Annotated in this window: 98 protein-coding genes and 1 pseudogene (1 of these 99 running past the window's edge); 53 read left to right on the top strand and 46 right to left on the bottom strand. The window is 70.3% G+C overall.

Annotated elements, in window-relative coordinates; translation table 11 throughout:
- The 6 genes from infB to FHP06_RS03480 form a co-directional block, all read left to right on the top strand.
- On the top strand, positions 1 to 2,002 hold a 2,002-nt coding region (gene infB, locus FHP06_RS03505), incomplete at its 5' end, for a translation initiation factor IF-2 (protein WP_147683790.1).
- Positions 2,003 to 2,437 carry a 30S ribosome-binding factor RbfA gene (gene rbfA, locus FHP06_RS03500; RefSeq protein ID WP_147683788.1) on the top strand — a complete coding sequence of 145 codons (435 nt, stop codon included), beginning with the start codon at positions 2,003 to 2,005 and terminating at the stop codon, positions 2,435 to 2,437.
- Positions 2,434 to 3,312, top strand: a complete 879-nt coding sequence (gene truB, locus FHP06_RS03495) for a tRNA pseudouridine(55) synthase TruB (RefSeq protein WP_147683786.1) — start codon at positions 2,434 to 2,436, stop codon at positions 3,310 to 3,312. Before rbfA ends, truB begins: the two co-directional genes overlap by 4 nt.
- Before the next feature lie 49 nt (positions 3,313 to 3,361).
- Positions 3,362 to 4,606 carry a phospholipase D-like domain-containing protein gene (locus tag FHP06_RS03490; protein WP_222706331.1) on the top strand — a complete coding sequence of 415 codons (1,245 nt, stop codon included), beginning with the start codon at positions 3,362 to 3,364 and terminating at the stop codon, positions 4,604 to 4,606.
- 99 nt (positions 4,607 to 4,705) lie between these two features.
- A complete protein-coding gene (locus FHP06_RS15855; RefSeq protein ID WP_187271755.1) occupies positions 4,706 to 5,152 on the top strand; it encodes a hypothetical protein in 447 nt (148 codons plus the stop codon).
- Positions 5,149 to 5,994 carry a serine/threonine-protein kinase gene (locus FHP06_RS03480; RefSeq protein WP_147683784.1) on the top strand — a complete coding sequence of 282 codons (846 nt, stop codon included), beginning with the start codon at positions 5,149 to 5,151 and terminating at the stop codon, positions 5,992 to 5,994. The genes FHP06_RS15855 and FHP06_RS03480 overlap by 4 nt, the downstream gene beginning before the upstream one ends.
- Positions 5,995 to 6,000: 6 nt before the next feature.
- On the opposite strand, the gene FHP06_RS03475 is transcribed toward FHP06_RS03480, so the two are convergent.
- The 3 genes from FHP06_RS03475 to FHP06_RS03465 are packed head-to-tail and all read right to left on the bottom strand — an operon-like array spanning position 6,001 to position 8,344.
- Positions 6,001 to 6,660 (bottom strand): response regulator transcription factor, encoded by a 660-nt coding sequence (locus FHP06_RS03475; protein WP_147683782.1) that lies wholly within the window; start codon positions 6,658 to 6,660, stop codon positions 6,001 to 6,003.
- Positions 6,657 to 8,054: a sensor histidine kinase gene (locus FHP06_RS03470; RefSeq protein ID WP_147683780.1), complete on the bottom strand. Its 1,398-nt coding sequence runs from the start codon at positions 8,052 to 8,054 to the stop codon at positions 6,657 to 6,659. The genes FHP06_RS03475 and FHP06_RS03470 overlap by 4 nt, the downstream gene beginning before the upstream one ends.
- Positions 8,054 to 8,344: a hypothetical protein gene (locus FHP06_RS03465; RefSeq protein WP_147683778.1), complete on the bottom strand. Its 291-nt coding sequence runs from the start codon at positions 8,342 to 8,344 to the stop codon at positions 8,054 to 8,056. The genes FHP06_RS03470 and FHP06_RS03465 overlap by 1 nt, the downstream gene beginning before the upstream one ends.
- 93 nt (positions 8,345 to 8,437) lie before the next feature.
- Between FHP06_RS03465 and FHP06_RS03460 the strand changes: the two genes are divergently transcribed.
- From FHP06_RS03460 to FHP06_RS03450, 3 genes are all read left to right on the top strand, one after another.
- Positions 8,438 to 9,376 (top strand): bifunctional riboflavin kinase/FAD synthetase, encoded by a 939-nt coding sequence (locus FHP06_RS03460; protein ID WP_230973388.1) that lies wholly within the window; start codon positions 8,438 to 8,440, stop codon positions 9,374 to 9,376.
- Positions 9,377 to 9,853: 477 nt separating this feature from the next.
- A complete protein-coding gene (rpsO, locus tag FHP06_RS03455) occupies positions 9,854 to 10,093 on the top strand; it encodes a 30S ribosomal protein S15 (RefSeq protein WP_407921272.1) in 240 nt (79 codons plus the stop codon).
- 218 nt (positions 10,094 to 10,311) lie between these two features.
- The gene (locus FHP06_RS03450) at positions 10,312 to 12,555 is read left to right on the top strand and encodes a polyribonucleotide nucleotidyltransferase (RefSeq protein ID WP_147683772.1); all 2,244 of its coding nucleotides are present in this window, start codon (positions 10,312 to 10,314) and stop codon (positions 12,553 to 12,555) included.
- A gap of 62 nt (positions 12,556 to 12,617) precedes the next feature.
- Here the strand turns inward: FHP06_RS03450 and FHP06_RS03445 are convergent, their stop codons facing one another.
- The gene (locus FHP06_RS03445; RefSeq protein ID WP_147683770.1) at positions 12,618 to 14,438 is read right to left on the bottom strand and encodes a neutral/alkaline non-lysosomal ceramidase N-terminal domain-containing protein; all 1,821 of its coding nucleotides are present in this window, start codon (positions 14,436 to 14,438) and stop codon (positions 12,618 to 12,620) included.
- Between the two features lie 55 nt (positions 14,439 to 14,493).
- Between FHP06_RS03445 and kynU the strand changes: the two genes are divergently transcribed.
- Both kynU and dapB read left to right on the top strand, forming a co-directional pair.
- The gene (kynU, locus tag FHP06_RS03440; RefSeq protein WP_147683768.1) at positions 14,494 to 15,702 is read left to right on the top strand and encodes a kynureninase; all 1,209 of its coding nucleotides are present in this window, start codon (positions 14,494 to 14,496) and stop codon (positions 15,700 to 15,702) included.
- A complete protein-coding gene (gene dapB, locus FHP06_RS03435) occupies positions 15,699 to 16,445 on the top strand; it encodes a 4-hydroxy-tetrahydrodipicolinate reductase (RefSeq protein ID WP_147683766.1) in 747 nt (248 codons plus the stop codon). The genes kynU and dapB overlap by 4 nt, the downstream gene beginning before the upstream one ends.
- A gap of 95 nt (positions 16,446 to 16,540) precedes the next feature.
- On the opposite strand, the gene FHP06_RS03430 is transcribed toward dapB, so the two are convergent.
- From FHP06_RS03430 to FHP06_RS03415, 4 genes are read right to left on the bottom strand one after another with little or no spacing between them, the layout of a single operon-like run.
- Entirely contained in the window at positions 16,541 to 16,846 is a 306-nt protein-coding gene (locus tag FHP06_RS03430) for an AzlD domain-containing protein (protein WP_230973387.1), read from the bottom strand.
- Positions 16,843 to 17,514, bottom strand: coding sequence for an AzlC family ABC transporter permease (locus FHP06_RS03425; RefSeq protein ID WP_147683764.1), 672 nt, complete (start codon positions 17,512 to 17,514; stop codon positions 16,843 to 16,845). The genes FHP06_RS03430 and FHP06_RS03425 overlap by 4 nt, the downstream gene beginning before the upstream one ends.
- Positions 17,511 to 18,050, bottom strand: coding sequence for a GNAT family N-acetyltransferase (locus FHP06_RS03420; RefSeq protein ID WP_147683762.1), 540 nt, complete (start codon positions 18,048 to 18,050; stop codon positions 17,511 to 17,513). Before FHP06_RS03420 ends, FHP06_RS03425 begins: the two co-directional genes overlap by 4 nt.
- Complete coding sequence (locus FHP06_RS03415; RefSeq protein ID WP_147683760.1) at positions 18,044 to 18,544, bottom strand: hypothetical protein; 501 nt, start codon at positions 18,542 to 18,544, stop codon at positions 18,044 to 18,046. Before FHP06_RS03415 ends, FHP06_RS03420 begins: the two co-directional genes overlap by 7 nt.
- Positions 18,545 to 18,595: 51 nt before the next feature.
- Between FHP06_RS03415 and FHP06_RS03410 the strand changes: the two genes are divergently transcribed.
- Both FHP06_RS03410 and FHP06_RS03405 read left to right on the top strand, forming a co-directional pair.
- Positions 18,596 to 19,405, top strand: coding sequence for a thymidylate synthase (locus FHP06_RS03410; protein WP_147683758.1), 810 nt, complete (start codon positions 18,596 to 18,598; stop codon positions 19,403 to 19,405).
- Positions 19,402 to 19,875: a dihydrofolate reductase gene (locus FHP06_RS03405; protein WP_147683756.1), complete on the top strand. Its 474-nt coding sequence runs from the start codon at positions 19,402 to 19,404 to the stop codon at positions 19,873 to 19,875. Before FHP06_RS03410 ends, FHP06_RS03405 begins: the two co-directional genes overlap by 4 nt.
- Here FHP06_RS03405 and FHP06_RS03400 read toward each other — a convergent pair whose 3' ends face one another.
- Positions 19,876 to 20,667 carry a thioesterase family protein gene (locus tag FHP06_RS03400; RefSeq protein WP_147683754.1) on the bottom strand — a complete coding sequence of 264 codons (792 nt, stop codon included), beginning with the start codon at positions 20,665 to 20,667 and terminating at the stop codon, positions 19,876 to 19,878.
- Positions 20,668 to 20,712: 45 nt separating this feature from the next.
- The gene (locus FHP06_RS03395) at positions 20,713 to 20,985 is read right to left on the bottom strand and encodes a hypothetical protein (RefSeq protein WP_147683753.1); all 273 of its coding nucleotides are present in this window, start codon (positions 20,983 to 20,985) and stop codon (positions 20,713 to 20,715) included.
- 131 nt (positions 20,986 to 21,116) lie between these two features.
- Between FHP06_RS03395 and dapA the strand changes: the two genes are divergently transcribed.
- The 12 genes and pseudogenes from dapA to FHP06_RS03335 all read left to right on the top strand — a co-directional run bounded on the left by dapA (position 21,117) and on the right by FHP06_RS03335 (position 31,660).
- A complete protein-coding gene (gene dapA, locus FHP06_RS03390) occupies positions 21,117 to 22,031 on the top strand; it encodes a 4-hydroxy-tetrahydrodipicolinate synthase (RefSeq protein WP_147683751.1) in 915 nt (304 codons plus the stop codon).
- Between the two features lie 7 nt (positions 22,032 to 22,038).
- Positions 22,039 to 23,718, top strand: a complete 1,680-nt coding sequence (locus FHP06_RS03385; RefSeq protein WP_147683749.1) for a ribonuclease J — start codon at positions 22,039 to 22,041, stop codon at positions 23,716 to 23,718.
- A gap of 179 nt (positions 23,719 to 23,897) precedes the next feature.
- Positions 23,898 to 24,593 carry a sirohydrochlorin chelatase gene (locus FHP06_RS03380; protein WP_147683747.1) on the top strand — a complete coding sequence of 232 codons (696 nt, stop codon included), beginning with the start codon at positions 23,898 to 23,900 and terminating at the stop codon, positions 24,591 to 24,593.
- A 142-nt stretch (positions 24,594 to 24,735) separates the two neighbouring features.
- On the top strand, positions 24,736 to 27,189 hold the full coding sequence (locus FHP06_RS03375) for an FtsK/SpoIIIE family DNA translocase (protein ID WP_147683746.1): 2,454 nt from the start codon (positions 24,736 to 24,738) through the stop codon (positions 27,187 to 27,189).
- Entirely contained in the window at positions 27,186 to 27,671 is a 486-nt protein-coding gene (locus tag FHP06_RS03370) for a hypothetical protein (RefSeq protein ID WP_147683744.1), read from the top strand. The genes FHP06_RS03375 and FHP06_RS03370 overlap by 4 nt, the downstream gene beginning before the upstream one ends.
- A 41-nt stretch (positions 27,672 to 27,712) precedes the next feature.
- Positions 27,713 to 28,312: a CDP-alcohol phosphatidyltransferase family protein gene (locus tag FHP06_RS03365; RefSeq protein WP_147683742.1), complete on the top strand. Its 600-nt coding sequence runs from the start codon at positions 27,713 to 27,715 to the stop codon at positions 28,310 to 28,312.
- Entirely contained in the window at positions 28,309 to 28,803 is a 495-nt protein-coding gene (locus FHP06_RS03360; protein ID WP_222706330.1) for a CinA family protein, read from the top strand. Before FHP06_RS03365 ends, FHP06_RS03360 begins: the two co-directional genes overlap by 4 nt.
- A gap of 24 nt (positions 28,804 to 28,827) precedes the next feature.
- Positions 28,828 to 29,121, top strand: a complete 294-nt coding sequence (locus FHP06_RS03355) for a helix-turn-helix domain-containing protein (protein WP_147683740.1) — start codon at positions 28,828 to 28,830, stop codon at positions 29,119 to 29,121.
- Complete coding sequence (locus FHP06_RS03350; RefSeq protein ID WP_147683738.1) at positions 29,121 to 29,315, top strand: DUF3046 domain-containing protein; 195 nt, start codon at positions 29,121 to 29,123, stop codon at positions 29,313 to 29,315. Before FHP06_RS03355 ends, FHP06_RS03350 begins: the two co-directional genes overlap by 1 nt.
- A gap of 85 nt (positions 29,316 to 29,400) precedes the next feature.
- A pseudogene (locus tag FHP06_RS03345) lies at positions 29,401 to 29,832 on the top strand (GNAT family N-acetyltransferase); the annotation flags it as partial.
- A gap of 266 nt (positions 29,833 to 30,098) precedes the next feature.
- Positions 30,099 to 31,154 (top strand): recombinase RecA, encoded by a 1,056-nt coding sequence (gene recA, locus FHP06_RS03340; RefSeq protein WP_456236634.1) that lies wholly within the window; start codon positions 30,099 to 30,101, stop codon positions 31,152 to 31,154.
- 2 nt (positions 31,155 to 31,156) lie between these two features.
- A complete protein-coding gene (locus tag FHP06_RS03335) occupies positions 31,157 to 31,660 on the top strand; it encodes a regulatory protein RecX (protein WP_147683733.1) in 504 nt (167 codons plus the stop codon).
- A gap of 20 nt (positions 31,661 to 31,680) precedes the next feature.
- On the opposite strand, the gene FHP06_RS03330 is transcribed toward FHP06_RS03335, so the two are convergent.
- Positions 31,681 to 32,511 (bottom strand): class I SAM-dependent methyltransferase, encoded by an 831-nt coding sequence (locus FHP06_RS03330; RefSeq protein WP_147683731.1) that lies wholly within the window; start codon positions 32,509 to 32,511, stop codon positions 31,681 to 31,683.
- Between the two features lie 93 nt (positions 32,512 to 32,604).
- Here FHP06_RS03330 and FHP06_RS03325 point away from each other — a divergent pair, with 93 nt between their 5' ends.
- A complete protein-coding gene (locus FHP06_RS03325; RefSeq protein WP_147683729.1) occupies positions 32,605 to 33,288 on the top strand; it encodes a winged helix-turn-helix transcriptional regulator in 684 nt (227 codons plus the stop codon).
- Here the strand turns inward: FHP06_RS03325 and FHP06_RS03320 are convergent.
- Positions 33,242 to 33,832 carry a PadR family transcriptional regulator gene (locus FHP06_RS03320; RefSeq protein ID WP_147683727.1) on the bottom strand — a complete coding sequence of 197 codons (591 nt, stop codon included), beginning with the start codon at positions 33,830 to 33,832 and terminating at the stop codon, positions 33,242 to 33,244. The two genes, FHP06_RS03325 and FHP06_RS03320, sit on opposite strands and share 47 nt — an antisense overlap.
- Before the next feature lie 45 nt (positions 33,833 to 33,877).
- Between FHP06_RS03320 and FHP06_RS03315 the strand changes: the two genes are divergently transcribed.
- On the top strand, positions 33,878 to 34,963 hold the full coding sequence (locus tag FHP06_RS03315; protein ID WP_147683725.1) for a WD40/YVTN/BNR-like repeat-containing protein: 1,086 nt from the start codon (positions 33,878 to 33,880) through the stop codon (positions 34,961 to 34,963).
- 45 nt (positions 34,964 to 35,008) lie between these two features.
- Positions 35,009 to 35,467, top strand: coding sequence for a hotdog fold domain-containing protein (locus FHP06_RS03310; protein ID WP_147683723.1), 459 nt, complete (start codon positions 35,009 to 35,011; stop codon positions 35,465 to 35,467).
- A gap of 3 nt (positions 35,468 to 35,470) precedes the next feature.
- Here the strand turns inward: FHP06_RS03310 and FHP06_RS03305 are convergent, their stop codons facing one another.
- The 4 genes from FHP06_RS03305 to FHP06_RS03290 all read right to left on the bottom strand — a co-directional run bounded on the left by FHP06_RS03305 (position 35,471) and on the right by FHP06_RS03290 (position 38,683).
- Positions 35,471 to 36,340 (bottom strand): amino acid ABC transporter permease, encoded by an 870-nt coding sequence (locus FHP06_RS03305; protein WP_147683721.1) that lies wholly within the window; start codon positions 36,338 to 36,340, stop codon positions 35,471 to 35,473.
- On the bottom strand, positions 36,340 to 36,984 hold the full coding sequence (locus FHP06_RS03300) for an amino acid ABC transporter permease (protein ID WP_147683719.1): 645 nt from the start codon (positions 36,982 to 36,984) through the stop codon (positions 36,340 to 36,342). Before FHP06_RS03300 ends, FHP06_RS03305 begins: the two co-directional genes overlap by 1 nt.
- Positions 36,985 to 37,053: 69 nt before the next feature.
- The gene (locus tag FHP06_RS03295; RefSeq protein ID WP_147683717.1) at positions 37,054 to 37,932 is read right to left on the bottom strand and encodes a glutamate ABC transporter substrate-binding protein; all 879 of its coding nucleotides are present in this window, start codon (positions 37,930 to 37,932) and stop codon (positions 37,054 to 37,056) included.
- A gap of 22 nt (positions 37,933 to 37,954) precedes the next feature.
- Entirely contained in the window at positions 37,955 to 38,683 is a 729-nt protein-coding gene (locus tag FHP06_RS03290; RefSeq protein ID WP_147683888.1) for an amino acid ABC transporter ATP-binding protein, read from the bottom strand.
- A gap of 118 nt (positions 38,684 to 38,801) precedes the next feature.
- Here FHP06_RS03290 and miaB point away from each other — a divergent pair, with 118 nt between their 5' ends.
- The 4 genes from miaB (at position 38,802) to FHP06_RS03270 (ending at position 43,104) form a co-directional block, all read left to right on the top strand.
- On the top strand, positions 38,802 to 40,271 hold the full coding sequence (miaB, locus tag FHP06_RS03285) for a tRNA (N6-isopentenyl adenosine(37)-C2)-methylthiotransferase MiaB (RefSeq protein WP_147683715.1): 1,470 nt from the start codon (positions 38,802 to 38,804) through the stop codon (positions 40,269 to 40,271).
- Entirely contained in the window at positions 40,265 to 40,741 is a 477-nt protein-coding gene (locus FHP06_RS03280; RefSeq protein WP_147683713.1) for a GNAT family N-acetyltransferase, read from the top strand. Before miaB ends, FHP06_RS03280 begins: the two co-directional genes overlap by 7 nt.
- Positions 40,742 to 40,827: 86 nt before the next feature.
- Entirely contained in the window at positions 40,828 to 42,435 is a 1,608-nt protein-coding gene (locus FHP06_RS03275) for an alpha/beta fold hydrolase (RefSeq protein WP_147683711.1), read from the top strand.
- A 102-nt stretch (positions 42,436 to 42,537) separates the two neighbouring features.
- Positions 42,538 to 43,104, top strand: coding sequence for an HhH-GPD-type base excision DNA repair protein (locus tag FHP06_RS03270; protein ID WP_147683709.1), 567 nt, complete (start codon positions 42,538 to 42,540; stop codon positions 43,102 to 43,104).
- Here FHP06_RS03270 and FHP06_RS03265 read toward each other — a convergent pair.
- Positions 43,101 to 43,673 (bottom strand): hypothetical protein, encoded by a 573-nt coding sequence (locus FHP06_RS03265; RefSeq protein ID WP_147683707.1) that lies wholly within the window; start codon positions 43,671 to 43,673, stop codon positions 43,101 to 43,103. The genes FHP06_RS03270 and FHP06_RS03265 overlap by 4 nt on opposite strands.
- Before the next feature lie 32 nt (positions 43,674 to 43,705).
- On the opposite strand from FHP06_RS03265, the gene FHP06_RS03260 reads away from it, so the two are divergent.
- A complete protein-coding gene (locus tag FHP06_RS03260; protein WP_147683705.1) occupies positions 43,706 to 44,347 on the top strand; it encodes a class III extradiol ring-cleavage dioxygenase family protein in 642 nt (213 codons plus the stop codon).
- 6 nt (positions 44,348 to 44,353) lie between these two features.
- Here the strand turns inward: FHP06_RS03260 and FHP06_RS03255 are convergent, their stop codons facing one another.
- A complete protein-coding gene (locus FHP06_RS03255; protein ID WP_147683703.1) occupies positions 44,354 to 44,548 on the bottom strand; it encodes an antitoxin in 195 nt (64 codons plus the stop codon).
- Positions 44,549 to 44,617: 69 nt separating this feature from the next.
- Here FHP06_RS03255 and miaA point away from each other — a divergent pair, with 69 nt between their 5' ends.
- The 5 genes from miaA (at position 44,618) to FHP06_RS03230 (ending at position 51,815) form a co-directional block, all read left to right on the top strand.
- Positions 44,618 to 45,535: a tRNA (adenosine(37)-N6)-dimethylallyltransferase MiaA gene (gene miaA, locus FHP06_RS03250; RefSeq protein WP_147683701.1), complete on the top strand. Its 918-nt coding sequence runs from the start codon at positions 44,618 to 44,620 to the stop codon at positions 45,533 to 45,535.
- A 9-nt stretch (positions 45,536 to 45,544) separates the two neighbouring features.
- Complete coding sequence (dapF, locus tag FHP06_RS03245; RefSeq protein ID WP_147683700.1) at positions 45,545 to 46,363, top strand: diaminopimelate epimerase; 819 nt, start codon at positions 45,545 to 45,547, stop codon at positions 46,361 to 46,363.
- Complete coding sequence (gene hflX / locus FHP06_RS03240) at positions 46,360 to 47,727, top strand: GTPase HflX (RefSeq protein WP_230973386.1); 1,368 nt, start codon at positions 46,360 to 46,362, stop codon at positions 47,725 to 47,727. Before dapF ends, hflX begins: the two co-directional genes overlap by 4 nt.
- Positions 47,728 to 47,839: 112 nt before the next feature.
- Entirely contained in the window at positions 47,840 to 49,789 is a 1,950-nt protein-coding gene (locus tag FHP06_RS03235) for an ATP-dependent DNA helicase (RefSeq protein ID WP_147683696.1), read from the top strand.
- Positions 49,790 to 49,841: 52 nt separating this feature from the next.
- Positions 49,842 to 51,815 (top strand): carboxypeptidase-like regulatory domain-containing protein, encoded by a 1,974-nt coding sequence (locus FHP06_RS03230; protein WP_147683694.1) that lies wholly within the window; start codon positions 49,842 to 49,844, stop codon positions 51,813 to 51,815.
- Between the two features lie 9 nt (positions 51,816 to 51,824).
- Here FHP06_RS03230 and lexA read toward each other — a convergent pair whose 3' ends face one another.
- Positions 51,825 to 52,580 (bottom strand): transcriptional repressor LexA, encoded by a 756-nt coding sequence (lexA, locus tag FHP06_RS03225; RefSeq protein ID WP_222706329.1) that lies wholly within the window; start codon positions 52,578 to 52,580, stop codon positions 51,825 to 51,827.
- A gap of 83 nt (positions 52,581 to 52,663) precedes the next feature.
- Here lexA and FHP06_RS03220 point away from each other — a divergent pair, with 83 nt between their 5' ends.
- Positions 52,664 to 53,494 (top strand): SDR family oxidoreductase, encoded by an 831-nt coding sequence (locus FHP06_RS03220; RefSeq protein ID WP_147683690.1) that lies wholly within the window; start codon positions 52,664 to 52,666, stop codon positions 53,492 to 53,494.
- On the opposite strand, the gene FHP06_RS03215 is transcribed toward FHP06_RS03220, so the two are convergent.
- Entirely contained in the window at positions 53,491 to 54,351 is an 861-nt protein-coding gene (locus tag FHP06_RS03215) for a YihY/virulence factor BrkB family protein (RefSeq protein ID WP_147683688.1), read from the bottom strand. The two genes, FHP06_RS03220 and FHP06_RS03215, sit on opposite strands and share 4 nt — an antisense overlap.
- A 307-nt stretch (positions 54,352 to 54,658) precedes the next feature.
- Here FHP06_RS03215 and FHP06_RS03210 point away from each other — a divergent pair, with 307 nt between their 5' ends.
- Both FHP06_RS03210 and FHP06_RS03205 read left to right on the top strand, forming a co-directional pair.
- Complete coding sequence (locus FHP06_RS03210) at positions 54,659 to 55,045, top strand: LysM peptidoglycan-binding domain-containing protein (protein WP_147683686.1); 387 nt, start codon at positions 54,659 to 54,661, stop codon at positions 55,043 to 55,045.
- A 24-nt stretch (positions 55,046 to 55,069) separates the two neighbouring features.
- Positions 55,070 to 55,765: a type 1 glutamine amidotransferase gene (locus tag FHP06_RS03205; protein WP_147683684.1), complete on the top strand. Its 696-nt coding sequence runs from the start codon at positions 55,070 to 55,072 to the stop codon at positions 55,763 to 55,765.
- 63 nt (positions 55,766 to 55,828) lie between these two features.
- On the opposite strand, the gene FHP06_RS03200 is transcribed toward FHP06_RS03205, so the two are convergent.
- Positions 55,829 to 57,085 (bottom strand): choice-of-anchor P family protein, encoded by a 1,257-nt coding sequence (locus FHP06_RS03200; RefSeq protein ID WP_147683682.1) that lies wholly within the window; start codon positions 57,083 to 57,085, stop codon positions 55,829 to 55,831.
- Between the two features lie 409 nt (positions 57,086 to 57,494).
- Here FHP06_RS03200 and nrdR point away from each other — a divergent pair, with 409 nt between their 5' ends.
- Positions 57,495 to 57,983, top strand: coding sequence for a transcriptional regulator NrdR (gene nrdR, locus FHP06_RS03195; protein WP_147683680.1), 489 nt, complete (start codon positions 57,495 to 57,497; stop codon positions 57,981 to 57,983).
- Positions 57,984 to 58,018: 35 nt separating this feature from the next.
- Entirely contained in the window at positions 58,019 to 60,925 is a 2,907-nt protein-coding gene (locus tag FHP06_RS03190) for a vitamin B12-dependent ribonucleotide reductase (protein ID WP_147683678.1), read from the top strand.
- Between the two features lie 70 nt (positions 60,926 to 60,995).
- On the opposite strand, the gene FHP06_RS03185 is transcribed toward FHP06_RS03190, so the two are convergent.
- Positions 60,996 to 61,895, bottom strand: coding sequence for an HNH endonuclease (locus FHP06_RS03185; RefSeq protein ID WP_187271754.1), 900 nt, complete (start codon positions 61,893 to 61,895; stop codon positions 60,996 to 60,998).
- Positions 61,896 to 62,135: 240 nt separating this feature from the next.
- Here FHP06_RS03185 and FHP06_RS03180 point away from each other — a divergent pair, with 240 nt between their 5' ends.
- Entirely contained in the window at positions 62,136 to 63,587 is a 1,452-nt protein-coding gene (locus FHP06_RS03180; RefSeq protein ID WP_147683674.1) for an MDR family MFS transporter, read from the top strand.
- Positions 63,588 to 63,591: 4 nt separating this feature from the next.
- Here FHP06_RS03180 and FHP06_RS03175 read toward each other — a convergent pair whose 3' ends face one another.
- Complete coding sequence (locus tag FHP06_RS03175; RefSeq protein ID WP_147683672.1) at positions 63,592 to 64,323, bottom strand: esterase/lipase family protein; 732 nt, start codon at positions 64,321 to 64,323, stop codon at positions 63,592 to 63,594.
- A complete protein-coding gene (locus FHP06_RS03170) occupies positions 64,320 to 64,910 on the bottom strand; it encodes a hypothetical protein (RefSeq protein ID WP_147683670.1) in 591 nt (196 codons plus the stop codon). The genes FHP06_RS03175 and FHP06_RS03170 overlap by 4 nt, the downstream gene beginning before the upstream one ends.
- Positions 64,911 to 65,119: 209 nt before the next feature.
- Between FHP06_RS03170 and FHP06_RS03165 the strand changes: the two genes are divergently transcribed.
- Entirely contained in the window at positions 65,120 to 66,253 is a 1,134-nt protein-coding gene (locus tag FHP06_RS03165) for a serine hydrolase domain-containing protein (protein WP_147683668.1), read from the top strand.
- Between the two features lie 3 nt (positions 66,254 to 66,256).
- On the opposite strand, the gene FHP06_RS03160 is transcribed toward FHP06_RS03165, so the two are convergent.
- Positions 66,257 to 68,854: a DEAD/DEAH box helicase gene (locus FHP06_RS03160; RefSeq protein WP_147683666.1), complete on the bottom strand. Its 2,598-nt coding sequence runs from the start codon at positions 68,852 to 68,854 to the stop codon at positions 66,257 to 66,259.
- Positions 68,855 to 69,012: 158 nt separating this feature from the next.
- On the opposite strand from FHP06_RS03160, the gene FHP06_RS03155 reads away from it, so the two are divergent.
- Both FHP06_RS03155 and FHP06_RS03150 read left to right on the top strand, forming a co-directional pair.
- Positions 69,013 to 69,489, top strand: a complete 477-nt coding sequence (locus FHP06_RS03155) for a hypothetical protein (protein ID WP_147683664.1) — start codon at positions 69,013 to 69,015, stop codon at positions 69,487 to 69,489.
- 8 nt (positions 69,490 to 69,497) lie between these two features.
- Complete coding sequence (locus tag FHP06_RS03150) at positions 69,498 to 69,854, top strand: A1S_2505 family phage non-structural protein (protein WP_147683662.1); 357 nt, start codon at positions 69,498 to 69,500, stop codon at positions 69,852 to 69,854.
- Positions 69,855 to 69,857: 3 nt separating this feature from the next.
- Here FHP06_RS03150 and FHP06_RS03145 read toward each other — a convergent pair whose 3' ends face one another.
- A complete protein-coding gene (locus tag FHP06_RS03145) occupies positions 69,858 to 70,241 on the bottom strand; it encodes a thioredoxin family protein (protein WP_147683660.1) in 384 nt (127 codons plus the stop codon).
- A 255-nt stretch (positions 70,242 to 70,496) separates the two neighbouring features.
- On the opposite strand from FHP06_RS03145, the gene FHP06_RS03140 reads away from it, so the two are divergent.
- The gene (locus FHP06_RS03140) at positions 70,497 to 71,594 is read left to right on the top strand and encodes a PQQ-dependent sugar dehydrogenase (protein WP_147683658.1); all 1,098 of its coding nucleotides are present in this window, start codon (positions 70,497 to 70,499) and stop codon (positions 71,592 to 71,594) included.
- 1 nt (position 71,595) lies between these two features.
- Here the strand turns inward: FHP06_RS03140 and FHP06_RS03135 are convergent, their stop codons facing one another.
- Positions 71,596 to 73,155 carry a protein kinase domain-containing protein gene (locus tag FHP06_RS03135; RefSeq protein WP_147683656.1) on the bottom strand — a complete coding sequence of 520 codons (1,560 nt, stop codon included), beginning with the start codon at positions 73,153 to 73,155 and terminating at the stop codon, positions 71,596 to 71,598.
- A gap of 99 nt (positions 73,156 to 73,254) precedes the next feature.
- Between FHP06_RS03135 and FHP06_RS15850 the strand changes: the two genes are divergently transcribed.
- On the top strand, positions 73,255 to 73,431 hold the full coding sequence (locus tag FHP06_RS15850; RefSeq protein ID WP_187271753.1) for a hypothetical protein: 177 nt from the start codon (positions 73,255 to 73,257) through the stop codon (positions 73,429 to 73,431).
- Between the two features lie 64 nt (positions 73,432 to 73,495).
- Here FHP06_RS15850 and FHP06_RS03130 read toward each other — a convergent pair whose 3' ends face one another.
- The 3 genes from FHP06_RS03130 to FHP06_RS03120 all read right to left on the bottom strand — a co-directional run bounded on the left by FHP06_RS03130 (position 73,496) and on the right by FHP06_RS03120 (position 74,639).
- A complete protein-coding gene (locus FHP06_RS03130) occupies positions 73,496 to 73,669 on the bottom strand; it encodes a CsbD family protein (protein WP_147683654.1) in 174 nt (57 codons plus the stop codon).
- 137 nt (positions 73,670 to 73,806) lie between these two features.
- Positions 73,807 to 74,010 carry a transcription antiterminator/RNA stability regulator CspE gene (gene cspE / locus FHP06_RS03125; protein ID WP_147683652.1) on the bottom strand — a complete coding sequence of 68 codons (204 nt, stop codon included), beginning with the start codon at positions 74,008 to 74,010 and terminating at the stop codon, positions 73,807 to 73,809.
- Between the two features lie 179 nt (positions 74,011 to 74,189).
- Positions 74,190 to 74,639, bottom strand: coding sequence for a CAP domain-containing protein (locus FHP06_RS03120; protein ID WP_147683650.1), 450 nt, complete (start codon positions 74,637 to 74,639; stop codon positions 74,190 to 74,192).
- Between the two features lie 232 nt (positions 74,640 to 74,871).
- On the opposite strand from FHP06_RS03120, the gene FHP06_RS03115 reads away from it, so the two are divergent.
- Positions 74,872 to 77,271 (top strand): immune inhibitor A domain-containing protein, encoded by a 2,400-nt coding sequence (locus FHP06_RS03115; protein ID WP_147683648.1) that lies wholly within the window; start codon positions 74,872 to 74,874, stop codon positions 77,269 to 77,271.
- 222 nt (positions 77,272 to 77,493) lie between these two features.
- Here FHP06_RS03115 and FHP06_RS03110 read toward each other — a convergent pair whose 3' ends face one another.
- The 5 genes from FHP06_RS03110 to FHP06_RS03090 all read right to left on the bottom strand — a co-directional run bounded on the left by FHP06_RS03110 (position 77,494) and on the right by FHP06_RS03090 (position 81,352).
- Complete coding sequence (locus FHP06_RS03110) at positions 77,494 to 78,783, bottom strand: MFS transporter (protein ID WP_147683646.1); 1,290 nt, start codon at positions 78,781 to 78,783, stop codon at positions 77,494 to 77,496.
- Entirely contained in the window at positions 78,767 to 79,207 is a 441-nt protein-coding gene (locus FHP06_RS03105; RefSeq protein ID WP_147683644.1) for a MarR family winged helix-turn-helix transcriptional regulator, read from the bottom strand. The genes FHP06_RS03110 and FHP06_RS03105 overlap by 17 nt, the downstream gene beginning before the upstream one ends.
- A 68-nt stretch (positions 79,208 to 79,275) precedes the next feature.
- Complete coding sequence (locus FHP06_RS03100; protein ID WP_147683642.1) at positions 79,276 to 80,073, bottom strand: exodeoxyribonuclease III; 798 nt, start codon at positions 80,071 to 80,073, stop codon at positions 79,276 to 79,278.
- 32 nt (positions 80,074 to 80,105) lie between these two features.
- Positions 80,106 to 80,936: an aldo/keto reductase gene (locus FHP06_RS03095; RefSeq protein ID WP_147683641.1), complete on the bottom strand. Its 831-nt coding sequence runs from the start codon at positions 80,934 to 80,936 to the stop codon at positions 80,106 to 80,108.
- Positions 80,937 to 80,965: 29 nt separating this feature from the next.
- On the bottom strand, positions 80,966 to 81,352 hold the full coding sequence (locus tag FHP06_RS03090; RefSeq protein WP_147683639.1) for a DUF1304 domain-containing protein: 387 nt from the start codon (positions 81,350 to 81,352) through the stop codon (positions 80,966 to 80,968).
- Between the two features lie 98 nt (positions 81,353 to 81,450).
- Between FHP06_RS03090 and FHP06_RS03085 the strand changes: the two genes are divergently transcribed.
- Positions 81,451 to 81,939, top strand: a complete 489-nt coding sequence (locus tag FHP06_RS03085) for a hypothetical protein (protein ID WP_147683637.1) — start codon at positions 81,451 to 81,453, stop codon at positions 81,937 to 81,939.
- 18 nt (positions 81,940 to 81,957) lie between these two features.
- Here the strand turns inward: FHP06_RS03085 and FHP06_RS03080 are convergent, their stop codons facing one another.
- A complete protein-coding gene (locus tag FHP06_RS03080) occupies positions 81,958 to 83,208 on the bottom strand; it encodes a geranylgeranyl reductase family protein (protein WP_147683636.1) in 1,251 nt (416 codons plus the stop codon).
- Positions 83,209 to 83,258: 50 nt separating this feature from the next.
- Between FHP06_RS03080 and FHP06_RS03075 the strand changes: the two genes are divergently transcribed.
- On the top strand, positions 83,259 to 84,008 hold the full coding sequence (locus tag FHP06_RS03075) for a queuosine precursor transporter (protein WP_147683634.1): 750 nt from the start codon (positions 83,259 to 83,261) through the stop codon (positions 84,006 to 84,008).
- Here FHP06_RS03075 and tgt read toward each other — a convergent pair.
- Genes tgt through FHP06_RS03055 form a run of 4 tightly spaced genes read right to left on the bottom strand, consistent with a single transcriptional unit; the run spans position 83,947 to position 86,939 of the window.
- Positions 83,947 to 85,155: a tRNA guanosine(34) transglycosylase Tgt gene (gene tgt, locus FHP06_RS03070; protein ID WP_147683632.1), complete on the bottom strand. Its 1,209-nt coding sequence runs from the start codon at positions 85,153 to 85,155 to the stop codon at positions 83,947 to 83,949. The genes FHP06_RS03075 and tgt overlap by 62 nt on opposite strands.
- 16 nt (positions 85,156 to 85,171) lie before the next feature.
- A complete protein-coding gene (locus FHP06_RS03065; protein ID WP_147683630.1) occupies positions 85,172 to 85,816 on the bottom strand; it encodes a M50 family metallopeptidase in 645 nt (214 codons plus the stop codon).
- A gap of 9 nt (positions 85,817 to 85,825) precedes the next feature.
- Positions 85,826 to 86,233 carry a tetratricopeptide repeat protein gene (locus FHP06_RS03060; protein WP_222706328.1) on the bottom strand — a complete coding sequence of 136 codons (408 nt, stop codon included), beginning with the start codon at positions 86,231 to 86,233 and terminating at the stop codon, positions 85,826 to 85,828.
- A 49-nt stretch (positions 86,234 to 86,282) separates the two neighbouring features.
- A complete protein-coding gene (locus tag FHP06_RS03055) occupies positions 86,283 to 86,939 on the bottom strand; it encodes a hypothetical protein (protein ID WP_147683628.1) in 657 nt (218 codons plus the stop codon).
- Between the two features lie 75 nt (positions 86,940 to 87,014).
- Here FHP06_RS03055 and rmuC point away from each other — a divergent pair, with 75 nt between their 5' ends.
- A complete protein-coding gene (rmuC, locus tag FHP06_RS03050; protein WP_147683626.1) occupies positions 87,015 to 88,316 on the top strand; it encodes a DNA recombination protein RmuC in 1,302 nt (433 codons plus the stop codon).
- Here rmuC and FHP06_RS03045 read toward each other — a convergent pair.
- From FHP06_RS03045 to FHP06_RS03020, 6 genes are all read right to left on the bottom strand, one after another.
- Positions 88,313 to 89,461 carry a cystathionine gamma-synthase gene (locus FHP06_RS03045; RefSeq protein ID WP_147683624.1) on the bottom strand — a complete coding sequence of 383 codons (1,149 nt, stop codon included), beginning with the start codon at positions 89,459 to 89,461 and terminating at the stop codon, positions 88,313 to 88,315. The two genes, rmuC and FHP06_RS03045, sit on opposite strands and share 4 nt — an antisense overlap.
- Positions 89,458 to 90,834: a cystathionine beta-synthase gene (locus FHP06_RS03040; protein ID WP_147683622.1), complete on the bottom strand. Its 1,377-nt coding sequence runs from the start codon at positions 90,832 to 90,834 to the stop codon at positions 89,458 to 89,460. Before FHP06_RS03040 ends, FHP06_RS03045 begins: the two co-directional genes overlap by 4 nt.
- Before the next feature lie 31 nt (positions 90,835 to 90,865).
- Positions 90,866 to 91,258: a hypothetical protein gene (locus FHP06_RS03035; protein ID WP_147683620.1), complete on the bottom strand. Its 393-nt coding sequence runs from the start codon at positions 91,256 to 91,258 to the stop codon at positions 90,866 to 90,868.
- A 299-nt stretch (positions 91,259 to 91,557) separates the two neighbouring features.
- Positions 91,558 to 92,031, bottom strand: a complete 474-nt coding sequence (locus FHP06_RS03030) for a DUF6318 family protein (protein WP_147683618.1) — start codon at positions 92,029 to 92,031, stop codon at positions 91,558 to 91,560.
- Between the two features lie 146 nt (positions 92,032 to 92,177).
- Positions 92,178 to 93,140, bottom strand: a complete 963-nt coding sequence (sepH, locus tag FHP06_RS03025; RefSeq protein ID WP_187271751.1) for a septation protein SepH — start codon at positions 93,138 to 93,140, stop codon at positions 92,178 to 92,180.
- 83 nt (positions 93,141 to 93,223) lie between these two features.
- A protein-coding gene (locus tag FHP06_RS03020; protein ID WP_147683614.1) for a proline dehydrogenase family protein crosses the window boundary here: on the bottom strand, positions 93,224 to 93,874 show its 3' portion. The gene runs 2,742 nt beyond the window's last position; only the last 651 of its 3,393 coding nucleotides appear in the window; its start codon lies off the right edge, out of view; its stop codon occupies positions 93,224 to 93,226.

Genomic DNA, 93,874 nt, shown 5'->3' with positions numbered 1-93,874 from the left:
CGGCGGCGGACGTCCCGGCGGTGGCGGCGGCTTCGGCGGTCGCCCCGGCGGACCCGGTCGCGGTGGCCGTGGCGGCACGCAGGGCGCGTTCGGTCGCGCCGGCGGCCCCGTGCGCCGTGGACGCAAGAGCAAGCGCGCGAAGCGCCAGGAGTTCGACCAGATGCAGGCGCCCGCCATCGGCGGCGTCCGCGTCCGCAAGGGCGACGGCGAGACGGTGCGTCTCACCCGTGGCTCGTCGCTGAGCGACTTCGCCGAGAAGATCGGCGTCGACGCGGCGTCCCTGGTCGAGGTGCTGTTCCACCTCGGCGAGGTCGTCACCGCGACGCAGTCGGCCAACGACGAGACGCTGCAGCTGCTCGGCGAGGAGCTCAACTACAACGTCGAGGTCATCTCGCCCGAGGACGAGGACCGCGAGCTGCTGGAGTCGTTCGACCTGGAGTTCGGTGAGAACGAGGGCGACGACGAGGACCTCGAGGCCCGTCCGCCGGTCGTCACCGTCATGGGTCACGTCGACCACGGCAAGACCAAGCTCCTCGACGCGCTTCGTCAGTCCAACGTGGTCGACAAGGAGGCCGGTGGCATCACGCAGACCATCGGCGCCTACCAGGTCGCCACGGAGGTCGACGGCAACGAGCGTCGCATCACCCTGATCGACACCCCCGGTCACGAGGCCTTCACGGCCATGCGTGCCCGTGGTGCCCAGGCCACCGACATCGCGATCCTCGTGGTCGCGGCCGACGACGGCGTGATGCCGCAGACGATCGAGGCACTGAACCACGCCAAGGCGGCCGACGTGCCGATCGTGGTGGCGGTGAACAAGGTCGACAAGCCTGACGCCGACCCGGCGAAGGCCCGCGGTCAGCTCACCGAGTACGGCCTGGTGCCCGAGGAGTACGGCGGCGACACGATGTTCGTCGACGTCTCCGCCAAGGCGGGCACCGGTCTGGACGAGCTGCTCGAGGCCGTCGTGCTCACCGCCGACGCCGCACTCGACCTGCGCGCCAACCCCGACCAGAACGCCGAGGGCCTCGTCATCGAGGCGCACCTCGACCGTGGTCGCGGCCCGGTGGCCACGGTGCTGGTGCACCGCGGCACGCTGCGGGTCGGCGACTCGCTGGTCGCGGGACCGGCGTTCGGACGCGTCCGCGCCCTGCTCGACGAGCACGGCGAGAACATCGACGAGGCCACGCCGTCGCGCCCCGCGCTGGTGCTCGGCCTCACCGCGGTGCCCGGCGCCGGCGACAACTTCATGGTCGTCGCCGACGACCGCCTGGCTCGCCAGGTGGCCGAGAAGCGCGAGGCGCGCGAGCGCAACGCCCTCCTGGCCAAGCGCAGCGGTCGCCGCACGCTCGAGGACTTCATGTCCTCGATGGAGAAGGGCGAGACGAACGAGCTGCTGCTCATCCTGAAGGGTGACGGCTCCGGCTCGGTCGAGGCGCTCGAGGACGCGCTGGCGAACATCGAGGTCAGCGACGAGGTGTCGCTGCGCGTGATCGATCGCGGTGTCGGTGCCATCACCGAGACCAACGTCGACCTCGCCGCCGCGTCGAACGCCGTCATCATCGGCTTCAACGTCCGGCCGCAGGGCAAGGCCACCGAGCTCGCCGACCGCGAGGGCGTCGAGATCAAGTACTACTCGGTGATCTACCAGGCGATCGACGAGATCGAGGCCGCGCTGAAGGGCATGCTCAAGCCCATCTACGAGGAGCAGCAGCTCGGCACCGCCGAGATCCGCGAGATCTTCCGCTCCAGCAAGATCGGCAACATCGCCGGCTGCATGGTCACCAGCGGCACGATCAAGCGGAACGCCAAGGCGCGGCTGCTGCGCGACGGCTCGGTCGTCGCCGACAACCTCGACCTGGCCAGCCTGCGTCGCGAGAAGGACGACGCGTCGGAGGTCCGCGAAGGCTTCGAGTGCGGCATCGTGCTCAAGGGCTTCAACGACATCAAGATCGACGACGTCATCGAGACGTTCGAGCTGGTCGAGAAGGCCCGGGACTGAGTGGCCGGACAGCGCACGCAGCAGCTCGCTGACCGGATCAAGGTGATCGTGGCGCAGCTCCTGGAGCGACGGGTCAAGGACCCGCGCCTGGGGTTCGTCACGATCACCGACGTCCGGCTGACCGGCGACAACCAGAATGCCTCGGTGTTCTACACGGTCATGGGCGACCAGGACGCGATCGACGGCACGGCCGCCGCCCTGCGCAGCGCCACGGGCATGATCCGCTCCGAGGTCGGCAAGCAGCTCGGTCTCCGGCACACGCCGTCCGTGGAGTTCTTCCTCGACGGTGTGCCGGAGTCGGCGCGTCAGATCGAGGACCTGCTCGCCGCGGCCCGGGAGTCCGACGAGCGCGTCGCCGCGCAGGCGGCCGGCGCCCAGTACGCCGGCGACCCCGACCCGTACAAGCACGCTGACGACGACACCGAGGACGAGTGAGCGAGCCGGTTCCCGGCATCGTCGTCGTCGACAAGCCGGCCGGCTGGACGTCCCACGACGTCGTCGGGCGACTGCGCCGCCTCGCCGGCACCCGCAAGGTCGGCCACGCCGGCACGCTCGACCCGATGGCCACCGGCGTGCTGCTGGCCGGCGTCGGCCGCGCCACGAGGCTGCTCGGGCACCTGCAGCTGACCGACAAGGAGTACCTGGCCACCGTCCGGCTGGGGGAGTCCACGGTCACCGACGACGCCGAGGGCGAGGTGGTGGCGTCCACGTCGGCCACTCATCTCGACGAGGCGACCGTGCGCGCGGCCATGGCGCCGCTGACCGGCGACATCGAGCAGGTCCCGTCGGCGGTCTCGGCCGTCAAGGTGGACGGGAAGCGCTCCTACGCCCGCGTGCGCGCGGGGGAGGACGTCGACCTGCCGGCCCGGCCGGTCAAGGTCAGCACCTTCGAGGCCACGGCGTTCCGGCCGGGGGGTGAGCTCCTGGACGTCGACGTCCGCGTCGTCTGCTCCAGCGGCACCTACGTCCGCGCGCTCGCCCGCGACCTCGGAGCGGCGCTCGGCGTCGGCGGGCACCTGACGATGCTGCGCCGCACCCGCGTCGGCGGGTTCGACCTGTCCGTCGCCCACACGCTCGAGGAGCTGGAGACGGCGTTCGCCGTGGTGCCGCTCGACGACGTCGCCCGCCGTACGTTCCCGGTGCTCGAGCTCGACGCCGACCAGGCCACCGACGTCCGATACGGCCGGGCGCTTCCCGGCGTCTCGCTCGGTGCCGACGGACCGGTCGCCCTGCTCGACCCGGACGGACACTTCCTGGCGCTCTACGAGCAGCGTGGCAGCGACGCCAAGCCCATCGCCGTCTTCGTCTGAACCGTCTGCCGCCCACGGCCCGGCACCCCCGCCGTAGGCTGGCGTCACCATGAGGAGACTGCGCCCACCGTCGCCCCAGCGCTTGGCGTGGCGCATCGTCCGCATGTGGCTCGCCGCGGTGGTCGCGATCGTCGCGTCGCTCATGGTGACCACCAAGATCCGCACCCTGTTCCGTGGGCGACGCGGCGGCCGGCTCACGACCACGCCACCCGCCGCAGTGACGGTCGGCGGCGACTCCACCATCACCACGTACACGTCGGGGCGCGACCTCTTCGCCGACATGCTGGCCGCGATCGACGGCGCCCAGGAGCGGGTGCTGTTCGAGTCGTTCATCGTCAAGGGCGACGAGGTCGGGCAGAAGTTCAAGGCGGCGCTCATCGCGGCCGCGGACCGCGGCGTCGACGTCCGCGTCGTCTACGACGGGTTCGCGAACCTCGTCGTCCGACCGAGCTTCTTCCGCTTCCCGCCGCGGGTGCGGGTGCTGCGGTTCCCGGTGCTCGCCGGCCGCTGGCAGATCTTCAACCCGCGTCGCTACGGCCGCGACCACCGCAAGATCCTGGTGGTCGACGACACCGCGGCCTTCGTCGGCGGCTACAACATCGGCTCGGAGTACGAGACCCAGTGGCGCGACACCCACCTCAAGATCGAGGGCTCCGCCGTCTGGGACCTTGACAACGCGTTCGTCGACTTCTGGAACCTCAACGAGGCGCGTCCGCGGCTGGCCGACCACGGATCACCCAGCTGGGACCCGCACGTCCGAGCCCATCGCAACGTCCCGCGGCAGCTCGTCTTCCCGGTCCGCGGCATGTACCTGGAGGCCATCGACCGGGCCACCGACCACATCTACCTCACCGCCGCGTACTTCATCCCCGACCACGACATCCTCCGGGCGCTGCTCGACGCTCGGCGTCGCGGCGTCGAGATCCGGATCCTCATGCCCGAGGTCTCCAACCACGTCGTCGCGGACTGGCTGTCGCGCGGCTTCTACGGCCGAATGCTCGACGCCGGCGTGCGTATCTTCCTGTACCAGGACGCGATGGTGCACGCGAAGACCGCCACGATCGACGGCCGCTGGTGCACCGTCGGCACCGCCAACATCGACCGGCTCAGCCTCACCGGCAACTACGAGATCAACATGGAGATCCACGACGCCGACCTCGCCGCCCACCTCGAGCGCGTCTTCGAGCACGACCTCACCCAGGCGCGCGAGCTGACCCGCGAGGAGTGGTCGAGCCGCTGGGTCGTCGTGAAGATCTGCGAGGCGCTGCTCCGTCCCCTCCGCCCGCTGCTCTGAGCCCTGGAGGTCGATGAGAGGTCTCTCATCGCCGGCTCACGGAGGCCTCACCTCGGACGACGAGGGTCGTGATCACAACGATCACGAAGGAGACGAGCCATGAACCGCTCACTGCGAACCGGCATCACCGCCCTCGCCGGCGCCGTGGCGCTCGGCACGGCCGGTGTGGCCATCGCCGGCGCCGCCGGAGCCGACGACCATCCCCAGCAGGCCCTGAAGCGCGAGGACACCAGCACGGCGCTGGTGACCCCGGCCCTGGACGACGATCCCGACGACGGGAACGACGACGCCCTGCAGCGCGCCGACCGGCCGACGCACCACACCACGCTGACGTCGCCGACGCGGCAGACCCGCGCCACGACGCTGACGAAGAACACGTCGCCGACGAAGAACACGTCGCCGACGAAGAATACGGGTCCGACCAAGAACACGTCGCCCACCAAGAACACGGGGCCGACGAACAACACGGGTCCGACCAAGAACACCGGGCCGACCCACGACACCGGCCCGACGCATGACTCGGACCACAGCGGCCCGGGCCGATGAGGTCCACCGACGCGGCCGGGGGCGAGCTGATCGCCCCCGGCCTGGTGCCGATCACGTCGCTCGGCGGCGGCGAGCTGTTCGAGGTGTGGTCGGCCTTCGACGAGCGCCTGTACGCGCCGGTGGTCGTCAAGGTGCTGCGTCCCGAGCGGGACGACGCCGCCGGTCGTGCGGCCGTGGAGCACGAGGCCGACCTGCTGAGCCGCCTGCACCATCCCGGTCTGGTGCGCCTGTTCTCCGCCGATGTCGACGCCCATCGACCCCACCTCGTCCTGGAGAACATCGACGGGCCGACGCTGTCGTCGCTGGTGTCCCGGTTCGGCCCGCTCGAGCCGCACCAGCTCCTGCCCCTGGGCCTCGAGCTCGCCTCGGCCCTGCACTACCTGCACGGCGAGGGGGTCGTGCACCTCGACGTCAAGGCGAGCAACGTCGTGATGGGGGCACCGGCCCGCCTGATCGACCTGTCCATCGCGATGGACGTGAAGCGCGCCGCCGAGCTCGACCACGCGATCGGCAGCGACGAGTACATGGCACCGGAGCAGTGCGAACCGGGCGCGCGCGGCAGCGTCGGACCCGCCAGCGACGTCTGGGCGCTCGGCGTGACCCTGTTCCGCGCCGCCGCCGGCTTCCGGCCGTTCGACCGCGAGCCCCTCTGGGCTCAGCTCCACGACGAGCCGCACCCGCTGCCGGAGCGCGTGCCCGCACCGATGGCCGAGATCATCGGCGACTGCCTGGCCGTGGACCCGGAACGCCGACCCCTGCCGGTCGAGGTGGCCGAACGCCTCGAGCCGATGCTCGGCGCCCTGCCGGCCGCGCGGCTCGCCGGGTTCTCGTTGCGTCGCTGACGCGACTCAGTCCGCGCGGTAACCGATGCCGCGGACCGTGGTCACGAGGTCCTGGCCGAGCTTCTTGCGCAGGTACCCGACGTACACGTCCACCACGTTGGAGCCGGGGTCGAAGTCGTATCCCCAGACCAGCGACAGGAGCTGCTCGCGCGACAGCACCTGCCCGCGGTGCCGCAGGAACACCTCGGCGAGGGTGAGCTCCCGCGCCGAGAGCTCGACCTCGCGGTCCCCGACGTAGGCGCGTCGGCGGCGCAGGTCGAGCCGCACGTCCCCGGAGACGAGCTCGTCGCCCGTGGCCGCCTCGGCCGGCGCACGGAGTCGCAGCCGGATGCGAGCCACCAGCTCACCGAACTTGAACGGCTTGCTCATGTAGTCGGCCGCGCCGCCCTCGAGAGCGGCGACCGTGTCGTCGACGGAGTCGCGCGCCGTCAGCACGATGACCGGCAGCTCGGGCCGGTCCCGGCTGACTCGCTCGAGGATCGTGAACCCGTCCATGCCGGGCAGGCCGAGGTCGAGCACCATCAGGTCGAACTCGCCGGTGAGGGCGTAGTCGAGTCCCGTGACGCCGTCGGCGACGACTGTGGGGGTGAACCCGTCGGCGCGCAGGCCCTTGGCGACGAAGGACGAGATCCGGTCCTCGTCCTCGACGATGAGGATGCGGCTCACGAGGCTCCTCCCGGGAGGACGATGCGGAACGACGCACCGGTGGTGGTGTCGTCGAGCACGACCCTGCCACCGTGCGCCTCGGCGATGGCGGTCACGATCGACAGGCCGAGCCCGAAGCCCTCGCCGGCGTCGGAGCCCTGGGCGAACCGGTCGAAGATCGTCGGCCGGAGCTCGACCGGGACGCCGGGACCGCTGTCGCGCACCCACAGCTCGAGTGCGCCGTCGTGCCACCGCGAGCCGACGGCGATCTCGTCACCAGCCACGGTGTGGTGCACGGCGTTCTCGGCGAGCTGGAGCAGCGCCTGGGTGAGGCGCTGGGCGTCCAGCTCGGCGGTGCCCTCGGCGGTCTCGTCGAGGCTCCAGTGCCGGTCGGCCAGGCCACGAGCCCGCTCCAGGGCACCCGTCGTCAGCGCCGGGAGGTCGGTGGGCTCGGTCCGCACGAAGTCCGGCCGCCGCGCCTTCGCGAGCAGCAGCAGGTCGGTCACCAGGCGGGCCATGCGGTCGATCTCGTCGAGCAGCAGCGCCCGGGTGTCGGCGACGTCTTGCGGATCCTCGGGATCGACGACCTCGAGGTGGCCGCGCAGCACGGTGAGCGGGGTCCGCAGCTCGTGCGCCGCGTCGTCGAGCAGGCGGCGCTGGGTGGCGAACGCGTCCTCGAGGCGGTCCAGCATCGCGTTGAACGTCCGCTGGAGATCGGTGAGGTCGTCGCGCCCGGTGACCTGGAGGCGGCCGCTGAGGTCGCCCTCGGTGATGCCCTGGGCGGTCTCGCGCAGGTGCCGCAGCGGCTGGAGCAGGCGGCCGGCCAGCCACGACGCCACCGCGGCGATCAGCAGCACCGACAGCGCGGCGAGGAGGGTGTAGGTCAGCAGCAGCTCGCGCAGCGGCTCGCGGGACGCGGAGACGTCGTGGCTCACCACGAACGCGACGTTCCCCGTGCCCTGGACGACCGGCTGGACCGCGACCCGGTAGTCGTGCCCGCTGATCGTCAGGTTCCGCGTGCCGCCGTCCGCCCGCAGGTCGTCGACGAGGGTCCGGAAGGCCGGTGAGCGCTGCAGCCGGGAGTCGCTCTCACCGACGTAGGACGCCTCGCCGGTGCTCGGGAACATCCAGAGCATCTCCTCCGGGTCCGGGAGGTTGCGCGACAGGAACGAGCGGACCAGCCGCTCCGGGGTGCCGAACGGCTGCCGGGTGTCCGGGTCGACGCCGTCCGCCTGCAGCGCCCGGAGCTCGCCGACCTCCTGCGCGAGGCTGCGGTCGATCGACTCGGTGATGCGCCGGGACTCGACCACGTAGAGCATCACGCCGACCGCGACCAGCGCGGCGGTGGTGAGTGCGGCGACGGCGGCCGTCAAGCGCTGGCGGACCGAGAAGCCCGCCTGCCGAGGACCCGCCATCAGTCGTCCTCGGGGTGGTCCCGGCCGCGGTGGTCGTCGTCATCGTCGTCGATGTCCCGCGGGCGGGGGGTGATGCGGGTGTAGTCGTCGTCGTCATCGTCATCGTCGTCGTCGTGATCGGCGGACGGGCTGGGCGACGGAGACGGGGTCACGGTCGACGTCGGCACCACGATCGGCGGGTGGTCGGTGGGGGAGTCGTCGGCCTGCGCGGAGACACGACCCACCACCAGGCCGGCGAGCACGACGGTCACCAGGGCCAGCGCCAGCATCGAGGGGGCAGGACGTCTCACGTGCCAAGCCTGCCCCACCAGCCCGACCGCGTCGATGAGCCGACGATGAGAGTCCTCTCATGCAGCGCCGGCCCTGTGTGGCACAGTGCTGCCGTGACGACCTGGCGCGACCTCGACGGTGCCGCGACGGAACCCCGCCAGCAGCCGGCCGCGGTGACGATCGGCGTGTTCGACGGCGTGCATCGAGGGCACCAGGCCGTGCTCGCCGCCGCGCGGGCCGCCTCCGGGGCGCCGGTCGTGGCCGTCACGTTCGAGCCGCACCCGCTGGCCGTGCTCGCGCCGGACCGGGAACCCCCGCGCCTCACCACGATCGAGCGCCGCATCGAGCTGCTCCACGCCCACGGGGCCGACGAGGTGCGCGTCCTGGCGTTCGACCAGGAGATGGCCGCCTGGGACCCCACCGACTTCGTGACGCGCGTGCTCGTCGAGGAGCTGCGGGCCACCGACGTCGTGGTGGGGGAGAACTTCCGCTTCGGTGCCAAGGCGGCCGGCGACCTCGAGCTCCTGCGATCCGTGGGAGGCGAGTCCGGCTTCCGCACCACCGGCCTCGCGCTCGACGGACGCACGGAGCCGTACTCGTCCACGCTCGTGCGTCAGCACGTGGCCGCCGGCCGCATGGCCGAGGCCGCGGCGGTGCTCGGCCGCCCGCACGAGGTGTCCGGCGTCGTCGTCGAGGGCGACAAGCGCGGCCGCGAGCTCGGGTTCCCCACGGCGAACGTGCCGGTCGACGATACGTACGCCGTGCCGCCCGACGGGGTCTACGCCGGTCGCGTCGACATCGGCGACGAGGTGCTCCCGGCTGCCATCTCGGTCGGCTCCAACCCCACGTTCGACGGCACCGAGCGTCGCGTCGAGTCGTACGTCATCGACCAGCCGCAGCACGGGTCCCTCGACCTCTACGGACGCACGATCCGGGTCGAGCTGGTCCGGCGGCTGCGCGGCATGGAGGCCTTCGACACCGTCGACGCCCTGGTCGCCCAGATGCACGACGACGTCAACGACACCCGGGCCGTGCTCGCCGAGCTGTCGTGAGACTCACCGCGACCTGGGCTCCGGTCCTTGAGCCTGTCGAAAGGACGTGCGGGCGGGGTCGAGTGCGCCGGCGAGATGGGCGTGATCTCGATACGCCTGCTCGCAGAGCTCGCAGGCACTCGATCACCGAACGGTGAGGCTCGGTGGTCGAGTGCGCCCGCGAGCGCCAGCGAGCTGGGCGTGTATCGAGACCACGTCGGCCATGCGCGAGCATCACCTCTCACCAGGTCTCGTCACCCTGACGCCTCCGGCGTGGCGCGCTCGACCTCCTCCGGTGCCCGCTCGTAGAGCTCGCGCCACCTACGGATTCGCTCCGGGCACACCCGCGCTGATACCCTGGACGCTGCCGTGCAACGGCCACGGATCGTAGTGCCCCGGTGAACAGGCCCGGACGCGCCGTGCAACGAAACCCCTCAGAGGAGAACAGTGTCGAAGAAGACTGCTGCGCCCACGGTCGCAGACACCCCGAAGGCCGACATCATCAAGCAGTACGCCCTGTCCGACGGCGACACCGGATCCCCTGAGGTCCAGATCGCCCTCCTGACCGGTCGCATCGCTCACCTGACCGAGCACCTGAAGGAGCACCAGCACGACCACCACAGCCGCCGCGGCCTCCTGCTGCTGGTCGGCCAGCGTCGTCGCCTGCTGAACTACCTGCAGAAGAACGACATCGAGCGTTACCGCTCGCTCATCGAGCGACTCGGTCTGCGCCGCTAGACCTCGGCGAGCGGTCACCTTCGGGTGGCCGCTCGCTTCACACCCACAACTGCATATCCATCCATACGGACGAGGCACCCAGGCATGCCGCTCGGTCCTCGGTAGTGGCCCTCGGAGATTCATCTCCGCAGGCCTCGATCGAAGACCGGACTTACCCCGCCTGCCTGCGTCTCGTCCCTGGCGTCGGTCCACCGGACCGACCGAACGAAGGGACATCCATGTCGGATTCCACCTTGCACACCGCCGAGACCGTCATCGACAACGGACGCTTCGGCACCCGCACCATCCGCTTCGAGACCGGCCAGCTGGCCCGCCAGGCCGCCGGCTCCGTCGCGGCCTTCCTCGACGACGACACGATGCTGCTGTCGGCCACCACGGCCGGCAAGCACCCGAAGGAGCAGTTCGACTTCTTCCCGCTGACCGTCGACGTCGAAGAGCGCATGTACGCCGCGGGCCGCATCCCCGGCTCGTTCTTCCGTCGTGAGGGCCGCCCGAGCGAGGACGCGATCCTCACCTGCCGCCTGATCGACCGCCCGCTGCGCCCGACCTTCAAGAAGGGCCTGCGCAACGAGGTCCAGGTCGTCATCACGGTCCTGGCGCTCAACCCGGACGCCCCGTACGACGTCCTCGCGATCAACGCCGCCTCGGCGTCCACGCAGATCTCCGGTCTGCCGTTCTCCGGCCCGATCGGCGCCACCCGCGTCGCCCTCATCGAGGGCCAGTGGGTCGCCTTCCCGTCGCACAGCCAGCTCGAGAACGCCGTCTTCGACATGGTCGTCGCCGGCCGCATCGCCGGTGACGACGTCGCGATCATGATGGTCGAGGCCGAGTCCACCGAGTCCACCTGGGACCTCGTCCAGAGCGGCGTCCAGGCGCCCACGGAGGAGGTCGTCGCCGGTGGCCTCGAGGCCGCCAAGAGCGTCATCCGCCAGCTGTGCGAGGCGCAGTCCGAGCTCGCCTCGGCCGCCGCCAAGCCGGTCCAGGAGTTCCCGGTCTTCCTCGACTACGAGGACGACGTCTACGAGGCCGTCGCCGCTGCCGCGTCCGGCCCGCTCTCCGAGGCGCTGACCATCGTCAGCAAGGCCGACCGCGAGGCGCGCGAGTCCGAGATCAAGGCCGACGTGCTCGACCAGCTCGGCGCGCAGTTCGAGGGCCGCGAGAAGGAGATCGGCGCCGCGCTGCGCTCGGTCACCAAGAACCTCGTCCGCGAGCGCGTGCTCCGGGACCAGGTGCGCATCGACGGACGTGGCCTCGCCGACATCCGTGCGCTGTCCGCTGAGGTCGGCGTCATCCCGCGCGTCCACGGCTCGGCGCTGTTCCAGCGCGGCGAGACCCAGATCCTGGGTGTCACCACGCTGAACATGCTCGGCCTGGAGCAGAAGCTCGACACGCTCTCGCCCGAGACCACGCGTCGCTACATGCACAACTACAACTTCCCGCCGTTCTCCACCGGTGAGACCGGCCGCGTGGGCTCGCCCAAGCGTCGCGAGATCGGTCACGGCGCTCTCGCCGGCCGCGCGCTGCTGCCGGTGCTGCCGACGCGCGAGGAGTTCCCGTACGCGATCCGTCAGGTGTCCGAGGCCCTCGGCTCCAACGGCTCCACCTCGATGGGCTCGGTCTGCGCCTCGACGCTCGGCCTGCTCAACGCCGGTGTGCCGCTGCGCGCCCCGGTCGCCGGCATCGCGATGGGCCTCATCTCCGGCGAGGTCGACGGCAAGCAGACGTTCGTCACGCTGACCGACATCCTCGGTGCCGAGGACGCGTTCGGCGACATGGACTTCAAGGTCGCCGGCACGCGTGAGTTCGTCACGGCGCTGCAGCTCGACACCAAGCTCGACGGCATCCCCGCCGACGTGCTCGCCGGTGCGCTGACGCAGGCCCGCGAGGCTCGCTTCACGATCCTCGACGTCATGGCCGAGGCGATCAGCGAGCCTGACGAGATGAGCCCGTACGCCCCGCGGATCCTGACGATCAAGATCCCGGTCGACAAGATCGGTGAGGTCATCGGCCCGAAGGGCAAGGTCATCAACCAGATCCAGGACGACACCGGCGCCCAGATCTCACTCGAGGACGACGGCACGGTCTACGTCGGCGCCGACAACGGCGACGCCGCCGAGGCCGCGCGGGCTGCGATCAACGCGATCGCCAACCCGACGATGCCCGAGGTCGGCGAGCGCTTCCTCGGCACGGTCGTCAAGACGGTCGACTTCGGTGCGTTCGTCTCGCTGCTCCCGGGCAAGGACGGCCTGCTGCACATCAGCAAGCTGCGCGAGCTCAACGGCGGCAAGCGCGTCGAGCGGGTCGAGGACGTCGTGTCCGTCGGCCAGAAGATCCAGGTCGAGATCGCCGAGCTCGGCGACCGCGGCAAGATGTCGCTCGTCCCGGTCCTCGGTGACGACGCCGGTGAGGCGTCCGCCGACGACGCGGCCGAGGAGTCGACCGAGGTCTCGGCCGACGCCTGATCAGTAGTCGTTTCGACAGGCTCAACGACCGTTCCGGTCCTTGAGCCTGTCGAAAGGACGTTTCAGGCCACGGTGATCGGCTCCGTGGTGGCGGACTCACGGCCGACGTAGGTCACGCGGTAGGTCCCCGGCTCGCCGGCGACCCAGGTGATGGTGGCGTCCCACCGGCGGCCGCGGCGGTGCCAGCGGATCGACGTGTCGAACGAGCTGTCGTCGGCGACCGTCTCCCAGCCATCCGGAGTCTCGCGCTCGACCACCAGGTAGGTGGGCCGGATCTCGGCGTTCGGGTGGTCGGCGGCGACCTCGACGCGCACGGTCCAGCCCGTCGGCACCGCCGTGGGCGCGGAGCGGATCTCGATGCGCTGCGGTTGCTCGAGCCGCGGGGAGCCCGTCGGCGCGACCCAGCGCACGCGGTGCGACGGTGGCGGGTCGCCGGGGTCGACCGGGCGGCCGTCCCGGATCGCCTCGGCGAGGTCGCGGACGACCTCCGCGACAGCGGGCAGCTGCTGACGGCCGAAGATCGTGCTGCCGCCCTCGTAGTCCTGCTCGTCGTACTCCTCGGGCGTGGTCATGTAGTGCGCGAAGCCGTTCGCGTAGCCCTGCACGAGCACGTGGTCGAGGTCGGTGGCCAGGATCTCGGCGACGAGCCGGCGCAGTCGCAGGCCGGCGGTGACCGTCACCTCGAGCGGGAGGCAGATCAGGTAGAGGCTGCCGATGCGGACGAGCTGGACCGGGAGGACCTCCTGGCCCCAACGCAACACCCCGAGCGGGAGGAACAGGTCCTTCGGGGCGTGGGCGGCCGCCAGGGCGGGACTCCGGCCGTACAGCCACTCGCTGAGACGCTGCAGCGCCGGGTTGCGCTTCCCGCGCCGGAACATCGGCGAGCCCTCGCCGTCCGTCGTCCCGGCTGCGAACGACGCGCCCAGCACGGCCCGTCCGGTCGGACCGACCGGCGTGGTCCGGCGTCCCAGGTCGACGTAGGTCATGCGGGCCTGCAGCAGCGGGCTCAGCGCCTCGCCGGCCGCCGTCGCGAGCACCTGCGCCGACGCGAGCTGGCGCTCGGCGACGACCCGGGTGTTCTCCTGCTCTTCGTCCGTGGGGCCGTGACCGGCGCGACCGTGAAGATTGGGGGAGATGTCGCCGGCGTTGGTCTGCGCGAACCCGGCGACGAGGTCGGGCACCGACCGCTCCCAGGCCAGCGCCGCCCAGCCCTTGTTGTCCGAGCTGATCAGCGTGGTGTGGTTGGTCATCGACGTGTTGTGCACCGCGAACCAGTGGATGGAGCCGACAAGTGCCCCGTCGCGCTCAAACCGCATCAGGGTGGCAAGGGTGTCCTTGGACTCGGGGAAGAAGGCGCGGTCGGCCTCGGGGTTGCGGCTGAACGCGGGCAGGCTGCGGTTGGTGCTGGCATCGGTGAGCTGTCCGCGTGTGAGCGTCGCGGTCACAGGGGCAGCGTCGCGGTGGGCGGCCTCGATGGCGTCGACGACGCCGTCGACCAGCCGCTCGAACGTCCGCGGGTGGAAGCCGGCCGTGGTGATGTTGTAGAGCGTGTGCCGCCCGTGGCCGCCGGGTCCGCAGTGCGTGTGCGTGGCGGTGAGCACGGTGTTGCGGGCCGTGTAGAGGCCGCCGAGCCGCTGCTCGAGACGCTCGTGGATCTCCGTGACGGCTGCCTGGAAGAACATCCCGATGTCCGCGACGACGTAGGCGATCCGCTCCGAGCCGTCGTCGAGCACGAAGGCCCGCGCGTACTGGCGGGTGAGGATCCCGCGCGTCCACTGCTCCGGCATCCCGTAGCCCATCATCCCGACGCCCCACGGCTCTCCGGTGATGTCGCGCCTCGCCCGCCCGACGCGGAGCTCGGGGTCGTCGGGGGAGCGGGTCATGGGCGTCAGTATGTCGGACCCGGACGGACCGACTTCGTGAGACGATCACGCCACCATGAGCACCAGCGCCCGTAGGGTCGCGGCTGAGCTCGACGCCTCGGACCCGCTGGCGCCGTACCGTGACCGCTTCCTGCCCGCCGACGACGTCGTCGCGTACCTCGACGGCAACTCGCTCGGCCGGACGCCGCGCGCCACCGCGGAGCGACTGGCCTCGTTCGTCACCGACGAGTGGGCCAGACGGCTGATCCGCGGGTGGGACGAGGGCTGGCTCGACCTGCCCGTCGACGTCGGCGACGAGCTCGGCGCGGCCGTCCTCGGCGCGGCGGCCGGGCAGACGCTCGTGGCGGACTCCACCACGGTCAACCTGTTCAAGGTCCTGCACGCGGCCTGCGGACTGCGGCCGGGCCGCGACGAGATCGTGGCGTCGGCCGCCGACTTCCCGACCGACCGTTATGTCGTCGAGCAGGTCGCGGCGCAGCGCTCCATGACCGTGCGCTGGCTGCAGCCCGACCTCGTCGAGAACGTCACGCCCGACGTCCTGGGCGAGGTGCTGGGGGAGCGCACCGCCGTGGTCTCCCTGAGCCACGTGGACTACCGGTCGTCGGCCCTGCTCGACCTGCCGGCCCTCACCGAGCAGATCCACGACTCCGGGGCGCTCGCCGTCTGGGACCTCTGCCACTCCGCCGGCGTCGTGCCGACGAACCTGGACGAGGCCGGCGTCGACCTCGCGGTGGGCTGCACGTACAAGTTCCTCAACGCCGGTCCCGGCGCGCCGGCGTTCCTGTACGTCGCCCGCGAGCACCTGGCGACCGCGGACCAGCCGATCATGGGCTGGTTCAGCGCGGCAGACCTGTTCGAGATGGCCGACGCCTACCGGGCCGCGACGGACGTCCGTCGGATGCTGAGCGGCACGCCGAACGTGCTCGGGATCGTCGCGGTTCAGTGCGGCGTCCAGCTGGTGGCCGAGGCCGGGATCGACGCCGTCCGGGCGAAGTCCACTCGCCTGACCAGCTACCTGATCGACCTGCTCGACGAGGCCGGCGCCACGGTCCTCAGCCCGCGCGCGGCCGACCGGCGCGGCAGCCACGTCTCGATCCAGGTCCCCGACGCCGCCGAGGCCGGTCGCCGGCTCGTCGAGGCCGGCGTGATCCCGGACGTGCGGCGGCCCGACCTGCTCCGCCTCGGCCTGTCGCCGCTCTCCACGTCCTTCGCGGAGGTTCTCGACGGGTTCGACGTCCTGCGGTCAGTAGTGTTGCCGTCATGACACGCGTAGCGGTCCTGGGCGCCAAGGGACGCATGGGCTCGGCGTCCGTGCAGGCCATCGACGCCGCCGACGGCTTGGAGGTCGTGGCGCAGATCGACGTCGACGACGACCTCGCGGCGATCACGGAGGCCGGTGCCGAGGTCGCCCTCGACTTCACCCAGCCGGGTGCCGCGCTCGACAACGTCCGCTGGTGCGTCGAGCACGGGATCCACGTCGTCGTTGGCACGTCCGGCTTCGGCGAGGAGCGGATCGCCGAGGTGCGCGACCTGCTCGCCGACCACCCGGACGTCAATGTCCTCGTGGTCCCGAACTTCTCCATCGGCGCCGTGCTGATGATGCGGTTCGCGGCCACGGCCGCGCCGTTCTTCGAGTCCGTCGAGGTGGTCGAGATGCACCACCCGGACAAGGTCGACGCGCCGTCGGGCACGGCCACCCGCACCGCGGAGCTGATCGCCGCCGCCCGCACGAAGGCCGGCAGCGGCGACATCCCCGACGCCACCACCGACGACCCGGACGGAGCGCGCGGCGCGAAGGTCGCCGGCGTGCCCGTCCACGCCATCCGGTCGCGCGGCTTCGTGGCGAGCCAGGAGGTCGTCCTCGGCGGCACCGCGGAGACCCTCACCGTCCGCCACGACTCCCACGACCGGCAGTCCTTCATGCAGGGCGTCGTCGCCGCCGTCCGGGCCGTCGCCGACCGCCCCGGCCTCACCGTCGGGCTCGACCCCGTCCTCGGCCTGGACTAGCGCGGTTTACCAGGTTCAGTGGGTAAGCCGACACTCCTCACGGCAAATCTGCCGTGAGATGTGCAAGTTTGCCCACTGAACCTGGTAATCCGACATCACATCAGCCGGAGCAGCGCCGCCGTGGCGGAGGCCGCGACGACGGTCGGCAGGAACGGCACGCGCAGGCTGTACAGAAGGGCCGCGACGCCGAGGGCGGCCAGCCGGGCGTCGACGACGAGCTCGTGGTCGCCGCCGAGCACCTGCACCGCGATCAACGCGCCGAGCAGGGCGACCGGGATGAGGTCGGCGGCTCGCCGCGTCATCGGGTGCGCCAGGACCCGTTCGGGCACCGAGAGGCCGGCCAGCTTCAGCGAGAAGCACCCGACGGCCATGACGAGGATGCCGACCCAGGTGGCGTTCACTCCGTCACCTCCCGTGCCCAGCGCAGGCCGAGCAGGACGGCCACGGCTCCGCCGACCATGATCGGGACGCCCGCCGCCGTGAACGGCACCAGCCCGAGCGCCACGGCGGCGGCCAGCACGGCCACCGCCCGGGTGGCCCAGGAGTCCAGCCGCGGCCAGAGCAGTCCCAGGAACGCGGCGCCGACGGCGGCGTCGAGCCCGTAGTCGCGGGGGTCCCCGATCGCGGTGCCGGCCACGGCTCCCGCCAGCGTCGCCAGGTTCCACAGCAGGAAGATCGACACGCCGGTCCAGTAGAAGCCGAGGCGGGCCTGCCGGGTCGTCGGCCTGAGCGTGGCCATCGCCGTGGACTCGTCGATGACCAGGTGGGCCGACGCGATCCGCGCTCCCCGCCCGAGCCGGAGCAGCGGCGCCAGGCTCAGCCCGTAGAACAGGAGTCGGCTGCCCAGCAGGATCGCGGTGAACGCCCCCGTGATGGGGTTGCCCCCGGTGGCGACGACGCCGATGAACGCGAACTGGGACGCGCCGGTGAACACGGCCAGCGAGAGCGCGCACGCCTGCCAGACGTCCAGGCCGGACGTGGTGGCCAGCGCGCCGAACGAGACGCCGTAGGCGCCGGTGGCCACGCCGACCCCCAGCGAGTCGACGACGACCGATCGGTCCGTCGTCATGCGGTCAGTGCGGTGTGCAGCCGGACCTGCTTGACCACCGTGCCGGCCTCGTCCTCGACGGAGCGGTGCGCGCCGTCAGGACCCCAGCCGGCCGACGTCGCGAAGGTGCGCAGGCCGTCGTTGTCCGCCGGCATCCACCAGCGGGCCCGGGTGAAGCTGTCGGCCGCCAGCGTGTCGATCGCCGCCTGGAGCAGGCGCGACCCGTGCCCGGCGCTCCGGTGCTCGGGGTCGACGACGAGCTCGCCGATCTCGCCGTCGGCCACGGGGTCGGCGTCCGGGTCGGCGTTCGGGTGGACGACCGCGAAGCCGCGCACCGTGGCTCGCTCCAGGGCGACCAGCACGCGCATCCGGGCGTCCGGGGGAGCGGTCAGCGAGGCGGCCCACTGGGCGGCGACGGCGTCGACGTCCAGGGAGCTCACGACGTCGGCTCCGAGCACGTCGGCGTAGTCGGCGCGCCACGCGGCCACCTGGACCGTGGCGATCGCGCTCGCGTCGTCCGGCCAGGCGAGCCGGGCGCTGACGTCGGCAGTCACCACTCGCGGAAGCTCTCGACCAGTCCGGCCTCGGCACCGTCGGCGTTCAGCATCGCCTCCGCGATCGACGTGTTGCGCAGGCTCGGCCAGGTCTCGAACGCGAGGACGAGCAGCCCGGGCACGGCGCCGACGAGGATGGGCCAGCCGCCGTACGGGAAGACGAACGTGGCCAGGGCGGACAGCAGGATCGGGGCCTGGCAGTACGCCTGCTTGCGGACCACCTGCCCGGCGAAGATGCCGACCGCCTGGGCCCGCATCTCCTCGGGGTCGGTGTCCGGGGGGAACGGCGTGGCCGACATCCAGACCCGCTCGGCGAGCACGGCGCCGACGACCACGGCCACCAGCAGGGCGGCGATCAGCCACCACGGGATGACGTCCTCGCCGAGGCCGCCAATCATCGCGTAGATGAGCACGAGGAACACCGCGGTGAGCCCGAGCTGCAGCCGGGCGAAGTTCCGGACCTCCGACGGGGAGGTCTCGTACTCGGGCGGCGGCATGACCAGAGTTTCGCACAGGAGATGTCGCGCTCGATGGGTAGTGTTGGCGACATGCGGGCGTACCTGGATCTGATGCAGCGGATCCTCGACGAAGGGGTCGAGAAGGGCGATCGCACCGGCACCGGCACGCTCAGCGTCTTCGGCCACCAGATGCGGTTCGACCTCACCGAGGGCTTCCCTCTGGTCACCACCAAGAAGATCCACCTCAAGTCCGTGGTGGGCGAGCTGCTGTGGTTCGTCCGGGGCGACACCAACGTGTCGTGGCTCCAGGAGAACGGCATCTCCATCTGGGACGAGTGGGCCGACGAGCGCGGCGAGCTCGGCCCGGTCTACGGCCACCAGTGGCGGTCGTGGCCCACGCCGGACGGCAGCACCATCGACCAGCTCGCCAAGGTCGTCGAGTCGCTCCAGGCCGACCCGGACTCCCGGCGCCACATCGTGAGCGCCTGGAACGTCGCCGACCTGGACGCCATGGCCCTCGCGCCGTGCCACGCGTTCTTCCAGTTCTACGTCGCGCCCCATCCGTCTGGCACAGCCAGGCTCTCGTGCCAGCTGTACCAGCGCTCGGCTGACGTCTTCCTCGGCGTGCCGTTCAACATCGCGTCGTACGCCCTGCTCACGCACATGGTCGCGCAGGTCACCGGCCTCGGGGTGGGCGACTTCGTCCACACCCTCGGCGACGCCCACCTGTACCTCAACCACCTCGACCAGGCGCGCGAGCAGCTCACCCGCGACCCGCGGCCGCTGCCCGAGCTGTGGCTCGACCCGTCGGTCACCTCCATCGACGGGTTCACGTTCGACTCGATCAAGGTCACCGGCTACGACCCGCACCCCCTGATCAAGGCGCCCATCGCCGTATGACCGTGACCCTGGTCGTGGCCATGGGGTCCAACGGCGTCATCGGCGTGGACAACGCCCTGCCGTGGCGGCTGCCCGAGGACCTCGCGCACTTCAAGCAGCTCACGCTCGGCCACCCGATGATCATGGGCCGCACCACGTTCGAGTCGATCGGCCGGCCGCTACCCGGCCGCACGACCATCGTGCTCACGCGGGATGCGTCCTGGTCAGCCGAGGGCGTCGAGACGGCGCCGGACCTCGACGCCGCCCTCGCCCGGGCACAGGAGCTCGACGACGACGTCTTCGTCGTCGGCGGTGGCCAGGTCTACGCCGAGGCGCTGGAGCGCGACCTCGTCGACCTGCTGTGCGTCACCCGGGTCGCCCAGTCGCCGGACGGCGACACGCGCTTCCCGGCCGTCGACTGGGAGCGCTGGCGACCCGTCGGCAGCATCCAGCACGACGGCTTCGAGATCGTCACCTACGAGCGCGGCTGATCAGCTCAGGAGTGCCAGCTGACGGCTCTGCGCGATGAGGTTGCCGTCCTCGTCCCAGAGCTCGACGTCCTCCTCGTGGTAGCCGTCGATGACGTGCTGCGTGCGCACCTGGGCGAGGACCCAGCCCGTCGAAGGACGACGGCGCACGTGCACCGTGAGCTGCACGGTCGCTGAGCGGATCTGGTTGATCTCCGTGGTGACTGGTGGATAGGCGTCCACCAGCACGGCCGCGGCGAGCGCGTCGACCGGGCGGCCGTCCTTGGGCCGCACCCAGTAGGTGGCCGACATGTCGCCGCTCGGTTCTCCGACCATCCAGCCGGGAACCGTCTCGTGCCGGTAGTCGAACCGTCCGATGATCGGGGCGTCCTCGACCGGCACGATCCCCATGAGGTCGTGGCAGTCCTCCGGCGCGGCGATCGACGGCGCCGGTGGCGACGGGTTCTGGATGTCGCCGGTCGCGTCGGCGTCGTGCAGGCTTACCACGGCATGGGCGACGTCGGTGTCGCCCTGCGCGAGGACAGCCGTGAACGTCGCGACGCGACGTCCGAGCCGCAACGGCTCTACCCGCACGACTCCCTCACCTGGCGTGGGCGGGCGGAAGTAGGTGATCGAGATGCTGAGCAGGTCCGGCAGCGGCGACTCCTCGAGGACGGCGCCGAGCATCAGGGCGAGGACGTAGCCGCCGTTGGCCGTGCCGTTCGGGGTGTTCCAGTCGTCGGTGACGGTGACCGCGTGCACACCGTCGGAGACGCGCTCCGACGCGATCGCGCGGTCGAGCTCGAAGTCGGGCATGCCGCCATGGTGCCGGGTGGGGGGTCGCGGCGTGTCGGCGGTCCGTCAGTGCACGACGAGGTTGCCGCCCGTGAGCTGCTGGTTCGCCGTCATCAGTGCCTGCGGCAGCGAGCCCGGGTCACAGGTGATCGAGCCGCGCACCGGACTGGTGCCCATCGCCACGAAGTCGGCTGTGGCCGGGTAGTCGAGAGCCGTGCTCCAGGCGACGCCGCCCGTCGCCTTCGGTGCGGGGCCCGCCACGGCTGAGGTGAAAGGGAAGGCGGCGAGCCCGAGGCCGGCCGCTGCAGCGGTGATGCTGGTCGTGAGTCGTGTGTTCATGGAGATCCCTGCCGTTCCCAACCGGCCCGGGGTGAACCGGTTGCCTGAAGCATCGTTCCCTTCGATGCTGGCACTCTCGGACCGGCCTGTCCGAGAAACGCAGGACGTCCTCCGCGCGGTAACCTCGACCCATGACCTCACCCCTGGCCACCGAGGCCGCGCCGTTCGGACGGGTGCTGACCGCCATGGCCACGCCGTTCACGCCCGACGGCGAGCTCGACCTCGACGCCGCGCAGCGCGTGGCCACCTATCTGGTCGACCAGGGGAACGACGGACTGGTCGTCAGCGGCACCACGGGGGAGTCGCCCACCACCAGCATCGCCGAGGACGGCCGGCTGCTGTCGGCCGTCGTCGAGGCCGTCGGCGACCGCGCCACGGTCGTGGCCGGCGTGGGCACCAACGACACGCACCACAGCGTCGAGCTCGCCCAGCAGGCCCGCAAGGCCGGCGCGCACGGCCTGCTCGTCGTCACCCCGTACTACTCCAAGCCGCCGCAGTCGGGCATCGTCCTGCACGTCGAGGAGATCGCCCGGGCCGGCGAGGACGTCCCGATCATCCTGTACGACATCCCCGGGCGCACGGGCGTCGAGATCGCCGAGCCCACGTATACAGAGCTGACCCGCAACCCGCTGGTCGTGGCGGTCAAGGACGCCGTCGGCGACCTCGAGCGGGGCGCCTGGCTGATGCGCGAGACGGGCATCCGCTTCTACTCCGGCGACGACGCCCTCAACCTGGGCTGGCTGGCGATCGGCGCCGCCGGCATGGTCAGCGTCGTCTCGCACGCCGCGGCCGGCGACTACCGCGACATGGTGCAGGCCGTCGACGCCGGCGACCTCGCCACGGCCCGCGCCATCAACGACCGTCTGCTGCCCGCCGTGCGGGCCATGATGACCCACACCCAGGGCGCGATCACCGCGAAGGTGGCGCTGCAGCTGCTCGGCGTGCTCGAGCACCGCACCGTCCGCGCCCCCCTGCCCGAAGCCACCGAGGAGGAGGTCGCCATCGTGCGCGACGGCCTGGTGGCGTCGGGTCTTCTCGAGAGCTGAGGTCCCCTTGAGCCACATGCACCTGGAGCTGCCGCCGCCCCCTGCGCTCGCGCCGGGGGCGCTGCGCGTCATCCCGCTCGGCGGCCTGGGCGAGATCGGCCGCAACATGACGGTCTTCGAGTTCGGCGGCAAGCTGCTCGTCGTCGACTGCGGGGTCCTGTTCCCGGAGGAGCACCACCCCGGCGTCGACCTGATCCTCCCGGACTTCGGACCCATCCGGCACCGGCTCGAGGACGTCGTCGGCATCGTGCTCACGCACGGCCACGAGGACCACATCGGCGGTGTGCCGTACCTGCTGCGCGAGCGTGCCGACATCCCGGTCGTCGGCTCCAAGCTGACGCTCGCCCTGGTCGACCCGAAGCTCAAGGAGCACCGCCTCAAGGAGGTGCCGCGGCACGTCGTCAGCGAGAACGACACGCTGGAGCTGGGGCCGTTCAGCCTCGAGTTCGTGGCGGTCAACCACTCCATCCCGGACGCGCTGGCCGTCGCGATCAAGACGCCGGCCGGCGTCGCGCTGCACACCGGCGACTTCAAGATGGACCAGCTGCCGCTCGACGGCCGGATCACCGACCTGCGGGCGTTCGCACGCCTGGGCGAGGCCGGCGTCGACCTCTTCCTCACCGACTCCACGAACGCCGACGTCCCCGGCTTCACCACGCCGGAACGCAACATCACGCCCGCCATCGACGCCGTCTTCGCGCGCAGCGAGCAGCGCATCATCGTGGCGTCGTTCGCGTCGCACGTGCACCGCGTCCAGCAGGTCCTCGACGCCGCCGCCCGCCACGGCCGCAAGGTCGCGTACGTCGGCCGCTCGATGGTGCGGAACATGCAGATCGCCCGTGAGCTCGGCTACCTGAACGTCCCCGACGGCGTCGTCGTCGACAAGATCGACGCCGCGCCGCCGGAGCGCATGGTGCTGATGTCGACCGGCTCGCAGGGCGAGCCCATGGCGGCGCTCTCGCGCATCGCCAACAACAGCCATCCGCAGGTCAGCATCGAGCCCGGCGACACCGTGCTGCTCGCGTCGTCGCTGATCCCCGGCAACGAGAATGCCGTCTACCGCGTCATCGACGGGCTCACCCGGCTCGGCGCGCACGTCGTGCACAAGGGCAACGCGCTCGTGCACGTCTCCGGCCACGCCTCGGCCGGCGAGCTCCTCTACGCGTACAACATCGTCAAGCCCACCAACGTCCTGCCGGTGCACGGCGAGATCCGGCACCTGCACGCGAACGGCGCGCTGGCCCGCCAGACCGGCGTGCCCACAGTGCTGCTCGCCGAGGACGGCTTCGCCATCGACCTCGTCGACGGCCACGCCTCGATCGCGGGCGCCGTCGAGTGCGGCTACGTCTACGTCGACGGGTCGTCGGTCGGCGACCTCACCGAGACCGAGCTCAAGGACCGCCGCATCCTCGGCGACGAGGGCTTCATCTCGGTGATCGTCGTCGTCGACTCCACCACCGGGAAGATCGTGTCGGGCCCGGAGATCCACGCGCGTGGCCTGGCCGAGGACGACGCCGTCTTCGACGAGGTGCAGCCGCGCCTGGTGTCCGCCGTGGAGGAGGCGCTCGCCGAGGGCACCCACGACACCGCGCAGCTGCAGCAGGTCATGCGGCGCACCGTCGGGTCGTTCGCCGGCCGCAAGCTGCGCCGCCGCCCGATGATCATCCCGATCGTCCTCGAGGCCTGATTCCCGGGAGTTCACCAGCCGGAAACGTCGCCGCGGCCCGCAGGAAACCTGCGCTGGCTAGCGTCGCAGACGTCCGGCAACGGGGCCGGACCACGCGGAGCGACCGACCCGGCCGTGCGTGGGCGTCACGCACGACCCACCACGGCCGGCCGGTCCCCGGGGGAGGTGCGGTGGTGACCATGCGTTCTCCGAGCGAGGCCCTGCTCGCCTGCTCCTCGGCCCGGTCCGACGCCACCGAGCGCCTGGCGCTGCGCATGCTGGTCGGCGCCGTGCGCCGGGACGCCCCGTCGCTGGACGTGCGCGACGTCCCGGCGGACCTGCTGGCGTCGGACTCCGCCGGTCCGCCCGTCCGGGTCGCCGTGCCGTTGACGCTCACCGAGGGTGGCGACGTCGGCGCGGCGCTCTCCATCGCCGCCCGCAACGACCCGACGCTGGTGGTCGCGAGAGCCCTCGGTCCGGACTGGGCGCTGGCCGAGGTGTGCGTGCAGCGGCTCGTGGAGGCCGGGGCGCGCAAGGGTGACTCGATCGTGCTCGGGGTGGCCGGGTCGCACGACGACGCGACGATCGCCGGCTACTCGCGGGCCGCGCAGCTGGTCAGCGCGGTCTGGGGCGGACCGGTGCACATCGGCTCCGTCGGCGGCCGCGACACGCCGCTCACCGACGCGGTCGACATCGCGCGCGCCTACGGCCGCCGCGTCGTGGTGGCGTCCTACGTGCTGACCCCCGGGCGGTCGGCGGAGATGTTCCGGCACGTCGGCGGTGACCTCGTCACCGAGCCGCTGATCGGCGGGGGAGTCCCGGACCCGCGGGTCGTGAGCCTCGTCGTGAGCCGGTTCCACCAGGCCCTCGGCGTCGGGGTCCCGTCGCTGAGATAGGCGGTTTACCCGGTTCAGCGGGGAAACCTTCACTCCTCCAGGCAAATTTGCCCCGAGGAGTGCTGGTTTCCCCACTGAACTGGGTAAACCTCCACGGGCGTGGGAGACGGGCAAGTCTCGACTTTCCCTTTAGGCTTTGCGCATGGCGACCCGTACGTCTTCCCCGCCGCGCAAGCGGCCGTCCGGCAGCCAGGCCCGCAAGAAGCCTGCCGCCCGCAAACGTCCTGCCCAACGGCGACCTGCGCCCAGACGACGGCCGGCCCGCTCCGGGCCGGGCCCGGTCGCGACGGTACTCGGCGGTCTCGCCGGGCTGCTGCGCGCCATCTGGCTCGGCCTCGCCGGGATGACCGGCGCGGTCGCCCGCAGCATCGGCCACTCGGCGTCCGACCTGGATCCCGAGGCGCGCCGTGACGGCGTCGGGTTCGGCATCCTCGGCCTGGCCATCGTGGTCGCGGCCTCGGTGTGGTGGCAGATCCCGGGCGCCGTCGGCGACGGCATCCGCACCGCCACCACGGGCAGCGTCGGCCTGCTGGCCTGGGCCGTCCCGATCCTGCTGGTCGTCGTCGCCTGGCGGACGCTGCGCCACCCGGACCGCAACGGTCCCGCCGGTCGCCAGGTCATCGGCTGGGCCGCCATCTGTGGCGGCGTGCTGGGCCTCGTGCACCTGTCGCACGGCGTCCCGCGTCCCGACGACATGGACGCGGTCCGTGAGGCCGGGGGAGCGATCGGCTTCCTGTTCTCGGCCATCCTGGTCGACCTGCTGAAGAGCCCCTACGCGGTCGCGCCGCTGCTCGGGCTCGTCGTCGTGTTCGGCCTCCTGGTCGTCACCAGCACGCCATTGCACGCCGTGCCCGAGCGCGTCCGCGGCCTCCGCGACAAGGCGCTCGGCCGCACCGCCGAGGAGAAGCCGGCCGCGCCGGAGCGCAAGCGTCATCCGCGCACCGTGCACACGGACGAGCCGTACGAGAACCCGCTGGTCGACGGCCCCGACGACGACCGCCAGGTCCCGGTCAAGCCCAAGCGTCCCGCCCCGGTCGAGGACGCCACCGACACCGAGGACACCGAGTCCGTCCCGCAGCCGCCGCTCGAGCCGCTGCCCACCCGCGCCGAGCAGCTCGCGCTGTCCGGCGACGTCGTCTACTCGCTGCCCGACAGCACCGTGCTGCGCGAGGGCAGTCCGCACAAGGCCCGTTCCGCCGCGTCCGACGAGGTCGTCGAGCGCCTGACCGAGGTCCTCGAGCAGTTCCAGATCGACGCCCAGGTCACCGGCTACACCCGCGGCCCCACGGTCACGCGGTACGAGGTGGAGCTCGGTCCTGCCGTCAAGGTCGAGAAGGTCACCGCCCTCAGCAAGAACATCGCGTACGCGGTGGCGTCGAACGAGGTGCGCATCCTCAGCCCGATCCCCGGCAAGTCCGCGATCGGCGTGGAGATCCCCAACGTCGACAAGGAGATGGTGAGCCTCGGCGACGTCCTGCGGTCGCAGAAGGCCCGCAGCGACCACCACCCGATGGTGATCGGTCTCGGCAAGGACGTCGAGGGCGGCTTCGTCGTCGCGAACCTCGCGAAGATGCCGCACCTGCTCGTCGCGGGCGCCACCGGCTCGGGCAAGTCGAGCTTCGTGAACTCGATGATCGGCTCGATCCTCATGCGCTCCACGCCCGACGAAGTCCGCATGATCATGGTCGACCCCAAGCGCGTCGAGCTCACTGCCTACGAGGGCATCCCGCACCTGATCACGCCGATCATCACCAACCCGAAGAAGGCCGCCGAGGCCCTGCAGTGGGTCGTGCGCGAGATGGACATGCGCTACGACGACCTGTCGGCCTTCGGCTTCCGGCACATCGACGACTTCAACAAGGCCGTCCGCGCCGGCACCGTGCAGGTGCCGCCGGGCAGCGAGCGCCAGCTGGCGCCGTACCCGTACCTCCTCGTCGTCGTCGACGAGCTCGCCGACCTGATGATGGTCGCCCCCCGCGACGTCGAGGACGCGATCGTCCGCATCACCCAGCTGGCGCGCGCGGCCGGCATCCACCTCGTGCTCGCCACGCAGCGCCCGAGCGTCGACGTCGTCACCGGCCTGATCAAGGCCAACGTGCCCAGCCGGCTGGCGTTCGCCACCAGCTCGATCACCGACAGCCGGGTCATCCTCGACCAGCCGGGCGCGGAGAAGCTCGTCGGCCAGGGTGACGGGTTGTTCCTGCCGATGGGCGCCAACAAGGCGATGCGCATGCAGGGCGCCTGGATCACCGAGGCGGAGATCAAGGAGATCGTCAAGCACTGCCGCGACCAGCTGCAGCCGGTCTACCGCGAGGACGTCACCGCCCCGCAGGCGAGCAAGCGGGAGCTGGATGACGACATCGGCGACGACCTGGACCTCGTGCTGCAGGCCGTGGAGCTGGTGGTCACCACGCAGTTCGGGTCCACGTCGATGCTGCAGCGCAAGCTGCGGGTCGGCTTCGCGAAGGCCGGGCGCCTGATGGACATCCTGGAGAGCCGCGGCGTCGTCGGGCCCAGCGAGGGCTCCAAGGCGCGTGACGTGCTCATCAACGCCGACGACCTCGACGACGTCCTGGCCAGCATCAGCGCCGGATGAACGGACCCACGAGCATGCTGCACGACCCGCCCCCGGACGCCGTGACCGAGCGCGCCCCGTTCGTGATCCTGAGGCGCACGAGCCTGTACGTCGTGCTGACCATCGCGGCCTTCCTGCTGGCCCTCGGCTTCGCCTGGTTCGCGTACGACCGGTCCGAGCCGCTGTTCTGGGTCCCGGTCGCGGTGCTGGGCGGGCTCGGGCTGCTGACCCTCCCCGGGGTCAGGGACTCCCGCACGCCGCTGTTCGTGGCCGACGACCACGGCGTCCGCATGCGTCACCGCGAGAGCTGGATCGGGCTGCTGTGGAACGAGATGGCCGAGATCGTCGTCGAGCCGCGGACCGGACGGCACGACCCGCGGGTGAAGGTCGTCAGCCTGGACGGCCTGCACATCTACAGCGCGCCGGTGGGACTGTCCACGAACGTCTCGGTCGACGAGGCCGAGGCCGCCCTGGCAAGCCGTCGACCGCCTGCCGCATACTGAGTCGACCGCTCAGCAACGACCGCTCGGCACGAAGGGGCTCCATGGAGACGGCTGCGCCGCCCAGCAACCTGAACATCGCCAACGCGCTGACCGTGCTGCGGATCCTGGGCGTCCCGGTGTTCGGCTGGCTGCTCCTCACCGACGGCGGGGACGACGTCTCGTTCCGCGTCTGGGCGTGGGTCGCCTTCGGCCTGCTGATGATCACCGACCGCATCGACGGCGACATCGCCCGCAGTCGCGGCCTCGTCACCAACTTCGGCAAGCTGGCCGACCCCATCGCCGACAAGGCCCTCACCGGCATGGCGTTCGTCGGGCTGGCGATCATCTTCGACAATTGGCTGTTCTGGACCGTCGTCATCGTGCTGCTCGTGCGCGAGTGGGGCATCACGCTCATGCGCTTCGTGGTCAAGAAGTACGGCGTCATGCCGGCCAGCCAGGGCGGACGCATCAAGACCACCCTTCAGGCGCTGGCGATCGGCGGCTACGTGCTCCCGTTCGAGATCTGGGACAACACGATCAGCGACGTCCTGCGCTGGGCCACGCACGTCACGATGGCCGCCGCGGTCGCCGTCACGCTCGTCACCGCCGTCCAGTACGTGCAGGACGCCCGACGCCTCCGATCCGAGCAGAAGGCCGCGTGAGCACCGGCGTCGTCATCGACGTCGTCGAGGTGCTCCGGGCGATCGACGGCACGGTGGCGGTCGCCGAGTCGCTCACCGGCGGCCTGGTCACCGCGCGGATCGTCGACGTGCCCGGCGCCTCCGAGGTGCTGATGGGCGGCGTCGTCGCCTACGCGCCGGACGCCAAGTCGAACGTCCTGGGGGTGGACCAGGGCCTCATCGAGCGGGTCGGCACCGTCCATGCCGACGTCGCCGCGGCGATGGCCACCGGGGTGGCCGAGCTGATGGGTGCCGACTGGGGCATCGCCACCACCGGCAACGCCGGACCCGAGCCGAGCGAGGGGAAGCCGGTGGGCCGTGTCCACATCGGCGTGGCCGGTCCCAGCGGCGTCGTCACCGAGGAGCTGAACCTGCCCGGAGGCCGCCTGGAGATCCGCGAGCAGACCGTCGACGCCGTGCTGTCCCTCCTGGTCGCTAGGCTGGGGGAAGAATCCACGGACGACCGTCGTTGAGACTGGCATGGACGGAGGTGCTCGATGACCGCGATGCGACAGCTGGTCGGTGAGGTGCTCCGCGCCCGCCGGATCGCCCAGGGCCTGACCCTGCGCGACGTCTCCGCCCGGGCCCGCGTCAGCCTCGGCTACATCTCCGAGGTCGAGCGCGGCCAGAAGGAGCCCAGCTCCGAGCTGCTCGCGGCCCTCGCCGCCGCCCTGGACGTCCCGCTCTCGAAGCTCCTGCTCGACGTCAGCGCCCTGCTGGCCATCGAGGAGGCCACGGACCTGGCCAGCGTCTCGTCCATCACCCCGGACGTGTCCGCCAGCGCCGCCTGATGCGGCACAGCGAGCTCTGGGAGCGCATGGAGCGCCACCTCGGTCCGGGGTACGCGGCCGTCTGGGCCGACACGCACGTCATGCGGCTTCTCGGCGGCCGCACCGCTCGCGAGGCGCTCGACGCGGGCGAGACGCCCAAGACGGTGTGGCGGGCCGTGCACGCCACGCTCGAGCTGCCGGCCACCGAGCGTTGATCCCCGGCGTCGACCTCCTCCCGGTCACGTCGGCCGACGTCGACGACGTCCACGCACTGTTCTCCGATCCCGCACCTGGCGCCACTTTCCGTCGGGCCGGTTCACCGAGGTGGCGCAGACGGTCGCGCTGATCGACCGGTTCGTCCGCGAGTGGCAGGAGGTCGGCCTCAGCCAGTGGGTGGTGCGCGACGCGTCGGGTGCGCTGCTGGGCCTCGCCGGCGTGGTCCCCCGCGAGCGTTGGTGGAACCTCGGGTACCGGTTCACCCCGTCGGCGTGGGGGAGAGGATTGGCCACCGACGTGTCGCTGGAGGCCATCACCCTGGCGCGTGAGCTGCGGCCCGACCTGCCCGTCATCACCCGGTCCCTGGCCAACAATCCGGCGTCGGGACGCGTCGCCGAGCGCGCGGGGCTGCGGCTGGCCTGGCGCGGACCGTCCACCGACGGTCCGGAACGGCTGGTCCATGCCGACCGCGACCTCGATCCGGACGTGCTCGCAGCGCTCGTCGAACTGGGCTGATCCACCTCGGCGTGTCGCACCTGATCGAACAGATGTTCGTACTAGGTTCGTTCACAGGTTGACGGTGCGAGGACGTCGTCCACAGGCGGATCGAAGAGGTCCATGAATGTCTGAGGGTCCTCGTAGCGTCGAAGACAACCGGCCGCCCACCGAGAGAACGGATCCCTCAGATGCCTCCCAAGAGTCCTCAGCGCGAGGTCCCCACCCGCGACAGCAACGGTCGCGAGACCAACGACAGCGACAAGGCCAAGGCGCTCGACAACGCGATCGCCCAGGTCCACCGCGCCCACGGCAAGGGTGCCGTCATGCGCCTCGGTGAGCGCAGCCGTGCGCCCATCGACGTCATCCCCACCGGCGCCACCGCGCTCGACGTCGCGCTCGGCATCGGGGGCCTGCCCCGTGGCCGCGTCGTCGAGATCTACGGCCCGGAGTCCTCGGGCAAGACCACGGTGGCCCTGCACGCGGTCGCCAACGCGCAGAAGGCCGGGGGAGTGGCGGCGTTCATCGACGCCGAGCACGCGCTCGACCCGGAGTACGCCCGCAAGCTCGGCGTCGACACCGACGCCCTGCTGATCTCCCAGCCCGACAGCGGTGAGCAGGCGCTCGAGATCGCCGACATGCTCATCCGCTCCGGCGCGCTCGACATCATCGTCATCGACTCCGTGGCCGCTCTCGTGCCCCGCGCCGAGATCGACGGCGAGATGGGCGACAGCCACGTCGGCCTCCAGGCCCGGCTCATGAGCCAGGCGCTGCGCAAGATGACCGGCGCCATCAACGGCTCCGGCACCACGGCCATCTTCATCAACCAGCTGCGCGAGAAGATCGGCGTGATGTTCGGGTCGCCGGAGACCACCACGGGCGGCAAGGCGCTGAAGTTCTACGCCTCGGTCCGGCTCGACGTCCGCCGCATCGAGACGCTCAAGGACGGCACCGACATGGTCGGCAACCGCACGCGCATCAAGGTGGTCAAGAACAAGCTGGCCCCGCCGTTCAAGCAGGCCGAGTTCGACATCATGTACGGCCAAGGCATCAGCCGCGAGGGCAGTCTCATCGACGTCGGCGTCGAGGCGGGCATGGTCCGCAAGGCCGGCGCCTGGTACACGTACGAGGGCGACCAGCTCGGGCAGGGCAAGGAGAACGCCCGCCAGTTCCTCAAGGACAACCCGGACCTCGCCGACGAGCTCGAGAAGCGCATCAAGGAGCACCTGGGGGTCGGGGCGCGGGTCGACGAGCCGGCCGACTCCGACGTCATCGACGTCATCGAGGCCGCGTCGGCCGACGCCGAGCCCGCGATGGCCGCTCCGGGCGACATCGAGTTCTGAGCATGAGCGACGCCGAGTCCGACCCGGCCTCGTTCGCCCGCACGATCCTGCTGCGGCGGCTGACCGATCAGCCCCGCAGCAGGGCCGAGCTGGCGGAGTCGCTGGCCAAGAAGAACGTCCCCGACGACGTCGCCGGTGAGGTGCTCGACCGCTTCGAGGAGGTCGGCCTCATCGACGACGAGGACTTCGCCCGCTCATGGGTGCAGTCCCGTCAGCGCAGCCGTGGCGTCGCCTCGAAGGTCCTGGCCATGGAGCTGCGGCGCAAGGGCGTCGACGACGAGACGTCGCGCGAAGTGCTGTCCGAGCTCGACCCCGAGGTCGAGCGGCAGAACGCCCACCGGCTGGTGCAGAAGAAGCTGCGCTCCATGCAGGGGCTGGACTCCTCCACGCAGATCCGCCGACTGACGGCCATGCTCGCGCGCAAGGGCTATGCCCCGCAGGTCGCGTTCGACGTGGTCCGGGTCGAGCTGGAGGCGTTCGAGGCACCCCCGCTCGATTCTGCCTAGCCCGACCCGGACGTTCGTCGTCAGACCCGCGTGGCGGTCAGCAGTAGGTACTCCCACTGCATCGTGCGGCTGCCTTCGCCGTGGCGCGCGGCCAGGTCGTCGAGCGCCTCGTCGAGCGCCGCTGTGCGTTCCGGGTCGTCCGCCAGCGAGCTGTACACCGCGATCGTCGGGCCGTAGCGCGCCGAGAAGTAGCGACGGAAGTCGCCCCGCTCGGTGAAGCCGGGCACGGCGACGGTGCGTCGCTCGGCGCGGACGTTCGTGACCCGGTCGCCGAGCAGCTCCCGCACGTGGTCCTCGCTGCCCCACAGCGGGGGCGGCTGGACGCCGGCAGGCGGCGGCGGCGCGAACGGCTTCATGGTCGCGAACAGCTCGCCGATGAAGCCGTCCGGCGTCCAGGCGATGAGCCCGATGGTGCCGCCGGGGCGACAGATCCGCACGAGCTCGTCGGCGGCCGGCTGGTGGTGCGGCGCGAACATCACGCCGACGCAGGAGATCACGTGGTCGGCCTGGCCGTCGCCGAACGGCAGGGCCTCGGCGTCGGCCTCCTCCCAGCGCAGGGTCGCGCCTCGCTGGGCGGCCACGGCGCGACCGGCGTCGAGCAGGTCGGGCACGAGATCGCTCGCGATGACGTCGGCACCGGCCAGTGCTGCGGGGATCGCGGCGTTGCCGGATCCGGCGGCGACGTCGATCACGGTGTCGCCCGCGGTGATGCCGCAGGCCTCCACCAGCACGGGTCCGAGATCCGGGATGATCTCGGCAGCCACCGCGGGGTAGTCGCCGAGAGCCCACATGGTCTTGTGCTTGGCCTTCAGCGCCCTGTCCTCGTCGGTGAGGGTGGCTTGATCAGTCATGGGATGTCCTCCTTGGGGGTGAGGACTCGACCGTACGAAGCCTGGAATCGCGTTCCTAGTACACGATCTGTACTGCGGCGTACGCTCCCGAGCATGGGTGCCCCGTATCACCAGTTCTGCCCGGTCTCGAAGGCCATGGAGCTGCTCGACGAGCGGTGGACCATGCTCGTGGTCCGCGAGCTGGTCATGGGTTCCGAGCGCTTCAACGACCTGCGCCGCGGGCTGCCGCGCATGTCACCGACGCTGCTGTCACGGCGTCTGCAGCAGCTGGAGCGGGCGGGCATCGTCGAGCGCACCGCCGACGGCGGCGACGTCCGCTACCGCCTGACCGAGGCCGGCGAGGAGCTGCGACCCGTGGTCGAGGCCGTCGGTGCGTGGGGCACGCGATGGATCGGCGAGCTCGGGGACGTCGACCTCGATCCCAAGCTGCTGGTGTGGGACATGCACCGCAGCGTCGACGTGGCCGCGATCCCGGAGGGCCGCACGGTCGTCCAGCTCCAGTTCCCGGACGCGCCGCGCGGTCAGCGCGACTGGTGGCTGGTGATCACGGCGGACGAGACCGACGTGTGCGACGTCGACCCCGGGTTCGACGTCAACGTCAGCATCTCCTCCTCACTGCACACCCTGACGTCGGTCTGGCGAGGAGACCTGGAGTGGGGAGCGGCGGTGAAGTCCGGCTCGCTCCAGGTCGACGGTCCGGCGCCGCTGCGTCGCGCGGTGCCGGAGTGGTTCACGCTCTCCGTGTTCGCGGGGGTCCCGCGTCCGGCGATCCGCTGATGTCTTTGCGCAAGCGGGCCACGATGTCGGCCTCGTTGTCGTAGAACGACAGGCCCCACTCGGCCACGCGTGCGGGGAAGCGGAACTGCTCGATGTCGCCGAGCCGGTCTCGCACCTCCTGGAGCTCCGCGCGGCGCTCGGCGAGCCGGTCGACGTACGTCGTCAGCATCGCCTCGACCGCCTCCGGCCCCATCAGGCTGCCGAGCATCAGGCGCATGGCGATCGGGTGCTTGAGCACCGGGAGCTCGTCGGTGGACTCCAGCAGCCAGTCGTTCAGCGCCGCGCGTCCCGTGGCCGTGATCGTGAACCGACGCGTGGTGCGCTTGCCCTCCTGCGCCTCGGTGGAGGAGACGTGGCCGTGTTCGTCGAGGCGGTCCAGCTCGGTGTAGATCTGGCTCATCGCCGGCGACGTCCAGTAGAACCGGAGCGTGCGGTCGGCGCGCTGCTTGAGCTCGTAGCCGGTCATCCCGACGGTGGAGCTCTCCGGGTCCAGCATGAGGAGCCCGAGGAGCGCGTACGCCGTCGTTGACACCGTGGGGGGCACGCTCCTAGCGTACTGTTCCAACTAGGAATATGCACCGGAGGCGTCATGAGCGAGACAGTCCTGCTGGTCGGCACCCGCAAGGGTCTGTTCATCGGTCGGTCCGACGAGGACCGAGGCAGCTGGACCTGGGACGCGCCCCAGTTCCCGATGCAGGAGATCTACTCCGTCGCGCTCGACACCCGGCCCGGAACCGCGCGGCTGCTCGCGGGGGCCACCAGCCCGCACTGGGGTCCGCAGGTGTTCCGCTCCGACGACCTCGGCCGGACGTGGGAGGAGACCAAGGGCGGCGCCATCCGCTTCCCGGAGGACACCGGTGCCGCGCTCGAGCGCGTGTGGCAGCTGCGGCCGGCGCCCGCCGACCAGCCCGGCGTCGTCTACGCGGGCACCGAGCCGTCGGCGATCTTCCGCTCCACCGACGGCGGTGAGACGTTCGAGATCATCCGCAGCCTCTGGGACCACCCGCACCGCCCGCACTGGCAGCCGGGCGGCGGTGGCCAGGCCATCCACACGATCGTGCCGCACCCCACCGACGCGGACGTGGTGACGGTCGCGATGTCCACCGGCGGCGTCTACCGCACCGAGGACGGCGGCGCGTCCTGGACGCCGTACAACCGAGGCATCGGCGCGGAGTTCATCCCCGGCGAGACGCCGGAGTACGGCCAGTGCGTGCACAAGGTCGCCGTCGACGCCGGTGACCCGGACCGGCTGTACGCCCAGAACCACGGCGGCGTGTTCCGCAGCGACGACGCCGGCCGGTCGTGGCACTCGATCGCCGACGGCCTGCCGGCGGACTTCGGGTTCCCGATCGTCGCCCACCCGCACCGTCCGGGCACCGTCTACGTCTTCCCGCTCGTCGCCGACATCGAGCGGTTCCCGCCTTCCGGCAAGCCGGCCGTGTGGCGGTCCGACGACGCGGGGGAGACCTGGCGGGAGACCGGGCCGGGCCTCCCGGCCGAGGCGCACACCGCGGTCCTGCGCGACGGCTTCAGCTCCGACACCGCTGACCCGGTCGGCCTCTACATCGGCACGCGGCACGGCGCCGTCTGGGTCAGCAACGACGAGGGCGGCACGTGGGCCGAGGTCCGCACGAACCTGCCCGACGTGCTGTGCATCCGCGCCGCTCAGGTGTGACGCAGGACGCTGACAGCGATGGTGTCACGGTCGTAGGCTGAGGCCATGCCGTCGACCCTCGACCTCTACCAGAAGACGACCGCGCTGCCGCAGGGCAAGCGCCTCTTCTCGATCTTGTTCAGTCAGAAGGCGCCGTACTTCGGCTCGATACACCTGCGCGTGCGCGAGATGCGTCCGCACTACGCGGAGATCGCCATCCCGAAGCGCCGCAGCGTGCAGAACCACATCGGCACCGTGCACGCGATCGCGGTCTGCAACGGGCTGGAGGCGGCCATGGGCCTGCTCGCCGAGGCGACGACCCCGAAGGACCACCGGTGGCTGCCCAAGGGCATGGAGGTCGAGTACCTCGCGAAGTCGACCACAGACCTCGTCTGCACGGCCGAGACCACCGAGGCCGACTGGGCCGGCGCGCCCGACGTGCCCGTCACGGTCAAGGCGACCCGCAAGGACGGCACGGTGGTCGTCCAGGGCACCATCCACCTCTGGGTGACGCCGAAGCGCTGACGCTCAGATTCGGAGACCGGCACCGCTGGCGCCCGCGTCGGGCTGCGACTGCACGATCCCGCCAACCACCTCAACCTGCTTCTCGCCGACGTAGCGGCGCTGCACCCACGTCGCCAACGCGGAAAGCAGCAGGTTGAGGACGATGTAGAACGCCGCCAGGACGAGCGCGGTCTGGATGGTGTTGCGGAACTCGCCGTAGACGAGCTTGCCCGCCACCGTGATCCCGGGGGCCAGGATCGCGTAGCCGAGGCTGGTGTCCTTCAGGGCGACGATCGCCTGGCTGATGATCGCCGGAATCATGATCTTGATCGCCTGAGGCAGCAGGATGATCCGCATGACCTGGCTCTTGCGCATGCCGATCGCGTAGGCCGCCTCCGCCTGTCCCGACGGCACGGCGTTGATGCCGGCGCGGACGATCTCGGCGATGACCGAGCCGTTGTAGAGGATGAGCCCGACGACCAGGGCGACGAAGGCCGGGTTTCCCGGCTGAGCGTCCAGGTAGTACCAGGTCGCGATGATGACCATCAGCAGCGGGACAGCCCGGAAGAACTCGACGACGACCCACGCCGGCCAGCGGACGAGTCGGTGGTCCGAGAGCTTGGCGACTCCGAAGACGATCCCGAAGGCGACGGCACCGATGACCGCGAAGATCGCGGCGCCGACGGTCTTGTAGAGACCCTCGAGCAGCACGTTGATGATCCGCGGCGTGACGAAGGGCTCCCAGTAGCGGTACGCGAACTGGTCCTTCTCCCACAGCTTCCAGATGATCGCGCCGAGGATGGCCGCCAGCACGATGGCGGAGACGACGCCGTAGAGACGGTGGCGCGCCCGGGTCTTGGGTCCGGGGGCGTCGAACAGGACGGAGGCGGCCATCAGGCGATCCTCCAGCGTCGCTCGAGCAGTGCGGCGCCGAGCGAGATGAGCTCGACGATGACGACGTAGAACAGGGCGATGCCGATGAAGATCCACCACAGCTGCGACGGGTAGTCGTTCAGCAGACCCTTCATGCGGGCGGTGAGGTCGAGGAGGCCGAAGATCGAGACGAGGGAGGTGTTCTTGGTCAGGGCGATCAGCACGCTGGCGACCGGCGGGACCACGGCCCGGAACGCCTGGGGGAGCACCACGTGCCGCATCGTCTGGGTGAAGCCGAGGCCGATCGACCGGGCCGCCTCCGCCTGGCCGATCGGGATCGAGTTGACGCCCGCCCGCAACGCCTCGCAGATGAACGGCGACGTGTAGAGCGTGAGCGCGAGGACGTTGAGGTTGAAGTAGCTGAAGTGGATGCCGAGCTTGGGCAGCCCGAAGAACAGCAGCAGGAGCAGGATCAGCAGCGGGTTGTTGCGGAAGATGTTGACGTAGACGGTGCCCGCGACGTTGAGGACACGGACCGGCCCGACCCGCATGGCCGCGAGGACGGTGCCGAACAGCAGCGACAGGAGGCCGGAGACCAGCAGCAGCTTCAGGGTGACGCCGAACGCGCGGAACAGCACGTCGGCGTTGTCGATCAGCACGTCCACGCGGGCGGTCCTCCTTTCACGGCCCGAGGGACGGCCGGGGCCCGCAGCGGGCCCCGGCCGAACCGTCGATCAGGGGCAGGGATCCATCTTCGGCGGCTCCGGGGTCTCGACCCCGGACTTGCCGAGCGTGGCCTCGAAGGCCTTCGCCCAGTCGCCGTTGTCCTCCGCCTCCTTGATGGTGTCGACGATGAACTGGCACAGCTCCGGCTTGTCCTTGCTGTAGCCGACGCCGTAGTTCTCCGTGGAGAACGGGTCGCCCACGACCTCGAGCTCGTCGGGGTTCTCCGCGGCGTAGCCGAGCAGGATCGAGCCGTCGGTCGTCATCGAGTCGATGCTGCCGTCGAGCACCTGGTCACGGCACTGCGAGTACGTCTCGAAGCCCTTCACCTTGGCACCCTTGGCCTCGACCTGCGCGAGCGAGGTCGAGCCCGTCACCGAGCAGACGTCCTTGCCCTTGATGTCGTCGACGCTCTTGATGTTGCTGCCCTTCTTCACCAGCAGCTGCTGGCCGGTGACGTAGTAGGGCCCGGCCTGGCCGACCACCTTGCGGCGGTCGTCGGTGATCGAGTACGACGCGATCACGAAGTCGACCGTGCCCTTCTGCAGGAACGGTTCGCGGTTGTCGGAGATCGTCTCGATCCAGTCGACGTCGGAGGGCTTGATGCCGAGCTTCGCGGCGATGATCTTGCCGATCTCCACGTCGAAGCCGGTCGGGATGTCGACGCCGGCCTTCTTGAAGCCCAGGCCCGGCTGGTCGAACTTGACGCCGATCTTGACCTTGCCGGACTCGGCGAGCGCCTTCATGGCGGTGCCGTCCTCGAACTGGCTGGCGGCGTCCTTCGCGACGTCGTTGTCGACCGGGTTGCTGTCGTCCTCCCCAGCGCTGCCGCACGCCGCCAGTACGAGCGCTGCGGCTGCCGCGATGACGGCGAGTCGTGTGCGTTTCATGGTGTCCCCTTCGTGTTGTCGGTCAGTGCTTGAGGATCTTGCCGAGGAAGTCCTTGGCTCGATCCGACTCTGGGTTCGTGAAGAACTGGTCCGGGGTGTTCTGCTCGACGATCCGCCCGTCGGCCATGAACAGCACCCGGTCGGCCGCGGTGCGGGCGAAGCCCATCTCATGGGTGACGACGATCATGGTCATGCCGCCCTTGGCGAGGTCGACCATCACGTCGAGCACCTCCTTGATCATCTCCGGGTCGAGGGCGGACGTCGGCTCGTCGAAGAGCATCACCTTGGGATCCATCGCGAGCGCGCGGGCGATGGCGACGCGCTGCTGCTGGCCGCCGGAGAGCTGCGCCGGGTACTTGTCGGCCTGCGCCTGGATGCCGACCCGCTCGAGCAGCTCGTCGGCACGCCGGTCGGCGTCGGCCTTGGAGGCCTTGCGGACGCGGATCGGGCCGAGCGTGACGTTCTCGCGGATCGTCTTGTGCGCGAACAGGTTGAAGGACTGGAACACCATGCCGACGTCGGCGCGGAGGTCGGCGAGGGCCTTGCCCTCCTCGGGCAGCGGGCGGCCGTCGATCTCGATGCTGCCGGCGTCGATCGTCTCCAGCCGGTTGATCGTGCGGCACAGGGTGGACTTGCCGGACCCGGACGGTCCGATGACCACGACGACCTCGCCGCGGGCCACCTCGAGCTCGATGTCCTGGAGCACATGCAGGCTGCCGAAGTGCTTCTGCACGCCCCGCATGGCCACCATCGGTGTGTCGACCATGCGCCTCAACCTATCCACAAAGTCGGGTGGGCGGGCAGTCGTCGTTGGCCACCGCAACCCAATCGTCACCAACGTTCGGTGCCGCCCGTACGCTTGACCTGCGATGACCCGGACCTACGAGGTGCGCACCTACGGGTGCCAGATGAACGTGCACGACAGCGAGCGGCTGTCGGGCCTGCTCGAGGCTGCCGGCTACCAGCCCGCCGCCGACGACGTGCCGGACCTGGTCGTCTTCAACACCTGCGCCGTCCGCGAGAACGCGGACAACAAGCTGTACGGCAACCTCGGCCACGTCGCGTCGGTGAAGGCCGCTCACCCCGGCATGCAGATCGCCGTCGGCGGGTGCCTCGCGCAGAAGGACCGCGAGACCATCACGCGCCGGGCTCCGTACGTCGACGTCGTCTTCGGCACCCACAACATCGGGTCGCTGCCGGTGCTCCTGGAGCGGGCCCGGGTGCAGCAGGAGGCGCAGGTCGAGATCCTCGAGTCGCTCGAGGTCTTCCCGTCCACGCTGCCCACCAAGCGCGACTCGGTGTTCGCCGCCTGGGTGTCCATCAGCGTCGGCTGCAACAACACCTGCACGTTCTGCATCGTCCCGAGCCTGCGCGGCAAGGAGAAGGACCGCCGCCCCGGCGACGTCCTCGCCGAGGTCGAGGCGCTCGTCGCCGACGGCGTCGTCGAGGTCACGCTGCTCGGCCAGAACGTCAACGCCTACGGCGTCGAGCTCGGCGACCGGTTCGCGTTCGGCAAGCTGCTGCGCGCGTGCGGTGAGATCGACGGGCTCGAGCGGGTCCGCTTCACCAGCCCGCACCCCAAGGACTTCACCGACGACGTCATCGCCGCCATGGCCGAGACGCCCAACGTCATGCCGCAGCTGCACATGCCGCTGCAGTCCGGGTCCGACCGCGTGTTGAAGGCGATGCGCCGCTCGTACCGGCGCGACAAGTACCTCGGCATCATCGAGCGGGTCCGGGCCGCGATGCCCGACGCCGCCATCACCACCGACATCATCGTCGGGTTCCCCGGCGAGACCGACGAGGACTTCGAGCAGACCCTCGAGGTCGTGCGGGAGTCGCGCTTCGCGAGCGCGTTCACGTTCCAGTACTCGCCACGCCCGGGCACGCCCGCGGCGACGCTCGACCACCAGGTCCCCAAGGGCGTCGTCCAGGAGCGCTACGAGCGGCTGGCCGCCCTCGTCGACGAGATCGCGTGGGACGAGAACCGCGCCCTCGTCGGCCGCACCGTCGAGCTGCTGGTCTCCGACCCGTCCGCCGCGGGCGGCCGTAAGGACCGCGAGACGCACCGCCTGACCGGCCGCGCCCGCGACAACCGGCTTGTGCACTTCAACCCGGGCGAGCACCCGGTGCGCCCGGGCGACGTCGTGGAGACCGAGATTACCGGCGCGGCCCCGCACCACCTGATCAGCGACGATCCACGCATCACCCATCGGCGCACGCGCGCCGGTGACGCCTGGGAGGCGGCGCAGCAGACCTCCACCGGTTCCGTCGGTCTCGGGATGCCAGGGATCGGCGCTCCGCCGGTGCTGGCAGACGCGCCGGGCTGCGCATGCTGAGGCTGCGGGTCGCGACCGTCGACGACCTCGACGCGATCGTGGAGCTGCAGGCCCGGTGCTGGCTGGAGTCGTACGCCGGCGTCGTGCCGCAGGAGAAGGCCCTGGACGGCGGCGGCCACTCGCGCCGGCGTCGCTGGGCCGACCGCATCGTGATGCGTCGCCGCCACGTGCGCGTGGCCGACGAGGACGGCCAGGTCGTCGGCGTCGTGAGCTGGGGCGAGGGTGCCACCGGCGATCGGCGCGGCATGGAGCTGAAGGACCTCCTGGTCAGCTCGAGCCACCACGGCAACGGCCTCGCCGACGAGCTGCTCGACCTGGTCCCGACCCGAGAGCCGGTGTTCCTGTGGGTGTACCGCGACAGCGCGCCCGCCCGCGAGTTCTACGAGCGCGCCGGCTTCGTCTCCACGGGCACCACGGGCGTCGATGTCGACACCGGGGTCGACGTCGTGCTGATGGTCCGCGAGGACTGACCACACCTGTTGCGCGGGCCAACCACCGCGTGTGAGGCTGACCCGGACCGGCTCCGGATCGGGGCCCGATGTCCTCGGGGGGACACATGCGCAGAACACTTCTGTGCGCACTGGCGGCGATCTCGCTGTGCGCGCTCTTCCTGCCCGCGTCAAGCGCGGGAGCGGCCGACGTGGCCGCCAAGAAGCCGGGCTTCACGCCCACGATCTCCTGGCACGAGTGCGCGAGCGCCGGCCTGCGGGCCAGGGGCGCCGAGTGCGGTGACGTCACCGTCCCGCTCGACTACGCCAAGCCGGACGGCAAGACCATCACCGTCGCGATGTCGCGCATCAAGCACACCGTGCCGGACGACGAGTACCAGGGCATCATGCTGGTCAACCCGGGCGGTCCCGGCGGCTCGGGCCTGACGCTGTCGGTCCTCGGCGAGTACGTGCCGAAGGGCGCCGGCAAGGCCTACGACTGGATCGGCTTCGACCCGCGCGGCGTGGGCTCCAGCAAGCCCGCCGTCTCGTGCGACGACACCTACGCCGGCGCCGGCTACGACCGCCCGCGGTTCGTCCCGACGGACAAGAAGGACGAGAACGCGTGGATGAAGATCACCCACGACTACACCGCCCGGTGCGCGGCGAACAACGGCTCGATCCTCAAGCACGTCACGACCGTCGAGGCCGCCAAGGACATGGACAGCATCCGCCAGGCGCTGGGGGAGAAGACCCTCAACTACTACGGCTTCTCGTACGGCACGTACCTCGGCCAGGTGTACGCGTCGCTGTTCCCGAGCCACCTGCGCCGCGCCGTGTTCGACGGGACCGTCGACCCCCGCGGCGTCTGGTACGACAGCAACCTGTCGCAGGACGCGCCGTTCGACAAGAACATCAACATCTGGTTCGGCTGGCTCGCCGAGCACGACGACGTCTACCACCTCGGCGACACCCAGGCGAAGGTGCACGACCTCTTCTACGACACCGAGGAGAAGCTCTACGCCGACCCGGTGCAGGCCGACGGCGGCAAGCTCGGCGGCAGCGAGTGGTCCGACGCCTTCCTGTACGCCGGGTACTACCAGTCCACCTGGACAGGTCTCGCCGACGTGTTCTCCGCGTTCGTCAACGACGGTGACGTCGCCGCCCTGGAGTCGGCCTACCTCGACGCGAGCGGCTACGGCAGCGACAACGGCTACGCGATGTACCTCGGCGTCGAGTGCACCGACACGAAGTGGCCGCACAGCTGGAAGACGTGGTCGTGGGACAACTGGGCGATCCACGCGGTGGCTCCGTACGAGACGTGGGCGAACGCCTGGTTCAACGAGCCGTGCCGCCACTGGCCGGCCCCGTCGCAGAAGGCGCAGAAGATCGACGGCAAGAAGACGGACAGCCTGCTGATGATCGTCGAGACGCTGGACGCCGCCACGCCGTACAAGGGCAGCCTCTACGTCCGGTCGATCTTCCCGCACGCGAGCCTGATCGCCGTGCCGGGCGGCACGACGCACGCGAACTCGCTCAACGGCAACGCATGCGTCGACGACGCCATCGCCGACTACCTGCTCACGGGCGCCCGGCCGGCGCGCCAGGCCGGGGACGGTCCAGACGTGGAGTGCGAAGCGCTGCCGCAGCCGGAGCCGTCGGTCACGATGTTGCAGCGGCAGGCCGCGAGCGGGTCGGTGCGTCTGGACATGCAGAAGGCTGCGGTCCGTCCGTAGCCCGCTGATTCGCTGGGAGTGACGTTTTCGCCCGGTTCTCCGGAGAATCCGGGTCAAAACGTCACTCTCAGCGTGGACAGGCACTCATGGCAGGATGACCACATGCCGCAGCTGACCATCGCGCAGGACCCCGAGGCCGACAAGATCCTGTCCGAGGACCCGTTCGCCCTGCTCACCGGCACGCTGCTCGACCAGCAGTACCCCATGGAACATGCCTTCCGTGGACCGGCGAAGATCGTCGGCCGGTTCGGCACGCTCGACCCGGCCACCATCGCGGACGCCGACCCGGACGAGTTCGCCGAGCTCTGTGCCACGCCTCCGGCCATCCACCGCTACGGACGGTCGATGGCAGGCCGCGTGCAGGCCCTCGCGCGCCACGTCGTCGACGAGTACGACGGCGACGCGGCCCGCATCTGGACCGACGCACGGTCGGGGGAGGAGCTGATGAAGCGGCTCCAGGCCCTGCCGGGTTACGGCGAGCAGAAGGCAAAGATCTTCGTCGCGCTGCTGGCGAAGCAGCTCGACGTGAAGCCGCGGGGCTGGACCACGGTCGTCGGCGACTACGGCAAGAAGGGCTTCCGCTCGGTCGCCGACGTCGTCGACGCCGAGTCGCTCGGCAAGGTCCGCGCGTTCAAGAAGCAGAAGAAGGCCGCGGCGAAGGCCGGCTAGACGTCGGACCCGCCCGCGGAGCGCGGTTCGAGCAGGACGTCGGGCACGTCGCAGACGTTGCTGCCGGCCAGGTCCATGCGCTCGGTGATGGGGGAGCCGTCGGGAGCACGGGGGACCCGGAAGGCGGTGGACCCGCCGCGACGCACGCGCGCGAGGTAGTCGGCGCGGGCGCGGACCAGAGACTCCCAGTCTGCGAGCCAGCCGTCGACCGGTCGATCCGCGGCGCGCTCGGCGGCGTCGATCCGGCGGATGTTCTCCACCATGGTGAGCACGGCGACGTTCTGGTCGCTGAGTGCGGCGAGCCGTTCCTGCGGCGTCCCGTCGAAGGGCATGCCCTCGACCGTGGACGTCATCAGGCTGCACTCGCGGCGCGCGACGTCGACGACGTGCTCGTCGTCGATGATGCCCGGGAAGTCGCGGTCGCCGAGCTCGGCGATCACGGCGACGGCCGTGCCCATGGCCACCAGCGCAGCCAGCCCGGCCGCGATCGACACCCACAGCCACCCGCGCCAGACCGGGGGAGCGGGGAACCGCCAGACCTGCCGCGGCGGGTACCCCTGGGCGTTCACCGGGTCATCGTCGCACGGCTAACCTCGAGGGCGTGATCATCGCCGCCGCCGTGTGCCCGCACCCGCCGGCGCTGGTGGCGGAGGTCGCCGGAGCCGCCGACGAGCTCGCCGACGTGCGTGAGCAGGCGCTCGCCGCCGTCGAGGCGCTGGTCGGTGCCAGCCCCGACCGGGTCGTGGTGCTCGGTGCGGGCGATCCCGGCTACACCGCGGACGAGTCCGCCGGAGGGACGTTGGCGGGCCACGGCGTGGACGTCCGGGCCGGGGGGGCACGGCTGGGGCTGCCGCTGAGCCTCACCGTCGGCGCCTGGCTCCTGGACCAGGTGCATTGGCAGGATCCACGCACGTACACCACCGAGGTGCCCGACTCCCACGACCGGGTGGCCCTGCTCGTGATGGCCGACGGCAGCGCGCGACGCAGCCTGGCCGCACCTGGGCACCTCGACGAGCGCGCCGAGGCGTTCGACGCCGGGATCGCCCGCGCCCTGGCCGAGGGAGACGCCGCGGCCCTGGCCGACCTCGACCTCGACCTCGCCGGCGAGCTGCTCGCGTCGGGTGCTCCCACGCTCGTCCGGCTCGGAGAGGCGACGAAGGGCACCGACGTCGCGGCGCGGCTGCGCTGCGACGTGGCGCCCTTCGGTGTCGGCTACTGGGTGGCCGACTGGACGATCAGCTAGCAGCCGTCACTCGGTGGCGTCCTTCGCCTTCTCTGCCGCGGAGTCGATCTGGTCGGAGTACTTGCCCTTGGTGGCGTCGTCCGCGAGGTCGGCGACCTTGTCGATGGCGTCGTCGACCTTGTCGTCGTGCTCGTGCATCAGCTCCTCAGCCTTGTCCTTGATCTCGTCGCTCTTGCCCTTGAACTTGTCCAGGAACCCCATGGTCCCTCCTCGGTGTCGTGACGGGCCGATGCCCCCGATGTCTCGGACACTACTGCGACAATCGCGCACATGTCTGCCCTCGATCGCATCGTCGTCGTGGTCGGCCCCACCGCGTCGGGCAAGTCCGACCTCGCCATCGCCGTGGCGCAGCGGCTCGGCTCCGCGGAGATCGTCAACGCCGACTCGATGCAGCTCTACCGGGGGATGGACGTCGGGACGGCGAAGCTGCCCGAGGCCGATCGCGGCGGCGTCCGTCACCACCTGCTCGACGTCCTCGACGTCACCGAGGGCGCGTCGGTGGCCGCCTTCCAGCGCGCGGCCCGGACCGCGATCGAGGACTGTCGCGCGCGGGGCGTGACACCGATCCTCGTCGGCGGGTCGTCGCTGTACGTCCGCGCCGTCGTCGACCGTCTGGACTTCCCGGGGACGGACCCGGTGGTCCGGGCTCGCTGGGCCGCCGAGCTGGAGACCGTGGGGCCGGAGGCGCTGCACGAGCGGCTCGCCGCCGCCGACCCCGCCGCTGCCGCACGGATCCTGCCGAGCAACGGGCGCCGGATCGTCCGCGCCCTGGAGGTGATCGAGCTGACCGGGGAGGCGTTCACCGCGGAGCTGCCCCCGCACGAGTCGGTGTACGACGACGTCGTCCTGCTCGGTCTCGAGGTGCCGCGCGACGTGCTCGACGACCGCATCACGCGTCGCGTCGACGCGATGTTCGCCGCCGGCCTCGTCGACGAGGTGCGCGCGCTCGCCGACCAGGGACTCGTCGGCAGCCCCACGGCGGAGCGGGCACTCGGGTATGCGCAGGTCCTGACACTGCTGCGGGGCGAGTGCACCGAGCGGGAGGCCAAGGACGCGACGGTGGCCGCGACCCGGAAGTTCGCCCGGCGTCAGGACCGGCTGTTCCACCAGGACCCTCGGGTGCAGTGGCTGGCACACGACGACCCGGCCCTCGTCGACGCGGCAGTCGGGGTCGTCACCCGCCCGTAGACTGGTCCCATGACGTTTCCATGGCTCAAGGGGCACGGCACGGAGAACGACTTCGTGCTGCTTCCTGACCATGACGGCACGGTCCACGGCACGCTCGACCCTGCCTTCGTGGCCGGGCTCTGCGACCGTCGGCGCGGCATCGGCGCCGACGGCGTCATGCGTGTCATCCGCACCGCTGCGCTCGGTGAGCCTTCTGATGCCACCTGGTTCATGGACTACTCCAATGCCGACGGCTCGGTGAGCGAGATGTGTGGCAACGGCGTCCGGGTCTTTGCCCTGCACCTCCTGCAGGAGGGCTTGGTTCCGGAGGGTGAGCCGATCGTCATCGGAACCCGCGGTGGCGACAAGACCGTGACGCCGCACGAGGACATGTTCAGCGTGGACATGGGCTTGCCAGAAGTTCGCGGCTACTCAAAGGTCAGCGCCAACGGCCGCACGTGGGAAGCCCAGGACGTTCGCACCGGCAACCCGCATGCGGTCGCGTTCGTCGATTCCCTCTCCGACGCGGGCTACTTGGTCGACCAGCCGGATTTCGACCATTCGGTGTACCCAGAGGGCGTGAACATCGAGTTCGTGCAGCGGGTTGACGCCGAGCACATCAAGCTGCGTGTCCATGAGCGCGGATCTGGCGAGACGCGCTCATGCGGCACTGGGGCATGTGCAGCTGTCGTCGCGCACGCTCTTGATCGTCGGACGTCAGATCCCTTGCACTGCCGTGTCGACGTTCCCGGGGGGACCGTCTGGGTGGACTGGGGACCTTCAATGCCCCTCACGCTCACCGGACCGGCCGAGATCGTCGCCCGAGGCGAGATGGACTGGCTCTCGTGAGTGAACCGGGCACGGACGGACTCGAGCTCGAGGAACGGCAGTCGCTGCGACGCGTCTCCGGGCTGCGCACCGAGCTCGAGGACATCACCGAGGTCGAGTACCGGCAGCTGCGCCTCGAGCGCGTGGTCCTCGTAGGGGTGTGGACCGAGGGCACGGTCGAGGACGCCGAGAACTCGCTCACCGAGCTGAAGCTGCTCGCCGAGACCGCCGGCTCGGAGGTTCTCGACGCGCTGATGCAGCGTCGCCAGAAGCCCGACCCCGCCACGTACATCGGCCGAGGGAAGGTCGACGAGCTCCGCGACGCCGTGCAGGCCAGCGGCGCCGACACCGTGATCTGCGACGGCGAGCTCGCGCCGGGCCAGCTCCGCAACCTGGAGGACCGCACCAAGGTCAAGGTCGTCGACCGCACGGCGCTGATCCTCGACATCTTCGCCCAGCACGCGAAGAGCGCCGAGGGCAAGGCGCAGGTCGAGCTCGCGCAGCTGCAGTACCAGACCCAGCGCCTGCGCGGCTGGGGCGGCCAGCTGTCCCGTCAGGCCGGCGGCCGTGCCGCGGGCGGCGAGGGCATCGGCGGCCGCGGCCCTGGTGAGACGAAGCTCGAGACCGACCGCCGCCGCATACAGGCCAAGATGGCCAAGCTGCGCCGCGAGCTCGCGATGCTGCGCACCACGCGTGACACCAAGAAGGCCAACCGACGCCGCAACGCCATCCCGTCGGTCTCCATCGCCGGGTACACCAACGCCGGCAAGTCCAGCCTGCTGAACCGCCTCACCGGCGCGGGCGTGCTGGTGGAGGACGCGCTGTTCGCCACGCTGGACCCCACCACCCGGCGCACCCAGACCTCCGACGGCCGCGTCTACACGCTGTCCGACACCGTCGGGTTCGTCCGGCACCTCCCGCACCAGCTCGTCGAGGCGTTCCGCTCCACCCTGGAGGAGGTCGCCGAGTCCGACCTCGTCCTGCACGTCGTCGACGGCTCGCACCCGGACCCGGAGGGCCAGATCGCCGCGGTGCGCGAGGTGTTCGCGGAGATCGGCGCGCAGAAGGTGCCAGAGATCGTCGTCATCAACAAGGCCGATACCGCCGACCCCCTCGTGGTCAAGCAGGTGCTCGCCCGCGAGCCGCACGCCGTCGTGGTCAGCGCACACACCGGCGAGGGCATCGACGAGCTGCTGTCGGCCGTCGAGGCCGACCTCCCGCGGCCGGCCACCGTCGTCGACGTCGTCGTGCCGTACGCGCGTGGCGACCTGCTCAGCCAGGTGCACGAGTCCGGCGAGATCGAGAGCCTCGACCACGCCGCTGACGGCACCCACATCGTGGCCCGCGTCCCCGAGGACCTCGCCCACCAGCTCCAGTCCCTCTAGAGCGATCACGGTGGTCGAGTGCCCGGCGAGCGCCAGCGAGTCGGGCGTATCGAGACCACACGCGTGTGGACGGCTGACCGTGCCCGTGCGATGCCGCGACTAGGCTCGCGGCATGCCCTCCGAGCCTGATGTCCGCACCGTCCTGCACGCGGCGGTGGAGGCGGTCGGGGGCACCGAACGCCCAGGTCAGGTGACCATGGCCGAAGCCGTCCGCGACGCCCTGGAGTCCGGCACGCACCTGCTCGTGCAGGCCGGCACCGGCACCGGCAAGTCGCTCGGCTACCTGGTGCCGAGCCTCCTGCGCGGGGAGCGCGTGGTCGTCGCCACCGCGACGCTGAACCTGCAGCACCAGCTGGTCGAGCGCGACATCCCGGCGCTCAAGGAGGCCGCCCGGGCCACGATGGACGAGGTGCCGCACCACGCGGTCGTGAAGGGCCGGAGCAACTACGCCTGCCTGCACCGCGTCCGCGAGGGGGCGCCGGACGACCAGGGCGTCCTGGTCGAGGTGCCCGAGGGATCGCTGGGCGCCGAGGTGGTCGAGCTGCGCGAGTGGGCTGAGAAGGCGGCGGCCGACGCGGCCGTCGGCGACCGTGACTCGGCCCCGGCCCACACCGACCGGGCCTGGCGGCAGGTCAGCGTCAACCACCGCGAGTGCCTCGGAGCCACCCGATGCGCCCACGCGCTCGAGTGCTTCGCCGAGCGGGCCCGCGAGGACGCTCGTCACGCCGACCTGGTCGTCACCAATCACGCCCTGCTGGCCATCGACGCCATCGACGGCGTGCCGATGCTGCCGGAGTACGACGCCGTGGTCGTGGACGAGGCGCACGAGCTGGCCGCCCGGGTCACCCAGGCCGCCACCGACGAGCTCGACCCCGCTGTTATCGAGCGCGCCGCCCGTCGTGCGCGCCCGCACGCCGAGGGCCACGAGGTCGACGACCTCACCGACGCCGCCGATACGCTCGCCGACGTCCTCTCCCGCGTGGAGCCCGGGCGCATCGACGTGCCCGACGAGGCGCTCGCCGATGCCCTCGCCTTCGTGCGCGACTCGGCCCGCGCGTGCCTGTCGTCGTTCCCCAAGGAGAAGGCGGAAGGGCCGGTCGAGCCCGGCGGTCCGGACGCCGGCCGCCAGCAGGCGCGCGGCATGGTCGACGAGGTGCGTCAGGTGGCCGAGCGCATGGCGGTGAAGGCCGAGACCGAGGTGCTGTGGCTCAGCGAGAGCCGCAACGGCCCTCGCCTGCACGTCGCGCCGATCGACGTGTCCGGCCGGCTGCGCGACAAGCTGTTCGGCGAGAAGACGGTCGTGCTCACCAGCGCCACGCTCACGCTGGGCGGCGGCTTCGACCCGCTGGCCGCCTCCCTCGGGCTCGACCCGGGCGACGACTCCTGGTCCGCCGTCGACGTCGGCTCGCCGTTCGACTACGGCTCGCAAGGCATGCTCTACGTCGCCCGCCACCTGCCGCCGCCGGGCCGCGACGGCCTGGGCGACGAGCGGATCGACGAGATCGCGGCGCTGGTCGAGGCGGCCGGCGGCCGCACCCTCGGCCTGTTCTCGTCGCGCCGCGCGGCCGAGGAGGCGGCCGAGGCCATCCGCCCGCGCCTGCCGGACCTGGACATCTGGTGCCAGGGCGACGCCCAGCTGCCCGAGCTCGCCCGGCGCTTCGCCGAGGAGCCGAGCACCTGCCTCTTCGGCACGCTCAGCCTCTGGCAGGGCATCGACCTGCCGGGGGACACCTGCCAGCTCGTCGTCATCGACCGCATCCCGTTCCCGCGGCCGGACGACCCGCTGATGAGTGCGCGCCAGCGGCTGGTCGAGAAGCGCGGCGGCAACGGCTTCATGTCGGTGGCGGCGGCCCACGCGGCGCTGCTCCTGGCCCAGGGCACCGGACGCCTCATCCGCCGGGCCACCGACCGCGGCGTCGTCGCGATCCTGGATCCTCGGCTCGTCACCGCCCGCTACGGATCCTTCCTCGCCGCGTCGCTCCCGCCGATGTGGCGCACCACGGATCGCGACGTCGTTCTCGGCGCGCTGCGTCGTCTCGACGTCCCAGCCGCCCCCGCGTGACTTTGATACCCTGAGCCGACCTTTTCGCGACATCGAAGGACTCGGGAACCCGATGAACATTCGAGCCATGCGGTGGGGCCCGATCCTCGCGACGTTCGCTCTTCTCGCCGGCGTGATCGTCGCCGTCCAGGCCTCGACCACGACTGCTGGTGCCGCCACGCACACGGGCGTGCAGCAGAAGTCGTCCGTGCTCGTTCTCAAGAACGGCGGCAGCTACTGGTACGGCACCGTGAAGCTGGGCTGCTCCTTCTCGTCCAAGGGGTGCTCGGGCTACGTCCACATCCAGGGGGAGGACGACACCGAGAGCCAGCGAGTGCGGTACTCGGTCCCCAAGGGGGGCACGGACACGGTGAGGCTGAAGTACCACCCCGAGAAGCACGCCGACGGCGTGCCCCAGAACAGCTGGGTGGGCGGCAGCGTCAAGGTCAAGCTCGAGTATCGGCAGTTCGACTTGGCGTCGTCCTACGACTACGACAAGTGGATCGGCGTGGAGCCCCTGGTCACGAAGCAGGACATCACCGGCACCGTCTCCGGATCCATGACCGGCCTCTCGGGTGTCAAGGTGAGCCTGTACAGGGTCTCGAAGGAAACCTCGACTCTCTCGTCGTCGCGGTCCGTCTCCAACGGTTCCTCATTTACGTTCCCGGTCAAGATGGGACCCAACAACACCACCTCCACGTCGCGCTACAAGCTGCGCGTCAGCGCCGAGGTGAACGGCGAATTCACCTCGTGGTGGTGGCGTGGGAGCTCGAGCGGGAGCGTGGGTGGTGAGCGCGGCGGCGGTCGCACCATCACCGAGGGCACCACGATCGCGGTCAGGCCGTACGCCGCGTTCCACGCGGACGTCGCCTGGGGCACGATCTCCGGCTCGGTCGCCGGCGCACGTGAGGTCCAGGTGTTCGCACCGCCGGTCACCACGCCGAGCGGCACGCCGCGACGCGAGCTGGACTCCCCGTACTGCGCGAACCGGTACGGGTCGCAGGAGACGTCCGGTTCCTTCGCCATCAGGTTCCTCCCGGCCACGCCGGCAATCGCGAACAACAAGCGCTACATGGTGCGCGTGGTGCCGGCCTCCGGCGGTGACTTCGAGTCCTGGAACGGCGGCCCCGGCGAGGGCGGCTACGGCAGCTGCAACGACATCCTCGACTACACGTACAGCACTGCTCACCTCATCGAGCTGACGTCGGAGTCGCCGAACGTCACAGTCAACCCGGTGCTGCGCAACGCGACGGCCACGGTGAAGTTCCAGTTCGACTACGACGGCTTCAGCCCGCAGATCAGCGACCGCTACGTGTCGCTGCGCGAGTACATCCCCAACAAGGAGATCCTCGACTCGCCGAAGGTCCGCACCGGAACCGCGAGCTCGGCCGGCAACTTCGACATGACCAAGGTTCGCCCGGGCAAGTACTGGGCCGAGGTGGGGCGGACAACCGGCTGCCACCGCTGGTACCCGAGCATCTACCACAACAACAATCTGTACTTCAAGGACGACCGCTCCAACGAGCGCTGGAAGACCGTCGACGGTCGGTACGCCGAGGACAACCGGTCCAAGGACCCCGACTACGCGAACCCGCCGTTCCCGACGAACGCCGAGGGCGGCAAGCCTGTGCCCAAGGGCTACGTCGGCTGGATGTACCGCGACGTCTGCCCGCACTACGGGGCCGGCCGCTACGCGCTCTTCAACGTCGACCGGTCCGACAACGGCGACGTCTACATCCACTCCAGCAAGACCCTGAAGGTCTACCAGGGCGCCACGATCTCCGGCCACGTCTCCCGCATCGACGGCAAGAGCAACAAGGAGATGCTGGTCTCGGCGTTCTCGACCAAGGGCAAGCTGGTGATGCGCTCGGCGTACACGAACTCCAAGGGCAACTTCAAGATCCGCGGTCTCGCCACCGGCAACTACCGGATCGAGGTCAACCCGGACTCGTGGCGCGGCATCGGACGCACGTTCACCGGGACGCACACGAAGTACGTGACGCAGGGTCACGGCTACTCCGTGGGCACCCTCTCGTTCAAGAGCTGAGGGCGAACCTCAGACGCGACGCAGGACCGCGGTGACCTTGCCCAGGATCGTGGCGTGGGTGCCGTCGATGGGGGAGTAGTCGTCGTTGTGCGGGAGCAGCCAGACCTGGCCGTCCTTGCGCTGGAACGTCTTGACGGTGGCCTCGCCGTCGAGCATGGCGGCCACGATCTCGCCGTTCTCGGCGACCGGCTGCTGACGCACGACGACGTAGTCGCCGTTGCAGATGGCCGCGTCGATCATCGAGTCGCCGCTGACCTCCAGGAGGAACAGCGTGCCGTCGCCGACGAGCGACTTGGGCAGCGGGAAGACGTCCTCGACCCGCTCCTCGGCGAGGATCGGACCGCCCGCGGCGATGCGGCCGACCATCGGCACGTAGGTGGCGTCCGGAAGGGCGTCGCCGATGCCGGTCTCGTCGAACTCGCTCTCCTCGGCCGAGCCGAGGGACTGCCGCGCCTTGAGCACCTGCGGCAGGAAGATCTCCAGCGCACGGGGGCGGTTGGGGTCGCGCTTCACGTAGCCGAGGCGCTCGAGCACCTGCAGCTGGTGGGCGACGGAGGACGTGCTGGCCAGCCCGACCGCGGCGCCGATCTCGCGCATGCTGGGCGGGTAGCCGCGCTTCTCGATCTCCTCGCGCAGGAACACCAGCACCTTCTGCTGGCGGGCGGTGAGGCCGGTGAGGTCGTCGACCGGACCGTCGGGCAGCTCACGGACGGAGTTGCGGGATCCCGGGGGACGGCCGCGGCGCGGGTTGCTTGCATCGCTCATGGGCCGAGCGTAACCGCGTCGGACGCGTCGATCAAACATATGTTCGATGGCGTGTCGGACGCTCGGATCCCTACTGTGAGCGCGTGTCGAAGACCCTCGTGAAGGCCGGAAAGCCCCGATCAGCCGTGGTCACGGGGGCCGCGCGCGGCATCGGGCGGGCCGTCGCGGCCGAGCTGGTGGGGCGCGGCTACCAGGTCGTCGTCACCGATCTCGACGTCGAGGCGGCGAAGGTCACCGCCAGCGAGATCGGCGCCGCCCTCGGGCTCGGGCTGGACGTCACCGACGTCGACGCGACGCGGGGCGTCCTGGAGGAGGCCCGCGTGATCGCCCCGCTCGGTGCCTGGGTGTGCAACGCCGGCCTCGGCTACGACGGCGACCTCAACGACCTCACCGAGCAGCAGGTCCGTGCCCTCGTCGACGTGAACCTGCTGGGCGTCGTGTGGGGAGTGCGCACCGCGACGGACGCGTTCCGCCGGCAGGCCGTCGACGGCCTCAAGGGCGGCGACATCGGGATCGTCGCGTCCCTGAGCTCGCACGGTCCGGTGCCCGGTCTGAGCATGTACGCGGCGACGAAGGCCGCGGTCCTGTCGCTCGCCACCTCACTGCACGTTGAGCTGCGCGGCGAGAAGATCCGCGTCCACGCGATCTGCCCCGACGGCGTCGACACCCGCATGCTCGCCGACATGGAGCCCGGCGGGCGGGCCCAGTCGCTGGTGCGGTCCGGCACGCTGCTGCAGCCGACGCACGTCGCCCGGGTGCTCGTCGACATGTTCGGCACGCGCAAGGTCTACCGCACGATGCCGGCCTGGCGCGGCGTCCTGATGCGCACCACGAGCGTGGCGCCCGGCCCGACCATGCGGCTCGAGCCGCTGCTCCGCCGCCAGGGCCAGCGGAAGATCCGCAAGGGCCGCTAGGCGCTGTCGCCGACGAGGACGGCCTCTGCTTCCTCCTCGATCGGTGCGTCCTCGCGCACGGCCTCGATCGCCGAGCCCAGCAGCAGCGCGTAGATGCCGATCCACAACCAGAGGAGGAGCACGACGACGCCGGCGAGCGCGCCGTACGTCTTGCCGTAGCTGCCGAAGTTGTCGACGTAGAGGCTGAAGCCGACCGACACGGCCACCCACAGCGCGCTGGCGACGAGCACGCCCCTGCCGACGAGACGCGGCGCCGGGAACGGGCGGTTCGGCGCGACCCGGAACAGCACGCCGATGCCGACGACCACGGCACCGAGGAGCAGGACCCAGCGGCCGGCCTCGAGGGCGGCGCGCAGGCCGGGCACGTCGACGACGGCGTCGAGGACGGCGGGCACCACGGCGACGAGCGTCAGGGTGACGGCCATGAAGACGATGGCGCCGAGCGTCAGCCCGAGGGCGAGCAGCTTGCGCTTCACGAGGCCGCGGTCCTCGTCGAAACCGAACATCGTGTTCACCGCGGTGACGAGGTTGCCCACGCCGCCGGACGCGCTGTAGAGCGCCAGCACGAGGGCGATCGCCAGGCCGATGCCGAGCGACCCCGGGCTCGTCGAGACGATCTCGTCCATCTGGCCGGTCACCACGGAGGCGGCGTCGGACGGCAGGTGCTCGGACACCTTCTCGGACTGGCGCGCGACCGTCTCGGGGTCGGCGACGAGCCCGTACGCCATCACGGCGGCGATCATCGCGGGGAAGAGCGAGAGGAAGGCGTAGAAGGCCACGCCGGCGGCGAGCAGCGGGGCCTGCTGGGCGGACGCCTGCTTCCAGGCGCCGCGCACCGTGCGAATCGGGGAGGGCATGTCTCGACGCTAACGGCGGCGGAACGAGCCCGCCCGGTGAGCGGCGGCAGCCCGCGCGGACACGCCGCGATCGAACATTCTTTCGGGAAATTTCAGCCTGCGATTCCAGGCGAAATGTCCCGATGTGCGGCACCCTGTTCGATTTTCGCTGGCTTTTGTCGGGGCGCTCCCATATCGTCGTACATGTGTTCGATCGAACGTCTGTTCACCATCGAATGACATCGAGAACAGCGATCGGCCGAGCACACCAACTCCATCCCGAGCACCACGCACTGCGCACCGTCTCACTTCCCCTTCGGAGGCACCCATGAGCAGCATCACCATCCACGAGCTGGCCGGCACGCCTCGCCGCGTGCGTCACCTCCACGCCGTCCCGGCGCCCGCCCGTCAGGCGGCGCTGCGGCTCACGCGTCGCGGGCGCATCGTCGTGCTCGCCGCCGCTCTCGTGCTGCTCGCCCTGCTCTGGGTCGTGCTCGGCTCGTCCACCGCGGCCACGTACGACACCGGCGCCCCGGTCGACACCCGCACGGTCACCGTGGCCCCCGGCCACACGCTGTGGCAGATCGCGTCGGAGGCCAACCCGAACGGCGACATCCGCCAGACGGTCGACGACATCATGCGGCTGAACTCCCTGCCCAGCGCCGGCGCCCTGCAGATGGGCACCGAGATCGCGGTCCCGGTCTACGACCACTGACCTGAGGGTCGGCACACTGGAGGCATGAGGCTCCACGTCGTCGCCGACGCCACCGACCGCGAAGGCGGCTACGTCGTCGAGCGTCTGGTGCAGCGCGGGGGAGAGATCGTCTGGCTCGACCGCGACGCGCTCCCCGGGTTCAACGACCTGGATGACCCCGCCCTGGTGCTCCTCCTCGGTTCCCACAAGGCGGCGCACGACCCACGGTGGTCCGACGCGGTCGCCCGGGAGTCGGCCCTCGTCCGGGCCTCGCTGCGCGCGGAGGTCCCCGTCATGGCGATCTGCTACGGCGTGCAGCTCCTGGCCCGCGCGCTCGGCGGCACGTCCTACCGCGCCGACGACCCCGAGCTCGGCTGGAAGCGCGTCGACACCGTCGACCCCGTCCTCTGCCCGGAAGGACCGTGGGCGCAGCTGCACAGCGACGTCTTCGTGCCGCCGCCGACGTCCCGGGTGCTCGGCACGTCCTGGTACGGCCCGCAGTGCATCGTCGACGACAGCCTCGGCGGCCGGGCGATCGGGTGGCAGTTCCACCCGGAGGTCACCACCGACACGTTCGCCCGATGGGTGGAGGAGTCCGACGACACCATCCGCGCGGCCGGCGCCGACCCGCGCGAGCTCGTCCGGCAGGCGATGGCGAACGCCTCGCGCAGCCGCAACGCTGCGGCGGAGCTCACCGACGCCGCGCTGGCCTATCTCGCGGTCGACCTGCCGCCGGCCTGAGGCGAGACGCAGAAGGGCGCCGGCCTCGCGGCCGGCGCCCTTCTGTTCTGGTTCGGTGCTACCTCAGTAGATCAGCGAGGTGGCGGACGCGACCCTGATGTCCGCGCCGACCCCGAGGTCGCCCGCGGGCTTCAGCAGCGTGATGTGCAGGCCGGTGACGTCGATCCGACGCCCGTCCGGCGAGACGATCTGCTCGTTGATCACGACCTTGAGCACGTTCGGGATCTCGATCGTCGTGTTCGGTGCGACGTCGATCGGGATCGTGTTGCCACCGATCTTCAGGTGGACGGTGTCCATGTGCCCGTCGACGGTGACGACGCCCTCGGCGTCGAGGTTCGCGTGCGCGACCACCTTGATGGCGCTGGCGGAGATGACCCCGTTCAGCAGGTTGAGTCGGGCGACCTCGTTGCTGTTGGACACGTCAGCGGTCAGCGGCACCGAGGTGGCCTGGCTGATCGACTCCACCGCACCGACGCGCAGGACGCCGGGGAGGCTGAAGCGGGCCGTCGAGTTCACGAGCGCCTGGCCGTAGGTGCCGAACGGCGGCAGCTGCGTGTAGGCGACCGGTCCGGAGACGGCCTCGACCGAGGTGACCTTGACCTTGGCGAGCGCGCCGAACGCGTTGCCGCCGAGGGCCGGGGACTTCGGCGGGATGCTCGGGCCCCAGGCCGCGCGAACCGGGTTGACGGTGATCGTCGCGCCGACCGGAGCCTTGCCCCTCGGGCGCAGCAGGGTGACCTTGAGAGCCGACCCGTCCTGGATGATCTTGTCGCCGACGCGCGTCGTCTTCTGCTCGTTGATGACGACCTCGGCGAGGTTGCCGACCTTGATGGTCGTGTTCGGTGCGACGTCGATCGGGACCTTGATGCTGCCGACCTTGAGGCCGACCACACGGGTGTCGCCCGAGCCGCTCAGCTCGTCGCCGTCGTGCGTCGCCGTGGCGCTGGTGGTGAGGGCCTGGGCGCGGATCACGCCGTTGAGGAGCGACACGTTGGCGATCTCCGCCTTGGACGTGATGGTGTCGCCGGCGTCGCCGTGTGCCGAGTCGACGTTGGTGGTGATCGCGCCGACGCGGGCGAGCGCCGGGACGTTCACTCCGGCCGTGGGGTTGGACGCCGAGGCCGGGATCTTGTTGCCGAGCAGGTGCGCCTCGGCGGTCAGGTCGGACCGGATCAGCGTGCCGAGGGCCTGGATCTGGGTTCCGCCGGCCTGGCCGAAGTAGGTGTAGACCGTCGCGGCCGAGCCGGGTGGCGGCGCGACCGTCAGGGCGGTGACGGCGGCAACTGCCGCCGCGAGGACGAGGGTGATGCGGCGACGCATGGGGTGCCTCCGAGGGGTGGGGAGTGTGAGCGAAGAGTTCTCGCTGTATCCCTAACGATGCTCCTGCCGCGGAGTGACGGCGCGGGAACGCGAAATTCTCCCGGAAAAAGTGATCTACGACACGCCGGTGCGGACGAGCTCGAACGGGCCCTGACCAGCGCGGACAGGGCGTCTCCGAAAAAGTGTCGGATCGTTCCGGCAATCTGTTGTGCGAGCCGGTTCCCGGGCGTATGGTGGCACTAGATCTAGTAGTTACACGGATGTGCTTCATCCACATCTAGTGCACAGGATCAGGACCTTCACCCACAGGTCCGACCCTCGGATCCACAGAGTTTCCACGCTGAATCCACAGAGTTTTCCCCACCATCGCCCCCGCGGCGGCCGTCCTTCGGTATGAGAGGAGCACGCGATGCACTGCCCGTTCTGCAAGAACACCGACACCCGCGTGCTCGACAGCCGGGTCGCCGACGAGGGCGGGGCCATTCGGCGTCGTCGCGTCTGCTCGGCGTGCGAGAAGCGCTTCACCACCATCGAGCAGATGCAGCTGACGGTGCTCAAGCGCTCCGGCGCCACCGAACCCTTCACCCGTGAGAAGGCCGTCGCCGGCGTGCGGAAGGCCTGCAAGGGCCGCCCGGTCTCCGACGACGACCTCGCCCGCCTCGGCCAGCAGGTCGAGGACACGTTGCGCGAGGCCGGTTCGGCCGAGGTCGCCGCCCACGAGGTCGGCCTGGCCGTGCTCGAGCCGCTCAAGGCGCTCGACAAGGTCGCCTACCTCCGCTTCGCCAGCGTCTACAAGGGCTTCGAGTCGGTCGACGACTTCGCCGCCGAGATCGCCGGCCTGATGGCCGCGGACGCGGACGACGAGCTGCGCGAGCACACCCAGAACATCGAGACGTAGAACCACCCACCCCGCGAGAAATCAGGAGCAATGTCATGACGGAGACGGTCAACGACCCCACCGGGTCACCGCGCAAGAGTGCCAAGCGAGCAGGCAAGGGCCTGACCGTCGAGCGCGTCTACACGACTGAGGGCGTCCACCCGTACGACGCCGTCACGTGGGAACGACGCGACGTGGTGCAGACCAACTGGAAGACCGGGGAGACGGTCTTCGAGCAGCGCGGCGTGGAGTTCCCCGACTTCTGGAGCGTCAACGCCTCCACGATCGTCACCACCAAGTACTTCCGCGGCGCCGTCGGCACCGAGGAGCGCGAGCAGAGCCTGCGGCAGCTGCTCGACCGCGTCGTGCTCACGTACACCGCGGCCGGCAAGGAGCACGGCTACTTCGCGTCCGACGCCGACGCCGAGATCTTCGAGCACGAGCTCACGCACATGCTCCTGCACCAGATCTTCAGCTTCAACAGCCCGGTGTGGTTCAACGTCGGCACGTCCAGCCCCCAGCAGGTGTCGGCGTGCTTCATCCTCGCGGTGGACGACTCGATGGACTCGATCCTGAACTGGTACCGGGAGGAGGGCCTGATCTTCAAGGGTGGTTCCGGAGCGGGCCTCAACCTCTCGCGCATCCGCTCGAGCAAGGAGCTGCTCCGCTCCTCCGGCGGCACGGCGTCCGGCCCGGTCTCCTTCATGCGTGGTGCAGACGCCTCGGCGGGCACTATCAAGTCGGGCGGCGCGACGCGGCGCGCGGCCAAGATGGTCGTCCTCGACGTCGATCACCCGGACATCGTCGAGTTCGTCGAGACCAAGGAGCGCGAGGAGGAGAAGATCCGCGTCCTGCGCGACGCTGGCTTCGACATGGACCTCGGCGGCAGCGACATCACCAGCGTCCAGTACCAGAACGCCAACAACTCGGTCCGCGTGAACGACGAGTTCATGCGGGCGGTCGAGGAGAAGACGTCGTTCGGCCTGCGCGCCCGCACCACCGGTGAGGTCATCGAGGAGATCGACGCCGCCGAGCTCTGGGGCAAGATGGCCCAGGCCGCGTGGGCGTGCGCCGACCCCGGCATCCAGTACGACTCCACGATCAACGACTGGCACACCACGCCGGAGACGGGCCGCATCACGGCGTCGAACCCGTGCAGCGAGTACATGCACCTGGACAACTCCAGCTGCAACCTCGCCAGCCTGAACCTGCTGAAGTTCCTGCAGGACGACGGCTCGTTCGACGTCCAGAAGTTCGTGAAGGCCACCGAGCTGATCATCACCGCGATGGACATCTCCATCTGCTTCGCGGACTTCCCGACCGAGGCGATCGGCGAGACCACGCGGGCGTACCGCCAGCTCGGCATCGGCTTCGCCAACCTCGGCGCGCTGCTGATGGCGTCGGGCCTGGCGTACGACTCCGACGGCGGCCGCGCCCTCGCGGCGGCCATCACGTCGCTGATGACGGGCACCTCGTACCGTCGCTCGGCCGAGCTCGCCGGCGTCGTCGGCCCGTACGACGGCTACGCGCAGAACGCGGCGCCGCACACCCGGGTCATGCGCAAGCACCTGGCGGCCAACGACGACATCAAGACGCTGCACGCGATGGACATCGCCGTGCAGCGCGAGGCCACCAAGCAGTGGGCGCAGAACCTGAAGGTCGGCGAGAAGAACGGCTGGCGCAACGCCCAGGCGTCCGTGCTCGCGCCCACCGGCACCATCGGCTTCATGATGGACTGCGACACCACCGGCATCGAGCCGGACTTCTCGCTGGTCAAGTTCAAGAAGCTCGTCGGCGGCGGCTCGCTGCAGGTCGTCAACCAGACGATCCCGTCGGCGCTGCGCAAGCTCGGCTACACCGAGGAGACCATCGAGGCGATCGTCGAGTACATCGCCGACAAGGGTCACGTCATCGACGCCCCCGGCCTGAAGACCGAGCACTACGACGTCTTCGACTGCGCGGTCGGCGAGCGGGCCATCAAGCCGATGGGCCACGTGCGGATGATGGCGGCCTGCCAGCCGTTCCTGTCCGGCGCGATCAGCAAGACGGTCAACATGCCGGAGAGCTCGACGGTCGAGGAGATCGCCGACGTCTACCTGCAGGGCTGGAAGCTCGGCCTGAAGGCGCTCGCGGTCTACCGCGACAACTGCAAGGTGGGCCAGCCACTGAGCGACGCGAAGGCGAAGAAGGCCGACGAGGAGGTCAAGACGGTCGTCGTCGAGAAGCCGATCCGTCGCCGGCTGCCGAAGTCGCGCCAGTCGATCACCACGTCGTTCAGCGTGGGCGGCGCCGAGGGCTACATGACCTCCGGTGCCCACGAGAACGGCGAGCTGGGCGAGATCTTCCTCAAGCTCGGCAAGCAGGGCTCGACCCTCGCCGGCATGATGGACGCCTTCTCGATCGCGATCTCCATCTCGCTGCAGTACGGCGTGCCGCTGGAGACGTTCGTCAGCAAGTTCACGAACATGAAGTTCGAGCCGGCGGGCCTCACCGACGACCCGGACGTCCGGATGAGCCAGTCGATCATGGACTACGTGTTCCGTCGCCTGGCGCTGGACTACCTGGACTTCGACACCCGCTCGGCCATCGGCATCTACACCGCCGAGGAGCGCCAGCGCTACCTCGACACCGGCTCCCATCAGCCCATCTCGGGCGGCACCACGGCAGCCGAGCTGATCGAGGAGCAGCAGGCCGAGAAGCCGGCGGAGGTCGAGGCGGTCGCTAGCGGCGAGGCGACGAAGGCCGAGCCCACGGTCGCTAGCGGCGAAGCCGCGGGAGGGAGCTCTGCGACCGAAGCGACCCGGCCCGCCCCCAGCGGCGCCCACACCTCCGCCGAGCTCCTGGAGGAGATCACCGGTGGTGCGATCGACAGCCCGCTCTGCATGACCTGCGGCACCAAGATGCGCCCCGCCGGCTCCTGCCACGTCTGCGAAGGCTGCGGCAGCACCAGCGGCTGCAGCTGACCCAGCACGAACGAATCGACCTGGCGACCCTATGCGGGTCGCCAGGTCGATTGATTTCTTGTCCGAACGGCTAGGCAGAGAGGAATTCCTGGTAGCGCTCTTCGAGACGAACTTGGTCAGGTCGCGCGGCATGAGACCGAGGAATCCGCATGAGCCGGCGGTCGTGCATCTCCTGCAGTCCGTGACGGAGCATCGGGCCGTCGATCTCTTCGAGGATGTCCTGCCGGATGTGCAGGGTGAGGTCGTCCGGCCGAATGCCAAGGATCCTGTTGTCGAATGCAGCATGGTGAATCTTGCACATCGCTAGGCCGTTTGGAACGACCGGCAATCCGTCGGGCTGGCCGTCGGCGATGATGTGTGCAGCGTCGAGAAGACTTTCGTGAGCGAGGTTGCAGACCGCGCAGTGGCTCTCATAGGCCAGGAGCACTTGAGTGCGAAAGACCCTCTGATGCAATCGGATCTTCGTGAGGCGCTCCATATAGCTGCGATAGTCCTCATCCAAGTCCACTGAGGTGGCGTCGAAATGCCGCTGTGCCGCATCGAGCGCAAGGGTGAACTCCAGGTTCTGGGGCGAGTCGCCAATGACCCAGACCGGGTAGAGCGGTTCGTAAAGTCCAGGCTCGACTCCAACGAACCACATGATCGGGAGCTTCATCTGCCAGGCGCGGCGGAGGGCGACATTCTCCGGGTGGGACGGATCATCGCCGCGGTACTTGTAGCGCTGCAGACCGTCCGGCCCGATCGCATCCGCGTACGGGGGCGTCTGTCCCGGCGGAGTGAAAGTGGTTCGAATGGCCAAAGCCGCGTCCATGCCAGCGGGCTTTCGGATCCCGCGCTGGCGATCCATCAGCGGAACGCGGAGCCCGTCGAATTCGAACGTAGACAGCCACGCGAAATCCACCCGCTCATGGGGCCGTTCGTCCAACCACGCCATGGCGGCGGTGCGCAGATCGCGGCTATCAGTTGCCACGCCTCTGTTCCTATCAGGACACGGGTCTGACCGAGGCGGTTTCCCGAAGCAACCAGAGGCCGGCTTCATGAACCGTTGAGGAATTCAGCAGACCTGCAGGTGGGATTCGGCGACAATTTTCGCTGCTCAAGGAATGTCTGAGGAAATCCCTAGGTTGGATGTCGTATTCGGGATGGTTCGTTCGTCGTATGGGTGAGCGGGAAGCCAACCGGGCACCGCACACCGATCGAAGGAACCGAGATGAGCACGCAGACCGACGTCATCCCCGAGCCGGCGGATGACACGGCGGACGCCCCGTTCAAGACGCCACTGATCATCAAGCTGCTGGTGGCCTCGACGTTCGTCGTGATCCTCAACGAGACCATCATGATCAACGCGATCCCGCGGCTGATGGTCGACTTCGACGTCACCCCGCGCGCCGCGCAGTGGCTGTCGAGCATCTTCATGCTCACGATGGCCGCGGTCATCCCGATCACCGGCTGGTTCCTCCAGCGGGTCCCCACCCGCAAGGCGTACTCCGTCGCGATGACGACGTTCGTCGCCGGCACGCTGCTGGCCGCCGTCGCGCCGACGTTCGAGGTCCTCCTCGTCGCGCGCGCCGTCCAGGCCGCTGGCACCGCGGTGATGATGCCGCTCCTCATGACCACGCTGATGATGGTCGTGCCCGAGAACGACCGCGGACGCGTCATGGGCAACGTGATGCTCGCGATCTCGGTCGCGCCCGCGTTCGGCCCGGTCCTCTCCGGCGTCATCCTCCACACCGGCTCGTGGCGGCTGATCTTCTTCTTCGTGCTCCCGGTCGCGTTGCTCATCTCCGCGCTCGGGCTGAAGCACCTGAAGAACGTCGGTGAGGTCCAGGCCGGCCCGGTGTCCTGGCTCAGCGTCGCGCTCGCCGGCGGCGGCTTCGCCACCTTGGTCTACGGCCTCAGCGAGGTCGGCGCCCGCAGTGCAGGCTTCCTGACGACGGTCATCACCGTCGGTGGTGTCCTCGTCGCCGCGTTCGTCGCCTACCAGCTGCGGCTGCAGCGCACGGGCAGCCCGCTGATGGACCTGCGCACCCTCAAGTCGCGCACGTTCACCGTCTCGCTGCTGCTCATGTCGGTCGCCTTCATGGCCTTCATCGGCTCGATGATCCTGCTCCCGCTGTACCTGCAGGACATCCGCGGACTGTCGGCCATGCAGACCGGCGCGCTGGTGATGCCCGGCGGCATCGTGATGGGCCTGCTCGGCCCGCGCGTCGGCCACCTGTACGACCTGGTCGGCTCTCGGCCGCTGGTCATCCCGGGCTCCATCGTCATGGTCGGTGCCCTGGCCGCCCTCAGCCGCGTCGACGCCGACACGCCGTTCGCGCTCATCCTCGGCGAGCACGTCGTCCTGCTGGTCAGCCTCGCGTGCATCTTCACCCCGATGTTCACGCTGGCGATGGGCGTCCTGCCGCAGGAGCTCTACTCGCACGGCAGCTCGATCCTCGGCACCCTCCAGCAGGTGGCCGGTGCGGTCGGCACCGCGGTGCTCGTGGTGATCCTCGAGAACCGCACCGAGAGCCTGGCCGCCTCCGGCAGCTCGGCCGACGCGGCGTTCATCGGCGGACTGCAGTGGGCCTTCGTGGCCGGCGCCCTGTTCGGCGTCGTCGTGATCGCGCTGTCGCTGTTCCTGCCGAGCAAGGCCGACCAGCCGGCCAGCATGCACTAAGAGGTCAGGCCGACCGGCTCAGCTGCTCAGCGTCCGCGGCGAGCCGGTCGGCAATCACCCGGAAGACGTCAAGATCGAACCCCATGCCGATGTGCGTGGCGTCGACCTCGACGTTCTCTGCGTCCGGGCCCTCGTCCTCCTCGCGGACGCGGCAGGCACCGCCCGCGACGACCCCGTCGCCCAGGCTGTAGATCGCCGTCATCGGCACGTCGATCGGTAGCGCGTGGCGGGCGGCGCCCTCGTCGGTGAGCTCGTCCTTGGCCGCCGGATTCAGCAGCTTGAACACCCGCACGATCCACTCCGTGCCCTCGCGGCCGCGGATCGGCGTGCCCAGCGTGATGACGCGACGGACCAGCTCCGGCCGGCGCCGGGCCATCTCGCGCGCGAAGACACCGCCCAGGCTCCAGCCGATGATCGTGATCGGACCGTCGGCCGCGAGCCGCTCGACGTGCGCCTCGAGCTTCGGCTCGTCCTGCGGCTTGATGCCGAGGTTGAAGCCCAGGCCCCAGCCGTCCGTGCGGTAGCCGAGACGGCCGAGGTACGTCCGCAGCGGGATCGTGGTCGCGTCGTTCGCGGTGAAGCCCGGGATCACCAGGATCGTGTGGCCGTCGCCCCGCGGACTGGCTCCGACGGCGCGGTCGAAGCCACGGGCGAGCGTCAGGAACATCGGGGGCATGCCGGCCATCTCGCGCGCCAGACCGAGCGGTCCTGGGCTGCGCAGCAGGTCAGGGATCACGCTTGAAGTCTAGTTCGGGCAGAGCTCCGAACCACGAAGAACGCCGCGCACGCGGCCCCCAGCGTGCCGAGGAGCTCGTCGCTCAGGGTGTCCTCGTAGGCGCCGTCGAGCTCGGTGCCACGACGGATGAAGGTGTACCACTCGCCGATCTCCCAGCCGATCGCCAGCACCGCGCCCAGCCCGACCACCACGAGCGCGAGCCCCCAGGCCGAGCCGCGGAACGACGGCGCCAGCAGGAGGCCGAGGCCCCAGAGCAGCAGCCACCAGTTCGCGAAGTGGTTCAGGTTGTCCCAGACGTCGACGGTGTCGTACAGGTCGAGCGTGTTGCCGGTGACGTCGACGAGGAACGGTGCCATCACCAGGGCGAACGCACCCCAGGGGACCGCGACGTCGCGCTCTCGGTTCAGCCACCACCAGACGGCCGGGGCCACCAGCATCAGGACCGGGTAGACCGCGAGCCGGTAGCCGAACCCCTTGCCGTCGAACTGCTGGAGCCCGCCGAAGGTGCCGATGATCAGCTGCAGGACCGTCAGGCCGAACACGACGCCGACGACGATGCGTCCGGAGCGGTCGTCGAGGGCGCGCATGCCCGCACCTTAGGGCACGACTCCCTGCTCCGATCCGGGTTCGCGCGTCGCCGCATCTCGCCTGGCGGCGTTATCGTCGGTCGCCGCACAACCCCGGTGCGCCTCCCTCCTCTGCCTTGCCAGACGAGCGCGGCGCCACGCGCCCCTCGAACCGGAGCAGCGAGCCGCACCCTAGGGCACGACTTGGCCGTCTGGTGGAAGATGTTCCCGTGCTGATCAGACGGTGGATCCCTGCGGTCGTGGCGGTCATGCTCGTGGCGGCCTGCACGAGCAGTCGCGACCCGAAGCCGGAGCCCACCGAGCTGCCGTCGTCCGGCACCCCGTACCCCGGTGGCGAGTGGTCGCGGGTCGACCCGGTGTCGGCCGGCTTCGACGCCGAGGCCCTCGACCAGCTCGACACCGACGCCGAGGAGCAGAAGTCGGCGTGCGTCGTCGTCACGCGCGACGGCCGCCTCGTGCACGAGGCGTACTGGAACGGCGCCGGCCCCACCACGGAGCAGCCCGCCTACTCGGCCACCAAGTCCTACACGTCGGTGCTCGTCGGCATCGCCGCCGACAAGGGGTTGCTGAACCTCGACGACTCGGCCGCCAAGTACATCCCGGAGTGGAAGGACACGCCGGCCGCGAAGGTCACCATCCGCAGCCTGCTGTCCAACACGTCGGGCCGGCACTGGGACATCCAGACCGACTACCGCGGCATGGTGGCGCAGGCGCAGGACAAGACCGCGTTCGCGATCGGCCTCAAGCAGGACGCCTCGCCCGGCCAGGTCTGGGCCTACAACAACTCGGCCATCCAGACGCTCTCCGCCATCCTGAAGGCGGCTACCGGTGTGGAACCGGCCCAGTACGCCAAGCAGGTGCTGTTCCGGCCGCTGCGGATGTCGAACACGCAGTGGGGGAGCGACGCGTCGGGCCACACCACGACGTTCTCCGGCGTCTCCGCGTCCTGCCGCGACATGGCCCGTCTGGGGCTGCTGATGATGCGCGACGGCCGCTGGAACGACAAGCAGGTCGTGTCGTCCGACTTCGTGAAGGCGGCGGTCGGCCAGGCGTCGTCGCCGCTGAACGCCGCGTACGGCCTGCTCTGGTGGGTCAACCGGCGCGGCATCGTCGACGGGTCGCTGATGGCCACCGGCGGCACGCTCGACAAGAGCCGCCACGGTCAGCTCGCGCCCGACGTTCCCGACGACGCGTACTGGGCGCTCGGGTTCGGCAAGCAGATCATCTCGGTGGTGCCGTCGAAGGGCATCGTGGCCGTGCGCATGGGCGCGCAGCCGGTCGACCGGGCCGACATGACGCCCAACGCGTTCACCAGCGAGGTGCTCGGCACGCTCGAGAAGTGAGCGTCAACCGCGCAGCCGCACCAGCTCGGCCAGCTCGGCGTCGCTCAGCTCGGTGAGGGCGCCCTCGCCAGCGTTCACGACGGCGTCGGCCACCTCGCGCTTCGACGCGATGAGCTCGGCGATCGACTCCTCGATGGTCCCCTCGCTGAGCAGCCGGTGCACCTGCACTGCACGCGTCTGGCCGATGCGGTGGGCGCGGTCGGTGGCCTGGTCCTCGACGGCGGGGTTCCACCAGCGGTCGTAGTGGATGACATGGTCGGCGCGGGTGAGGTTGAGCCCGGTGCCCGCCGCCTTGAGCGACAGGACGAACACGGGGACGTCGCCGGCCTGGAAGCGCCGCACCATGTCCTCGCGTCCGGGGACGGGCGTGCCGCCGTGCAGGAACTGGGCGCCGATCCCGTGCTCCTCGAGATGGCGGCGCAGCAGGAACCCCATTCGGGCGTACTGCGTGAACAGCAGGATGCCGCCGCCCTCCGCGACGATCTCGGGCACCAGCTCGTCGACGAGCCGCAGCTTGCCGGACCGACCGTCGAGGCGCGCCGAGGGTTGGTGGAGGAACTGCGCCGGGTGGTTGCAGATCTGCTTGAGCTGGGTCAGGAGCTTCACCACCAGCCCGCGCCGCTGCATGCCGCGCGCGGACTCGATCTCGGCGAGGGTGTCGCGGACGACGGCCTCGTAGAGGCCGACCTGCTCGCGGGTGAGGTTCACGCGGTAGTCGGTCTCGATCTTCGGTGGCAGCTCCGGCGCGATGCCCGGGTCGAACTTGCGGCGGCGGAGCACGAACGGACGGATGAGGCGCGCGAGGTCCTCGGCCCGCCGGGTGTCGCGGCGCGCCTCGATCGGCCGTGACCAGCGCCGTCGGAAGTGCTCGTGCGTGCCGAGCAGCCCCGGCGTGGTCCAGTCGAGGATCGCCCAGAGCTCGGCGAGGTTGTTCTCGACGGGGGTGCCGGTGAGTGCGAGCCGGGCCTCGGCCGGGATGGTGCGCAGCGCGCGGGCGGCGCCGGCGCGGACGTTCTTCACGTTCTGCGCCTCGTCGGCCACCACCAGGCCCCAGCCCGGATCGTGGTCGGCGAGCAGGTGGGCGTCGCGCCGCATGGTGGCGTAGGTGGTGACGACGAATCCGCCGCTCACGTCGTCGACGGAGCGGCCGGCGCCGTGGTACCGGCGCACCGGGACGCCCGGCGCGAACCGCTGGATCTCCCGCTCCCAGTTGCCGAGCACCGACGCCGGGCACACGACGAGCGTCGGCGCGGTGTGACCCTGCGCCACCCGGTGCAGGTGCAGGGCGATGAGCACGACGGTCTTGCCGAGGCCCATGTCGTCGGCAAGGCATCCGCCGAGCCCGAGGTCGACGAGCTGCGCCATCCAGCGCACCCCGTCGAGCTGGTAGTCGCGCAGCGCGCCGTGCAGGGCCGCGGGCTGGCCGAGCGAGCTGGCGTCGTGCGGGCGGGTGGCCAGTCGGCGGCGCACCTCGTCGAGCCAGCCCTCGGTGTCGACCTCGGTGGTGACGCCGTCCACCTCCACCTCGCCGGTGGCGGCGGCCCTCAGCGCCTCGAACGGCGTGAGGTCGCGACTGCGGCGCTCCAGGACGTGTCCCAGCCGTTGCGGGTCGACGAGCACCCACTGGTCGCGCAGCCGGATCAGGCCGTGCTGCGAGCGCGCGAGCTCGTCGACCTCGGTGGGCGTCAGCACGTCGTCGCCCAGCGCCAGCTGCCAGTCGAAGCGGAACAGCTGGTCGCGGGAGAACGCCCGGGGCCGGTCCGTGCCCGGCGTCTCGACCCGGCGCACCGACCCGCGCGGGCGGAGGTCGCGAATCAGGTCACCCGGCCACTCGACGTCCACCCGGTGCGCCGCGAGGAGGGCGGCGAGGCGGGAGGTGTCCAGCTCGGCGAGCTCGTCGGCGGTCACGGCGACGCTGCCGAGCGACGGCTCGGCGAGCAGGCGAGCGGCCGGCGGCCACGCCGACGCGAGGTTGGTGACGAGGGTGCGCGCGGCCAGTCGCGACCCCGGCCCGAAGTGATGGTCGTCGCGGCGCCAAAGGTCGGCCATGTCGACGGCGGCCCACGCGGCGTCGGTGGGCTTGACCCGCAGCACGACGTCGGCGATGGCCTCGTCGCTCGGCTCGTCTCGGAACCGGACGCGAAGCGTGCCGATGAACGGCCGCCGCCGCTGGGGCTCGCGCGGCACGACGGGTGGCGCGTCGTCGTCGTCGCGACCTTGGGGGATGGAGGCCACCGCGGGCGCGTCGACGGCCAACGCCTCGAGGAAGGCACGCACCTTGGCCTGGGCGGCCGCGGGATCGGGGTCCACAGGGCCGGCGGCGTCCTGGAGCTGGCTGCGCTCCGAGGCGTCCGGCGATGCGAGGTGGCCTCGCGCCATGATGCGCAGCGCGAGGATCGCCGGCGTGGCCCAGGCCCGCGCCGTGGGGTGGGCGTTCATCGTCCGGATGGCCTGGCTCAGCGGCCCGATGGACTCGCTCGCAGTGGCTCGCTCCTCACCGTCGGGCGCGCTGAAGACGAAGCGCGACTCGGCGGGAGTCTCGCCGATCTCGAAGTCGACCGGTCCCCGCAGCAGGAGGCGCAGGTCGGTCGAGGTGGGCATCCTTCCATTGTCCCGCGTGGCACCAACACCCTCGGAGGCAGCCGGTCTCGCAGCCCTAGTCACTTCGAGTCATTTCGCAACGAACTGCGACGCAGAGGCGGGCGGTCCTGAACGATGTGAAGGTCGTTCTTCCATCTCTTCTCCCGGGGGTTTCACCCATGTCGTTCAGCTCGTCCGAGAAGCCACGCCGTCGCGTGCGCGCCTCGCTTCTCGTGATGGCTGCGGCCATCCCGGCCGCGTTCCTCGTCCCGTCCGTCGCGCACGCGTTGACGGCTCCCGAGCCCGGTGCCACCGGCGATCAGCTGATCGTGCGCGGCGGCCCCATCCGGCTCGGCCCGAAGATCCACACGCTGACGAACGGCACCCACGCCACGCCGGGCATCGTGAACATCAAGGTCGACGGCTGCCACCTGGTCGTGAACACCGACTTCGCGACCGGCGAGCGCATCATCGCCGCCGTCGCCGACGAGGACGAGTCGCTGTCCAAGATGGGCATCGAGGCGGGTGTCTCCGGAGGCGGCAAGGTGGCGAACATCTACATGTACCGCAACGGCAAGCAGGTCTGCCCCAAGTCGTCGGTCTTCGGCTCGACGGCGAACATCTGGCTTCAGCTCACGAGCGTCAAGCCTGCATAGTCGGGGGCATGGAGACCACGCCTGACCGACTGACCGAGCTGCCCGAAGGATCGATCTTCGTCTTCGGCAGCAACGCCACCGGCGCGCACGGCGGGGGAGCGGCGAAGGTCGCCGTCGACCGCTTCGGCGCGATCTGGGGCCAGGGCGAAGGCCTGCAAGGCCAGAGCTACGGTCTGCCGACGATGGAGGGCTTCGAGGCGCTCCGCGGCGCGGCCGAACGGTTCGTCCGGTTCGCCGCGGAGCACCCCGAGCTGCGGTTCTACCTCACCAAGGTGGGGTGCGGCATCGCCGGGCACGCCGAGTCGGACGTCGCGCCGCTGTTTGCGGACACGCCCGACAACGTGGTCAAGCCGCCCGGCTGGTAGGCCTTACGCCTGGGCACCGCTCTCGGCCGCCTCGGCCTCGGCGATCTGGCGACGGACGTCGTCCATGTCGAGGTCCTTGACGGCCTTGATGACCTGTTCGAGGGCGGGCGCGGGAAGCGCGCCGGCCTGGTTGAACACCAGGACGCCGTCGCGGAACGCCATCAGCGTGGGGATGGACGTGATCTGGGCCGCTGCGGCCAGCTCCTGCTGGTCCTCGGTGTCGATCTTGCCGAAGGTGACGTCCGCGTGCTCCTCGCTCGCGGCGTCGTACACGGGCGCGAACTGGAGGCACGGGCCGCACCACGATGCCCACCAGTCGACGAGGGTGATGCCCTCGGCGCTGACGGTGGACTGGAAGGTGTCGGCAGTGAGCTCGACGGTGCTCATGATGACCTTTCGTGGAGAACGGGTTCACTCTGCACAACCACACCACCCCCTCGGACATTCCGGCCGTGACGGCCGACATACCGAGGGAATGAGAGCGGTTCGGCTGCGGCGGACCGACCGCGCAGGCAAGAATCGGCACGCACCCGGACCTGACGGGAGGGAGTCCCGGTCCTGCGGGGCCGAGGGAACGTGTGCGCCACGCCGGGCGGGGGCCGGCGGGTGGCCGCACGCGCCCGCGCCGGGCATCATCGAGCCATGGTGTCGCGCCGGACGTTCCTGTCGGGGACCGCAGCCATCGGGGCGGTCGCCCTGGTCGGCTGCAGCAGTGATGGCGAACCGGCGCCGCGTCGCACGACGCCGGCGACCGAGTCGCCCACCTCCCCGGACGCGATCGACCCGGAGGTCGCGGGCACCGTCGCGACCAGGCTGAACGTGCCGTGGGGCATCGTCTTCCTGCCCGGCGGCGACGCGCTCGTGGCCCAGCGCGACGAGGGCTCGATCGTCCGCGTCACCCCGAGCGGGGACGTCAGCCCGGTCGGGAGCGTGAAGGGGTCGGTCGGCAGCCCGGGAGGGGAGGGCGGTCTCCTCGGCCTCGCCCTCGACCCCGACGATCCCGACGTGCTGTACGCCTACGTCACGACCGGGCCTGACGACCGCGTCGTCCGAGCCGACATCTCCGGCGGTGAGCTCGGCGACGTCGAGCCCGTCCTCACCGGCATCCCGGTCGGCGGCCGGCACCACGGCGGCCGGATCCTGTTCGACTCCTCGGGCCACCTGTTCGTCGGGACCGGCGAGGCCGGCAACCCGCCCGAGGCGCAGAAGAAGGGCGCGCTCGGCGGCAAGATCCTCCGCATCGACAAGGAGGGACGGGCCGTCGACGGGAACCCGTTCGGCAACCGCACCTGGTCGTACGGGCACCGCAACGTCGAGGGCCTGGCCATCGACGCCGACGGCCGGCTGTGGGCGTCGGAGTTCGGCGAGCAGCGCTTCGACGAGCTGAACCTCATCGAGAAGGGCGGCAACTACGGCTGGCCCACGGTCGAGGGGAAGTCCGACGACGACCGGTTCGTCACGCCCAAGGTCACCTGGGCCACCAGCGACTGCTCCCCGTCAGGGCTGGCGATCACCCGGTCCACAGCGTTCGTGGCGGCCCTGCAGGGGGAGTGCCTGTGGGCCGTGCCGCTCGACGGCACGGACACGGGCAAGCCCCGGGCGCTGTTCCGTGGCAAGTACGGCCGCATCCGGACCGTGGTGGTCGCGCCCGACGAGAGCCTGTGGGTCAGCACGAGCAACACCGACGGCCGGGGCGACTCGCGCGACGGCGACGACCGCATCCTGCGCGTGACGCTCTGATCTATCCGCCGGTGCCGTCGTCCGTCGGAGTGGGCGACGGCGAGGGGTTGACCGGCTCGGACGTCGGCTCCGGTCCCGCCTTGGGCTTCTTCGCCCCCTTCTCCTTCTTGGGCTTGTCGCCCTTCTTCGGCTTCGGCGCTCCGAACGGCGCCGTGGCGACGACGAGGTCGACGGTGTCACCGATCCGGGCGCGGTCGTCCGGGGCGACGTCGAGGACCTTGCCGGCGTCCTGCGGCGCGATGCGGGTGGAGATCCGGGCCTCGAGCCCGAGCTTGTCGAGCGCCTTGACCGCGTCGGCCTGAGACATGCCCTTCAGGTCGGGGATCTTCACGAAGCCACTGGCCACCACGAGCTCGACGGTCGATCCCTTGTCGACGCTCTCGTCGGCACCCGGGTCCTGCTCCACGACCTCGCCCCGCTTGTGGCCGGCGACGTCACGGGACGCCGTCTCGACCTTGAACCCGGCGTCCTCGAGGTGCGCCTTGGCGACGGCAACCTCCTCGCCCACGACGTCGGGCACCTCGGTGCCTCCGTTGTTGGCCAGCGCCACGATGCCGAGCGCCACCAGCGTGGCGACCACCAGCGCGATGAGCAGCAGGAGCGGGTTGCGACGCAGCCGCCTCTTCTCGCCCGGCAGCGGGGTGTCCGTCAGGGTCGGCGGGTCGACGGGGAGGGGAATGGCGGCCGTGGGCGGGGCCAGGCTGCCGGCGGTCGGGTCGTCGACCAAGGCGTCCGCGAGCGCCCGGGCCGCGTCCCTGACCTCGGCCGCGTCGGCCGGCCGGTCCTCCGGGTCCTTCGCGAGCATCCGCATGATCAACGCCCGCACGCCGGCCGGGACGTTCTCGGGCAGGGGCGGGGGCGGCTCGTTGACGTGGGCCAGGGCGATCGCGACCGCGGCGGTCCGGTGGAACGGCGCCTTCCCGGTGAGGCAGCAGTACGCGACGACGCCGAGGGAGTAGAGGTCCGAGGCGGCGGTGGCCGTGCGCCCCGAGGCCTGCTCGGGGCTGATGAAGTCGGTGGTGCCGACGATCGTGCCGGTGCTCGTCAGGGGAGAGGCGTCGGAGGAGCGGGCGATGCCGAAGTCGAGGATCATCGAGCGGCCCGAGGCGTCCTGCATGATGTTGCCCGGCTTGAGGTCCCGGTGCACGATGCCCGCCAGGTGCGCGGCGGAGAGCCCGTCCGCGACCTCCGAGACCATGCGCATGGTCTCGGCCGGCGACATCGGCCCACTGTCGCGGAGGCGGTCGGACAGGGTGCAGCCGTCGATCAGCGGCATCACCAGGCAGGGCAGGACGGCGGTTCCGCCCTCGGACGACTCCTCCTCGCCGTAGTCGAGCACGCCGACGACGTTGGGGTGCTGCAACGAGCCCGCCAGGCGAGCCTCGATCCGCAGCCGTTCCAGCGCCGCAGCGTCGTCCACGGCGTCGCGCTTGAGCACCTTCACGGCGACGTCGCGCTCCAGGACGGCGTCGTGCGCCCGCCACACCTCGCCCATCCCGCCGGATCCGATGACCTCGTCGAGCTGGTAGCGCTCGAGCATCGTGCGGGTGGCGTGGGGCATGAATCGAGCCTAGAGCGGGTCGCCGAACATTACCTGTCGGTAGACCTGGCCCTCGGACGAACGTGAGGATATCCTCATATCTGGGACGAGGGAGGAACCATGGACGACAGCACCTTCGAGTACGAGACGCTCGATGTCGCTGCGGGCTCGCGCCGCTTCCCGGCGCACCGCCGCACCACGCAGCTGGGACATCCGCGGGTCGACCTCAGCTACCTGTCCACTGCGCCCGGCGCCGAGTTCGGCCAGCACGCCTGGGACGAGGCCGGCCACATCTGATCCGGCCCGGACGCACGAACGCCACCGTCCAGGAGACGGTGGCGTTCGTTCGTCATGATGACGGTCAGTCCTTGAACGCGTCCTTCACGTTCTCGCCGGCCTGCTTGAGGTCGGCCTTGGTCTGATCGACCTTGCCCTCGGTCTTCTGCTCGTCGTCGCCAGTCGCGTCGCCGAGCTTCTCCTTGGCCTCACCAGTGAGCTTGTCAGCGGTGTTCTCGATCTTGTCTCCGAGACCCATGTAGGGATCCTCCTCAGGGTGGGGGTCCGCTCTAGCGGCTTCCCTTCATGTCTAACAGCGTGAGGACGCGCGGCAAGTCGAGAGAAAAGACGAGGGCCCGGGAGCCGAAGCCCCCGGGTCCTCGTGCTGAGAAAGACTCAGAGCGGGCGGATGTTCGCCGCCTGCAGGCCCTTCTGGCCCTGCTCGACGTCGAACTCGACCTTCTGGTTCTCGTTCAGGGTCTTGTAGCCGCTCGTCTGGATCGCGCTGAAGTGCGCGAAGACGTCCTCGCTGCCGTCGTCCGGCGCGATGAAGCCGAAGCCCTTGTCGGCGTTGAACCACTTGACGGTTCCGGTTGCCATTACTTACTCCTTCGAGTGTCGTGCCCGGGTCACGACTGTCGCGACCCGTCGTGCGTCGTTCACCCGAAGAACACCAGCTCCCCGAAGGAAGCCCGAGAGGTCAAACGGCCAAACTCACTGCAACTGACCACAAGCCTAGGGCACGCGTGGTCTCCGGCGTAAGTCGGACACACCGACGATCACCTGCCGAAGATCTCCACGGACCACCAGACGCCGCGCGAGTCCCGCCGAGCCCCGGTGCCGAGGCGGGTGTACTTCGAGTTCAGGATGTTGGCGCGGTGGCCGGACGAGTTCATCCAGGCGCGCACCACGGCCTCGCCGTTCGGGTACCCCATGGCGATGTTCTCGGCCGCCCTGGTGAAGTGACAGGCACGCATGACCGTGGACAGGTCGGAGTGCTTGAGCTTGCGGTGGTCGCGCATCCAGCGGGCGCGCTTGATGGCGTAGTCCTTGGCGCAGCCGCTGCCGCGGGTGGCCACCTTGCCGTGACTCACGCGCTGGGCGTTCGTCTCCACGACGATCTGCCACTCGTAGGTACTGGCTGAGTTGACCGTGACGGCCCCGATGGCCGGCGCTCCCACCATGACCACGGCTGCGCACAGGAATGCGGAAATCGTACGACGTCTCATGGGCTCCCTCCCCGTCGATACGTGCAGGATCACACGGGAGGGGGTCACGCGCAGGGTGGCCCGAAAGAACTAGTTCTTTATAACCAGGTCGGGCGAAAGTCAAGACTGTCATTTCCCGGGCAACCGGTCTTGAATGGCCGCGGTGTGCCGCGACCCGTCCCACGAGGGCGAGCGCCATACCGGTCCGGGCAATCGTCCGAGCCATCACCAGCAGCATCACCAAGGGGGAACAGTGAAGCGTGTCACCACGGGCCTTGTGGGCCTCGGACTCGCCGCTTCGCTCGGGTTCGCGTACACCGCACCGAGCAACGCAGCAACATCACCACCGGACTCCAAGCCCGACCGGGTCGACAAGACCGTCGACGAGCTTCCCAACCCTCTGGAGACCAAGCGCCGTGCGCTGCGGTCCGAGGCGGTCGCGAACGTCGTCAGCGGCAAGTCCAAGCCCATCGAGAAGGACGGCATCTCCGTCGTCAAGGTCGGCAAGTCGCTGAGCCCGCAGGCCGCGGCGGTCCAGGCCAACAAGAAGGCCACGAAGAAGCAGAAGGCGGCCGCTTCCGGCAAGACGCACGACCAGTACGTCGAGCTCCAGCAGGAGCGGGCCGACAAGATCTTCGTGATCCTCGCCGAGTTCGGCAACCAGCGTCACCCGGACTTCCCGGACCAGGACACCGATCCGTCGGTGGAGGGACCGTCGACGTTCGAGGGCCCGCTGCACAACGCGATCCCGGAGCCCGACCGCACCAAGGACAACTCCACGGTGTGGCAGGCGGACTACAACCGGAAGCACTACCAGGACCTGTACTTCGGCACGGGCAAGGGCGTGGAGTCGGTCAAGACCTACTACGAGAAGCAGTCGTCGGGTCGCTACACGGTCGACGGCACCGTCTCGGACTGGGTGAAGGTCCCGTACAACGAGGCACGCTACGGCCGTGACGACTCGTCCCGGACCGTCTGGAACCTGATCCAGGACGCCGTCGCGGCGTGGGTCCAGGACCAGAAGGACGCCGGCAAGTCGGACGCGGACATCAAGAAGATGCTGCAGTCGTACGACAAGTACGACCGCTACGACTACGACGGCGACGGCGACTTCAACGAGCCGGACGGTTACGTCGACCACTTCCAGATCGTCCACGCCGGCGGCGACGAGGCCGACGGTGACCCGCAGCAGGGTGAGGACGCCATCTGGTCGCACCGCTGGTACGCGTACTACACCGACCAGGGCCTGACCGGTCCGGACTTCAACAAGCTCGGTGGCACGCAGGTCGGCAACACCGGCATCTGGGTCGGCGACTACACGGCTCAGCCGGAGAACGGTGGCCTGTCGGTGTTCGTGCACGAGTACGGACACGACCTCGGCCTGCCGGACGACTACGACACCTCCGGTGGCGGCGACAACAACAGCGAGTACTGGACCCTCATGGCCCAGAGCCGCCTCAACGGCAAGGACGAGCCGCTCGGCTCGCGTCCGGGTGACCTCGGTGCGTGGAACAAGCTGCAGCTCGGCTGGCTCGACTACGAGGTGGTCGGGGCCAAGGAGAAGCGCACGCTCGAGCTCGGTCCGCAGGAGTACAACTCCAGCAAGGCCCAGGGCGCGGTCGTCGTGCTGCCGGACAAGAACGTCACGGTCGACAACGGTTCTCCGGCGTCGGGCCAGAACCAGTTCTGGTCCACGAAGGGCGACAACCTGAACAGCTCGATGACCACGGACCTCGACCTCACCGGGGCCGCGGACGCGACGCTGACCGCCAAGGTCCGGTACTCCATCGAGGAGGGCTACGACTACGGCTACCTGCAGGTGTCCACCGACGGCGGCTCCACCTGGACGACGCTGGACGGCACCATCGACGGCCAGCCGATGGACAAGGACGCGTCGGACCAGTCGACGTTCTCCGGTGAGCACCCTGACTGGGGCAACCTCGAGGTCCCGTTGACGTCGGTCGCCGGCAAGAACGTCAAGTTCCGTGCCATCTACAAGACCGACGGCGGCGTCGCGGAGCAGGGTCTGTTCCTCGACGACATCAAGGTCACGAAGGACGGCGCCACCGTGCTGGAGGACGGTGCGGAGGACGGCGGCTCGGCGTGGACGTTCGACAAGTTCACGATCGTCGGTGCCACGTCGCAGAAGGCGTACGACAACTTCTACATCGCGGGTCACCGCTCGTACGTCAGCTACGACCGCTACCTGAAGACCGGCCCGTACAACTTCGGCTTCACGAACACGAAGCCGGACTGGGTCGAGCACTACAAGTACGGTCACGGCCTGCTGGTGTCGTACTGGGACACGTCCCAGGCGGACAACAACACCAACGAGCACCCCGGTGTCGGCCGGAACATGATCATCGATGCCAACGCGCGACCGATCATCAACACCGTCACCGGTGCTCCGTGGCGTGCGCGGATCCAGATGTACGACGCGCCGTTCTCGCTGCACACGGCCGACTCGATGACGTTGCACACGAACGGCAAGGCGAGCTACATCCGTGGCCAGAAGGCCCAGCCGGTGTTCGACGACACGAAGAAGTTCTGGTTCCCGACCCTGCCGAACCACGGCGTCAAGCTGCCGGCGGTGGGAGTCAAGATCAAGGTGCTGACGGAGGACGGCACCTCCATGAAGGTCCGGTTCAACTGAGAACCTGACCACCCGGGACGAGGGCCACGCATCAGGGGGTGCGTGGCCCTCTTCTGTGCGCGGTCGATGAAAGCGCTGTTAGGTGACCTAGGTAACTGGTAGCGTCTCGCAACGGAGTTCCGCGCTTGCCCCTGAAGGCACCACCCAGCTGCACGGGACTCGATCGGAACCCCCAGGTGTCCTTCTCTCCTGTCGGGTACCCGGGGGTTCCGCCTCTCAGCGCTACGGGCGCGCCGTCACGTACTGCTCGACGGCACCGGGCGCGCCGCCGAGCTCGTCGGCCACGTCGCCTGCCACGTCGTCGGCGTTCGTGACCGTGTGTCCGTCCTCGTCGAGCCCGGCGTCGGCGTTGGCGAGCGCCTCGTGGGCGGTCGCGAGGACCGCGACGGCCAGCAGGGCGGTGCCGGTGGCGATGGCGAAGGGCACGTGCAGGTTCGAGTGCTCCACGAGCTTGCCGGCGGCGTACGGCGCGAGACCGCCGCCGATGAAGCGGACGAAGCCGTAGGACGCCGAGGCCACAGGCCGCTCGACCGGCGCGACGATCATCACGGCCTGCGTCGTGAGCGTGTTGTTGATGCCGATGAACACGCCGGCGGTGATCACGCAGGTCACGAGCACGGCGCGGGTGTCGGGCCAGATCGCGATGACGGCGAGGTCGAGGGCGAACAGCGTCAGGGCGGCGTAGAGGGACCGCGCGGTGCCGAAGCGTCGCTGCAGGCGTGGGGCGCCGATGACCGAGAAGAACGCGACGAGCACGCCCCAGCCGAAGAACACCCAGCCGAGCTGGATGGCGCTGAGGTCCATCGGGAACGGCGCGTACCCGAGCATGGTGAAGAACGCCCAGTTGTAGAGCAGGGCCGCGAGGCTCATGAGCAGCAGGCCGCGGTGGCGGAGCGCCTTCAGCGGGGCGGAGATCGACGTCGGGTGCGACGGCTTGGGCGTCGAGGGGAGCAGGACCGCGGTGGCGACCAGGGCGATCGTCATCAGGGCGGCCACGCCGTAGAAGGGTCCGCGCCAGCTGATGGTGCCGAGCGTGCCGCCGAGCAGCGGGCCGGCCGCGATGCCCAGGCCGAGCGCGGCCTCGTAGAGGATGATCGCGCCGGCGAACCCGCCGCGGGCGCTGGCGACGATCGCGGCGAGCGACGTCGCGATGAACAGGGCGTTGCCGAGGCCCCAGCCGGCGCGGAACGCGACGATGCCGGAGATCGAGTCGGTGGTCCCGGCGAGCGCCGAGAAGACGACGATGATCACGAGGCCGACGATGAGCGTCTTCTTCGCGCCGAGGCGGCTCGAGACCCAGTTGGTGACGAGCATCATCACGGCGGTGACGACGAGGTAGCTGGTGAACAGCAGCGTCGCCTGGCTGGGCGTGGCGTCGAGGTCGTGCGCGAGCGCGGGCAGGATCGGGTCGACGAGGCCGATCCCCATGAAGGAGACGACGCAGGCGAACGCGACGGCGTAGACGGCGCGCGGCTGGTTGAACAGGGAGGGGGCGTCAGCGGACGAGGTCATGGGACTCCGTGATCTGGGAGAGGTGGGTCAGGGCCGGTGCGGCGGCGTCGAGCGCGGCCAGGTCGTCGGGGGAGAGGTGGGCCAGCTTGGCGGCGATGACCGCGTCCTGCTGCTGGCGGCGGGCCTGCAGCGCCTCGTGGCCGGCGTCGGTGATGCCGATGAGCGAGGCGCGGCCGTCGTCGGGGTCCTCGCGGCGCTCGACGAGCCCGGCGGACTCCATCCGCTGGAGGAGTCCCGTCATGGCGGGCTGGGTGATGACCTCGTGCTCGGCGAGCGCTGTCACGCGCTGCGGACCGTGCCGGTCCAGGACCGAGAGGGTGCCGGCCGCCGTGCGGCTCAGCGTGCCGCGCGGGGCGTCGCGGACGAAGGACTGGACGAGCTCTCGGAGCGTCCGCGCGAGCGGAGCGAAGTCAGGTTGGCTCATGCAACAAAAAATATCAGGACGCTATGCAACTCACCAGAGATGAGCCCTGTGCGATCGATCACGCCGCCTCAGAGGTCGTAGTCGACGACCAGCGGAGCGTGGTCGGACCAGCGCTCGCTCCAGCTGGGGGCGCGGTCGACCCAGGCCTGGCGGGCGCCGGCCGCGAGCCCAGGCGTGGCGAGCTGGTAGTCGATGCGCCACCCGGTGTCGGTGTCGAACGCCTTGCCGCGCATCGACCACCACGTGTACGGGCCGTCGACCTCTCCGCTGAGGTGCCGGTGGACGTCGACCCAGCCGAGCTCGTCGCGGGCGCGGTCGAGGTAGGCGCGCTCCTCGGGCAGGAAGCCCGCCTTGCCGACGTTGCCCTTCCAGTTCCGGATGTCGGCCTCGGTGTGACCGATGTTCAGGTCGCCGGTGACCATCGCGTGGTCCGCGCCCGCAGCCATCGCCGACATCCGTAGCAGCATCTGGTCGAGGAACCGGAGCTTCTCGTCCTGCTTCGGGGTGCCCACACCGCCGGAGTGCACGTACGCGGAGGCGACGCTGAGCAGGCTCCCGTCCGGCATCGGGACGTCGGCCTCGATCCAGCGGCCGGAGTCGTCGAAGAACCCGTCGCCGCAGCCGATCCGGACGTCCTTGGGCTCGGCCCTGCTCAGGATCGCGACGCCGGACCGGCCCTTGGCCGCGGCCTCGGTGTGGGCGACGTGGTAGCCCGACTCCGCAACGAGCTCGCGCACCACGTCGTCGGGCGCCCGCACCTCCTGGAGCGTGACGACGTCGCAGTCGCGCTCGGCCAGCCACTCGCCCATGCCCTTGCGGTACGCCGCGCGGATGCCGTTGACGTTGATCGTGGCCAGGCGGAACATGCGGCCACCCTAGGTGGCGGCGACGACAGGTCTTACAGCTGCACCTCGTCGACGGGATCCCCGCCGAGCCGGCGGCCCTCGTCCAGTGCGCCGATGGTCGCGAGGTCGTCGGCGTCGAGCTCGAAGTCGAAGACGGCCAGGTTGTCGCGGAAGCGCTCCGGGTTCGCCGACTTCGGGATGGGGACCGCGCCGAGCTGCGTGTGCCAGCGGAGGACGACCTGCCCGACGGAACGGCCGTGCTTGTCGGCGATCTGCTGCAGCTCCGGGCGCTCGAGCAGGTCGGACCCGCGGCCGAGCGGGCTCCAGCTCTCGGTGAGAGTGCCGCGGCTCGCGTCGGCGGCGCGCTGCTCGGTCTGCGCCAGGTACGGGTGGAGCTCGACCTGGTTGACCGCCGGGGCCACCCCGGTCTCGTCGACGAGGCGGTCGAGGTGCTCGGGCAGGAAGTTGGAGACGCCGATCGAGCGGACCACGCCCTCCTCACGCAGGCGGACGAATGCCTTCCAGGTCTCGACGTAGCGGTCGATCGGCGGCTGCGGCCAGTGGATGAGGTACAAGTCGATGCGGTCGAGCCCGAGACGCTTCAGCGACTCCTCGCAGGACCGGAGCGCCTCGTCGAAGCCGTGGTCACCGCCGGGCAGCTTCGTGGTGACGACGAGCTCGTCGCGCGGCACGGAGCTGTTGCGGACCGCCTCGCCGACCTCCGCCTCATTCTCGTACCGCACCGCCGAGTCGAGCAGGCGGTAGCCGGCGTCGATCGCCTCGCCGATGATCCCGGGCGCGTCCGGGCCGGTGATCGAGTAGGTGCCGTAGCCGAGGGCCGGCAGCTGGTGTCCGTCGTTGAGGTCGAGCAGGGGTGCGGTCATGCCTCCACCGTACGAAGGCGGCCCAGGCGTCACGACATGGCGATGAGCGACGCGATGACGGCGAGGGCCGGGATCGTGCCCTGCGTGGCCGCCGCACGGGCGTAGGAGAGGCCCGTGGTGATGAGCACCAGGGACGCGGCGACCATCGAGCCGCACGCGAAGATCACGAGCGTCCAGCCGACGTCGTCGTGGTCGGCGAGCTCGAACACGATCCCCGCGGCAGCGCCGACGGCGAGGAAGAGGTTGTAGTAGCCCTGGTTGTAGGCCAGGGACTCCGTGGTGTCGGCGTCGGCCTGCGACGCGACCCCGAACCGCTTCCAGGTGGCGGGCTGGGTCCAGGTGATCGACTCCATCGTCCAGATGAAGACGTGCAGGGCGGCAGCGAGGCCGGCGAGCACCAGAGCGGCGGTGGTCATGCGCCCGAGCGTAGCGTCGCGCGTCCCACACGCGAACCGCTCCGAGGTCTACATTTTCACAAGGACGCAAAGCGTCCCCGACCGAGGAGGAATCTGTCATGGCCGTCGACTTCAAGGCCTTGAACCGTAATCAGCAGGGCGCGCTGGTTGCTGGCGCTCTCGCCATCATCCTGTCGTTCTTCTCCGACTACGTGACCGTCGACCTGAAGGGCCCCGCCGATGGCCTGGGAGTGTCGTTCGGCGCCAGTAACGCGTGGCACAGCTACGCCACGTTGGGCATGCTGCTCATCCTCGTGGCCACTGCGCTAGTGGCGGTGAAGGCATTCTCCGCCGAGGCGTTGCCGGACGGCGTCCCATGGGCGTTGATCACGGCTGCTGCGGCCGGCCTCGGCACGTTGCTGGTGATTCTTCGCGCATTCACCTATGACGGCAGCGGCATCGCCGACATCGGCCCCGGCTGGTCCGGATGGCTGCTGTTCGTCGCCGCCATCGCGCTGACGGTGTTCTCGGTGCTGTCGTTCCGCGAGTCGGGGGAGTCCATGCCCGACTTCAAGGGCGAGGCGCCGCCGGCACCGCCCGCCGCCTGATCAGGCGGTACACCCTCATCAGGCGGTGAAGGGGGGCCGGTCGTCCAGGCGGACCGACCGGCGCCCCGCCCAGCGCCAGACGCGGGCCGTGCGATCACGGTCCTCGTCGGTGATCAGATTGCCCATGACGCGCAGCGCGATCGTCATCAGCCGGTGGCTGCGCATGCCGATCGGGCCGAGCGTGGGCAGCAGTCCCGGCACGGTCAGCAGGCCGGCGAGGCGACGGGCGATGGAGAACGCCTCGCCGTAGTGCGTGGTGAGCAGGTGCGGCCAGGCCTGCTCGAGGTCGTGGGTGTCGTGCAGCAGCTCCGCGCCGACGCGGCCAGTCTCCAGGCCGTAGTCGATGCCCTCGCCGTTGAGCGGGTTGACGCAGCCGGCGGCGTCGCCGACGAGGATCCAGTTGGGGCCGGCCACGCCCGACACGGCGCCGCCCATCGGCAGCAGGGCCGACGTCGGCAGGCGCAGGTCGGGTCCGAGCTGCCACTCCTCGCGCCGCTGGTCGGCGTAGTGCTGCATGAGCGGGCGGATCTGCAGGTCGGCGGGGCGCTTGGCCGTGGCGAGGGCGCCGACGCCGAGGTTCACTTCGCCGTCGGACAGCGGGAAGATCCAGCCGTAGCCCGGCAGGAGCTCTCCATCATCGTCACGGAGCTCCAGGTGGGAGGAGATCCACGGGTCGTCGCTGCGGCCGGACTTCACGTAGGTGCGGCCGGCGACGCCGTACGCGGTGTCGCGGTGCCACTCGCGGCCCAGCACCCGGCCGAGGGTGGAGCGGACGCCGTCGGCGACGACCAGCCGGTCGCAGGCCACGGTGTGGCGCTCCTTGCTGGTGCCCATGGCGAAGACGACGCCGGTGACGCGGCCGTCGAGGTCACGCTCGACGTCGACGGCGCGGGCGTGCTCCAGTGGGACGGCGCCCTCGTCGAGCGCGACCTGACGGATGCGGGCGTCGAGGGTGGTGCGGGGGACGGCCGAGCCGTGGTCGGGCAGCGAGCCGCCGGGCCAGGGGAGCAAGAGCTCCTGGCCGAATCCGGCGGCACGGAGGCCGCGGTTGGTGCCGAAGCCGCGGATCCACTCGCCCAGGCCGAGCCGCTCGAGCTCGGCGATGGCGCGCGGGGTGAGGCCGTCGCCGCAGGTCTTGTCGCGCGGGAAGCGGGCGGCGTCCGCGAGGACGACGTCGGAGCCCAGGCGGGCCGACCAGGCGGCGGCTGCGGCGCCCGCGGGACCGGCGCCGACGACGAGGACGTCGGTGCGGGTCGGCAGGGCGGTCATGGCCCCGATTCTCTCAGAGCGGGGCGAACGGGCCGTGCGAGGATGCCGCCATGAGTTCTCAGGCAACCTCACCAAAACCTGATGTGCACTACGCGTCCCGCGGGTCGTCGCACTTCGACGTGATCCTGGCGTTCTTCTGCGTCGTGCTCGTGGTCTCCAACATCGCCGCCACCAAGGGGATCGAGTTCGGCTCGTGGGACTTCTCGCTCGGGTCGGTGCAGATCAGCCCGGTGGTCACCGACGGGGGCGCGTTCCTGTTCCCGCTCGCGTACGTGCTGGGCGACGTGCTGTCGGAGGTCTACGGCTTCCGGGCCGCGCGCCGCGCGATCGTCGTGGGCTTCGGCATGGCGCTGCTGGCCTCGGTGACGTTCTGGGTCGTCGAGCAGGCCCCGGCGGCGTCGTTCTACGAGAACCAGGAGGCGTTCGAGAGCGTCCTCGGGTTCGTGCCGCGGATCGTGCTGGCGTCGCTGAGCGGGTACGTCGTGGGACAGCTGCTGAACTCGTACGTGCTGGTGCGGATGAAGGCGCGGACGGCCGAGCGCGGCCTGTGGTCGCGGCTCGCCGGCTCCACCGGCGTGGGCGAGCTCGCCGACACGTTCATCTTCTGCGCGATCGCCTCCACGGCCATCGGCATCACGACGATGGGCCAGTTCTGGAACTACTTCGTCGTCGGGTACGTCTACAAGGTCGCCATGGAGCTGATCGTGATGCCGGTGACCATGGTGGTCATCGCCTGGCTCAAGAACCGGGAGCCGACGTACTGGAGTAGCGACCCAGGAACTCCTGCTTCAGCGCGTTGAACTCGCCGGCCTCGATGGCGGTTCGCATGGCGTCGACGAGACGGACGATGAACCGCTCGTTGTGGATCGTGACGAGGGTGGCGGCGAGGTACTCGTTCGCCTTGAACAGGTGGTGCAGGTACGCGGTCGTGTAGTGCGCGCAGGTGTAGCAGTCGCACTCGTCGTCGATGGGCACAAAGGCGCGTCGGGACGCCGCGACCAGCAGGTTCCGCCGGCCGTCGGGCGTGTAGACGCGGGACGAGCGCGCGACGCGCGAGGGCTGGACGCAGTCGAACGTGTCGCAGCCGGCCTCGACGGCCATGAAGAGGTCCTCGGGCTCACCGATGCCGAGCAGGTGGCGCGGGCGGTCGTCCGGCAGCTCGTCGACGACCCAGCCGACGATGGCGGCGAGGTTCTCCTTCTCGATCGCCCCGCCGATGCCGTACCCGTCGAAGTCCATCGCGACGAGGTCGGCGGCGGCGCGGCGGCGCAGGTCCTCGTGCTGGGCGCCCTGCACGACCCCGAACAGCTGCTGCGCCGGGCGGTCGGGGTGCTCGGCGGCGAGGCGCCGGTGCTCGGTGAGGCAGCGCTCCGCCCACGCCGTGGTGCGCGCCAGCGACGCCTCTTGGTACTCGCGGGAGTTCATCAGCGTGGTGAGCTCGTCGAAGGCGAAGATGACGTCGGCGCCGAGCTGGTGCTGGATCTGCATCGACACCTCCGGCGTGAACCGGTGGGACGACCCGTCGAGGTGGCTCTTGAACGTCACGCCGTCGTCGTCGACCGTGGCGAGGCGGTCCTTGCCGGGCGCGATGACGTCGTCGGACGTCACGCCGGCGGCGTCCATGGCGAGCGTCTTCTTGAACCCGGCGCCGAGGCTGAGCACCTGGAAGCCGCCGGAGTCCGTGAACGTCGGGCCGGGCCAGTTCATGAACCGGCCCAGGCCGCCGGCCTCCTCCACGATGTCGGAGCCCGGCTGCAGGTACAGGTGGTACGCGTTCGCCAGGAGCGCCTGGGCACCGAGCGCGGCCATCGCCTCGGGCAGCACCGCCTTGACGGTGGCCTTCGTCCCGACCGGGACGAACGCCGGCGTGCGGATGTCACCGAGCGGCGTTGACAGCACCCCGGTGCGGCCGGCGGCGCCGTCGAGGCGGCTGCCGACGGTGAACATGGCGACTATCCAACCATCAGACGAGCAGCCGGACGCCGACGGCGAGAGCGCCGGCCGTGAGGACCAGGAGCACGAGGTTCCACGCCCAGGCAGGCAGGTGCGTCAACCGGGCGAGCAGGTCGGCGTCGGACGTCCTCGTGCGGACGCGACGCCGGTGCGACCAGAGGTCGAGCACCGAGCGGGGCGCGGCGACGAGCAGGAACCAGGCGAGCACGAGGGCTGCCGTCTCCTGCACCTCGGCGGACGCCCGCCACACCACCACGGCCACGACCGCGCCGGCGGCCAGGACGACCGCCAGGCCGAACCAGTTGCGGATGTGCAGGAGCATCAGGGCCAGCGTGGCCAGGGCGGCGCCCCAGGCCCACGGCGCGTGTCCGGAGTCGACGAGCAGGACGCAGCCGAGACCGAGGGCCGCCGGGGCCAGGTAGCCCGCGGCGGCCGTCGCGATCATCCCCGGACCGCGGGGCCGACCGCTGGTGACGGTCAGCCCCGACGTGTCCTGGTGCAGCCGGATCGCGTTGAGCCGTCGGCCGGTCAGCAGCGCGACGACGGCGTGACCGGCCTCGTGCACCAGGGTCACGACGTGACGGAGTCGCTGCCACGTCGCCGGCACGAGCGCGAGCGCCGTCCCGGCGAGCGCGGCGACGACCTCCGGGCTCAGGGCGCGTCCTCAGTCGCGGTGGTCGTGCTCGACCAGGTCGACGCGCGTGGTGTCGCGCGGGGACTCACCCATCGCGGTGGCCAGGCGGTGCATCGTGGCCGCCTCGTCGGGCCGGCTCTGCCGGTCCAGCGCGAGGCCCAGCGCCGTGTGCGCCCAGCCGCTGGTGGGCTCGAGCTCGATCAGGCGCCGGAACGCGTCCTCGGCGGGCTTGAGCTGCGCGGCGGCGAAGTGCGCCCGCCCGAGCAGCTCCCAGGCCGCGGCGTTGCCCGGCTCCTCGTCCAGGACCCGGCGGACGACGCGCACGGCGTCGCGCGGGTAGCGGGAGTCGAGCAGCTCCTCGGCCTTCCGGAAGGCGTCGTAGGAGTCCATCGCGGCGATCTGCTCGTCCGTGATGTTCGGGGTCAGGTAGATGGTCATGGGGCCCTCCTTCCGAGGTTCGCCCGGCTCAACACCGGCGGTGGTCCGCTCATTCCGGGGTGGGGGACGTCTTGCCCGGGTCGGTCGGGAACGGGGTCGGCGGGGTGGTGCTCAGGGTCGGGCTCGGGGACGGCGTGACGTCGGTGGGGATCGGCGTCGTCAGGGTCGTGGTGGGCACCGTCGGGGTGGGCGTCGGGTCCGGTTCGTCGTCGTCCTTGGAGGAGCCGCCGCCGCCGAAGGTCTTGCCGATGGTGGTGCCCTTGTCGTTGGTGCCCCACTCCTTGCCGACGACCAGCTCGTAGACGGTGATGGTGCCGATGGCGATCACCAGCACGACGACGCTCGTGACCAGCACCGTGGGCCAGTGGACGCCGGAGCGGTCGTCGACCACGCGGGCGCCGCGCGGCTGGGCGGCGACGTCGGCGACCTCCTCGAACGCCTCCGTGACCGACTCGCCCTCTTCGAGGTGCTTCTCGATGACGGTGCCGCGCTCGGTCTGGACCAGCAGCGTGCGGCCGGTCTCCAGGGTGCGGGCGAAGAACGCCGAGCTGACGGTGGCCACGAGGCTGCCCAGCGCCGCCCCGATGATCGTGCCGGCGACGCCGAGGCGCGAGGCTGCCCAGGCGGCGATCATCGCCGCGAGCGCACCCGCGAGCACCTGGAGCCACGACATCTCCCCGAACAGGCGTCGTCGCAGCTGGGCCATGCTGCGAGCGTAGCGATTCCCGGCACGCCGACGCGGCTCCACGATGTTGTCGGAGGTCCGGGTCAGACTGACGGCATGGAACTCGTCGGTGTGCTGCTTCTCGGACTCGTGCTCGGCGCCCTCGTCGGATGGACGCTGGGCCGGAGCAACGCTGTGACCAGCGCATCTGCCGCCGATCCGGCGGTCCTCGAGGCTCGCCACCAGGCCGTCGTGGCCCAGCTGCGGCAGGAGGAGGCGGAGGCCCGGGCCGAGGTCAGCCGTGAGCTGGCGGCGGCCGAGGCGTCGATCGCCGGCCTGCAGGACGCGCTGGAGCAGGCCCGCCGCGAGGCGCTGCAGCGGGCGGAGTCCGACCGCGCCGAGAACAAGGTGCTGCAGCAGCTGGCGCCCATCTCGGAGAACCTGCGCGCGATGCAGAAGACCGTCGTCGACCTGGAGTCCCAGCGCAACCAGCAGCACGGCGTGCTGGCCCAGGAGCTCAAGGTCACCCGCGAGACGGCCGAGCGGTCCAAGCTGGCCGCGGAGACGCTCGCGTCGGCGCTGCGCAACAACTCCGTGCGTGGCGTGTACGGCGAGACGCAGCTGAAGTCGCTGGTGGAGTCCGCCGGCCTGCTGCGGCGGGTCGACTTCTCGACCCAGGAGTCGATCGAGGCGGAGTCCGGCGCGCGGCGGCCTGACATGGTGATCAACCTCCCCGGAGGGAAGCAGTACGCCGTCGACGCGAAGGTGCCGTACTCCGCCTTCATCGAGGCCAACCGTCCGGACATCTCCGAGGAGCATCGGGCGCAGCACCTGGTTCAGCACGCCCGTCAGGTCAAGGGCCACGTCGACGCGCTGGCGAGCAAGCAGTACTGGTCCGGACTGGCGGCCAGCCCGGAGTTCACTGTGGCCTTCATCCCGAACGAGTCGATCCTGAACGCGGCTCTCGATGCCGACCCGGGCCTCATGGAGCACGCGTTCGCGAAGGGCGTTCTCCTGGCCACCCCCACCAATCTCTGGGCCATCCTGAAGACCGTTGCGTTCACCTGGCAGCAGGAGGTCCTCACCGAGGACGCCAAGAACCTCTTCGACCTGGGCAAGGTCCTGTACGCGCGTCTGTCCAAGCTGGCCGAGCACGCCGAGAAGCTCCGCCGGTCCATCGAGTCCACGGTCACCAGCTACAACAGCTTCGCCAGCTCCCTAGAGCAGCGGGTGCTGGTCACCGCGCGCAAGCTCGACCAGGTGGACGAGACCAAGATCATCGCGTCACCACGCGTCATCGACGCTCAGACCAAGCCGTTGACCCAGGAGGAGTTCATCGCGTTCCAGGACCTCGAGCGTCCGGAGCTCGACTTCACCGTCGACGCCGAGATCGTCGACGACGGCCGGCAGACCGGTTAGCCCAGTGCCTGCTCGAGGTCTGCCAGCAGATCGGCGGTGTCCTCGATGCCGACACTCAGGCGGACCAGGTCGTCGGGCACCTCGAGCGCGGATCCGGCCGTCGACGCGTGCGTCATCGCTCCTGGGTGCTCGATCAGCGACTCGATGCCACCGAGGCTCTCCGCCAGCGTGAAGATCTCGGTGCGAGCGCACAGGTCGAGCGCCGCCTGACGTCCCCCGGCCAGCCGCACCGACACCATGCCGCCGTAGCGGCGCATCTGGCGCTTGGCGACGTCGTGGCCCGGGTGCTCGTCAAGCCCGGGGTAGATGACCGTGGCGATCGCGGAGTGGCCGGCCAGCAGGTCGACGACGGCCTCGGCGTTGGTGCAGTGCTGCTCCATGCGGACGGCGAGCGTCTTCGCGCCGCGCATCGTGAGGTAGGCGTCGAACGGGCCGGGCACGCCGCCCGCGCCGTTCTGCAGGAAGCCGAACGCGTCGTGCAGCTCGGCGTCGTTCGTGACGAGCGCGCCGCCGACGACGTCGGAGTGACCGCCGAGGTACTTGGTGGTGGAGTGCAGGACCACGTCGGCGCCGAGCGCCAGCGGCTGCTGCAGGTACGGCGAGGCGAACGTGTTGTCCACGACCAGCTTCGTGCCGGCCTCCTGGCTCACCTCGGCGATCGCGGCGATGTCGGCGATGTTCAGCAGCGGGTTGGTGGGCGTCTCGATCCAGACGACCTTCGTGGCGTCGGTGATGGCGTCGCGGACGGCGGTCGGGTCGTCCACGGCCACGGTGGAGTAGGTGATGCCCCAGTGCGTGAACACCTTGTCGATCAGCCGGAACGTGCCGCCGTAGGCGTCGTCGGGGATGACGAGGTGGTCGCCGGGGCGCAGCATCGCGCGCAGCGCCGTGTCGGTGGCGGCCATGCCGGAGCTGAACGCCCGGCCGTACGACCCGCCCTCGAGCGCGGCGAGGTTGGCCTCGAGCGCGGTGCGCGTCGGGTTGCCGGTGCGGGCGTACTCGTAGCCGCCGCGCATGCCGCCCACGCCGTCCTGCGCGAACGTCGAGGACGCGTAGATCGGGACGTTCACGGCACCGGTCTGCGGGTCAGGCTCGAAGCCGGCGTGGATCGCGCGGGTGGCGAAGCCCTTCTCGTCGTCGCTCATACGTGCACCCCCAGGAGGTCGTGGCGGGTGAGGACGCCGAGCGGCTTGCCGTCCTCGACGACCATCACGGCGTCGCTCTCGCTGAGCGCCTTGAGGGCGGCGTCGAGGTCCTCGCCGGCGCCGAGCAGGGGGAGCGGTGCCTCCATGTGCTTGGACACGGGGTCGGTGAGGAGCGCACGACCCTCGAAGACGGCGCTGACCAGCTCGCGCTCGCTCACGGAGCCGGCCACCTCGCCGATGACGACCGGCGGCTCGGGACCGACGACCGGCATCTGCGACACGTTGTACTCGCGCAGGATCTCGATCGCGTCGCGGATGGTCTCCGACGGGTGCGTGTGCACGAGGTCGGGCATGCTGCCGGTCTTGCGGCGGAGCAGCTGGCCGACGTCGGGCCGGTCGGTGTGGCTGTCGAGCGGCGTCCGGAGGAAGCCGTAGGACGACATCCAGTCGTCGTTGAAGATCTTGGAGAGGTAGCCGCGGCCGCCGTCGGGCAGGAGCACCACGACGAGGGCGTCGGGGCCCTCGCGCTCGGCGACCTCGAGGGCGGCGACGACCGCCATGCCGCACGAGCCGCCGACGAGCAGGGCCTCCTCGCGGGCCAGGCGCCGGGTCATGTCGAAGGAGTCGGCGTCGCTGACGGCGATGATCTCGTCGGGGATCTCGGGGTCGTAGGCGCTGGGCCAGAAGTCCTCGCCGACGCCCTCGACGAGGTACGGGCGGCCACTGCCGCCGGAGTACACGGAGCCTTCGGGGTCGACGCCGATGACCTTGACGCGACCGTCGGAGACCTCCTTGAGGTAGCGGCCGGCGCCGGTGATGGTGCCGCCGGTGCCGACGCCCGCGACGAAGTGCGTGATCTTGCCGTCGGTGTCGGCCCAGATCTCCGGACCGGTGGTCTCGTAGTGGCTCTGGGGACCGGCCGGGTTGGAGTACTGGTCGGGCTTCCACCCGCCGTCGATCTCACGGACGAGCCGGTCGGAGACGCTGTAGTAGCTGTCCGGATGCTCGGGCGGGACGGCCGTGGGGCACACGTGGACCTCGGCGCCATAGGCGCGCATCGTGTTGCGCTTGTCCTCGCTGACCTTGTCGGGGCAGACGAAGATGCAGCGGTAGCCGCGCTGCTGCGCGACGAGGGCCAGGCCGACGCCGGTGTTGCCGGAGGTGGGCTCGATGATCGTCCCGCCAGGCTTGAGGGCGCCGGACTTCTCGGCCTCCTCGACCATCTTCAGGGCGATCCGGTCTTTCGCACTGCCGCCGGGGTTCAGGTACTCGATCTTGGCCGCCACGGTCGCAGATCCTGCGGGGACGACGCTCGTCAGCTCTACGAGCGGGGTGTTGCCCACGAGCTCGACGATGTGATGGGCGATACGCATCTGGCCATTGTTGCACCGGAGCGATCGGCCCTCAGCGGGTGAGGATCGGGCTGGCCTCGGTGACGTCGATGGTGGTGGTCGGGCCGACGGCGGTGAGGGTGCCGGACAGCTCCTGGCGTGGCCCGCCGTCGACCGTGTAGGTGACGGCGTAGCTGGTGTCGACGCCGATCCGAAGGTTCTCGCCGGTGTCGCGGTAGCGGTGCGTGACGTCCTTCGCCGGGTAGGGCCGCCCCGGCCGACTCGTGCGGGCCGTCGTCCCGTCCCCGTGATGCCACGTGTACACGACGGGCCGTGCGATGACGGAGACCTGGTGCCCCAGGAGCGTCACGGTTCGTCGCAGCGTCTGCGGCTCGGTGTAGAAGATCGTCGGGATGTTGACCAGCACCTCGTCCGTCGGCTGGACCCGCGCCCGCAACGCCGGCATCGGGATCTCCCGGACGGCGCGCTCGATCGCAGCGCGATCAAGTCGTTCCGGTGCTCCATTGAATTCCCGAAGAGCGCAGCGATACCGCGAACGATCTGGCTCGTATGCCCCAAAGCAGCGCAGCGGATACGACGGTACGACTCGAACCCTGTTTGCCCCGGAATGCGCGGCCGCCGGCTTTGCGTTCTTCACCTCCACGCGAACGCTCGGCGACCACCCGGAAGGAGAGACGTCGACATCAGACGGGGTCAGCACTGAGAACAAGGCGGCGGAAATGAGGAGAGTGGTGATGTTAGGCATCAGGTGCCTCGCCGGTAGATGTCGACGAGCTGGAACGGGGCGTGGTCATTGAGAACGAAGGTGAGTGGTACGAGAGCCTTTTCTCCCTCGACTTTGACCTCCGTCACGACTTCGATTGGATCTCTGCTCCCGCCTACCCGAACGTCATTTAGCGTCCATGCTGCGCCCTTAGGCCGTTCAGACTGTTTGAGCGATTTGAAGTCACCGGCGTATTCGCGACACGGCTTGCATTTGGGCGCGTGCTTGACCATCAGATGTCCGTCACCGGTCTTGGCGGCGTAGTTGAAGGCAGATACCCAAAATCCGACAAAGGTTGCTGCCCCACTGGGGGTGTCCTTCTTCGCCTCATTCGGAAGGTCTGGAGGCGCGAGCGTCGGAGTAGCGGACTTCCTCGGCGGCTCGATCGGTCTGGGGTCACTGGAGCACCCCGAGAAGAGCAGCAGGCCGGCGATGGCGAGCGTGACGATGCGCATGAACCCCCCGATTCAGAACGCCACGAACCTAGCCGAGTCGAGGTGGAGATGTCATCGCGCCGGTCCACAGTCGTCGACATGTGACGTGGAGAGCGTCATGGGCGCCCGATAACGCCCTGGGCGTCACATTTCGCGAAGACGGGGCGTCAGTCGTCCTTGCCGCCGAACATGATCTCGTCCCAGCTGGGGACGCGGCGGCGCTCGTGCTTCTTCTTGCGGGGCATCGTGTCGGGGACGGCGATGTCCTGCTCGAGGGTGATCTCGACCTGGCCGACGTCGTCGGTGAGCTGCTGCTCCTGGCGCTCGGCCTCGGCGGCGTCGGCCTCCTCGTCGGCGATCGCCATCTGCTCCATGGCCTTGCGGTCGCGGGCCTCCTTGAGCGACGACACCGCGGCGTGGAACTCCTCGGACTCGACGTCCGGGACGATCTCGTCGGGCTCGGTCTCCACCGCCGGTGCTTCCGCGGCCACGGCCTCCTCGCGGAGGACGTCGGCGATGGCCATGTCGGAGGAGTCCTCGGGAAGCGCGACGTCGCCCACCAGGTCGTGCGCGACCTCGTCGGCCGGGAGAACGTAGCGGCCCTTCACGTCGAACAGGAAGGTCGCGGGCTGGTCGGCGTCGGCGATGGTGGCGACGACGGTCCAGCGCCCGTCCTCACGACGCCACGAGTCCCAGACGATCTCGTCCGGCACGCCGCCCTCGGCGGCCACCTTCTCGTCGACCAGAGTGCCGAGGGGCATGCCGGTGCCGCCCACGTGCTTGCGGCGCACGGTGGTCTTCCGCGCCTGCTCGCACATGAACTCGCGCTCGGCGAGCACCGGCGCGGCGAACGCGCTGATCTGCTCCACCGGCACTCCGGCCGCCTCGGCGACCTCGTCGGGACTCTCGCCACGACGGATGCGGGTCTGGATGTCTCGGGGACTGAGGGTGCTTTCCATCGTGATCTCCAACTGGCCGGACGGGCTGCCGCTGCGGATGCGGGTGGAGGCGTCGATCAGGGAAGAGAGACGGCGATCGGCACGGATGTGGAACGTCTCGTTGGTGGGGGCGTGGCGCGCGATGAGGAACCGTCCGTCCTCGCTCAGTCCGTCGAGACCGAGTTCGCGCATGAATGCCTCCAGATTCGTCCTGAAATCCATCGTAGGGACGGGGCACTCCCCAGCCGGGACGACGCGCCGACGACTTCGGCGTGTCAGACGCGGGGGAGGACCGCCTCGAACGACGGGTCCGGGTTGCCGAACCGGTGGTTCGTGATGGAGATGGCCTGCTCCCGGAGGAACGGCAGGAGCTCGACGCGGCCGGACTGCGTGACCTCGCCCGGGTACAGCGCGACGTCCGGGTCGCCCTCGACGGCCGCCGACACCTCGCCGGACGGGACGCCCAGCAGGCGCACCCGCGCCGGCCGCTCCGTGGCGACGCGCGACAGCCACTCCTCGCGGGTCTCGACGACGTGCGGCACCGGGAAGCCGCTCGGCAGGGCCTCCGGCACGCTCACCGAGATGTCCGACCCGGCCCGCGTGGCCGCCAGGACGACACGGACGAGGTCGGGCAGGTAGCCGTCGCTGCGGACAGTGACCGGGACCGGCAGGTAGCGGAAGACGTTCCGCTCGACGCCGAGCCCGGTGACGTCCTTGTGGATGCCGAACTCGCGCGACCACGCCTTCTGGTCGGAGCCGGCGGCGGCCCGCACGGCCTCGAGCTCCTCAGGACGCAGGACCGTGGCCGCCTTCTCGAGCACCTCGGTGACCTCGGGGGACAGGTCGACGGCGGGCGCCGACCGCAGCGTGCGGGACCGCCAGCTGCCGAGGTGGGTCAGGTAGTTGGGGCCGCCGGCTTTGCTGGT

The organism is Aeromicrobium terrae, assembly GCF_008039565.1.
Taxonomy (GTDB): Bacteria; Actinomycetota; Actinomycetes; order Propionibacteriales; family Nocardioidaceae; genus Aeromicrobium; species Aeromicrobium terrae.
The sequence above is the reverse complement of the archived record's forward strand: the minus strand, read 5'-3'. Positions and strand labels throughout refer to the sequence as shown.

Excerpts from the sequence above, each read along its gene's own strand:
- FHP06_RS03490 (WP_222706331.1), top strand. The coding sequence starts at position 3,362 with ATGAGGAGACTGCGCCCACCGTCGCCCCAGCGCTTGGCGTGGCGCATC.
- FHP06_RS15855 (WP_187271755.1), top strand. The coding sequence starts at position 4,706 with ATGAACCGCTCACTGCGAACCGGCATCACCGCCCTCGCCGGCGCCGTG.
- FHP06_RS03480 (WP_147683784.1), top strand. The coding sequence starts at position 5,149 with ATGAGGTCCACCGACGCGGCCGGGGGCGAGCTGATCGCCCCCGGCCTG.
- FHP06_RS03470 (WP_147683780.1), bottom strand. The coding sequence starts at position 8,054 with ATGGCGGGTCCTCGGCAGGCGGGCTTCTCGGTCCGCCAGCGCTTGACG.
- FHP06_RS03450 (WP_147683772.1), top strand. The coding sequence starts at position 10,312 with ATGTCGGATTCCACCTTGCACACCGCCGAGACCGTCATCGACAACGGA.
- FHP06_RS03445 (WP_147683770.1), bottom strand. The coding sequence starts at position 14,438 with ATGACCCGCTCCCCCGACGACCCCGAGCTCCGCGTCGGGCGGGCGAGG.
- kynU (WP_147683768.1), top strand. The coding sequence starts at position 14,494 with ATGAGCACCAGCGCCCGTAGGGTCGCGGCTGAGCTCGACGCCTCGGAC.
- dapB (WP_147683766.1), top strand. The coding sequence starts at position 15,699 with ATGACACGCGTAGCGGTCCTGGGCGCCAAGGGACGCATGGGCTCGGCG.
- FHP06_RS03425 (WP_147683764.1), bottom strand. The coding sequence starts at position 17,514 with ATGACGACGGACCGATCGGTCGTCGTCGACTCGCTGGGGGTCGGCGTG.
- FHP06_RS03415 (WP_147683760.1), bottom strand. The coding sequence starts at position 18,544 with ATGCCGCCGCCCGAGTACGAGACCTCCCCGTCGGAGGTCCGGAACTTC.
- FHP06_RS03410 (WP_147683758.1), top strand. The coding sequence starts at position 18,596 with ATGCGGGCGTACCTGGATCTGATGCAGCGGATCCTCGACGAAGGGGTC.
- FHP06_RS03405 (WP_147683756.1), top strand. The coding sequence starts at position 19,402 with ATGACCGTGACCCTGGTCGTGGCCATGGGGTCCAACGGCGTCATCGGC.
- FHP06_RS03400 (WP_147683754.1), bottom strand. The coding sequence starts at position 20,667 with ATGCCCGACTTCGAGCTCGACCGCGCGATCGCGTCGGAGCGCGTCTCC.
- FHP06_RS03395 (WP_147683753.1), bottom strand. The coding sequence starts at position 20,985 with ATGAACACACGACTCACGACCAGCATCACCGCTGCAGCGGCCGGCCTC.
- dapA (WP_147683751.1), top strand. The coding sequence starts at position 21,117 with ATGACCTCACCCCTGGCCACCGAGGCCGCGCCGTTCGGACGGGTGCTG.
- FHP06_RS03380 (WP_147683747.1), top strand. The coding sequence starts at position 23,898 with ATGCGTTCTCCGAGCGAGGCCCTGCTCGCCTGCTCCTCGGCCCGGTCC.
- FHP06_RS03375 (WP_147683746.1), top strand. The coding sequence starts at position 24,736 with ATGGCGACCCGTACGTCTTCCCCGCCGCGCAAGCGGCCGTCCGGCAGC.
- FHP06_RS03370 (WP_147683744.1), top strand. The coding sequence starts at position 27,186 with ATGAACGGACCCACGAGCATGCTGCACGACCCGCCCCCGGACGCCGTG.
- FHP06_RS03365 (WP_147683742.1), top strand. The coding sequence starts at position 27,713 with ATGGAGACGGCTGCGCCGCCCAGCAACCTGAACATCGCCAACGCGCTG.
- FHP06_RS03355 (WP_147683740.1), top strand. The coding sequence starts at position 28,828 with ATGACCGCGATGCGACAGCTGGTCGGTGAGGTGCTCCGCGCCCGCCGG.
- FHP06_RS03350 (WP_147683738.1), top strand. The coding sequence starts at position 29,121 with ATGCGGCACAGCGAGCTCTGGGAGCGCATGGAGCGCCACCTCGGTCCG.
- FHP06_RS03335 (WP_147683733.1), top strand. The coding sequence starts at position 31,157 with ATGAGCGACGCCGAGTCCGACCCGGCCTCGTTCGCCCGCACGATCCTG.
- FHP06_RS03330 (WP_147683731.1), bottom strand. The coding sequence starts at position 32,511 with ATGACTGATCAAGCCACCCTCACCGACGAGGACAGGGCGCTGAAGGCC.
- FHP06_RS03325 (WP_147683729.1), top strand. The coding sequence starts at position 32,605 with ATGGGTGCCCCGTATCACCAGTTCTGCCCGGTCTCGAAGGCCATGGAG.
- FHP06_RS03315 (WP_147683725.1), top strand. The coding sequence starts at position 33,878 with ATGAGCGAGACAGTCCTGCTGGTCGGCACCCGCAAGGGTCTGTTCATC.
- FHP06_RS03310 (WP_147683723.1), top strand. The coding sequence starts at position 35,009 with ATGCCGTCGACCCTCGACCTCTACCAGAAGACGACCGCGCTGCCGCAG.
- FHP06_RS03305 (WP_147683721.1), bottom strand. The coding sequence starts at position 36,340 with ATGGCCGCCTCCGTCCTGTTCGACGCCCCCGGACCCAAGACCCGGGCG.
- FHP06_RS03295 (WP_147683717.1), bottom strand. The coding sequence starts at position 37,932 with ATGAAACGCACACGACTCGCCGTCATCGCGGCAGCCGCAGCGCTCGTA.
- FHP06_RS03290 (WP_147683888.1), bottom strand. The coding sequence starts at position 38,683 with ATGGTGGCCATGCGGGGCGTGCAGAAGCACTTCGGCAGCCTGCATGTG.
- miaB (WP_147683715.1), top strand. The coding sequence starts at position 38,802 with ATGACCCGGACCTACGAGGTGCGCACCTACGGGTGCCAGATGAACGTG.
- FHP06_RS03280 (WP_147683713.1), top strand. The coding sequence starts at position 40,265 with ATGCTGAGGCTGCGGGTCGCGACCGTCGACGACCTCGACGCGATCGTG.
- FHP06_RS03275 (WP_147683711.1), top strand. The coding sequence starts at position 40,828 with ATGCGCAGAACACTTCTGTGCGCACTGGCGGCGATCTCGCTGTGCGCG.
- FHP06_RS03270 (WP_147683709.1), top strand. The coding sequence starts at position 42,538 with ATGCCGCAGCTGACCATCGCGCAGGACCCCGAGGCCGACAAGATCCTG.
- FHP06_RS03255 (WP_147683703.1), bottom strand. The coding sequence starts at position 44,548 with ATGGGGTTCCTGGACAAGTTCAAGGGCAAGAGCGACGAGATCAAGGAC.
- miaA (WP_147683701.1), top strand. The coding sequence starts at position 44,618 with ATGTCTGCCCTCGATCGCATCGTCGTCGTGGTCGGCCCCACCGCGTCG.
- dapF (WP_147683700.1), top strand. The coding sequence starts at position 45,545 with ATGACGTTTCCATGGCTCAAGGGGCACGGCACGGAGAACGACTTCGTG.
- FHP06_RS03235 (WP_147683696.1), top strand. The coding sequence starts at position 47,840 with ATGCCCTCCGAGCCTGATGTCCGCACCGTCCTGCACGCGGCGGTGGAG.
- FHP06_RS03230 (WP_147683694.1), top strand. The coding sequence starts at position 49,842 with ATGAACATTCGAGCCATGCGGTGGGGCCCGATCCTCGCGACGTTCGCT.
- lexA (WP_222706329.1), bottom strand. The coding sequence starts at position 52,580 with ATGAGCGATGCAAGCAACCCGCGCCGCGGCCGTCCCCCGGGATCCCGC.
- FHP06_RS03215 (WP_147683688.1), bottom strand. The coding sequence starts at position 54,351 with ATGCCCTCCCCGATTCGCACGGTGCGCGGCGCCTGGAAGCAGGCGTCC.
- FHP06_RS03210 (WP_147683686.1), top strand. The coding sequence starts at position 54,659 with ATGAGCAGCATCACCATCCACGAGCTGGCCGGCACGCCTCGCCGCGTG.
- FHP06_RS03205 (WP_147683684.1), top strand. The coding sequence starts at position 55,070 with ATGAGGCTCCACGTCGTCGCCGACGCCACCGACCGCGAAGGCGGCTAC.
- FHP06_RS03200 (WP_147683682.1), bottom strand. The coding sequence starts at position 57,085 with ATGCGTCGCCGCATCACCCTCGTCCTCGCGGCGGCAGTTGCCGCCGTC.
- nrdR (WP_147683680.1), top strand. The coding sequence starts at position 57,495 with ATGCACTGCCCGTTCTGCAAGAACACCGACACCCGCGTGCTCGACAGC.
- FHP06_RS03190 (WP_147683678.1), top strand. The coding sequence starts at position 58,019 with ATGACGGAGACGGTCAACGACCCCACCGGGTCACCGCGCAAGAGTGCC.
- FHP06_RS03180 (WP_147683674.1), top strand. The coding sequence starts at position 62,136 with ATGAGCACGCAGACCGACGTCATCCCCGAGCCGGCGGATGACACGGCG.
- FHP06_RS03170 (WP_147683670.1), bottom strand. The coding sequence starts at position 64,910 with ATGCGCGCCCTCGACGACCGCTCCGGACGCATCGTCGTCGGCGTCGTG.
- FHP06_RS03160 (WP_147683666.1), bottom strand. The coding sequence starts at position 68,854 with ATGCCCACCTCGACCGACCTGCGCCTCCTGCTGCGGGGACCGGTCGAC.
- FHP06_RS03155 (WP_147683664.1), top strand. The coding sequence starts at position 69,013 with ATGTCGTTCAGCTCGTCCGAGAAGCCACGCCGTCGCGTGCGCGCCTCG.
- FHP06_RS03150 (WP_147683662.1), top strand. The coding sequence starts at position 69,498 with ATGGAGACCACGCCTGACCGACTGACCGAGCTGCCCGAAGGATCGATC.
- FHP06_RS03145 (WP_147683660.1), bottom strand. The coding sequence starts at position 70,241 with ATGAGCACCGTCGAGCTCACTGCCGACACCTTCCAGTCCACCGTCAGC.
- FHP06_RS03140 (WP_147683658.1), top strand. The coding sequence starts at position 70,497 with ATGGTGTCGCGCCGGACGTTCCTGTCGGGGACCGCAGCCATCGGGGCG.
- FHP06_RS03135 (WP_147683656.1), bottom strand. The coding sequence starts at position 73,155 with ATGCCCCACGCCACCCGCACGATGCTCGAGCGCTACCAGCTCGACGAG.
- FHP06_RS15850 (WP_187271753.1), top strand. The coding sequence starts at position 73,255 with ATGGACGACAGCACCTTCGAGTACGAGACGCTCGATGTCGCTGCGGGC.
- FHP06_RS03130 (WP_147683654.1), bottom strand. The coding sequence starts at position 73,669 with ATGGGTCTCGGAGACAAGATCGAGAACACCGCTGACAAGCTCACTGGT.
- cspE (WP_147683652.1), bottom strand. The coding sequence starts at position 74,010 with ATGGCAACCGGAACCGTCAAGTGGTTCAACGCCGACAAGGGCTTCGGC.
- FHP06_RS03120 (WP_147683650.1), bottom strand. The coding sequence starts at position 74,639 with ATGAGACGTCGTACGATTTCCGCATTCCTGTGCGCAGCCGTGGTCATG.
- FHP06_RS03110 (WP_147683646.1), bottom strand. The coding sequence starts at position 78,783 with ATGACCTCGTCCGCTGACGCCCCCTCCCTGTTCAACCAGCCGCGCGCC.
- FHP06_RS03105 (WP_147683644.1), bottom strand. The coding sequence starts at position 79,207 with ATGAGCCAACCTGACTTCGCTCCGCTCGCGCGGACGCTCCGAGAGCTC.
- FHP06_RS03100 (WP_147683642.1), bottom strand. The coding sequence starts at position 80,073 with ATGTTCCGCCTGGCCACGATCAACGTCAACGGCATCCGCGCGGCGTAC.
- FHP06_RS03095 (WP_147683641.1), bottom strand. The coding sequence starts at position 80,936 with ATGACCGCACCCCTGCTCGACCTCAACGACGGACACCAGCTGCCGGCC.
- FHP06_RS03090 (WP_147683639.1), bottom strand. The coding sequence starts at position 81,352 with ATGACCACCGCCGCTCTGGTGCTCGCCGGCCTCGCTGCCGCCCTGCAC.
- FHP06_RS03085 (WP_147683637.1), top strand. The coding sequence starts at position 81,451 with ATGGCCGTCGACTTCAAGGCCTTGAACCGTAATCAGCAGGGCGCGCTG.
- FHP06_RS03080 (WP_147683636.1), bottom strand. The coding sequence starts at position 83,208 with ATGACCGCCCTGCCGACCCGCACCGACGTCCTCGTCGTCGGCGCCGGT.
- FHP06_RS03075 (WP_147683634.1), top strand. The coding sequence starts at position 83,259 with ATGAGTTCTCAGGCAACCTCACCAAAACCTGATGTGCACTACGCGTCC.
- tgt (WP_147683632.1), bottom strand. The coding sequence starts at position 85,155 with ATGTTCACCGTCGGCAGCCGCCTCGACGGCGCCGCCGGCCGCACCGGG.
- FHP06_RS03060 (WP_222706328.1), bottom strand. The coding sequence starts at position 86,233 with ATGACCATCTACCTGACCCCGAACATCACGGACGAGCAGATCGCCGCG.
- FHP06_RS03055 (WP_147683628.1), bottom strand. The coding sequence starts at position 86,939 with ATGGCCCAGCTGCGACGACGCCTGTTCGGGGAGATGTCGTGGCTCCAG.
- rmuC (WP_147683626.1), top strand. The coding sequence starts at position 87,015 with ATGGAACTCGTCGGTGTGCTGCTTCTCGGACTCGTGCTCGGCGCCCTC.
- FHP06_RS03045 (WP_147683624.1), bottom strand. The coding sequence starts at position 89,461 with ATGAGCGACGACGAGAAGGGCTTCGCCACCCGCGCGATCCACGCCGGC.
- FHP06_RS03040 (WP_147683622.1), bottom strand. The coding sequence starts at position 90,834 with ATGCGTATCGCCCATCACATCGTCGAGCTCGTGGGCAACACCCCGCTC.
- FHP06_RS03035 (WP_147683620.1), bottom strand. The coding sequence starts at position 91,258 with ATGCCGGCGTTGCGGGCGCGGGTCCAGCCGACGGACGAGGTGCTGGTC.
- FHP06_RS03030 (WP_147683618.1), bottom strand. The coding sequence starts at position 92,031 with ATGCGCATCGTCACGCTCGCCATCGCCGGCCTGCTGCTCTTCTCGGGG.
- sepH (WP_187271751.1), bottom strand. The coding sequence starts at position 93,140 with ATGCGCGAACTCGGTCTCGACGGACTGAGCGAGGACGGACGGTTCCTC.